General features: G+C 71.3%; 87 protein-coding genes and 5 pseudogenes (2 of these 92 running past the window's edge). 40 read left to right on the top strand and 52 right to left on the bottom strand.

Annotation, left to right across the window (positions count from 1 at the left end):
• Positions 1-388: the 5' portion of an NUDIX domain-containing protein gene (locus tag IE258_RS18230; RefSeq protein ID WP_308434190.1), read on the bottom strand. Its footprint begins 92 nt before the window's first position; the window shows 388 of its 480 coding nt (coding positions 1-388); it begins with the start codon at positions 386-388; its stop codon lies beyond the left edge, outside the window.
• 9 nt (positions 389-397) lie between these two features.
• The gene (locus IE258_RS18225) at positions 398-1,120 is read right to left on the bottom strand and encodes a class I SAM-dependent methyltransferase (protein WP_189744736.1); all 723 of its coding nucleotides are present in this window, start codon (positions 1,118-1,120) and stop codon (positions 398-400) included.
• Between the two features lie 210 nt (positions 1,121-1,330).
• On the opposite strand from IE258_RS18225, the gene IE258_RS18220 reads away from it, so the two are divergent.
• A complete protein-coding gene (locus IE258_RS18220) occupies positions 1,331-1,588 on the top strand; it encodes a hypothetical protein (protein WP_189744734.1) in 258 nt (85 codons plus the stop codon).
• 87 nt (positions 1,589-1,675) lie between these two features.
• Here IE258_RS18220 and IE258_RS18215 read toward each other — a convergent pair whose 3' ends face one another.
• The 3 genes from IE258_RS18215 to IE258_RS18205 all read right to left on the bottom strand — a co-directional run bounded on the left by IE258_RS18215 (position 1,676) and on the right by IE258_RS18205 (position 7,368).
• The gene (locus IE258_RS18215; protein WP_189744732.1) at positions 1,676-4,171 is read right to left on the bottom strand and encodes an ATP-binding SpoIIE family protein phosphatase; all 2,496 of its coding nucleotides are present in this window, start codon (positions 4,169-4,171) and stop codon (positions 1,676-1,678) included.
• Between the two features lie 146 nt (positions 4,172-4,317).
• Positions 4,318-6,774 carry an MFS transporter gene (locus IE258_RS18210; protein ID WP_189744730.1) on the bottom strand — a complete coding sequence of 819 codons (2,457 nt, stop codon included), beginning with the start codon at positions 6,772-6,774 and terminating at the stop codon, positions 4,318-4,320.
• A 150-nt stretch (positions 6,775-6,924) separates the two neighbouring features.
• Complete coding sequence (locus IE258_RS18205) at positions 6,925-7,368, bottom strand: SRPBCC family protein (protein WP_127892813.1); 444 nt, start codon at positions 7,366-7,368, stop codon at positions 6,925-6,927.
• Between the two features lie 160 nt (positions 7,369-7,528).
• On the opposite strand from IE258_RS18205, the gene IE258_RS18200 reads away from it, so the two are divergent.
• From IE258_RS18200 to IE258_RS18185, 4 genes are all read left to right on the top strand, one after another.
• Positions 7,529-8,575 carry an Rv2578c family radical SAM protein gene (locus IE258_RS18200; RefSeq protein ID WP_189744728.1) on the top strand — a complete coding sequence of 349 codons (1,047 nt, stop codon included), beginning with the start codon at positions 7,529-7,531 and terminating at the stop codon, positions 8,573-8,575.
• 186 nt (positions 8,576-8,761) lie between these two features.
• Positions 8,762-10,351, top strand: a complete 1,590-nt coding sequence (locus IE258_RS18195; protein ID WP_189744726.1) for an alpha/beta hydrolase — start codon at positions 8,762-8,764, stop codon at positions 10,349-10,351.
• Positions 10,352-10,406: 55 nt separating this feature from the next.
• Positions 10,407-10,805: a RidA family protein gene (locus IE258_RS18190; RefSeq protein ID WP_189744724.1), complete on the top strand. Its 399-nt coding sequence runs from the start codon at positions 10,407-10,409 to the stop codon at positions 10,803-10,805.
• On the top strand, positions 10,802-11,341 hold the full coding sequence (locus IE258_RS18185; RefSeq protein ID WP_189744722.1) for a GNAT family N-acetyltransferase: 540 nt from the start codon (positions 10,802-10,804) through the stop codon (positions 11,339-11,341). The genes IE258_RS18190 and IE258_RS18185 overlap by 4 nt, the downstream gene beginning before the upstream one ends.
• Positions 11,342-11,378: 37 nt before the next feature.
• Here IE258_RS18185 and IE258_RS18180 read toward each other — a convergent pair whose 3' ends face one another.
• A complete protein-coding gene (locus IE258_RS18180; RefSeq protein WP_189744720.1) occupies positions 11,379-11,972 on the bottom strand; it encodes an adenylosuccinate lyase in 594 nt (197 codons plus the stop codon).
• Positions 11,973-12,352: 380 nt separating this feature from the next.
• Here IE258_RS18180 and IE258_RS18175 point away from each other — a divergent pair, with 380 nt between their 5' ends.
• The 9 genes from IE258_RS18175 to pssA all read left to right on the top strand — a co-directional run bounded on the left by IE258_RS18175 (position 12,353) and on the right by pssA (position 23,245).
• The gene (locus tag IE258_RS18175) at positions 12,353-14,158 is read left to right on the top strand and encodes a 3-hydroxyacyl-CoA dehydrogenase family protein (protein WP_189744718.1); all 1,806 of its coding nucleotides are present in this window, start codon (positions 12,353-12,355) and stop codon (positions 14,156-14,158) included.
• Positions 14,159-14,294: 136 nt separating this feature from the next.
• Positions 14,295-15,110: a TetR family transcriptional regulator gene (locus tag IE258_RS18170; protein ID WP_127892815.1), complete on the top strand. Its 816-nt coding sequence runs from the start codon at positions 14,295-14,297 to the stop codon at positions 15,108-15,110.
• A 334-nt stretch (positions 15,111-15,444) separates the two neighbouring features.
• On the top strand, positions 15,445-16,788 hold the full coding sequence (gene ccrA, locus IE258_RS18165; RefSeq protein ID WP_127892806.1) for a crotonyl-CoA carboxylase/reductase: 1,344 nt from the start codon (positions 15,445-15,447) through the stop codon (positions 16,786-16,788).
• An 18-nt stretch (positions 16,789-16,806) separates the two neighbouring features.
• Positions 16,807-18,834 (top strand): ethylmalonyl-CoA mutase, encoded by a 2,028-nt coding sequence (locus IE258_RS18160; RefSeq protein ID WP_189744716.1) that lies wholly within the window; start codon positions 16,807-16,809, stop codon positions 18,832-18,834.
• Positions 18,831-19,793, top strand: a complete 963-nt coding sequence (locus IE258_RS18155) for an HpcH/HpaI aldolase/citrate lyase family protein (protein ID WP_127892804.1) — start codon at positions 18,831-18,833, stop codon at positions 19,791-19,793. Before IE258_RS18160 ends, IE258_RS18155 begins: the two co-directional genes overlap by 4 nt.
• Before the next feature lie 5 nt (positions 19,794-19,798).
• Positions 19,799-20,368, top strand: coding sequence for a MaoC family dehydratase (locus tag IE258_RS18150; protein WP_189744714.1), 570 nt, complete (start codon positions 19,799-19,801; stop codon positions 20,366-20,368).
• Between the two features lie 3 nt (positions 20,369-20,371).
• Positions 20,372-21,577, top strand: coding sequence for an acyl-CoA dehydrogenase family protein (locus IE258_RS18145; RefSeq protein ID WP_159325628.1), 1,206 nt, complete (start codon positions 20,372-20,374; stop codon positions 21,575-21,577).
• Between the two features lie 170 nt (positions 21,578-21,747).
• Positions 21,748-22,404, top strand: coding sequence for a phosphatidylserine decarboxylase (locus tag IE258_RS18140; RefSeq protein WP_104631952.1), 657 nt, complete (start codon positions 21,748-21,750; stop codon positions 22,402-22,404).
• 22 nt (positions 22,405-22,426) lie between these two features.
• The gene (pssA, locus tag IE258_RS18135) at positions 22,427-23,245 is read left to right on the top strand and encodes a CDP-diacylglycerol--serine O-phosphatidyltransferase (protein ID WP_030178550.1); all 819 of its coding nucleotides are present in this window, start codon (positions 22,427-22,429) and stop codon (positions 23,243-23,245) included.
• A gap of 267 nt (positions 23,246-23,512) precedes the next feature.
• On the opposite strand, the gene IE258_RS18130 is transcribed toward pssA, so the two are convergent.
• On the bottom strand, positions 23,513-24,655 hold the full coding sequence (locus IE258_RS18130) for a glycerate kinase (RefSeq protein ID WP_189745046.1): 1,143 nt from the start codon (positions 24,653-24,655) through the stop codon (positions 23,513-23,515).
• 185 nt (positions 24,656-24,840) lie between these two features.
• Between IE258_RS18130 and IE258_RS18125 the strand changes: the two genes are divergently transcribed.
• Together IE258_RS18125 and IE258_RS18120 are read left to right on the top strand one after the other, a co-directional pair.
• Positions 24,841-25,335 (top strand): NUDIX domain-containing protein, encoded by a 495-nt coding sequence (locus tag IE258_RS18125; RefSeq protein ID WP_159325627.1) that lies wholly within the window; start codon positions 24,841-24,843, stop codon positions 25,333-25,335.
• A gap of 135 nt (positions 25,336-25,470) precedes the next feature.
• Positions 25,471-26,214 (top strand): SIR2 family NAD-dependent protein deacylase, encoded by a 744-nt coding sequence (locus tag IE258_RS18120; RefSeq protein ID WP_189744712.1) that lies wholly within the window; start codon positions 25,471-25,473, stop codon positions 26,212-26,214.
• Here IE258_RS18120 and IE258_RS18115 read toward each other — a convergent pair.
• The 3 genes from IE258_RS18115 to IE258_RS18105 all read right to left on the bottom strand — a co-directional run bounded on the left by IE258_RS18115 (position 26,211) and on the right by IE258_RS18105 (position 30,247).
• Positions 26,211-26,705 (bottom strand): methylated-DNA--[protein]-cysteine S-methyltransferase, encoded by a 495-nt coding sequence (locus IE258_RS18115; RefSeq protein ID WP_189744710.1) that lies wholly within the window; start codon positions 26,703-26,705, stop codon positions 26,211-26,213. The genes IE258_RS18120 and IE258_RS18115 overlap by 4 nt on opposite strands.
• Before the next feature lie 37 nt (positions 26,706-26,742).
• A complete protein-coding gene (locus IE258_RS18110) occupies positions 26,743-28,227 on the bottom strand; it encodes an AlkA N-terminal domain-containing protein (protein ID WP_308434189.1) in 1,485 nt (494 codons plus the stop codon).
• 106 nt (positions 28,228-28,333) lie between these two features.
• Positions 28,334-30,247 carry a heavy metal translocating P-type ATPase gene (locus tag IE258_RS18105; protein WP_189745042.1) on the bottom strand — a complete coding sequence of 638 codons (1,914 nt, stop codon included), beginning with the start codon at positions 30,245-30,247 and terminating at the stop codon, positions 28,334-28,336.
• 189 nt (positions 30,248-30,436) lie between these two features.
• Here IE258_RS18105 and IE258_RS18100 point away from each other — a divergent pair, with 189 nt between their 5' ends.
• Positions 30,437-30,799: an ArsR/SmtB family transcription factor gene (locus IE258_RS18100; protein WP_127893474.1), complete on the top strand. Its 363-nt coding sequence runs from the start codon at positions 30,437-30,439 to the stop codon at positions 30,797-30,799.
• 93 nt (positions 30,800-30,892) lie between these two features.
• Here IE258_RS18100 and IE258_RS18095 read toward each other — a convergent pair whose 3' ends face one another.
• From IE258_RS18095 to IE258_RS18055, 9 genes are all read right to left on the bottom strand, one after another.
• The gene (locus tag IE258_RS18095; protein ID WP_189744708.1) at positions 30,893-34,816 is read right to left on the bottom strand and encodes a glycoside hydrolase family 2 TIM barrel-domain containing protein; all 3,924 of its coding nucleotides are present in this window, start codon (positions 34,814-34,816) and stop codon (positions 30,893-30,895) included.
• Positions 34,817-34,959: 143 nt separating this feature from the next.
• Positions 34,960-35,661: an ABC transporter ATP-binding protein gene (locus tag IE258_RS18090; RefSeq protein ID WP_189744706.1), complete on the bottom strand. Its 702-nt coding sequence runs from the start codon at positions 35,659-35,661 to the stop codon at positions 34,960-34,962.
• Positions 35,654-36,658 (bottom strand): ABC transporter ATP-binding protein, encoded by a 1,005-nt coding sequence (locus IE258_RS18085; protein ID WP_189744704.1) that lies wholly within the window; start codon positions 36,656-36,658, stop codon positions 35,654-35,656. The genes IE258_RS18090 and IE258_RS18085 overlap by 8 nt, the downstream gene beginning before the upstream one ends.
• Positions 36,655-37,542: an ABC transporter permease gene (locus IE258_RS18080; RefSeq protein WP_189744702.1), complete on the bottom strand. Its 888-nt coding sequence runs from the start codon at positions 37,540-37,542 to the stop codon at positions 36,655-36,657. Before IE258_RS18080 ends, IE258_RS18085 begins: the two co-directional genes overlap by 4 nt.
• 5 nt (positions 37,543-37,547) lie before the next feature.
• Positions 37,548-38,516: an ABC transporter permease gene (locus IE258_RS18075; RefSeq protein WP_189745038.1), complete on the bottom strand. Its 969-nt coding sequence runs from the start codon at positions 38,514-38,516 to the stop codon at positions 37,548-37,550.
• A gap of 32 nt (positions 38,517-38,548) precedes the next feature.
• Positions 38,549-40,195, bottom strand: coding sequence for an ABC transporter substrate-binding protein (locus IE258_RS18070; RefSeq protein ID WP_229892192.1), 1,647 nt, complete (start codon positions 40,193-40,195; stop codon positions 38,549-38,551).
• Positions 40,196-40,311: 116 nt separating this feature from the next.
• Positions 40,312-40,821, bottom strand: a complete 510-nt coding sequence (locus IE258_RS18065) for an O-acetyl-ADP-ribose deacetylase (protein WP_189744700.1) — start codon at positions 40,819-40,821, stop codon at positions 40,312-40,314.
• Positions 40,818-42,227, bottom strand: coding sequence for a phytoene desaturase family protein (locus IE258_RS18060; RefSeq protein ID WP_189744698.1), 1,410 nt, complete (start codon positions 42,225-42,227; stop codon positions 40,818-40,820). Before IE258_RS18060 ends, IE258_RS18065 begins: the two co-directional genes overlap by 4 nt.
• Positions 42,228-42,346: 119 nt before the next feature.
• Positions 42,347-43,276, bottom strand: coding sequence for an AraC family transcriptional regulator (locus IE258_RS18055; RefSeq protein ID WP_444545802.1), 930 nt, complete (start codon positions 43,274-43,276; stop codon positions 42,347-42,349).
• Between the two features lie 114 nt (positions 43,277-43,390).
• On the opposite strand from IE258_RS18055, the gene IE258_RS18050 reads away from it, so the two are divergent.
• Positions 43,391-44,071, top strand: a complete 681-nt coding sequence (locus IE258_RS18050) for an NAD(P)H oxidoreductase (protein ID WP_189744690.1) — start codon at positions 43,391-43,393, stop codon at positions 44,069-44,071.
• Positions 44,072-44,108: 37 nt separating this feature from the next.
• Here IE258_RS18050 and IE258_RS18045 read toward each other — a convergent pair whose 3' ends face one another.
• The 3 genes from IE258_RS18045 to IE258_RS18035 all read right to left on the bottom strand — a co-directional run bounded on the left by IE258_RS18045 (position 44,109) and on the right by IE258_RS18035 (position 47,955).
• Positions 44,109-44,954 carry an inositol monophosphatase family protein gene (locus tag IE258_RS18045; RefSeq protein ID WP_189744688.1) on the bottom strand — a complete coding sequence of 282 codons (846 nt, stop codon included), beginning with the start codon at positions 44,952-44,954 and terminating at the stop codon, positions 44,109-44,111.
• Between the two features lie 106 nt (positions 44,955-45,060).
• Positions 45,061-46,923: a gamma-glutamyltransferase family protein gene (locus IE258_RS18040; protein WP_189744686.1), complete on the bottom strand. Its 1,863-nt coding sequence runs from the start codon at positions 46,921-46,923 to the stop codon at positions 45,061-45,063.
• A 93-nt stretch (positions 46,924-47,016) separates the two neighbouring features.
• On the bottom strand, positions 47,017-47,955 hold the full coding sequence (locus IE258_RS18035) for an SDR family oxidoreductase (protein ID WP_189744684.1): 939 nt from the start codon (positions 47,953-47,955) through the stop codon (positions 47,017-47,019).
• Between the two features lie 269 nt (positions 47,956-48,224).
• Between IE258_RS18035 and IE258_RS18030 the strand changes: the two genes are divergently transcribed.
• Together IE258_RS18030 and IE258_RS18025 are read left to right on the top strand one after the other, a co-directional pair.
• Positions 48,225-49,067 carry a helix-turn-helix transcriptional regulator gene (locus tag IE258_RS18030; RefSeq protein ID WP_189744682.1) on the top strand — a complete coding sequence of 281 codons (843 nt, stop codon included), beginning with the start codon at positions 48,225-48,227 and terminating at the stop codon, positions 49,065-49,067.
• Between the two features lie 147 nt (positions 49,068-49,214).
• Positions 49,215-56,102, top strand: a complete 6,888-nt coding sequence (locus IE258_RS18025; protein ID WP_189744680.1) for a glycoside hydrolase domain-containing protein — start codon at positions 49,215-49,217, stop codon at positions 56,100-56,102.
• Between the two features lie 77 nt (positions 56,103-56,179).
• Here the strand turns inward: IE258_RS18025 and IE258_RS18020 are convergent, their stop codons facing one another.
• The 6 genes from IE258_RS18020 to IE258_RS17995 form a co-directional block, all read right to left on the bottom strand.
• Positions 56,180-57,571, bottom strand: a complete 1,392-nt coding sequence (locus IE258_RS18020; RefSeq protein WP_229892191.1) for an MFS transporter — start codon at positions 57,569-57,571, stop codon at positions 56,180-56,182.
• Positions 57,568-58,428: an ABC transporter ATP-binding protein gene (locus IE258_RS18015; protein ID WP_189744678.1), complete on the bottom strand. Its 861-nt coding sequence runs from the start codon at positions 58,426-58,428 to the stop codon at positions 57,568-57,570. The genes IE258_RS18020 and IE258_RS18015 overlap by 4 nt, the downstream gene beginning before the upstream one ends.
• Positions 58,425-59,477, bottom strand: coding sequence for a FecCD family ABC transporter permease (locus IE258_RS18010; protein WP_189744676.1), 1,053 nt, complete (start codon positions 59,475-59,477; stop codon positions 58,425-58,427). Before IE258_RS18010 ends, IE258_RS18015 begins: the two co-directional genes overlap by 4 nt.
• Positions 59,474-60,517, bottom strand: coding sequence for a FecCD family ABC transporter permease (locus IE258_RS18005; RefSeq protein WP_189744674.1), 1,044 nt, complete (start codon positions 60,515-60,517; stop codon positions 59,474-59,476). Before IE258_RS18005 ends, IE258_RS18010 begins: the two co-directional genes overlap by 4 nt.
• Entirely contained in the window at positions 60,514-61,560 is a 1,047-nt protein-coding gene (locus IE258_RS18000) for an iron-siderophore ABC transporter substrate-binding protein (RefSeq protein ID WP_189744672.1), read from the bottom strand. The genes IE258_RS18005 and IE258_RS18000 overlap by 4 nt, the downstream gene beginning before the upstream one ends.
• Before the next feature lie 238 nt (positions 61,561-61,798).
• Positions 61,799-62,569: an AraC family transcriptional regulator gene (locus tag IE258_RS17995; RefSeq protein WP_189744670.1), complete on the bottom strand. Its 771-nt coding sequence runs from the start codon at positions 62,567-62,569 to the stop codon at positions 61,799-61,801.
• 115 nt (positions 62,570-62,684) lie between these two features.
• Between IE258_RS17995 and IE258_RS17990 the strand changes: the two genes are divergently transcribed.
• Positions 62,685-63,653, top strand: a complete 969-nt coding sequence (locus tag IE258_RS17990; RefSeq protein ID WP_189744668.1) for a HAMP domain-containing sensor histidine kinase — start codon at positions 62,685-62,687, stop codon at positions 63,651-63,653.
• 82 nt (positions 63,654-63,735) lie between these two features.
• A complete protein-coding gene (gene lplAB, locus IE258_RS17985; protein ID WP_189744666.1) occupies positions 63,736-64,800 on the top strand; it encodes a lipoate-protein ligase LplAB in 1,065 nt (354 codons plus the stop codon).
• Here lplAB and IE258_RS17980 read toward each other — a convergent pair.
• A complete protein-coding gene (locus IE258_RS17980) occupies positions 64,797-65,471 on the bottom strand; it encodes a response regulator (protein ID WP_189744663.1) in 675 nt (224 codons plus the stop codon). The two genes, lplAB and IE258_RS17980, sit on opposite strands and share 4 nt — an antisense overlap.
• A complete protein-coding gene (locus IE258_RS17975; RefSeq protein ID WP_189744661.1) occupies positions 65,468-66,592 on the bottom strand; it encodes a sensor histidine kinase in 1,125 nt (374 codons plus the stop codon). The genes IE258_RS17980 and IE258_RS17975 overlap by 4 nt, the downstream gene beginning before the upstream one ends.
• 167 nt (positions 66,593-66,759) lie before the next feature.
• On the opposite strand from IE258_RS17975, the gene IE258_RS17970 reads away from it, so the two are divergent.
• The 3 genes from IE258_RS17970 to IE258_RS17960 all read left to right on the top strand — a co-directional run bounded on the left by IE258_RS17970 (position 66,760) and on the right by IE258_RS17960 (position 69,394).
• Positions 66,760-67,773, top strand: coding sequence for a carboxymuconolactone decarboxylase family protein (locus tag IE258_RS17970; RefSeq protein WP_189744658.1), 1,014 nt, complete (start codon positions 66,760-66,762; stop codon positions 67,771-67,773).
• Complete coding sequence (locus IE258_RS17965; protein ID WP_189744656.1) at positions 67,770-68,597, top strand: class I SAM-dependent methyltransferase; 828 nt, start codon at positions 67,770-67,772, stop codon at positions 68,595-68,597. Before IE258_RS17970 ends, IE258_RS17965 begins: the two co-directional genes overlap by 4 nt.
• Before the next feature lie 134 nt (positions 68,598-68,731).
• Positions 68,732-69,394 (top strand): hypothetical protein, encoded by a 663-nt coding sequence (locus IE258_RS17960; RefSeq protein ID WP_189744654.1) that lies wholly within the window; start codon positions 68,732-68,734, stop codon positions 69,392-69,394.
• Here the strand turns inward: IE258_RS17960 and IE258_RS17955 are convergent.
• From IE258_RS17955 to IE258_RS17920, 8 genes are all read right to left on the bottom strand, one after another.
• Positions 69,385-70,938: an NCS1 family nucleobase:cation symporter-1 gene (locus IE258_RS17955; protein WP_189744652.1), complete on the bottom strand. Its 1,554-nt coding sequence runs from the start codon at positions 70,936-70,938 to the stop codon at positions 69,385-69,387. The genes IE258_RS17960 and IE258_RS17955 overlap by 10 nt on opposite strands.
• Before the next feature lie 105 nt (positions 70,939-71,043).
• Positions 71,044-72,066 carry a TIGR03842 family LLM class F420-dependent oxidoreductase gene (locus tag IE258_RS17950; protein WP_189744650.1) on the bottom strand — a complete coding sequence of 341 codons (1,023 nt, stop codon included), beginning with the start codon at positions 72,064-72,066 and terminating at the stop codon, positions 71,044-71,046.
• 11 nt (positions 72,067-72,077) lie between these two features.
• Entirely contained in the window at positions 72,078-73,481 is a 1,404-nt protein-coding gene (gene hydA / locus IE258_RS17945; RefSeq protein WP_189744647.1) for a dihydropyrimidinase, read from the bottom strand.
• A gap of 34 nt (positions 73,482-73,515) precedes the next feature.
• Positions 73,516-74,358, bottom strand: a complete 843-nt coding sequence (locus IE258_RS17940) for a nitrilase-related carbon-nitrogen hydrolase (RefSeq protein ID WP_125628076.1) — start codon at positions 74,356-74,358, stop codon at positions 73,516-73,518.
• A 114-nt stretch (positions 74,359-74,472) separates the two neighbouring features.
• Positions 74,473-76,089: a PucR family transcriptional regulator gene (locus IE258_RS17935; RefSeq protein ID WP_189744645.1), complete on the bottom strand. Its 1,617-nt coding sequence runs from the start codon at positions 76,087-76,089 to the stop codon at positions 74,473-74,475.
• Positions 76,090-76,153: 64 nt separating this feature from the next.
• The gene (locus IE258_RS17930) at positions 76,154-77,437 is read right to left on the bottom strand and encodes an aspartate aminotransferase family protein (protein ID WP_189744643.1); all 1,284 of its coding nucleotides are present in this window, start codon (positions 77,435-77,437) and stop codon (positions 76,154-76,156) included.
• A complete protein-coding gene (locus IE258_RS17925; RefSeq protein ID WP_164457209.1) occupies positions 77,434-78,276 on the bottom strand; it encodes a nitrilase-related carbon-nitrogen hydrolase in 843 nt (280 codons plus the stop codon). Before IE258_RS17925 ends, IE258_RS17930 begins: the two co-directional genes overlap by 4 nt.
• 156 nt (positions 78,277-78,432) lie before the next feature.
• Positions 78,433-78,684: a helix-turn-helix domain-containing protein gene (locus IE258_RS17920; protein WP_159327701.1), complete on the bottom strand. Its 252-nt coding sequence runs from the start codon at positions 78,682-78,684 to the stop codon at positions 78,433-78,435.
• Positions 78,685-78,781: 97 nt separating this feature from the next.
• On the opposite strand from IE258_RS17920, the gene map reads away from it, so the two are divergent.
• Both map and IE258_RS17910 read left to right on the top strand, forming a co-directional pair.
• Positions 78,782-79,558: a type I methionyl aminopeptidase gene (gene map / locus IE258_RS17915; RefSeq protein WP_159327700.1), complete on the top strand. Its 777-nt coding sequence runs from the start codon at positions 78,782-78,784 to the stop codon at positions 79,556-79,558.
• A gap of 151 nt (positions 79,559-79,709) precedes the next feature.
• Complete coding sequence (locus tag IE258_RS17910; RefSeq protein ID WP_189744641.1) at positions 79,710-82,238, top strand: ATP-dependent Clp protease ATP-binding subunit; 2,529 nt, start codon at positions 79,710-79,712, stop codon at positions 82,236-82,238.
• On the opposite strand, the gene ggt is transcribed toward IE258_RS17910, so the two are convergent.
• On the bottom strand, positions 82,239-84,050 hold the full coding sequence (gene ggt / locus IE258_RS17905) for a gamma-glutamyltransferase (protein ID WP_189744639.1): 1,812 nt from the start codon (positions 84,048-84,050) through the stop codon (positions 82,239-82,241). It lies immediately after the preceding gene.
• Between the two features lie 140 nt (positions 84,051-84,190).
• On the opposite strand from ggt, the pseudogene IE258_RS17900 reads away from it, so the two are divergent.
• Positions 84,191-84,535: pseudogene (locus tag IE258_RS17900) on the top strand (hypothetical protein); the annotation flags it as partial.
• Positions 84,536-85,205: 670 nt separating this feature from the next.
• Here the strand turns inward: IE258_RS17900 and IE258_RS17895 are convergent.
• The 4 genes from IE258_RS17895 to IE258_RS17880 all read right to left on the bottom strand — a co-directional run bounded on the left by IE258_RS17895 (position 85,206) and on the right by IE258_RS17880 (position 92,120).
• On the bottom strand, positions 85,206-85,733 hold the full coding sequence (locus IE258_RS17895; RefSeq protein WP_189744635.1) for a hypothetical protein: 528 nt from the start codon (positions 85,731-85,733) through the stop codon (positions 85,206-85,208).
• 6 nt (positions 85,734-85,739) lie between these two features.
• Positions 85,740-90,425, bottom strand: coding sequence for a DUF6531 domain-containing protein (locus IE258_RS17890; protein ID WP_229892190.1), 4,686 nt, complete (start codon positions 90,423-90,425; stop codon positions 85,740-85,742).
• On the bottom strand, positions 90,368-91,264 hold the full coding sequence (locus IE258_RS17885) for a hypothetical protein (protein WP_189744632.1): 897 nt from the start codon (positions 91,262-91,264) through the stop codon (positions 90,368-90,370). The genes IE258_RS17890 and IE258_RS17885 overlap by 58 nt, the downstream gene beginning before the upstream one ends.
• A gap of 268 nt (positions 91,265-91,532) precedes the next feature.
• A complete protein-coding gene (locus IE258_RS17880; RefSeq protein ID WP_189744629.1) occupies positions 91,533-92,120 on the bottom strand; it encodes a hypothetical protein in 588 nt (195 codons plus the stop codon).
• Here IE258_RS17880 and IE258_RS17875 point away from each other — a divergent pair.
• The 4 genes and pseudogenes from IE258_RS17875 to IE258_RS17865 all read left to right on the top strand — a co-directional run bounded on the left by IE258_RS17875 (position 92,110) and on the right by IE258_RS17865 (position 94,728).
• Positions 92,110-92,898, top strand: coding sequence for a potassium channel family protein (locus tag IE258_RS17875; RefSeq protein WP_189744627.1), 789 nt, complete (start codon positions 92,110-92,112; stop codon positions 92,896-92,898). The genes IE258_RS17880 and IE258_RS17875 overlap by 11 nt on opposite strands.
• Positions 92,899-93,022: 124 nt before the next feature.
• Positions 93,023-94,087, top strand: a pseudogene (locus tag IE258_RS17870) (TrkH family potassium uptake protein); the annotation flags it as partial.
• Positions 94,088-94,184: 97 nt separating this feature from the next.
• Positions 94,185-94,499, top strand: coding sequence for a potassium transporter TrkG (locus tag IE258_RS41735; RefSeq protein ID WP_308434192.1), 315 nt, complete (start codon positions 94,185-94,187; stop codon positions 94,497-94,499).
• Entirely contained in the window at positions 94,492-94,728 is a 237-nt protein-coding gene (locus IE258_RS17865; protein ID WP_229892189.1) for an NAD-binding protein, read from the top strand. The genes IE258_RS41735 and IE258_RS17865 overlap by 8 nt, the downstream gene beginning before the upstream one ends.
• 115 nt (positions 94,729-94,843) lie before the next feature.
• Here IE258_RS17865 and IE258_RS41240 read toward each other — a convergent pair.
• Positions 94,844-95,053, bottom strand: a pseudogene (locus tag IE258_RS41240) (NAD-binding protein); the annotation flags it as partial.
• Here IE258_RS41240 and IE258_RS17855 point away from each other — a divergent pair.
• Positions 94,964-95,206: a cation:proton antiporter regulatory subunit gene (locus tag IE258_RS17855; protein WP_229892218.1), complete on the top strand. Its 243-nt coding sequence runs from the start codon at positions 94,964-94,966 to the stop codon at positions 95,204-95,206. The pseudogene IE258_RS41240 and the gene IE258_RS17855 overlap by 90 nt on opposite strands.
• Positions 95,207-95,948: 742 nt before the next feature.
• On the opposite strand, the pseudogene IE258_RS17850 reads toward IE258_RS17855, so the two are convergent.
• Positions 95,949-96,230: pseudogene (locus IE258_RS17850) on the bottom strand (winged helix DNA-binding protein); the annotation flags it as partial.
• Between the two features lie 594 nt (positions 96,231-96,824).
• Here IE258_RS17850 and IE258_RS17845 point away from each other — a divergent pair.
• A complete protein-coding gene (locus tag IE258_RS17845; RefSeq protein ID WP_189744623.1) occupies positions 96,825-97,265 on the top strand; it encodes a VOC family protein in 441 nt (146 codons plus the stop codon).
• Positions 97,266-97,362: 97 nt separating this feature from the next.
• Here IE258_RS17845 and IE258_RS17840 read toward each other — a convergent pair whose 3' ends face one another.
• Both IE258_RS17840 and IE258_RS17835 read right to left on the bottom strand, forming a co-directional pair.
• Complete coding sequence (locus IE258_RS17840; RefSeq protein WP_189744621.1) at positions 97,363-98,319, bottom strand: sigma-70 family RNA polymerase sigma factor; 957 nt, start codon at positions 98,317-98,319, stop codon at positions 97,363-97,365.
• 10 nt (positions 98,320-98,329) lie between these two features.
• Positions 98,330-99,535, bottom strand: coding sequence for an NAD(P)/FAD-dependent oxidoreductase (locus IE258_RS17835; protein WP_189744619.1), 1,206 nt, complete (start codon positions 99,533-99,535; stop codon positions 98,330-98,332).
• Positions 99,536-100,638: 1,103 nt separating this feature from the next.
• Here IE258_RS17835 and IE258_RS17830 point away from each other — a divergent pair.
• Positions 100,639-105,840 carry a DUF6531 domain-containing protein gene (locus IE258_RS17830; protein WP_189745036.1) on the top strand — a complete coding sequence of 1,734 codons (5,202 nt, stop codon included), beginning with the start codon at positions 100,639-100,641 and terminating at the stop codon, positions 105,838-105,840.
• A complete protein-coding gene (locus IE258_RS17825) occupies positions 105,840-106,106 on the top strand; it encodes a hypothetical protein (protein WP_121712015.1) in 267 nt (88 codons plus the stop codon). Before IE258_RS17830 ends, IE258_RS17825 begins: the two co-directional genes overlap by 1 nt.
• Before the next feature lie 250 nt (positions 106,107-106,356).
• Here IE258_RS17825 and IE258_RS17820 read toward each other — a convergent pair whose 3' ends face one another.
• Complete coding sequence (locus IE258_RS17820) at positions 106,357-107,607, bottom strand: cation:proton antiporter (RefSeq protein ID WP_189745034.1); 1,251 nt, start codon at positions 107,605-107,607, stop codon at positions 106,357-106,359.
• A 274-nt stretch (positions 107,608-107,881) separates the two neighbouring features.
• Between IE258_RS17820 and IE258_RS17815 the strand changes: the two are divergent.
• Positions 107,882-108,382: pseudogene (locus IE258_RS17815) on the top strand (hopanoid C-3 methylase HpnR); the annotation flags it as partial.
• 139 nt (positions 108,383-108,521) lie between these two features.
• Positions 108,522-110,228 (top strand): chloride channel protein, encoded by a 1,707-nt coding sequence (locus tag IE258_RS17810; RefSeq protein ID WP_189745032.1) that lies wholly within the window; start codon positions 108,522-108,524, stop codon positions 110,226-110,228.
• A gap of 59 nt (positions 110,229-110,287) precedes the next feature.
• Here the strand turns inward: IE258_RS17810 and IE258_RS17805 are convergent, their stop codons facing one another.
• A complete protein-coding gene (locus IE258_RS17805; RefSeq protein WP_229892188.1) occupies positions 110,288-111,025 on the bottom strand; it encodes a DUF3152 domain-containing protein in 738 nt (245 codons plus the stop codon).
• Between the two features lie 497 nt (positions 111,026-111,522).
• Between IE258_RS17805 and IE258_RS17800 the strand changes: the two genes are divergently transcribed.
• Complete coding sequence (locus IE258_RS17800) at positions 111,523-112,056, top strand: TerD family protein (protein ID WP_229892187.1); 534 nt, start codon at positions 111,523-111,525, stop codon at positions 112,054-112,056.
• Positions 112,057-112,876: 820 nt separating this feature from the next.
• On the opposite strand, the gene IE258_RS17795 is transcribed toward IE258_RS17800, so the two are convergent.
• The 3 genes from IE258_RS17795 to IE258_RS17785 all read right to left on the bottom strand — a co-directional run bounded on the left by IE258_RS17795 (position 112,877) and on the right by IE258_RS17785 (position 115,083).
• Positions 112,877-113,581, bottom strand: coding sequence for a DUF4396 domain-containing protein (locus tag IE258_RS17795; RefSeq protein ID WP_229892186.1), 705 nt, complete (start codon positions 113,579-113,581; stop codon positions 112,877-112,879).
• Between the two features lie 173 nt (positions 113,582-113,754).
• A complete protein-coding gene (locus IE258_RS17790) occupies positions 113,755-114,432 on the bottom strand; it encodes a hypothetical protein (RefSeq protein ID WP_229892216.1) in 678 nt (225 codons plus the stop codon).
• Positions 114,433-114,576: 144 nt separating this feature from the next.
• A complete protein-coding gene (locus IE258_RS17785) occupies positions 114,577-115,083 on the bottom strand; it encodes a MarR family winged helix-turn-helix transcriptional regulator (protein WP_189744617.1) in 507 nt (168 codons plus the stop codon).
• A 125-nt stretch (positions 115,084-115,208) separates the two neighbouring features.
• Here IE258_RS17785 and IE258_RS17780 point away from each other — a divergent pair, with 125 nt between their 5' ends.
• Positions 115,209-115,343, top strand: the 5' portion of a protein-coding gene (locus tag IE258_RS17780; RefSeq protein WP_189744615.1) for a nitroreductase family deazaflavin-dependent oxidoreductase. Its footprint extends 405 nt past the window's final position; only the first 135 of its 540 coding nucleotides appear in the window; it begins with the start codon at positions 115,209-115,211; its stop codon lies beyond the right edge, outside the window.

Genomic DNA, 115,343 nt, shown 5'->3' with positions numbered 1-115,343 from the left:
GCGAGTCCAGAGCGGACCAGGCCGTCCACTCGTACCTGTCCAGGCTGGCCTGCTCGTCGGGGAGCAGGCCGGTCCGCACGAGCGCGGGCCGCTCGGCGGCGAACTCGGCGACGTAGAAGCGCTCCGTTCCGGTGTACCGCCTGCCGTTCCACCACAGGTCGCGCTCGACCGGTATCGACCGGTCGAGCACCGCGGCCGGGTCGAGCCCGGTCTCCTCGGCCAGTTCGCGCCGTGCCGCCGCCAGGGGCGTCTCACCCGGCTCGATGCCGCCACCCGGTGGCTCCCAGACGTACCCGCCGTCGAACGGGTCCCGCCAGCGCAGGAGCAGCAGGCGGCGGGCGGCGTCCAGACAGATGACCCGGCACGCGGGCCGGTGCGTCGAGTCCACCACCCGATGCTAGGCGACGCCCGCCACGACCCACGTGGACGGCAGCTCGATGCGGGTGCCGTCCGACGTGTACTCGGTGGTGACCAGCGGGAGTTCGCCGCTCGCCAGGACGGTCAGTCCGGCCGAGCGGAGGTACTCGGGCACCGCCTCGTCGGGGACCGAGCCGGGGGTCAGGCCGTGGCGGAGGACGGGGGCGAGCTTGGCGGGCGGCCCGGCCGGGCCCTGGGCCAGGTCCATCAGGACGGTCTTGGCCTCCTGGGAGGGCTCGACCAGGAAGGCGCGGCCGCGTTCGCCGAGGAGCGCGGCGAGGGCGTCGGCCAGGGGCTGCCGGTCGTCGGGCTCGCACTGGTGCAGGACGCCCCGGACGTACACGTTCGCGTCGCCCAGTTCGGTGTGCAGCGTCTCCGCCTCGGCCTTGTCGGCGGCGTCCAGTTGCCGGTACGCGGCCAGTCCGGCGGGGTCGGCGTGGCGGGCGTGGCCGAGGGCGGCGGCGGAGAGGTCGGCGCCGACCACGTGCGGGAAGCGTTCGGCGAAATAGCGGGTCTGGGTGCCGTTGCCGCAGCCCAGGTCGATCAGCGGCAGGGCGGGGTCGGTCAGGTGCGGCTCGAAGTGGGCCAGGTGGCGACCGGCGGTCAGAGTGGGCTCCGCGTCCCAGAACACCGCCCCCCGGTCCCCGGATGCCTCGCTCCAGAAGCCCTCCCAGGCGTCCCGGTACCGACTCGTCACGCTCATGCCCGTCTCCCCAGGTGCGACGACGTACGGCCCGCCGGCGACGGCGGGTTCGTACGGTGTATCGCGCCCGGCGCACGGCCACAAGCGCCGGGCGCATACCTTCACCGGCCGTTCGCGCCGGGCGGATTCGGTCCGCGGGCCGATCCGGTACATTGCGCCGGTCGGCCGGGCGCGGGACAGCGCCGGCGGCAGGGCGAGCGGGGGGAACGCATGGGTGTCGGAAAGTACCGGGACATCGAGGTCGGGGACATGCCGCCGGTGGTCGCCGCCGTCCTTGGCGTGCTGCTCCTGGCCTTGTTCTGCGGTCTCATGTGGTACCTGACCAGGCTCGACCACACCAAGCTCAGGGACTCCCGTGCTCGCGCGCGGGCCGCGCGGGGCAGGAAGAGCCGGCGTCGCCAGCGGGAACTGCGCGCCCGGCGCGAGTCCCTGCAGCGCAGGGCGGCACGACGCCGCGACGCCGCCTAGGTGTATTGACCGCAGCGTTGTTCACGCGGGTGATCGGTGGGCGGCCGCCGCTCGGTGGGCGGCCGCCGCGCGGCGGCCGCCCCGGCGTCAGCGGTACCGGGCGGGCAGCGTCAGCTCGAACCACACCGTCTTGCCCGCGTTGGTGCGGCTGGCGCCCCAGGCGCGGGCGAGGGTGCTGACCACGCGCAGGCCGCGCCCGGTCTCGTCCTCGGGACCCGCGCTCTCCAGCGCCGGCAGGTCGTGGTCGTCGTCGTCCACCTCGCACAGCAGCGTGTCGGCGCGCACCAGGCGCAGTTCGACGGGGCGGGCGTGGGAGTGCCGTACGGCGTTGGTGACGAGCTCGCTGACCATCAGCTCGGCGGGACCGGCCAGCTTCGGCAGCCCCCAGTCGTGGAGTTGCTCGCGGACCGCCGCGCGGGCGCGGCCCACCTCGGCCGGGTCGCGGGCGAGGCGCCATTCGGCGACGGCGTCGGGCTCGATGCCGGTCAGCCGGGCCATCAGCAGGGCGACGTCGTCCTTGCGGCCGCCGCGGGTGCCCAGGGCGCGGATGATGGTGTCGCAGGCGTCGTCCATGGACGCGGCCGGGTGGGCGGCGGACTCGCAGAGGGTGGCCAGGCCGACGCCGATGTCCTCACCCCGCACCTCCACCAGGCCGTCGGTGCACATCACCAGCCGGTCGCCGGGCGCCACCGGCACGCGCACCGACTCGAAGGGCACCCCGCCGACGCCGATCGGCGCTCCCGTCGGCAGGTCGATCAGCTCGCTGGCGCCGTCCTCGGCACGGACCAGGACGGGCGGGATGTGACCGGCGTTGGCAAGCTCCAGTTCACCGGCGACCGGGTCGTACACGGCGTACAGGCAGGTCGCGAGGTGGGTGTCGCCGAGCCGCTGGGCGAGGTCGTCGAGGTTGCGCAGGAGCTGTGCGGGCGGCAGGTCGAGGCCGGCCATGGTCTGGACGGCGGTGCGCAACTGGCCCATCATCGCGGCCGAGCCCAGGCCGTGCCCCATGACGTCGCCGACGACGAGGGCGGTGCGGGCGCCCGGCAGCTTGACCGCGTCGAACCAGTCGCCGCCGACCCGCCCGAGCAGCGTCCCCGGCAGGTAGCGGGTGGCGATGTCGCAGCCCGCCAGGCGCGCGGGGATGTGCGGGAGCATGCTGTCCTGGAGCGTCTCGGCGACGTTCTCCTGGTGGGTGTACATGCGCGCGTTGTCGAGTACGAGGCCCGCGCGGGCGGCGAGTTCGGCGCCGGTGACGCGGTCCATGTCGTTGAACACGGGCCGCTCCGGGTGCCGGAGCAGGATCATGAAGCCGAGGACGACCTGTCGTGCCTTGAGCGGCACCAGCAGCATCGAGCGGCCCGTGATGAGCGGCCGGATGTCCCGCTTCTCGAACTGGGAGGCGATGGCGTGGCCCATCTCCTGCCTGATGCGGGGCACCAGGACCGGCTCACCGCTGGTCATGCACTGGAAGAAGGGGGTGTGCGCCGGGAAGGGCATGGCCTCGCCGACGGGTACGACGTCGTCCCAGCGGCCGGGTTCGTCGGTGTGCTCGAGGGCGACCCGGTGCCACATGGTCGTCGTGTCGGGCACGCCGTCGGGGAAACCCTCGCCCGCGACGACCTGTTCGCGCAGATAGGTGCCGGCGACGTCGGTGAAGCGGGGGACGACCGCCCGGCTGACCTCGACGATGGTCCGTGCGAGGTCGAGCGAGGTGCCGATCGCGCCGCTCACCTCGTTGAGGAACTCCAGGCGTTCGCGGACCGCCGCGTACTCCAGGTCCTCGGCCTCGTCCCGCAGTTCGTCCGGCACCGCTTCGCCCGCCGCCAGTGCCCGCGCGGCCCGCTCGCGGCGCGCCCGGCGCTCGGCACGCCGGGGAACGCCCCAGTCGGGGGTCACGGGCACCCGGTCGTTCTGGCTGAACTCGAGGACGGGGTAGCCCAGTTCGAGGACCTGCGCGACGATGCGGGCGCTCTCGCCGACGCTCATGCTGGGCAGGATCTCGGGGAGGCGGCGGGCGAGTTCGTCGGCTCCGGGGAAGTCGGTGTGCAGGGCGAATCCGGGCGCGATCCGCTCGACGACGGTCGGCCCGGCGCTGTCGTCGGTCCCGCCGGCGTAGTCCCGGCGCAGCCCGTCCGCGTCGGCGGCCAGCACGAGCAGCCGCTCCGGTCCGGGACCCACCAGGGGGTAGGCCCACCAGAGCACGTCCACGCGGCCGTCGGCCGGCACGGTCAGCCGGGCGCGGCCCGCCGCCGGGTAGGAGAGCCGCCCGTCGAGGGAGGACTCCAGGCCCGGCCCGAGGCCGTCGTGGTCCGGGTACGACCCGTACGCCGCGTCGTCGTCCTCCGCCCCGTCCCCGGGGAGCACGCCCGAGACGGGGAGCAGGTCGGCGGCGGGCCGCCCGATCGCCTCTTCCTTGGGCAGGGCGAACAACCGCCGTGCGCCACGGCTCCAGTGGGAGACCAGTCCGTCGCGGTCCACCACGACGACGGCCAGCGGGACACGGCCCGTCACGGGATCGGCCGGCACGGTGTCGGGTCCGGCACGGTGGCCGGGAGGTGCGTCCCGCTCGGTGCCATGGTCCATGGCGTCAGGCCCTCTCTGCCCACGGCTCCGCAAGATCTGTGTCGCCGTCACCACCGTACGGGGGTGGCCGGTGACCATGTGCGGCAACGGGGGAATTGGTGGCGCGCGAACGCACCGGCGCGCGAACGCGCGCCGGTGGGCCGGTCTCAGTCCTCGTGCCCGAGTTGCAGATCGCGTTCGGTACGGCCGCCACCGGCCACCTGGAGCACGGTCGCGACCGGCGGGTATCCGGCCGCGATGACGGTGTACTCGCCGGAGGACAGGTCCACGAACCGGAACGTGCCGTCGGGGCCGGTGGTCAGGGTGTCCACCACGTTGCCGGCCGCGTCGAGGAGCGTCACGCGCGCGTCCTCCACGACCCGTCCGCCGCCGGCCCGGACCGTGCCGCGCAGCACGGCGCCGCCGGCCAGCTCGACGTCCTGCCGGGTCTCCCGGGACGCCTGGACGCTGACCGGCAGGGCGGCCGGGCGGAAGGCGGGGGCACTGGCGGCGAGGGTGTACTCGCCCGCGACCAGCTCCGTGATGACGTAGCCGCCCTCGCGGCCGCTGCGGGTGGTGGCGACGACCTCGCCGTGGACGTTGGTGAGGGTGACGGTCGCGTCGCGCACCGGGCTGCCGTCGGCGGTCACGACGCTGCCGGCCAGGCGTCCGGCGCCGCCGAGGACCACGTCCAGCTCCACCGGGCGTTCGCCGACGGTGACCGAGACCGCCTGCGGCTGGTGGCCGCCGGCCGCGGCGATCAGGACGTACGCCCCGGAGCCGGGCGTGGCCAGCGCGTACCGTCCGTCGTCGCCGCTGGCGCCCCGGCCGATCTGCTGTCCCCCGACGTCGATGAGGGTGAGTGCCGCGCGGGGCACGACGGTGCCGTCGGGGTGCTGCACGGTGCCGCAGACGGGGATGCCGCCGGCGTAGGGCGAGCGGGCCGGTGGCACCTGGGCCGCCTGCTGCGGCTGCGGTGCGTGCGGTACGTGCTGTGCGGTCTCCGGCTCGGTGACGGGGGCGTTGTGGGACACCAGGGGTTTCTCCTTGAGGAAGAGGGCGATGAGGAGCCCGAGGACGAGCACCGGCACCAGGTAGAGGAAGATCCGCGGCATGGCGTCGGCGTACGCCCCGATGTAGGCGTCGCGCAGCGCCGGGGGCAGGGAGTGGACGAGCTGTGGGGTGATGGCCTCGGCGTCGGGGAGCCCGGCCCCCGCCTCGGCGGGGATCCGGTCGGCCAGGGCGTCGGTGAGCCGGCCGGTGAGAAGAGTGCCGAAGACGGCCGCGCCGACGCTCCCGCCGATCTGCCGGAAGTAGTTGTTGGCGCTGGTCGCGGTGCCCAGGTCGGTGGGGCGCACGGAGTTCTGCACGGCGAGGACCAGGACCGGCATCACCATGCCGATACCGGCTCCGAGGACGGCCATCCAGATGCTGTAGTTCAGCCGGGACGTGTCGGTGTCGAGGCGGGAGAGCAGCCACATGCCGAGGACGGACAGGGCGCTGCCGAGGATCGGGTGGCTGCGGTAGTGGCCGGTGCGGCTGATGAGCTGTCCGGAGAGGACCGAGGCGACGACGACACCGCCCATCATCGGCAGCATCAGCAGGCCGGACTCGGTGGCGCTGGCGCCGTCGACCATCTGCAGGAAGGTCGGCAGGTAGCTGGCGGCGCCGAACAGGGCGACACCGACGACGAGGCCGACCAGGGCGGTGACGTTGAAGATGGAGTCCCGGAACAGGCGCAGCGGGATCAGCGGTTCGGGCGCGAAGTGCTCGGCGACCAGGAAGAGCAGGGTGGCCGCGACCGCTCCGGCGCCGAGGCCGAGGATGACCTCGGAGCCCCACGCGTACTCGGTGCCGCCCCAACTGGTGAGCAGCACCAGGCAGGTGGAGGCGGCGGCGAGCAGCAGGGCGCCGAGGATGTCGAGGCGGCGCTTGACCCGCGGCCTGGGCAGCTTGAGGACGACGGCGACGACGGCCATGGTGACCAGGCCGAAGGGCACGTTGATGTAGAAGCACCAGCGCCAGGAGAGGTGGTCGGTGAAGTAGCCGCCGAGCAGTGGGCCCGCGACGGAGGCGAGTCCGAAGGCGGCGCCGATCAGGCCCATGTACCGGCCGCGTTCGCGGGGCGGCACGATGTCCGCGATGATCGCCTGCACGCCGATCATCAGGCCGCCCGCGCCGACGCCCTGCACCGCGCGGAAGGCGATCAGCTGGTCCATGGTCTGCGCCCGTCCGGCGAGCGCGGAGCCGACGACGAAGACCAGGATGGCGAACTGGAAGACGCCCTTGCGGCCGAAGAGGTCGCCGAGCTTGCCGTAGATGGGCAGTCCGACGGTCGAGGTGAGCAGGTACGCGGTGATCGCCCAGGACATCTTGTCCAGACCGTGCAGCTCACCGACGATCTTCGGCAGCGCCGTGGCGACGATCATCTGCTCCAGGGCGGCGAGCAGCAGCGCCAGCATCAGCCCGACGAAGACCAGCCGCACCCGGCGCGGGCTCAGCCCGGCAGTCGGCTCCCCGTCCGTCCCGGGAACGGGTGCCTTCGGGGGCACCCGGTCGGCGACGACCGGTTCGGCCTGTGCGGAATCCCTTACCGGGTCCTGCACCAGAGTGATCCCGCCCACGTACCGCTCCCCTCGTCACACCTGCTCACATTTGCCGCCTGAGGCGACAACTGCGAACAAGTGCGACGAGTTACGGACGTACGGTGCGTTCGGACGGAGATCACTCGAACCGGTGAGGCGGCCAACGGCCGCCCCGTGGTTGCGCTTTGGCTACTTCTCGACCTCGGCGGCGAGCTTGGCGAGCAGCGCGTCGTAGATCCGGGCGAGGCCCTTGGGAGCGAAGGTCTTCTCGAAGAAGCCGCCGACGCCGCCCGCGCCCTGCCAGGTGGTGACCACGACGACCCGGGACTTGCCCTCGCCCGCCGGGGTGACCCGCCAGGTGGTGACCATGGAGGAGTTGCGGTCCTTCTCGACCAGCTCGCCGTCGGTCGGCTCGGTGACCTCCAGCAGGCAGTCGCGGACGCGCTTGCTGGTGGCCTGGAGCTTCCAGTGCACGAGGGTGCCCTCGCCGTCGCCGCCCTCCCGGACCTCGTACTCGCTGAAGTGCTCGGGCAGCAGCTTCTCGCGGGTGCCGCTGTAGTCGGCGAGGGTGTCGAACACCGTCTCCGCGTCCGCTGCGACGATCCGCTCCGTCGTCGCCTCGACCTGCGCCATCGGGTTCCTCCAGGGCCTGGTTCTCGGGTTCGGGGCAAGCCAACCACCCCGCCGCCCGGCCACCAAATCGGGGGGCGCGAAGCAGCCCCACACGACTCGCCCGCACGATCAAGGGAACAAGTGTTCTATTGTGTCGAACAGTGCTACCGAGGAGGCCGCAATGCGCTGGGAGAACCTCACGGACTCCGACCACGCCCGGGCGGCGGACACCGCGCTGTTCGGCGCGGGCGCCGTCACCACCCGCACCTTCGACACGCCCGAGTTCCGCGGCATCACCTTCCACGAGGTGCGGGCCCGCTCGATCCTGAACCGGGTGCCGGGGGCCTCGCGCATGCCGTTCGAGTGGACGGTGAACCCCTACCGGGGCTGCACGCACGCGTGCGTGTACTGCTTCGCGCGCAAGACACACAGCTACCTGGACCTCGACACGGGGCTCGGCTTCGACTCCCAGATCGTCGTCAAGGTGAACGCGCCCGAGCTGCTGCGCCGCCAACTGGCCTCGAGCCGCTGGCAGGGCGAGCACGTCGCGATGGGCACCAACGTCGACTGCTACCAGCGCGCGGAGGGCCGCTACCGGCTGATGCCGGGCATCATCGAGGCCCTCACCGAGCGGGCGAACCCCTTCTCGATCCTCACCAAGGGCACGCTGATCCTGCGCGACCTGGACCTGCTGACCCGGGCGGCCCGGGTGACGGACGTGGGCATCTCGGTCTCGGTCGGCTTCACCGACGCGGAGCTGTGGCGCACCGTGGAGCCGGGCACCCCGGCGCCGGAGCGCAGGCTGGAGGTGGTCAGGGCCCTCGGCGAGCGCGGCATCGGCTGCGGGGTGCTGATGGCCCCGGTCATCCCCTTCCTCGGCGACGAGCCGGCCCAGCTGAGGGCCACCGTGCGGGCCATCGCCGCCGCGGGCGCCACCTCGGTGACGCCGCTGGTGCTGCACCTGCGTCCGGGCGCCCGCGAGTGGTTCATGGACTGGCTCGGCCGGCACCATCCGCACCTGGTCCGTCGGTACCAGCGGCTGTACGCGGACGGTGCCTACGCCCCGAAGTGGTACCAGCGCCGGATCACGCGCCAGGTGCACGACCTGGCCCGCGAGTACGGCATCGGACCCGCGCGCGCGGGGATGCCCCGGCGGATCGCGGAGCCGGCGCCCCCGGGGCCGGCCGGACCCGCGGCCAGCGAGCCGGTGCAGCTGTCGCTCCTGTGAGGACCCTGGAGCACGAGCCCCGGTCGAACACGTCCGAGTAGGCGCATTGGAGGGCATCTTCCGACCCGATCGGGTCAAGTAGGGACAGGTCTCGTTCTTCCGAAGGCGCTCCCCGGGACGATCCGGCGAGGACCGCGACCCGCGCGGACCGCAGCCCCGCCGTCCTGGGAGTCCTGGGAGAACGCCATGAGACAACGCGCAGCCGTGCTGTGCGGCGCCGCCGTCATCGCCGCCGGGACCGTCACGGCCGTCCCCGCCGACGCGAGCGCGCCACGGCCCGCGCACCCCGCGTCCGCGGCGCCCGCGGCGCGCCCGCACTGGGAGAAGTGCGCCACGGAGGACTACCCGACGCTCCAGTGCGCGACGTTGGAGGTGCCGCTCGACCACGCGCGTCCGCGCGGGAGGCAGATCACGCTGGCGCTGTCGCGCGTCCCGCACACCGCCAGGACGTACCAGGGCCCGCTGCTGGTGAATCCCGGCGGCCCCGGCGGCAGCGGGCTGACGCTCGCCGGGTTCGTGGCGTCGTCGCTGCCCGCGAAGGTGGCCGCACAGTACGACGTCATCGGCTTCGACCCGCGCGGGGTGGGGAAGAGCACTCCCGCGCTGGACTGCCTGCCGGGCCACTTCGACCCCGTGCGTCCCGACTCGCTGCCGGACACGCCGGAGGTCGAGCGGGCCAACCTGGCGCGCGCCGAGTCCTTCGCCGACGCCTGCGGCGACAAGTACGCGGACGTGCTGCCGCACATCGACACGGTGAGCGCCGCGCGGGACGTGGACGCGATCCGCGCGGCGCTCGGTGCCGAGCGGCTCAACTACTTCGGCTACTCGTACGGCACCTATTTGGGCGCCGTCTACGCCAAGCTCTACCCCGAGCGGGTGCGGCGGCTGGTCCTGGACTCCGTCGTCGGTCCGGACGACGTCTGGTACGACGCCAACCTCAACCAGGACCTCGCCTTCAACGACCGCCACCGGGCCTTCCTGGCCTGGATCGCCGAGCACGACGCCGCCTACCGCCTGGGCACCGACCCCGAACGGGTCGAGGCCGCCTGGTACGCCATGCGTGCGGCGCTGGCGAAGCGGCCCGCCGGAGGGAAGGTGGGCGCCTCCGAGCTGGAGGACACCTACATGCCCGGCGGGTACTACAACGGCTACTGGCCCTACCTGGCCGAGGCGTTCGCCGCGTACGTGAACGACGAGGACACCGGCCCGCTGGTCGAGGCGTACGACAACTTCGGGGCCCCGGACGCCTCCGGGGACAACGGCTACAGCGTCTACACCGCGGTGCAGTGCCGCGACGCCGCCTGGCCGCGGGACTGGGACGAGTGGCGCGACGACAGCTGGGACCTGTACGCGAAGGCACCCTTCATGGTCTGGAACAACGCCTGGTACAACGCGCCGTGCGCGTTCTGGCCCACGGGGTCCGGGCAGCCGGTGGACGTCGCGGGCGGCGACCTGCCCCCCGTCCTGATGTTCCAGGCGACGGGCGACGCGGCCACGCCGTACGAGGGCGGCGTCAGCGCGCACCGGCTGCTGCGGGACTCCGCCCTCGTCGTCGAGGAGGGCGGCGGGAACCACGGGATCACGCTGAGCGGCAACGACTGCCTGGACGAGCACCTGGCCGCCTATCTCACCGACGGCACCGTGCCGCGCGGGGACGGAGGCGAGGCGGACGCGGTGTGCCCGGCGCTGCCCGACCCGAAGCCGCTGGAGTCCAAGGCCGCGTCCACGTCCTCGCGCGGTTCGACCCTGCACGCGCTGCTCGGCTTCCGCGGCTAGCCGCTCACCTCGACCCCGTCGGGGCGTTGTCAGTGGCGTGGTCCACCATGGACGCATGAGTGAGCTGACCAGGATCCCCGCACCCGAGGGCGTCGCGCCCGCCGCGCAGTACACGCATGTCGTCCTCGGCACCGGGCGGTTCGTGGCCGTCTCCGGGCAGCTCGCCCTGGACGAGGACGGCAAGGCGGTCGGCGAGGGCGACCCCGAGGCCCAGGCCCGCCAGGTGTTCGAGAACCTGCGCCGGTGCCTGGCCTCGGCCGGCGCGACCTTCGACGACGTGGTGAAGCTGACCTTCTTCGTCACGGACATGGCCCACATGGGCGCGATCCGCGCGGCCCGCGCCGAGCACATACCCGACGACCGGCTGCCGGCCGCGTCGGCGGTGCAGGTGGCCGCGCTGGTCCGGCCGGAGTTCCTCATGGAGATCGAGGCGTTCGCGGTCGTGGCGCCGTGAGCGGCCCGCAGTCGCGCGTGCGGGTGCGGGAGATGGTCCTCGCGGACTGCGACCGCGTGGCCCTGATCCGCGTCCGTGGCTGGCAGAGCGCCTACCGGGGCCTGATGCCACAGCCGCACCTCGACGCGATGGACCCCGCCGCCGACGCGGAGCGGCGCCGCGTCATGTTCGCCCGGCCTCCGGAGGGCGTGGTGAACCTGGTCGCCGAGGACGAGGGCGGCGAGGTCGTCGGCTGGGCCTGCCACGGCCCCTACCGGGACGGCGAGGTGCGCACCGCGGACGCCGAGCTGTACGCCCTCTACGTCGACGCCGGACGGCTCGGCACGGGCGTCGGGCGGGCCCTGACGCAGGAGTCGGTGCGCCGGTGCGAGAGCGCCGGGCACGCGCGCATGCTCCTGTGGGTGCTCAAGGGCAACGCCCGCGCCCGACGGTTCTACGAGCGGGCGGGCTTCCGGCCGGACGGCGCCGAGGAGCCCTTCGACGTCGACGGCGTCGCGGTGCCCGAGGTGCGGTACACCCGCCAGCTGAACGGCTGACGGAACGTCACCACGGGGACCGGCACCGGCCGGTGCCTCACCGCTGCCCCGGGATGCGCGCCAGCGCCCGCACCGCCGCCTCGGCCAGTACCGGGTGGGCGAGGGCGTCGTTCAGGACGGGTGCGGCACGCTCGTCGCCGAGGGTGCCGAGGCCCTCGACGCAGGCGAGCGCGACGCGCCGGTACGGGTCGTGCGGGCGCAGCCGCCGCTCCAACGTGGTGATCAGCGCGGGCACCGACTCCGGGGCCCGCAGCTCGACCAGCAGTCGCACCGGGTGCAGGGCGTAGGCGACCCGCAGTTCGTTGGTGGCGAGGGCCGCGGCCGCGCGGGCGGTGCGCGGGTCGCCGAGGCGGGCCAGGGCGTGGGCGGCCGAGGCGCAGCGCGGCGGGTCGCGGTGGTTGAGCAGCAGTACGAGTGACTCGAAGGCCCGCCGGTCCCCCGCCACCCCGAGCCGGAACGCGGCCAGTTCCCGGGCCCACAGCGGGTGTCCGGGCTCGGTGAGCACGGCGGCCAGCTCGTCGAGGTCGCCGGTCGCCGCGAGCCGGTCGTACACCTTCCGCGCGCCCGGGGCGCCCGTCGCCGCCGCCTCGGCCCGTAAGCGCTCCGTGAGCGCTCGCAACTCTTCGTCCATGGCACCGAGGTTAGGCGCGTCACACCGGGCGTGGGACCTACATCACGAACGACGGGGGCTGGCGCGCTCGTTACCCGCGGGTTAACCTCAGACGAGCGGGTCACCCACCCGCAGCAACTCCTCACGGTGGTCTGGTGACGCAACCACCGGGAGGGCAGTCGGTCCGGTACCTCGGGTACCGCATCAGGACTCGGCCTCGGGACAGGGCCGGTCACAGGCCGCCGGGCGGGCGTGTACGCCCTCCGCGACGGCACCGGGCGTGTGCGCGAGTCGGCCCGGCAGCACCCGCACTCCCTTCCTTCTCCTTCTCACGCACCCGGTGCGCCCCACGGCGTACCCGGGCGTGCTTCCGTCGTCACCCTCATTCCTGGAGTCCCGCGATGGCCACTCCCCTGTCCGACACCCCTCTGTCCCCGCTCCGGACGATCGCCGTCGTCGGCCTCGGCACGATGGGCACCGGCATCGCCGAGGTCCTGGCCGGGGCCGGCCGCGAGGTCGTCGGCATCGACGTCAGCGAGGCGCAGGCCGTCAAGGCGGTCGCCGCGCTGGAGTCCTCCACCGCCCGTGCCGTCGAGCGCGGGCGCCTGACCGAGCAGGAGCGCGGCGCCGCCCTGGGCCGCGTCCGCACCTCCACCGACCTGCGGGCCGCCGCCGACGCCGACCTGGTCATCGAGGTGGTCCCGGAGTCGTACGAGATCAAGCAGCGGGTCTTCCGGGAGCTGGACGGGATCGTGCGTCCGGAGACGGTCCTGGCGACCGGCACCAACGCGCTGTCCGTCACGCGTCTCGCCGCCGACTCGGCCCGCCCGGAGCGGGTGCTCGGACTGCACTTCTTCAACCCTGCGCCGGCGATGAAGCTGGTCGAGGTCGTCTCCTCGGTGCTGACCGCGCCCGCCGCCGTCACGGCCGTCACCGACCTCGCCCTGGACCTCGGCAAGGAGCCGGTCGCGGTCGGGGACCGGCCCGGCTTCGTCGCGGACGGGCTGCTGTTCGGCTACCTCAACCAGGCCGCCGCGATGTACGAGGCGAACTACGCCTCCCGCGAGGACATCGACGCCGCGATGCGGCTCGGCTGCGGCCTGCCGATGGGACCGCTGGCCCTGCTCGACCTGGTCGGCGTGGACACCGCGCGCACGGTCCTGGAGGCCATGTACGCGGCCTCCCGGGACCGTCTGCACGCGCCGGCGCCGATCCTGAGGCAGCTCAGCGAGGCGGGCCTGACGGGACGCAAGGCGGGGCGCGGCTTCTACACCTACGAGGCGCCCGGCAGCGCGGTCGTCGTGCCGGACACGCTGACCCCGGCCAAGGGCGGCGACGCGGTCGCCGGGCGGCCGGTGCGCGCGGTGGGGGTGGCCGGTTCGGGCACCATGGCGTCCGGCATCGCGGAGGTGTTCGCCAAGGCCGGGTACGAGGTGGTGCTGGCCGCCCGCAGCGCGGAGAAGGCGCAGACGGCCAAGGCCCGGATCGGGAAGTCCCTGTCCCGTTCGGTCGACAAGGGCCGCATGAGCGCCGAGGCGGCCGCGCGGACGCTGGAGCTGATCACGCCGACGGGCACGTACGACGACTTCGCCGACGTCGACCTGGCCGTGGAGGCCGTCGCCGAGGACCTGGAGGTGAAGCGGCAGCTGTTCGCCGCGCTGGACAAGGTCTGCAAGCCCGGCGCGGTGCTGGCCACCACCACGTCCTCGCTGCCGGTCGTCGCCTGCGCCCGCGCCACCTCGCGCCCGCAGGACGTGATCGGGATGCACTTCTTCAACCCGGCCCCGGCGATGAAGCTGGTCGAGGTGGTCCGCACGGTGCTGACCGCCGACGACGTGCACGCCACCGTGCACGAGGTCTGCGCCACGGTGCGCAAGCACGCCGTGGACTGCGGAGACCGGGCCGGGTTCATCGTGAACGCGCTGCTGTTCCCGTACCTCAACAACGCGGTCAAGATGGTGCAGGAGCACTACGCGACCCTGGACGACATCGACGCGGCGATGAAGCTGGGCGGCGGCTACCCGATGGGCCCGTTCGAGCTGCTCGACGTGGTCGGACTCGACGTGTCGCTGGCCATCGAGAAGGTCCTGCACCGGGAGTTCCGCGACCCGGGCCTCGCCCCGGCGCCGCTGCTCGAGCACCTGGTGGCCGCCGGCTGCCTCGGCCGCAAGACGGGCCGCGGTTTCCGCGAGCATGCCCGCCGCTGACCGGCCGGGCGACTGGTTCGGGTCCGAGGAGGACTGGGGCGGACTGCTCGATCCGGCCGGGTCTCCCCCGCCTGCCGCAGGCGGGGGAATCCCCGGTCACGCGCATGATTGCGCCCGCATGCAGTACGTTCGGGTCATGTCCCAGCCCGCCAAGTCCTCACGTACCTCAGCCACGTCCGACGCGCCGGAGAGCGCGGCCGGCAGCCGGGCCGCCGCCCAGCGGCTCAAAATGCGCCGGGAACTGGCGGCGGCGGCGATGGAGCTGTTCGCGACCAAGGGGTACGAGGCGACCACCGTCGACGAGATCGCGGCCCAGGCCGGGGTCGCCCGCCGCACCTTCTTCCGTCACTTCCGCTCCAAGGAAGAGGCGATCTTCCCGGACCACGACGACACCCTGGTGCGGGCCGAGGCGGTGCTCAACGCGGCGCCCGCGCACGAGCATCCGCTGGACACGGTGTGCCGCGGCATCAAGGAAGTCATGAAGATGTACGCGGCCCGGCCGGAGATCTCGGTGGCCCGCTACAAGCTGACGCGCGAGGTTCCCACCCTGCGCGAGGCGGAGATCGCGTCGGTGGCCCGTTACGAGCGGCTGTTCACCCGCTATCTGCTCGGCCACTTCGACGAGCACGCGCACGACGACGACGCCAACGACGACCCGCTGCTCGCGGAGGTCGCGGCGTCCGCCGTGGTGACCGCGCACAACCACGTGCTGCGGCGCTGGCTGCGGGCCGACGGGCAGGGCGACGTGGAGGCCGAGCTGGACCACGCCTTCGCGATCGTGCGGAAGACCTTCGGCACGGGCATCGGGGCGGGCCGCAGCACGGCCTCCACCGCCCGTCCCGCCGCCTCCTCGGCCTCCGTGCAGGGCGAGGTGCTCGTGACGGTGGCGCGCACCGACGCGCCGCTGCACGAGGTCATGCGCACCATCGAGCAGGCGCTCAAGGAGCGCTGACCGACCCTTCCGCACCGTTCCGCGCTGTGACGACGGCCACCCACCGGGTGGCCGTTTTTGCATGTCGGCGCCCCTTTTCCGCCTTCGGCGGGAGGCGATTCGATCGATCATCGCTCATCTGTCGGGTAAAGAATTCATCTGAGAACAGTCTCTGGCACTCAGTGCCTTGCGAGGTGACACGCGGTGTCATACGTTGAAGGTGTTCGGGCTGTCCCCGCACCTCATCCCCTGCGCGTCCGAACGCCTGCGTCACAGGCACACACCCTCACCTCAGCAGCACCGACGTAACCCTCAGCGCCCCTCCCTCAGGGCGCTCACCGCCGGAGGCAACACCGTGACCGTGAAGGACATCCTGGACGCGATCCAGTCGCCCGACTCCACGCCGGCCGACATCGCCGCACTGCCGCTCCCCGAGTCGTACCGCGCGATCACCGTGCACAAGGACGAGACCGAGATGTTCGCGGGCCTCGAGACCCGCGACAAGGACCCCCGCAAGTCGATCCACCTGGACGACGTGCCGGTGCCCGAGCTGGGCCCCGGTGAGGCCCTGGTGGCCGTCATGGCCTCCTCGGTCAACTACAACTCGGTGTGGACCTCCATCTTCGAGCCGCTGTCCACCTTCGGGTTCCTGGAGCGCTACGGCCGGGTCAGCGACCTCGCCAAGCGCCACGACCTGCCCTACCACGTCATCGGCTCCGACCTCGCCGGTGTCGTCCTGCGCACCGGTCCGGGCGTCAACGCCTGGCAGGCGGGCGACGAGGTCGTCGCACACTGCCTCTCCGTCGAGCTGGAGTCCTCCGACGGGCACAACGACACGATGCTCGACCCCGAGCAGCGCATCTGGGGCTTCGAGACCAACTTCGGCGGCCTCGCCGAGATCGCGCTGGTCAAGTCCAACCAGCTGATGCCGAAGCCGGACCACCTCAGCTGGGAGGAGGCCGCCGCCCCCGGTCTGGTCAACTCCACCGCGTACCGGCAGCTGGTCTCCCGCAACGGCGCCGGGATGAAACAGGGCGACAACGTGCTCATCTGGGGCGCGAGCGGCGGACTCGGCTCCTACGCCACCCAGTTCGCCCTCGCCGGCGGCGCCAACCCGATCTGCGTCGTCTCCAGCGAGCAGAAGGCCGACATCTGCCGGGCGATGGGCGCCGACGCGATCATCGACCGCAGCGCCGAGGGCTACCGGTTCTGGAAGGACGAGAACACCCAGGACCCCAAGGAGTGGAAGCGCTTCGGCAAGCGCATCCGCGAACTCACCGGCGGCGAGGACATCGACATCGTCTTCGAGCACCCCGGCCGCGAGACCTTCGGCGCCTCGGTCTTCGTCACCCGCAAGGGCGGCACCATCACCACCTGCGCCTCGACCTCGGGCTACATGCACGAGTACGACAACCGCTACCTGTGGATGTCCCTGAAGCGCATCATCGGCTCCCACTTCGCCAACTACCGCGAGGCATGGGAGGCCAACCGCCTCATCGCCAAGGGCAAGATCCACCCGACGCTCTCCAAGGTGTACTCCCTGGAGGACACCGGCCAGGCGGCGTACGACGTCCACCGCAACCTCCACCAGGGCAAGGTCGGCGTGCTGTGCCTGGCGCCCGAGGAGGGCCTGGGCGTGCGCGACCAGGCCAAGCGCGCCCAGCACCTCGACGCCATCAACCGCTTCCGGAACATCTGACGGCGACGGAGGCCACACATGACTGAGCGTCAGAAGGACCGGCCGTGGCTCATGCGCACCTACGCCGGTCACTCCACGGCCGAGGCGTCCAACGAGCTGTACCGGCGCAACCTCGCCAAGGGCCAGACGGGTCTGTCGGTCGCCTTCGACCTGCCGACCCAGACCGGCTACGACTCCGACCACGTCCTCGCCCGCGGCGAGGTAGGCCGGGTCGGCGTGCCGGTCGCGCACCTCGGTGACATGCGCCGGCTGTTCCAGGACATCCCGCTGGAGCAGATGAACACCTCGATGACCATCAACGCCACGGCCATGTGGCTGCTGGCGCTCTACCAGGTGGTCGCGGAGGAGCAGGGCGCGGACATCACCAGGCTCCAGGGCACGACCCAGAACGACATCGTCAAGGAGTACCTGTCCCGGGGCACGCACGTCTTCCCGCCGGGACCGTCGCTCCGCCTGACGACGGACATGATCGCGTACACGGTCTCCCACCTGCCCAAGTGGAACCCGATCAACATCTGCAGCTATCACCTGCAGGAGGCCGGCGCCACGCCGGTGCAGGAGATCGCGTACGCGATGTCCACCGCGATCGCCGTGCTCGACGCGGTGCGCGACAGTGGTCAGGTGCCGCAGGAGCGCATGGGCGACGTGGTCGGCCGGATCTCCTTCTTCGTCAACGCGGGAGTGCGTTTCGTCGAGGAGATGTGCAAGATGCGCGCCTTCGGCCGCATCTGGGACCGCGTCACCCGCGAGCGCTACGGCATCGAGAACCCCAAGCACCGCCGCTTCCGCTACGGCGTCCAGGTCAACTCCCTGGGCCTGACCGAGGCTCAGCCGGAGAACAACGTCCAGCGGATCGTCCTGGAGATGCTGGCGGTCACCCTCTCCAAGGACGCACGCGCGCGTGCCGTGCAGTTGCCGGCCTGGAACGAGGCACTCGGACTGCCCCGCCCCTGGGACCAGCAGTGGTCGCTGCGCATCCAGCAGGTGCTGGCGCACGAGAGCGACCTGCTGGAGTACGAGGACCTCTTCGAGGGCTCGAAGGTGGTCGAGGCGAAGGTCGACGAGCTGGTCGAGGCGGCGTTCGCGGAGATCGACCGCATCCAGGAGATGGGCGGCGCGATGGCCGCCGTCGAGTCCGGCTACCTCAAGTCCCAGCTGGTGGCCTCGCACGCCGAGCGCCGGGCCCGGATCGAGTCCGGCGAGGAGAAGATCATCGGTGTCAACGCCTTCGAGGGCACCGAGCCCAACCCGCTGACCGCCGACCTGGACACCGCGATCCAGACGGTCGACCCGGCGGTGGAGGCCCGCGTCATCGCCTCGCTGCAGAACTGGCGGGACACGCGGTACCAGCCGCCCTTCAACCACCCGCGCCCCTGCAAGGCGCTGGAGAAGCTGAAGGAGGCGGCGCGCGGCACCGGCAACCTCATGGAGGCCACCCTGGAGTGCGCCCGCGCCGGCGCCACGACCGGTGAGTGGGCCGGAGCGCTGCGCGAGGTCTTCGGTGAGTTCCGCGCACCGACCGGCGTGTCCTCGGCACCGGTCGCGGTCGCCGCCGAGGAGGGCTCGGCCCTCTCCGAGGTGCGCCGCAAGGTGGAGCTGACGGCCAAGGAGATGGGCGTCGGCAAGCTCCGCTTCCTGGTCGGCAAGCCCGGCCTGGACGGCCACTCCAACGGCGCCGAGCAGATCGCCGTGCGCGCCCGCGACGCCGGGTTCGAGGTGGTCTACCAGGGCATCCGGCTCACCCCGGAGCAGATCGTGGACGCCGCCCTGGCCGAGGACGTGCACGCGGTGGGCCTGTCCATCCTGTCCGGCTCGCACGCCCAACTGGTGCCGGACGTGCTCGAACGGCTCCGTGTGGCCGGTGCCACAGATATACCGGTGATCGCCGGTGGCATCATCCCGAACGGTGACGCCGAGGAACTGCGGACCGCGGGAGTGGCCGCGGTCTTCACCCCGAAGGACTTCGACATCACCGGCATCATCGGCCGGATCGTCGACGAGATCCGGAACGCGAACAAGCTCGACCCCCTGGAGGTCCCCGCATGACCACGGTCAACCGTCTCCGCCCCCGGCGTTCCTGCCTGGCCGTACCGGGCTCGAACCCGCGCTTCCTGGAGAAGGCCCAGGGCCTCCCGGCGGACCAGGTCTTCCTGGACCTGGAGGACGCCTGTGCCCCGCTCGCCAAGCCGGAGGCGCGGCACACCATCGTCAAGTTCCTCAACGAGGGCGACTGGACCGGCAAGACCCGCGTCGTGCGCGTCAACGACTGGACGACCGAGTGGACGTACCGGGACGTGGTGACGGTGGTGGAGGGCGCGGGCCCGAACCTGGACTGCATCATGCTGCCGAAGGTCCAGGACGCCCAGCAGGTCGTCGCGCTCGACCTCCTCCTCACCCAGATCGAGAAGACGATGGGCTTCGAGGTCGGCCGGATCGGCATCGAGGCGCAGATCGAGAACGCGCAGGGTCTGAACAACGTCAACGAGATCGCCCAGGCCAGCCCGCGCGTGGAGACCATCATCTTCGGCCCGGCCGACTTCATGGCGTCCATCAACATGAAGTCCCTGGTCGTGGGCGAGCAGCCGCCCGGTTACCCGGCGGACGCCTACCACTACATCCTGATGAAGATCCTGATGGCCGCCCGCGCCAACAACCTCCAGGCGATCGACGGCCCCTACCTCCAGATCCGCAACGTCGACGGCTACCGCGAGGTCGCGCAGCGCGCCGCCGCCCTCGGCTTCGACGGCAAGTGGGTGCTGCACCCCGGCCAGGTCGAGGCGTCCAACGAGATCTTCTCGCCCTCCCAGGAGGACTACGACCACGCCGAGCTGATCCTGGACGCGTACGACTACTACACGTCCGAGGCGGGCGGCAAGAAGGGCTCGGCGATGCTCGGCGACGAGATGATCGACGAGGCCAGCCGCAAGATGGCGCTGGTCGTCTCCGGCAAGGGGCGTGCGGCCGGCATGCGGCGCACCAGCAAGTTCGAGATCCCGGAGGGCTGAGGGCGATGCAGTTCGGACGCACCTACGAGGAGTTCGAGGTCGGGGCGACGTACAAGCACTGGCCCGGGAAGACGGTCACGGAGTACGACGACCACCTGTTCTGTCTCCTCACCATGAACCACCACCCGCTCCACATGGACACCAACTACGCCGAGAAGACGACGGACTTCGGCAAGAACGTGGTGGTGGGCAACTACATCTACTCGCTCCTGCTCGGCATGTCCGTCCCGGACGTCTCCGGCAAGGCGATCGCCAACCTGGAGATCGAGTCGCTCAAGCACGTGGCGCCGACCTTCCACGGCGACACGCTCTACGGCCAGACGACCGTGCTCGACAAGTGGCCCTCCAAGTCGAAGAACGACCGCGGCATCGTCCACGTCGAGACCAAGGGCTACAAGCAGGACGGCACCCTGGTCTGCGTCTTCCGCCGCAAGGTGATGGTGCCGACCGAGACGTACGTCAAGGAGCGCGGCGGCGAGCAGCCGGGCCGCCCGCCCGTCTCCCACCACCACCCTCAAGGGACGCCCCTCCGGGGCGACACCTCCGTTTCCGAGCTGAAGGAACAGGGGAAGTAAGCGATGGCCCGTCTCGCCCAGACCGCCGGTCTGACCGACGTCCAGCAGGAGATCCTCTCCACCGTCCGGGACTTCGTGGACAAGGAGATCATCCCGGTCGCCACCGAACTGGAGCACCGCGACGAGTACCCGCAGGACATCGTCGACGGACTCAAGGAGCTCGGCCTGTTCGGGCTGATGATCCCCGAGGAGTACGGGGGTCTGGGCGAGTCGCTCCTGACCTACGCCCTGTGCGTCGAGGAGATCGCCCGCGGCTGGATGTCGGTGTCCGGCATCATCAACACGCACTTCATCGTGGCGTACATGCTCAAGCAGCACGGCACGCAGGAGCAGAAGGACCACTTCCTGCCCCGCATGGCCGCGGGCGACATCCGGGGCGCCTTCTCGATGTCGGAGCCGGCGCTGGGCTCCGACGTGTCGGCGATCTCCTCGAAGGCCGTCAAGGACGGCGAGGAGTACGTCCTGAACGGCCAGAAGATGTGGCTGACGAACGGCGGTACGTCGTCGTTGGTGGCCGTTCTGGTCCGGAGTGACGAGGGTCACCCCGAGGGGACCGCCCCGCACAAGTCGATGACGACCTTCCTGGTGGAGAAGGAGCCCGGTTTCGGTGAGGTCCGGCCGGGTCTGACCATCCCCGGCAAGATCGACAAGATGGGCTACAAGGGCGTCGACACCACCGAGCTCATCATGGACGGCCTGCGCATTCCGGCCAATCGGGTGCTCGGCGGCGTCACCGGCCGAGGTTTTTACCAAATGATGGACGGCGTCGAGGTCGGCCGCGTCAACGTGGCGGCCCGTGGCTGCGGCGTCGCTCAGCGTGCCTTCGAACTCGGCGTCCGGTACGCCCAGCAGCGTCACACTTTCGGCAAGCAGATCGCCCAGCACCAGGCCATCCAGTTCAAGCTCGCGGAGATGGCTACCAAGGTGGAGGCGGCGCATGCGATGATGGTGAACGCTGCACGCAAAAAGGATTCGGGCGAACGAAACGACCTGGAAGCGGGGATGGCCAAGTACCTCGCCTCCGAGTACTGCAAGGAGGTCGTGGAGGACGCCTTCCGGATCCACGGCGGGTACGGCTTCTCCAAGGAGTACGAGATCGAGCGCCTCTACCGCGAGGCGCCGATGCTGCTCATCGGTGAAGGCACCGCCGAGATCCAGAAAATGATCATCGGCCGCCGACTGCTCGAAGAGTATCGATTCCAGGGTTAGATGTCCGGATACGGGGTGTTTTCTTGGAGAAGAAGGTCACACCCCGTAGGCAGTGTTCGGCCGCCGACTCGGCTTCCTGGCTTACCCAGTTGCGGCAGGAAGCCGCTACGATCGCCGGAAAGCCGCCGTCCCCCGTCATAGCGCGGCATCATCCGCTACGAAGGTCATCCATGCCCCACAGCCAAACCTCTGCACCTCGCGACAGCCTCGCCGGCGTACGCCTCGCGCGCGGAGCCTCGCCGTGGCTTCTGCCGACCGTCGCCACCGCAGCCGTCAGCCTCCTGCGGGCCCGCCGTTCCGGCGCCGCCAAGGCCGTCGCCGTCCCCGCCACCGCGCTCGCGGCGGGGATGCTGTGGTTCTTCCGCGACCCCGAGCGCGAGATCACGCAGGGCCGGGTCGTCTCGCCCGCCGACGGTGTGGTGCAGAGCATCATGCCGTGGAAGGACGGCCGCACCCGCGTCGCGATCTTCATGAGCCCGCTCAACGTCCATGTCAACCGCGCCCCGCTGTCGGGCACGGTGACGTCGGTCGAGCACGTGCCGGGCGGCTTCGTTCCCGCTTTCAACAAGGAGAGCGAGAACAACGAGCGCGTCGTGTGGCACTTCGACACCGAGCTCGGCGACATCGAGATGATCCAGATCGCCGGCGCGGTGGCCCGCCGCATCGTTCCGTACGTGCCGCAGGGCACCAAGGTCGAGCAGGGCGAGCGGGTCGGTCTGATCCGCTTCGGCTCCCGCGTCGACCTGTACCTGCCGGAGGGTGTGGAGGTCGACGTCGAGGTGGGTCAGAAGACGGTGGCTGGGGTGACTCGAATTGACCGTGATTGATCCACAGACCCAGGCCGGATGGGTGCCGGAGGCCGACGAGGTGGACGACGAGGAGGAGATGCCGCTCTCGCTCCGCCTGTCGATAGCGGACACGCTCACGCTCGGCAACGCCACGTGCGGCTTCATGGCGGTGTACTTCACCACCACCGGCATCCTGATCCCGCACCTCATGGGCAGCGACGAGTCGGGCATGGCCCGGCACAGCGCGGCCACCGCGGTCATCCTGATGCTCTGCGCGGCGATCTTCGACCTGTTCGACGGCCTGGTCGCCCGCAAGCTGCGGTCCTCGCCGATGGGCGCGGAGCTGGACAACCTCTCCGACCTGATCAGCTTCGGCCTCGCGCCGGCGTACTTCGTCCTCGTCTACGGCATGGTCGCGGACGACGCCTACCAGCGGGTGGCGGCGGTGGGGGCGATCGTGGTGCTGCTGGCGGTGGTGCTGAGGCTGGCGCGGTTCTCCTGCGTCACGGTCAAGGACGGCACGTTCCAGGGCATGCCGTCGCCGTTCGGGGCGCTGACGGTGGTGTCGATCGTGCTGCTCGAGCTGCCCTTCGTGGCGACGCTGCTGGCGATTCTCGGCACGGCCTGGCTGATGGTGAGCCGGGTCGAGTACCCGAAGCCGCGGGGGCGCCTCGCGGTGGCGATGCTGTCGTGGATCGTCCTGTCGATGGGGCTGCTGGCCGGCTGGGCGTTCGACGCGCCGAGCGGGCAGCTGCTGCTGCAGACGGGGTGTGCGTTGCAGTTGGTGATGGGGGCGGTCATCCCCCTGTTCGCCACGGCTCGCAGGGTGAACAATTTCCGTGACAATCGGCGGGAGGCGCGGGCCGCGCAGCTTCCGTGACGTGTGACTGTCGGTGGGCCCCGGACCCGGGTTGGGTTCGGGGCCCACCGCTTTTCGGCGCCCGGTGTCGGTGCGGGCGTCCCTGGGGGCTCCGCCCCCAGACCCCTGGGCCTATGCCCACCCACCACCCGACTCGCTTGGAACATGGGCGAGCTATCCAGCCCGTCCGGCGTTTGAGGACGAGGCCCGTTCAGGGCCGAAACGGGGGTCTGGGGGGCAGAGCCCCCAGGGTCGGGAACGGGAAGGGGCGGCGGGGGCGGGACTCCCCTACGCGACGAAGTCCCGCGCGATGGACTCAGCCACCCGCTCCAGGATGGGCCCGGCATCCGCGATGCACTTCGCGACGTCCGGCTCCACATCCGTCAGCGGATACGCCCGCCGGATCCCGGCCCGCCCCAGCACCTCCGCCGGCAGCGCAAGGCGTCCGCACACCGCGACGACCTCCTTGCCCGCGGCCCTGGCCGCCGCGGCGACACCGGCCGGCGCCTTCCCGTGCAGGGTCTGCTCGTCCAGCGAGCCCTCCCCGGTGATCACCAGGTCCGCCCGCTCCAGCGCCGGCGCGAAGCCCAGCACGTCCAGCATCACCTCGATGCCGGGCCGGAACCGCGCGCCCAGCAGCATCGCGCCGAACCCGATGCCGCCCGCCGCACCCGCGCCCGGCGACGCGGCGTACTCGGCGGCACGCGTGCCCACGGTCTCCGTCCGCTCCAGCACCTTCGCGAAGTGCGCCAGGGCCGCGTCCAGGGCCGTCACGTCGTCCGGCGAGGCACCCTTCTGCGGCCCGTAGACCGCCGGGGCGCCCTTCGGGCCGGTCAGCGGATTGTCGACGTCGCTGGCGAGCACCAGCTCCACGTCGGACAGGCGGGGGTCGAGGCCCGACAGGTCGGCCGAGGCCAGGCCCGCGAGGCCGCCCCCGCCGGGTGCGACCGGCTCGCCGTCCCCGTCCAGGAACCGCGCGCCCAGCGCGGCCAGCATCCCGGCGCCACCGTCCGTCGTGGCGCTGCCGCCGACCCCGAACACGATCGTCCGCGCGCCCGCGTCCAGCGCGGCCCGCAGCAGCTCGCCCGAGCCGTACGTGGACGACGTCAGCGGTGCCAGGACGCCCTCCGGGAGCCGCTGGAGGCCGCTGGCCTCGGCCATCTCCACGACGGCGGTGTGCTCGCGCAGCGCGTACGCCGCCGTCACCTCGTCACCGAGCGGCCCGGCGACCCGCACCTCCCGGCGTTCGAACCCGGCCGCGACCGCCGCGGCCACCGTGCCGTCGCCGCCGTCGGCGACGGGCAGCGCCTCGACCAGGACGTCCGGCACGACGCGGCGCAGTCCGGCCGTGACGCGCTCGGCGACCTCGACGGCCGTCAGCGACCCCTTGAACTTGTCCGCGGCGACGAGGACCCTGCGGGTCCCGTCCACAGCAGCGTCAGCCACCTTGCTCTCCCCTTGCTCTCCGAGCCTTGCGCACGTCAAGGCAGTCGCGCCGCTGCGACCCTAACCGGAGGACACCCGCGCCGTCATGCCCCGCCCACACCGTGGAACCCGCGGTGCGCCCGCCCCCAGGGTTGCGTCGGGCCCGGGGCCGGGCTCGTTAGGCTTCCGGAATGACCACTGCTGACTACGCCACCTACATCGCCGGTCTGCCCCGCGTCCTCGCCGGTGCCGCCGCGGTCTTCCGGGACGCCGGGGGGCGGGTGCTGCTCGTCGAGCCCAACTATCGCGAGGGGTGGACGCTGCCGGGCGGGACCATCGAGTCCGACGCCGGGGAGAGCCCGCGGCGGGGCGCGTGGCGGGAGACCCTGGAGGAGATCGGCCTCGACGCGCGGATCGGACGGCTCCTCGCGGTGGACTGGTCGAGCGGGGCGGGCCGGCCGCCGATCGTGGCGTACCTCTACGACGGCGGGGTGCTGTCGGAGGACGACCTCAAGGCGATCCGGCTGCAGGAGGAGGAGCTGCTGTCCTGGCGGCTGGTGCCGCGCGAGGAACTCGGCGCCCACCTGCTCGGCTCCCTGCACGGCCGGGTGCTGGCCGCGCTGGACGTACTGGCGGACGGCTCCGGCACGGCCGAACTGGAGGACGGCGTGCGGGTCGACCGGTAGTCGTTCGTACCGACGACCCTCCGTACCGGTGACCAGTCATCGGCAACCCTCCCTACCGGTGACCAGTCGTGCCGCCGACCATCCGTACCGATAACCCTTCGCCGACCGCCCCACCGGCGCCCTACCCTCGACCGCATGACCGGCAAGCCCCTCGTCGCCATCCTCAGCGGTGCCGGCGTTTCGACCGACTCCGGCATTCCCGACTACCGCGGTCCGAACGGGCTGTGGCGGCGCGACCCGGAGGCCGAGAAGCTCGTCACGTACGAGTACTACATGGCCGATCCGGAGATCCGGCGGCGCTCCTGGCTGATGCGGCGCGAGACCGCGGCGCTGCACGCCGAGCCGAACGCGGCGCACCGCGCGGTGGCCTACCTGGAGCGGCGCGGGGTACCGGTCCGCGTGCTCACGCAGAACGTGGACGGTCTGCACCAGCTCGCCGGGGTCTCCGCCCGCAAGGTCCTCGAACTGCACGGCACCGCTCGCGCCTGTGTGTGCACCGGCTGCGGAGCCCGGGGCCCGATGGCGGATGCCCTCGCCCGGATCGAGGCCGGTGAGGACGATCCGCCGTGCCTGGACTGCGGCGGCGTCCTGAAGCCGGCGACGGTGATGTTCGGCGAGCGCCTCGACCCGGTGGTGCTGGGCGAGGCGGCCGCCATCAGCAAGGCGTGCCAGGTGTTCGTCGCCGTCGGCACCAGTCTCCAGGTGGAGCCCGCCGCCGGACTGGCCGGCGTCGCCGTCGAGCACGGGGCCCGGCTGATCGTCGTCAACGCGGAGCCGACGCCCTATGACGACCTGGCCGACGAGGTGGTCCGGGAGCCGATCGGCACCGCCCTGCCCGAGCTGCTGCGCGGGCTGGGCTCGCCGGGGACAGGGGCCTAGAACAACGGCTCCGGTCCCGCCGTCCCCCGTTCGAAGTCGAGCAGTCGCTGCTTGCGGTCCAGGCCGCCGCCGTAGCCGGTGAGGCCGCCGCTCGCGCCGATGACGCGGTGGCAGGGGACGATGATGCCGATCGGGTTGCGGCCGTTGGCGAGGCCCACCGCGCGGGAGGCGGTGGGGTTGCCGAGGGCGGCGGCGAGCTCGCCGTAGGTGCGGGTCTCGCCGTAGGGGATCTTTTGGAGCTGCGCCCAGACGGTGCGCTGGAACGCGGTGCCGTTCAGCCGCAGGCCGAGGGTGAAGTCCTTCAGTTCGCCCGCGAAGTAGGCCTCCAGTTGCTCCTCGGTCTCGGCGAAGGGGCGTTCGTCCCGGGCGCCGAAGGTCTCCTCGGGCGGGCGGTGGCGCTGGTCGGTCATGTAGAGGCCGCACAGGGCGCCGTCCTCGGCGACGAGGGTGAGGGCACCGTAGGGGCTGTCGATCACGGTGTGGTGTTTCACGGGTTCGCTCCGACTCCTCGGACGGGCTCAAAAGGGCTCATACGGGCAGGAAGTTGATCGGGTGGTCGTCGGTCGCCCACAGGTACTGGACGGCGTACGCCCGCCAGGGCCGCCAGGCCGCCGCGCGGGCGGTGAGCGCGGCCGGAGTGGAGGGCAGGCCCAGTTCGGCGGCGGCGCGGCGGATGCCGAGGTCGGTGGGGAGGAAGGCGTCGGGGTCGCCGAGGGCGCGCATGGCGATGACGTCGGCGGTCCAGGGACCGAAGCCGGGGAGGGCCAGGAGCCGGTCGCGGGTCTCGGCCCAGTCGGATTCGACGCCCAGGTTGAGCGAGCCGTCGGCCAGGTGGGTGACCAGGGTGGTGAAGGTGGTGCGGCGGGTCCGCGGCATGGCGAGGGTCTCGGGGTCCACCGCCGCCAGTGCCGCGGTGGACGGGAAGAGGTGGGTCAGGCCGCCCTCGGGGTCGTCCACCGGATCGCCGTGCGCGGTGACCAGGCGGGCGGCGTGCGTACGGGCGGCGGCGGTGGAGACCTGCTGCCCGAGCACGGCCCGTACGGCGAACTCCGCCTCGTCCACCGTGCGCGGCACCCGCCGCCCGGGGGCCTTGTCGACGAGCGGTGCGAGCAGCGGGTCGGCCCGCAGTTGGTCGTCGATCGCCGTCGGGTCGGCGTCCAGGTCGAGCAGGCGCCGGCAGCGGCTGATGGCGACGGTCAGGTCGCGCAGGTCGCTGAGGGTGAGGCGGCAGGCGATGTGATCGGGGTTGGGGGTGAGGGTCACGATGCCGTGACCGTACGGGAGGCGCAGAGTGCGCCGGTACGCGCCGTCCTTCCACTCCTCCACGCCGGGTACGGCGGTGGCGGCGAGGTGGCCGAAGAGGTTGTCGGGGTTGAGCGGGGTGCGGAAGGGGAGGCGGAGGGACAGGGCGCCGGGAGCGGTGGGGGCGGGGCGGTTCCTGGGGGCGCGGGTGCGCAGTTCGCTCGGGGAGAGGGCGTAGACCTCGCGGACCGTGCCGTTGAAGGTGCGGATGGAGGAGAAGCCGGCCGCGAAGGCGATGTCCGCCATGGGCAGCGGGGTGGTCTCGATCAGCAGCCGTGCGGTCTGGGCGCGCTGGGCCCGGGCGAGCGCGAGGGGGCCGGCGCCCAGTTCGGCCAGGAGCTGGCGTTCGACCTGCCGGGTGCTGTAGCCGAGGCGGGCGGCGAGGCCGGGCACGCCCTCGCGGTCGACGACGCCGTCGGCGATCAGGCGCATGGCGCGGGCCGTGAGGTCGGCGCGCCGGTTCCACTCGGGCGAGCCGGGGCTGGTGTCCGGGCGGCAGCGCTTGCACGCCCGGAACCCGGCCTGCTGGCAGGCCGCCGCGCTCGGGTAGAAGGTCATGTTCGCGGGCTTGGGCGGCACCACCGGGCAGCTGGGCCGGCAGTAGATGCGGGTCGTCAGGACGGCCGTGAAGAACCAGCCGTCGAACCGCGCGTCCTTCGACTGCACGGCGCGCACGCAGCGCTCGGTGTCGGTGTGCATTCCCGTCTGCATGTATCCAGGATGACCCCCGGGACGGGTGCGGGCTGGCGGGAATCCGACATCGACGTGACCCGTGCTGCGCTTCCGCGGATCACTCCGCCTGCCGGTGTCTCGCGGATCACTCCGCGCGCCAGGCCGACTCGCGCAGCAGCCGCAGGCCGTTCAGGCCGACCAGCACGGTCGAGCCCTCGTGACCGGCGACACCGAGCGGCAGCGGGAGGTGACCGATCAGGTCCCACAGGACGAGGACGGTGATGCAGACACCGGCGACGGCCAGGTTCTGGACGACCAGCCGCCGTGCGCGCCGGGAGAGCCGCACGACGGCGGGCACGGCCGTCAGCTCGTCGCGTACGACGACGGCGTCGGCGGTCTCCAGGGCGAGGTCGGAGCCGGCCCCGCCCATGGCGACGCCGGCGTGCGCGGCGGCCAGCGCGGGGGCGTCGTTGACGCCGTCGCCGACGAAGAGCACCTTGCGGCCCGCCCGCTCCCGCTCCCGTACGGCCTCGACCTTGTCCTCGGGCAGCAGGCCGGCGCGGATGTCGGTGATGCCGGTCGCGTCGGCCACCCGGGCGGCGGCGGCCGCGTGGTCGCCGGTGAGCAGGGCGGGGGCGGTGCCGGTGAGGGCGGTGAGCGCGGCGGTGGCCGGGGCGGCGTCGGCACGGACGCGGTCGGTGAGGGCGAGGGTGCCGAGAAGCGTGCCGTCGCGGGTGACGCGGACGGTGGTCTCGGCGCCCTCGGGGCTGTCCGCGCGGCCGACGTGCACCGTGCGGCCGTCGATCACGGCCGTCACGCCGCGGCCGGGAGCCGCCGTGAAGTCCTCCACGGGCGCGAGCGGCAGCTGTCGGGAGCGGGCGGCGGCCACGATCGCGCGGGCCAGCGGGTGCTCGCTGGGGTGCTCGGCCGCGGCCGCGAGGGCGAGGAGGGCGTCCTCGTCGACCCCGGCACCGGCCACCGGGGTCACGGCGGTCACCTCGGGGGTGCCCTCGGTGAGGGTGCCGGTCTTGTCGAGGGCGGCGGTGTCGATCTCGCCTAGGCGTTCCATGGCGACCGCCGACTTGACCAGGACGCCGTGCCGGCCGGCGTTGGCGATGGCCGAGAGCAGCGGCGGCATGGTCGCCAGGACGACCGCGCACGGCGAGGCGACGATCATGAAGGTCATGGCACGCAGCAGGGCGTCCGTGAGGTCGGCGCCGAAGGCGAGCGGGATGCCGAAGACCGCGAGGGTGGCGACGACCACGCCGACCGAGTAGCGCTGCTCGATCTTCTCGATGAACAGCTGGGTCGGCGCCTTGGTGCGGGACGCCTCCTCGACCAGGGTGACGATCCTGGCGATGACCGAGTCGGCCGGGTCGCGCCCGACGCGGACGCGCAGGGCGCCGGTGCCGTTGAGGGTGCCGGCGAAGACGTCGTCGCCGGTGCGCTTGAGCACGGGGAGCGACTCGCCGGTGATGGTGGCCTGGTCGACCTCTCCGGTGCCCTCGACGACCGTGCCGTCGGCGCCGATCCGCTCCCCCGGCCGGACCAGGACCAGGTCACCGACGGCGAGCTCGGCGGTCGGGACGGTCTCCTCGCCGCCGTCCCGGACCCGGGTCGCGGTGGTGGGCGCGAGGTCGAGCAGGCCGCGCACGGAGTCGGCGGTGCGGGCGGTGGCCAGGGCCTCCAGGGCGCCGGAGGTGGCGAAGATGACGATCAGCAGGGCGCCGTCGAGCACCTGCCCGATGGCGGCCGCGCCGAGCGCCGCCACGATCATCAGCAGGTCGACGTCGAGGGTCTTCTCGCGCAGCGCCCGCAGCCCTTCGAGCGCGGGCTCCCAGCCGCCTGCGGCGTAGGCGATGACGTACAGGGCGCCGTGGGTCCAGGCGGGGGCGCCGCCGAGGTCGAGGGGCAGGGCCAGGAGGAAGGCGACGAGGGAGACGAGCGCCCAGCGGGCCTCGGGCAGGGCGAGGACGCGGGTGCGGCGGCGGGGCGGCGCCGCGGTGGTGGACGCGGCCTGCGGAGCGGGGGCGAGGGTGGTGGACACGCGCCACACCATACAGGAACACATGAAGACTCATTCATTCGTTCATCTGTTCATGTGCCACCTCGGAGTCCTCCGTGGTCCTTAAGTCCTCCGTGCGTCCTCAAGCCCTCCGTGCGTCCGTAGGCCCTCCGTGCGTCCTTAGGCCCCCCATGCGTCCTTAAGCCCTCCGTGGGTCCTCCGGGCGATGCGTAAGATGACCGCATGGGTCACGGAGCCGCCACCACCGCGCAGGACGCCGCCGAGCGGGTGCGCCTGGACGCGGACAACGTCGCGAAGGTGGCCACGACCCTGCAGGCCCTGTCCACCCCGTCCCGGCTGCTGATCCTCGCCCGGCTGCGCGAAGGCCCGCTGCCCGCCACCGAGTTGGCGGCGGAGGTCGGCATGGAGCAGTCGGCCTGCTCGCACCAGCTGCGGCTGCTGCGCAATCTGGGCCTGGTGGTCGGCGAGCGCCGGGGCCGTTCGGTGGTGTACGCCCTGCACGACGACCATGTCGCCGGCCTGCTCGACCAGGCCGTGTACCACGTGGAGCACCTGCGACTGGGGATCAGCGACGCCGCCGAGTGACGGCGCCGCTCCCCTGTCTCCCGTCCGCTACTCCCCCAGTTCCCGTCCGCTACTCCCCCAGTTCCCGTCCGCTACTCCCCCAGTTCCCGTCCGCTACTCCGTCGCCGTCGGCCGCCGCGAGGCGCGCGTCGCGTCCCGGACGTCGGTGAGCGGGCGCAGCCGGTAGGTGTACGTGTAGTCCCGGTCGGCGAAGAGCTTGAACTCGTCGTGGGTGTGCGCGCCCCAGCTGTTGTCGCCGCCGACGCCCATCTGCCGGTGGTTCAGGCGCAGGACGACCTGGTCCCTCGGGGTGAGCTGGTAGTCGTGCCGCACTCCGGCCGACAGGTCCTCCGGGGTGAAGAAGGAGGCGTTCGCCTCCAGCAGGGGTTCGCCGGAGGCGAGCAGGCCCACTCCGTGGCGGTCGGTGAGGGCGATCCAGCGGACGTCGGTCTTGTTGCCGTTCTCCTGCGGGCGGATGTACGGGGTCCACTGCTCGGCGACGGTCCCGGAGTACCGGCCGACGTCCGTGCCGTCGTTGCGGTCCCAGTGGTTCTCCTCGGGACCGCGGCCGTACCAGTGCACGCGGTCCAGGCGGCGCGGCAGGAACAGCATCGTGCCGACCTCGGGGAGGTACGGCAGGCTCGCGGCGCCCGGGTGCAGGGTGTTGTCGACCTTGATCTCGGCGTTGCCGAACACCGTGTAGGTGGTGGTGTACGTGGACTCCACCGAGGTGGGCAGGGTGCCGGTGACCTTGATCTCGACGGCCCGGTCGCCGAGCGCGCGCACGGCGACGTCGGTGACCGTCCGGCGGGCGCCCGCGTCGCGCCAGGTCTGGTTGCGGGTGTGCTGGCCGTTGCCCTTGTCGTTGTCGGTGGGCGCGCGCCAGAAGTTGGGCACCGGCCCGGAGGTGATCAGCCGGGTGCCCTTCGCCTCGTAGGAGGTGATGGTGCCGGTGCGCTTGTCGACGGTGACCGAGAAGCCCTTGCCGGTGACCTCGACGTCCCGGTCGCGGTCCTCGTGGCGCAGGGCCGGGACGCTCGCCAGGCGGGCCGGGGTCACGGCCCGGGTGCCGGCCTCGACGGGGAGCTGCTGCCGGGCCACCTCGAAGCCGGCCTTCGCCCACGGGGTGGATTCCTTGGTGGTGAAGGAGAGGTGCAGGAAGTACTCGGTGCCCGGGGCGGGGTCGTCCGGCAGCCGGACGGGGACGGTGATGTCCTTGCTCGACCGCGGTGCCACGTCCAGCTGCTCCCGGGTCAGCTTGCCGCGCCGTACGACCTCGCCGTCGGCGACGAGTTCCCAGCGGCCGTCGAACTCGTGCAGGCGGGTGAAGAGGTACTCGTTGGTGAGGGTGACCGCGCCGGGGACGCCGCCGGGGGTGCGGGCGGCGTTGATCGCCTGGTAGACGCGCTTGACCTCGGCCGCCTTGCCGGTGTGGCCGCGGTCGGCGGTGACGATGCCGTCGGCGACGAAGGCGCCGTCGTTGGGGTTGTCGCCCCAGTCGCCGCCGTAGGCGAGGAACGTCTTGTCCCCGGGCCGCTTCTGCTCGCTCTTCACGGTGGCGGCGTCGAACCAGAACCGCACGCCGTCGTCGCCGGGGCCGCGGCTCTCGGAGGCCAGTTCGGCGGCGCCGAGGGCGCGGGCGTAGACGCGGGCCCGGCGGATGGTGCCGCTGAACTCCCGTACCTGCTGGTCGGCGTCGGTGGCGAGGGCGAGGGGCGCGGTGTTGCTGCTGGGGCGCCGGTCGGTGGTGCGGGTGGCCCGTTCGACGCCGTCGACGTAGAGGGTCAGGGTGCCGGCGTCCGCGTCGAAGACACCCGCGAGGTGGTGCTCGCGGCCTGTCCAGTCGTCCGGCACGGTCCAGTTCGCGGTGATCCACTGGCCTTCGGAGTGGATGAAGAACTCCAGCGTCCGGCCGTTCTGCTTCAGCGCGTACTGGGTGTCGCCCTTGGCGATGATCGGCTGGTGGTAGCCCGTCACGTGCGGGGTGACCCATGCCTCCAGGGTCAGGGAGCCCGTGAGGTCGAGGCTGTCGTCGCGCTCGAAGACGGTGATGCCGGACAGGCCCTTGGCGCGGTCGAGGGTGCCGCGGGTGGCGAGGATCTCGCCGCGCAGCCCGGCCGGCCCGGCCTCGGTGAGCAGGGTGCGGGCGGGGACGGGCGTGTAGAGGGACTGGTCGACGAAGTCCCAGATCCAGCCGCCCTGGAGGACGTCGTACCGGCGGACGATGTCCCAGTACTTCTTGAAGTTGCCGGTGGAGTTGCCCATCGAGTGGGCGTACTCGATCATGACGTACGGCCGGGTGTCGGCGGTGTCCTTCGCGCGCTGCTCGACGCGCTGCGGGCTGTCGTACATCTCCGAGCGGATGTCGCTGACGCCGGGGCGGTCGTCGCCCTCGTACTGGATGACGCGGGTGTCGTCGTAGGAGCGGATCCAGTCGTGCATGGCGCTGAAGGTGGAGCCGCCGCCCGCCTCGTTGCCCAGCGACCAGATGACGACCGAGGCGTGGTTCTTGTCGCGGTGCACCATGTTCTGCGCGCGGGCCACGCAGGCGGCGGCCCAGTCCGGGTGGTCGCCGGGGTACTCGTCGCGGATGCCGTGGGTCTCCAGGTTGGTCTCGTCGACGAGGTAGAGGCCGTACTCGTCGGCCAGTTCCAGCCAGTACGGGTTGTTCGGGTAGTGCGAGGTGCGGACGCTGTTCATGTTCATCCGCTTGATGATCGTGATGTCCTCGACCATGTCCTCGCGGGTGAGGGCGGTGCCGCGGGAGGGGTGCATCTCGTGGCGGTTGGTGCCGCGGAAGGACACCGGCTCGCCGTTGATCCGCATCAGCCCGTCCTTGAGCGCGAACTCGCGGAAGCCGACCCGGTGGGACAGGGTCTCCGTGACCTTGCCTGCGGGGTCCCGCAGGCGAAGGACGGCCGTGTAGAGGTTGGGGTGTTCGGCGGACCAGAGCCGGGGCTTCGGCACGGCCTTCGCGGCCCGTACGGTGACGTCCTCGCCGGCGCGGGCCGTGCCCACGTCGACGGGCTGCTTCAGCGGCCGGGACCAGACGGCGTGGCCGCGCGCGTCGTAGAGCTGGGTCTCGACGGTGTAGCTCCCGGTGCCGCCCCCGCCGTACGCCCGCACGCTCGCGGTGACGGCCAGTTCGGCGCCGGTGTAGGTGGCGTCGAGCGGGGTGTCCAGCTTGAAGTCGCGCAGGTGCACTGCCGGGGTGGAGTAGAGGTGGACCGAGCGGAAGATGCCGCTCACCCGGATCATGTCCTGGTCCTCCATCCAGTCGCCGTCGGAGTAGCGGTAGACCTCGACGGCGATCTGGTTGGTGCCCGGCTTGAGGTGGTCGGTGATGTCGTACTCGGAGGGCGTGTAGGAGTCCTCGTCGTAGCCGACCGGTTCGCCGTTGATCCACACGTAGTGCGCGGACTTGACGCCCTCGAAGTGCAGGAAGGTGCGGCGGCCCGTCCAGTCGCGCGGGACGGTGAAGGTGCGCCGGTACTGGCCGACCGGGTTGTAGCGGGTCGGCGCGGCGGGCGGCTGCGGCTCCTCGCCGAGGCCGTTGGGGCCCCAGTACGGGTAGGTGATGTTCAGGTAGATGGGGAAGTCGTGGCCGTGCAGCTGCCACACGGAGGGGACCGGGATGGTCTCCCAGTCCCCGTCGTCCACGTCGGTGCGGTGGAAGTCGGCGTCCCGGTCCTCGGGGCGGTCGGCGTAGGCGAACTTCCAGCTGCCGTCCAGGCTCAGCCGGTAGGGCGAGCGGGCACGGTCGCCGGCGAGCGCCTGCCGGACGTCCGCGTAGGGCGTGAGCGTGGCGTGCGGCGGTTCGGTGCCGAGCCGGAAGACGCCGAAGTCGTTCCACTCCGGGGTCCCGTCGGCGGCCGCCCGGTGTCCGGCCGCCCGCGCGGCGACGGGCGACGCGGACAGGGCGAGGGCACCGAAGACGGCGGCGCCGCCCTCCAGGAGACGGCGGCGGCTGACGACCGGGCGGGGGTGGCCGGCCGGACGGGCCGGGGGTTGGGCGGGTGACACGGGCGAGTGCGGCATGACCGTGGCCTTCCGTGGGCTTCGGGGGCGGCTCAACGCACGGTGCTGTGAGGGCAGTTGCCGTGGGGGTGGTTCACAACTGCCGGTGACGCGGCGACTACTGAGTCACGGGTCACCCTAGAACCCGAACACAACCGAATCAATTACCCCGTCGGACTTTGTTCGTTCCTGGTGGAGGGGTCCGTGCCGGAGGCCGTCAGGGTCGCCCAGTCGACGGTGCGCCCGCACCAGCGGTCCAGCAGGACGCGGTCGTGGCCGACGGCCAGCAGCCCCGCTCCGGTCGCGGCCCGGTACTCCTCCACGACCCGGACCAGGGCGGCCGTGGTCGAGGCGTCGAGCATCGCCGTCATCTCGTCGCACACCAGCCAGCGTGGGCGCAGCACCAGGGCGCGTGCCAGGCAGGCGCGCTGCAACTGGCCGTCGCTGACCTCGTGCGGGCGCCTGGCCAGCAGGTCGGCGGTCAGCCCCACGGTGGCCGACAGTTCGGCGATCCGGCCTGCGGCCTCGTCCCGGCGGCCGGTGGCACGCAGCGGTTCGGCGATCAGGTCGGCCAGGGCGAGCCGCGGGTCCGCGGAGAGGCGGGGCTGCTGGAAGACGACGCCGAAGGCGGTGCGCTGGTCCCGCGGGGCGCGGTGCCGCCAGCGCCGTACGGGGGTGCCGTCGAGGTGCAGCGTGCCGGCGTCGGGCCGGTGCAGCAGGGCGGCGACGCGGGCGAGGGTGGACTTGCCGCAGCCGCTGGGGCCGAGCAGCCCGACCGCCTCCCCCGGTGCGACGGACAGGGAGACGCCCCGGAACACGGGCGCGTTCCGGTCGTATCCGGCGGTGACGGTGTGCAGTTCAAGCACGGTCGGCGGCCTTCGTGAGTACGGCGTGCGGGTGGTGGCAGGCCACCTGGCCGCCCAGCGGGGGCATGGCGGCGCAGGCGTCGGTCGTCCGGTCGCAGCGGGCGGCGAAGGCACAGCCGTCGGGGAGCGCACCGAGTTCGGGCGGCAGGCCGGGAATGGGGGCGAAGGCACGGTCGGGCAGCGCGTCGAGCAGCCCGCGGCCGTAGGGGTGGCGCGGTCCGGGGGCGCCGAAGAACGCGGTGGCGTCGGCGAGTTCGACGATGCGCCCGGCGTACATCAGGGCGACGCGGTCGGCGATGCGCTCGGCGGCGGCCAGGTCGTGGGTGATCAGCAGCAGGGCGCGGCCGGTGTCGGGCCGGGCTCCCGCGCCTTCGGTGTTGTCGACATGTCGCCGCAGTTCGTCGACCGTGTGGTCCACCAGGTCGCGGTCGAGCCCGGTGGTCGGTTCGTCGGCGAGCAGCAGGGGCGCGTCGCCGACCAGGGCGAGGGCGGTGGCGGCGCGCTGGGCGAGGCCGCCGGAGAGTTCGTGCGGGTGGTGGTCGAGGTGGTCCACCGGGAACGCGGCGCGCTCGGCGGCGGCCTCGGCGGCCGCCCGCAGTGCCTTGCGACCGCCGCGGGGCGCGGTGAGTTCCGCGACCGTCTCCTCCAGTTGCGCCCGGACGGTGCGGACCGGGGTGAGGTGGGCGGCCGGGCTCTGCGGGACCAGGCCGATCAGCCGGCCCCGCACCGTACGGGCGAGGGTCCGCTCGTCGGCGGCGAGCAGGTCCAGCTCGCCGAGGAGCGCGCGGCCCGCGGTCTGCGCGTTGCCGGGCAGCAGCCCGAGCAGGGCGGAGGCGAGGACGGACTTGCCGCAGCCGCTCTCGCCGATCAGGGCCAGGCACTCGCCGGCCGCCACGTCGAAGTGGGCGTCGGTGACGGCGGCGACCCGGCGCCCGCCCGGCATCAGGAAGCGTACCGACAGACCGCGTACCGACAGCACGGGGGCTCGCTCGGTCACAGCATCAGCTCCGATCGGCGACGGGGGTTGATCCGCTCCCGCCAGGCGCCCGCGAGTCCGGCGACGGCGAGGGTGGGCACGATGATGAACAGGCCGGGGAAGAGCGTCGGCCACCACTGCCCGGCCAGCAGCGAACCCCGGGCCTCCTGGATCAGGTTGCCGAGGCTCGCGGTGTGGGTGGGCAGCCCGAGGCCGAGGAAGGACAGTGCCGACTCGTGCCACATGGCGTGCGGCACCATCAGTACGGCGGCCAGCGCGGCCTGCGGCAGTACGCCCGGCAGCAGGTGCCGCACCGTCACCCGCCACCGGGACGCGCCGCCGGAGACGGCCGCGTCGATGTGCGGACGGGCGCGCAGGGACAGCACCTCGGCGCGGACGATGCGCGCGGTGGACAGCCAGTGGGTGAGCGCGACGGAGGCGACCACCGGCCAGACGCCCGGCCGGAACATCGCGACGATGAAGATGCCCAGCAGCAGGTGGGGCACGGAGGAGATGGTGTCGACCGCCCGCATCACGCCCCGGTCGACCCAGCCGCCGAGCGCCCCTGCGACGGCGCCCACGGCGGTGCCGACGACCGTCGCGGTCAGCGCTGCCGCCACTCCGACGAGCAGCGAGACGCGCAGGCCGTACACGCAGCGCAGCAGCAGGTCGCGGCCGACGTCGTCGGTGCCGAACGGGTGGGCGAGGCTCGGGGCCTGCAGTTTGGCGGCCAGGTCGACGGCCTGCTGGTCCAGTTGCACCAGCGGCGGCACGAGCAGCACGGCGAGCACGGTCGCGGTCAGCAGCACGGCGGAGGTGCGCAGCCGCAGGGTGCGGGTGGAGCGGCGGCCGCCGCCGCGGGAGCGCCAGACGGTGCCGGTCTTCTCGGCGGCGACGTCAGCCATGGACATCACATCTCACTGAGCTTCACCCTCGGGTCGAAGAGTCCGTAGAGCAGGTCGGCCAGCAGGTTGCCGGCGAGTACGGCGGCGGTCGCGAGGGTGGTCAGGGCGGCGAGCAGCGGGAAGTCGACGGCGGTGGCGGCCTCGACGGTGGCGGCGGCGATGCCCGGCCAGCTGAAGACGCTCTCCACCAGCAGGGCGCCGGTGATGAGTTCGGGAACGCGGGAGCCGATCAGGGTGAGGACGGGCAGCAGCCCCGAGCGCAGGGCGTGTCCGACCAGGACGGTCCCCTCCCCCAGTCCGCGGGCCCGCGCGCCGCGCACCGGGTCCTCCGCGAGGGCGTCGGCGACGCCCTGGCGCACGTAGAGGGTGAACCAGGGCAGTTGGGAGACGGCCAGCACCCCGGCGGGCAGCACGATGTGGGATGCGACCTGCCCCGGGGTGACCTGTTCGCTGGCGGTGTCGGTCAGTCCGCCGGCCGGCAGCACGTCCCACTGGAGGGCGAACAGCCACACGGCGAGCAGCGCGATCCAGAAGACCGGCGCCGCCTCCAGGGTGTACGCGAGGGAGGTGACCGCCCGGTCGAGCGTCGAGCCGGGCCTGCGGGCGGCCAGCACGCCGAGGAGCGTGCCGAGGGTCACGGCGGCGGCGAAGGCGACGGCGCACAGCAGCGCGGACCACACCAGCCGTTCCCCGATCACCTGCGTCACCGGCTGCCGCAGCACGCTGGAGTGGCCGAGGTCGCCGGTGAGCGCGGAGGTCAGCCAGTGCCACCAGCGCACGACGAAGGACTCGTCCACCCCGAGGTTCTCGCGCAGCCGGTCCAGGGTCTCCTGGTCGGCGCCGAGCGCGGCGGTGCCTGCGTACGCCTGGACGGGGTCGAAGGGCGAGGCGGCGGCGATCGCGAACACGCCGAAGGTGACGACGAGGACGACGGGGACGGCGAACAGTGCGCGCCGTCCCGCCAGCCGGGCCATCGCGCCCCAGGGCAGTCGCCGGGCCGACCGGATCACTTCTTCGGCCGCCAGTCCTCGATGTTCCACCAGGGCCCGCTGGCGAAGCCGTGCTCGTGCGGCTCCAGTTGGGTGGTCAGCCCCTCCCAGCGATCGGCGAGGACGTAGAGGTGGTCGATGTGGGTGAGGAAGGTGTAGCCGGGGTCCCCCACGAGGGCCTGCTGGATCTTGTCGTAGGCGGCGGCGCGGACCTTCGGGTCCTGGCTGCGGCGCCCGGCGTCGAGGGCCTCGTCCACGGCCGGGTTGTCGTAGTGGGCCATGTTGTTGAAGCCGTCACCGGCGAGGGCGGAGTGCAGCAGGGTGTAGAGGCCGAAGTCGGGGTCGCCGACGCTGCCGAAGCCCGCGAGGACCGCGTCGGACTTCATCCGCGGCTCGATGACCTCCCAGGTGGCGCCCTCCACCTTGACCTCGATACCGGCCTTCTTGGCGTCGGAGGCGTAGGCGAGCGCGTGGTCCTGGCGGACCTTGTCGCCGGAGGGGTAGTAGAGGGTGAAGGAAGCGCGCCGTCCGTCCTTGGCGCGGATGCCGCCGGAGCCGGGCTTCCAGCCGGCCGCGTCCAGGATGCGCTTGGCCCCGGCGAGGTCGTGCGGGCGCTCGATGCCGCCCTCGTACCAGGGGTCGTCCACGGGCAGCGGGCCGTACGCGGGCCGGCCCGCGCCGTCGAGGATCTTGTCGACCATGGCCTGCCGGTCCACGGCGGCGTCCAGGGCCCTGCGGACGGCCCGGTCACCGGTCACCTTGCCGGAGGTGGGCAGGGTGACGGCCCGGAAGTCGTAGGACCTGGCGCGGTACGTCCGCCGTCCGTCGTCCTTCTGGAAGGTGGCGGCGAGGTTGGGCGGCAGGACGGCGCCGTCGAGGTCGCCGGAGCGCAGCCGGGTGGCGCGGACGTTGTCGTCGGGGACGATCGCCATGGTGAAGGACTTCACCGCGGGCCTGCCTCCCCAGTAGTGCGGGTTGGCCTTGAAGGCGAGCTTCTCGCCCTTGCTCCAGTTGGTGAGCACGTACGGTCCGGTGCCGACCGGCTCGGTGTTGAAGTCGCCGGTGTTGGGGTCCTGCTTCCCCGCGACGTGCTCGGGGACGATGGGCAGGACGGTGCGGGCGGCGAAGGGCGCGTAGGGGTACTTGAGCGTGAAGACGACGGTGTCGTCCCCGCTGGCGCGGACGCCCTCGACGGCGTCGAGTTCGCTGCGGGCGGTGTTGTTGGTCTTCTCGTCGAGGACGGTGCGGTAGGTGTACACGACGTCCTGGGCCGTCAGCGGTTCGCCGTCGCTGAACTTCACGCCGTCGCGCAGGGTGTACGTGTACGTACGGCCGCCGTCGGTGACCTTCGGCAGCGCGGTGGCGAGCGCCGGCTTCAGCTTCAGGTCGGTGTCACGGGCGAGCAGCCCGTCGAAGATCTTGGAGTTGCCGTCCTTGCCGTAGCCGAGCAGCGGGCTGAGGGTGTCCGGTTCCGAGGCGACCCCGATCACGACGGACTCGGCCGCCCCGGCGCCGTCGTCCTTCCCGCCGTCCGAGGGTGCGGAGCAGGCGGTCGCACCGGCGGCGAACGCGACCAGGGCGGCGGCACTCCGGATCGGGAGCCCCGTTCGTATCGGAAGTCTCCGATCGGTCCGACGGGTCCAACGGGTCCGACGGGCTGTCATGTCTCCCCCACGCTTGTTGTCGATGCGCAGCTATTGCACATCACTCGCAATAAAGCGTCAAGCCAGGTGGAGGGGGCTCCCTCGGTACCCGGGGCGCGTTGGGGCGCCGAGGGCGGTCAGCCCGCCCGCGTCGCGAACGCCTCGTAGGCCCGGGTGTCGAAGAGGACGAAGCGGACCTCGGTGACCGACGTCCGTGTGGCCCGTACCGTCTCCATGGCGATGCGGGCGGCGTCGTCCAGCGGCCAGCGGTAGACGCCGGTGGAGATGGCGGGGAAGGCGACCGTGCGGGCGCCCAACTCGTCGGCGGTGCGCAGGGATTCGCGGTAGCAGGAGGCGAGGAGGCCGGAGCGGTCCTCGGTGGCCGACCAGACCGGACCGACCGTGTGGATCACCCAGCGCGCGTCCAGGTCGCCCGCGGTGGTGGCGACCGCGCGGCCGGTGGGCAGGCCCTTGCCCAGGTGGCCCGCGCGCAGCCTGCGGCACTCCGCCAGGATCGCGGGGCCGCCGCGCCGGTGGATGGCGCCGTCGACGCCGCCTCCGCCGAGGAGGGAGGAGTTGGCGGCGTTCACGATCGCGTCGGCGCTCTCGCGGGTGATGTCGCCCTGGACCAGGGTGATGCCGGTCATGTCTGCCTTAGTCGCCGCCAGACTGCTTTCGCGGCGTTGTGGCCCGACATGCCGTGGACGCCGGGGCCGGGCGGGGTGGCCGACGAGCAGATGAAGACGGCCGGGTGCGGGGTCGAGTACGGGAACAGGGACAGCTTGGGGCGCAGGAGGAGTTGCAGGCCGGACACCGTGCCGGAGGCGATGTCGCCGCCGACGTAGTTGGCGTTGCGGGCGGCGAGTTCGGGCGGGCCGGCGGCGGCGCGGGCGAGCACGCGGTCGCGGAACCCCGGGGCGAAGCGTTCCAGTTGGCGTTCGACGGCGTCGGTGAGGTCGCCGGTCCAGCCGTTGGGGACGTGGCCGTACGCCCAGAAGACATGCTTGCCGGCCGGGGCGCGGCCGGGGTCGACGACGCTGGGCTGCACGGTGATGAGGAACGGCCGCTCGGGCGCGCGGCCGGTGCCGGAGGCGGCGTCCAGGGCGGCGCCGATCTCCGCGCTGTCGGCGCCGATCTGCACGGTGCCCGCGCTGCGCGGCGCCTCGGCCGTCCACGGGACGGGGCCGTCCAGCGCGTAGTCGAGCTTGAAGACGCCCGGGCCGTACCGGTAGTTCGCGTAGTGGTTGCCGAGTCCCGCGATGCGGGCCAGGGCCGTGGGCGAGGTGTCGAAGACGTAGGCACGCGCGGGCGGCAGGTCGTCCAGGCGCTTGACCTCGTAGTCGGTGTGGACGGTGCCGCCGAGGTCCTTCAGGTACGCGGCCAGGGCGTCGGAGATGGACTGGGAGCCGCCGCGGGCCACCGGCCAGCCGCGGGCGTGCGCGGCCAGCGCGAAGACCAGGCCTATGGCGCCGGTCGCGAAGCCGCCGAGCGGTGCCATCACGTGCGCGACGAGCCCGGCGAAGAGGGTCTTGGCCTTCTCGTCGCGGAAGCGGCGCATCAGCCACGTCGACGGGGGCAGGCCGACCAGTCCGAACCTGGCGAGGGTGACCGGGTCCCGGGGCAGCGCGGTCAGCGGCAGCGACATGAAGTCCCGGGCCAGGGTGTCCCACCTGGGCAGGAAGCGCTCGACCAGCCTGCGGTACGCACCGGCGTCGCGCGCTCCGAAGGAGGCGGCCGTCTCGCCGACCGATCGGGACAGCACGGCTGCCGAGCCGTCGAGGAAGGGGTGCGCCATGGGCAGCCCGGGGTGCAGCCACTCGAGGCCGTACCGCTGGAGGGGCAGGTGGCGGAAGGCCGGGGAATTGATGCCTAGGGGGTGCGCGGCCGAGCACGGGTCGTGCCGGAAGCCGGGCAGGGTCAGCTCCTCCGTGCGCGCACCGCCGCCCACGGTGCCCTGCGCCTCGAACACGGCGACCGAGAAGCCGCGGCGGGCCAGCTCCACGGCTGCGGTCAGTCCGTTCGGCCCCGCACCCACTACGACCGCATCGAGCATCGACGGCACCTTCGGACCCCTTCGTCTGCCGATGGCCACTGGCGTTCAGGATATGCCCGCGGTCCGACAGCGCGCGGGCGCGGGTGGGCGAGGCACGCGCCCGGTGCCGTACCCGGCGTTCAGGCGGCCGCCGCGGCGCGGAAGGTGCTGGGGCTGAGGCCCTTGTGGCGTTTGAAGGCGGCGCTGAAGCCGAAGGCGTCGGCATAGCCGACGGACCTGGCGATCCGGGCGATGCTGAGGTCGGTGTCGGTCAGCAGCGCCTCGGCGTCGGCCATCCGGCACTCGGTGAGGTAGGCCAGCGGCGGGCGGCCCATCACCTCGGTGAAGCGCTTGGCGAACAGGGCCCGCGAGACGCCCGCCCGACCGGCGAGCGAGGCGACCGTCCAGGGCTGGGCGGGCCGGTCGTGGAAGGCGTGCAGCGCGGGTCCGAGGACCGGGTCGGCCAGACCGCGGTACCAGCCCGGGGCGTCGGCACCGGCCCGGTCGAACCAGGTGCGCAGCGTGCACACCAGGGCCCAGTCGAGGAGCCGGTCCATGAGCGCCTGGGAACCGGCCGGGAGCCGCGCGGCGTCGGCGGCGGCGGTCTCCAGCCAGGCGCAGACCTCGGCGTCCTCGTTGACGACCAGGATCCGCGGCAGGGCGCGCAGGAGCCGCTCGTGGCGGTGGCCCGAGGCGCGGTAGGCGCCCACGATCAGCGCGGTCGGTCCGTCCGGGTCGGTGCCCCAGCGGATGCCGCCGAGGTCCTCGGCGGTGCACTCGGCATCCGTGAAACACGCGATCTCGTACTCGGCGTGCGGGCGGTCGACCGTGCTGGGCCGGTCCGCGAGGAGGAACGGCTCGGGGCCGCGCACGACGGCCGTGTCACCCGCGCCGACCGCCCTTCGGGTCCCGTCGGGCAGCAGCAGGGTGCCGCCGCCGCGCAGCACGCTGACCATGGTGAGGGGCGCCCCGTCGGTGAAGCGGATGGTCCAGGGCGCCGTCAGTACGGCGTGGCTGACGACCGAGCCCTCGGCCCGGATGCCGCTCAGCAGGGAACTCAAGGGATCCACGCCGACCACCGTAGACGATGACGCATGTTTTCCAGAGTTTCTCCCATGGATCATCTACTCGGCCGGGGCTGTACTGGGCTCGTCGCAACGAACCGAGACCAGCCGGGAGACCCCGTGACGCAGCACAGCAGCCAGGCCAGGACCGCCCTCGTGGTCGTCGCGCACCACCGTGCCGACTCCCTCACCGCGCACACCGCCCGCCGCAGCGCCGACCGGCTGGAGGCCGCCGGATACCGTGTCGACCTGCTCGACCTGCACGCCGAGGGCTTCGACCCGCGGATGAACGCGGCGGACCAGCCGGACTGGGGCGACCGCGAGAAGGCGTACTCGGACGAGGCGCACGCCCATATGCGGCGCGTCCTCGACGCCGATGTGGTCGTCGCCGTCTTCCCGGTGTACTGGCAGAGTGTGCCGGCCATCCTCAAGGGGTGGATCGACCGCGTGTGGAACTACGGCTTCGCCTACGGCCGCAGCAAGCCGCGCCTCGCGGGCAAGCGCATGCTGTGGCTGGGCCTGGCCGGTGCCACCGCCGACGATCCGATCACCGAGGGGATGCGGTCGCACCTGGAGGCTGGTCTCAACGAGGGCATCGCCTACTACTGCGGCTTCGCCCACTCGGCCGTCGGCCTGCTCACCGACGCCGAGGATCGCCCGCAGCGCGTCGACGCCGCGGGCAACCTGCTGGTCGGCGACGCGGTCACGGGCGCCGAGCGGGAGGCGCAGTACGCGGACTTCGACCGCCGCGCGCGGGAGTTCGTGGAGAAGTTCCTCGCCGCGGAGGGGGTGGCGGCCTGACGGCGCCGGGGATCAGGGCGGGGGTCGACGCCGGGGATCATGCCTCCCCCACCAGCAGCGCCACCACCTGGCGGGCCGTGGCCGCGTCGCGGGCGGCGGTGAACGGCAGTTCGTTGCCCCCGGTGATGCGGAACGGCTCGCCGGTGCGGGTCAGGTGGGTGCCGCCCGCCTCCTCGACCAGGAGGAGACCGGCCGCGTGGTCCCACGCCGCTTCCCAGGAGAAGGCGGTGGCGTCCGACTCGCCGCGGGCGACGGCCAGGTACTCGAGGCCGGCCGAGCCGCAGGGACGGGGGGCCACGCCCGGGGTGCGCAGGGCGAGCAGGTCGCGCTTCTGCTCGTCCGTCGTGTAGTCCGGGTGGGACGTGGCGACCCGCAGCTCGCGGCCGGGCTCGGGCGGTCCCGCGTACAGCCGCTCGCCGTCCAGGAAGGCGCCCCGCCCCCGTACGGCCGTGGCGAGCCGGTCGTCGGCGGGGGCGTAGGTCCAGGAGGCGTGCACGACTCCGTGGTGGGCCAGCGCGACCAGTGTGCAGAAGCCCTCCTCGCCGCGCACGAACTGCCGGGTCCCGTCGACCGGGTCGACGATCCACACCGGTGCCTCGCCGCGTATCGCCCCGTACGACGCGGGGTTCGCGTGCACCGCCTCCTCGCCGACCACCACGGAGCCCGGCAGCAGGCGGGCCAGGGCCTCGGTGAGGTACAGCTCGGCCTTGCGGTCGGCGTCCGTCACCAGGTCGTGCGGGCCGGCCTTCTGGTCGACCTCGTGTGCCGCGAGCCGGCGCCAGCGCGGCACGATCTCCTGCGCGGCCGCCTTGCGGACGGCTTCCTCCACGTCGTCGGTGTACCGGGCGAGAAACTCGTCGATGGTTTCGTTGTTCTCGATCATGGCTCCATGAGAGCACGCGCCACTGACAATCCCCACCCGGGCGGTGTACTCCGGGTGGAATCGCCACGAACACCCGGTGCGGGCGTCGGTGGGTGTCGGTGGACGCTCAGCGGCCGACCGCGTACCCCTGCATGCCGCGCGGGTTGGCCGCCGCCGACAGCACGCCCGTCTCCGGGTCCCGCGCGACGGCGCAGAGCCGGCCCTCCGACCACGCCTCGCCCACCGTCACGTCGTGCCCGCGCCGCCGCAGTTCCTCGACCACCTCCGCCGGCATCCGGGACTCCACGGTGACGGAGCCCGCCCGCATGCCGCGCGGGAAGAAGGACCCGGGGAAACTGTCGTTGTGCCAGTTCGGGGCGTCGATCGCGCCCTGGAGGTCGAGTCCGCCGCGCACCCGTGACCGCAGCGCCACGGCCAGGAAGAAGTGCGTCTGCCACTGGTCCTGCTGGTCGCCGCCGGGGGTGCCGAAGGCCATGACCGGCACCCCGTCGCGCAGGGCGATGGACGGCGTGAGCGTGGTGCGCGGGCGGCGGCCCGGCGTGAGCGAGTTGGGCAGGCCCTCCTCCAGCCAGGTCATCTGGAGCCGGGTGCCGAGCGGGAAGCCCAGTTCGGGCACGACGGGGTTGGACTGGAGCCAGCCGCCGCTGGGCGTGGCCGAGACCATGTTGCCCCAGCGGTCCACGATGTCGAGGTGGCAGGTGTCGCCGCGGGTCCCCCCGTCGGCGGCGACGTCCGGCTCCCCCGGCACCGGGGACGTAGGACTCTTGGCGACCGTCGGCTCGCCGACCCCGAGGGCGTCCAGACCCTCCCCCTCCACGGCCGCGACGAGCGCGTGCGCGCTGAGCCGCGGGGTGCGCCCGCCGGGTGCGCCGGGCCGCAGTTCGAAGGACGCCTTGTCGCCCACGAGTCGGCGCCGCCGCGCGTTGTACTCCGGCGACAGCAGGTCGCCGAGCGGCACCCGGTCCGCGCTGTCCGCGTCGCCGTACCATGCCTCCCGGTCGGCCATGGCCAGCTTGCAGCCCTCGACCAGCAGGTGGACGTAGTCGGCGCGGCCGTAGGCGGGCAGTTCGGGCGGGAGCAGCGCCAACTGCTGGAGCAGGACGGGGCCCTGGCTCCAGGGTCCGGCCTTGCACAGCGTCCAGCCGTTCCAGTCGTACGTCGCCGGGGCCTCGTAGTGGGCGGACCAGCCGGCGAGGTCGGCGGCGGTCAGCGTGCCGGTGTGGCGTTCGCCGCTGGTGTCCAGGGTGGGCCGGCCGGCCTGCCGTACGAGGGCCTCGGCGATGAACCCGCAGCGCCAGATCTCCCGGGCCGCGTCGATCTCCGCCTCCCGGATTCCCTCCCGGCTCCCTTCCTTGGCCGCCGCCTCGGACGCCTCGGCCAGCAGCCGCTTCCAGGTGGCGGCGAGGGCCGGGTTGCGCAGCAGCTCGCCGGGGCGGGGCGGGCGGCCGTCCGGCAGATAGACCTCGGCGGAGGACGTCCACTCGGTCTCGAACAGCTCCCGGACGGTCTCGACGGTCTCCGCGACGCGCTCCACGGGGGCGTGCCCGTGCTCGGCGTAGCCGACGGCGTACTTCAGCACCTCGGCCAGTGACCTGGTGCCGTGGTCGCGCAGCAGGAGCAGCCAGGCGTCGAAGGCTCCGGGCACGGCCGCGGCGAGCGGTCCGGTGCCGGGCACGAGGTCCAGTCCGAGCCCCTTGTAGTGCGCGACCGTGGCCCCGGCCGGTGCCACGCCCTGCCCGCACAGCACCCGCACCTCGCCGCCCGCCGGCGCGAGCAGGATCGGTACCTCTCCGGCGGGTCCGTTGAGGTGCGGTTCGACGACGTGCAGCACGAAGGCTCCGGCCACGGCGGCGTCGTAGGCGTTGCCCCCGTCCTCCAGCACCGCCATGGCCGACTGCGAGGCCAGCCAGTGGGTGGAGGACACCATGCCGAAGGTGCCCTGGAGGGTGGGACGAGTCGTGAACGGCATGTGCGACCTCGGTGTTCGGGTACTCCGGTCGGTCCATCCAACATCAGAAACGGCCGCGGGGGAATGCCGTGCTCCGCGGTGCGGGCCCCGCCGTCAGGCGCAGCGCAGCCCGGTCAGTTCCTCGGAGCGGGCCCAGATCCGGCGGGCGTCGTCGGTGCTCCGCAGGCGGCTGTAGAGCTTCTGCCGCGCGGGCGGGCCGCCCAGCCGTCCCGGGCCGCCCGGGCCGTAGAACGCCCCGCGTTCGGCCTGCGGCGACGTGGCGGCGTACAGCGCGGGGAGCTGCGCGGTGCGGACCGTGCCGAGGAGGATGCCGCGGGCGGACAGGACGCGGATGACCCGCACGCCCAGGGTGTCCTGGGCGCGGCCCACTTCGGGCCGGGCGGCCAGCAGGTTGGTGGGGGCGACGCCCGGGTGGGACAGGTTGCTGGTGATGCCCCAGTCACCGGCCGCGCTGCGGCGGTCGAGTTCCAGGCCGAAGAGGCCGAACGCGATCTTCGACTGGCTGTAGGCGCGCATGCCGTCGTAGGAGCGTTCCCAGTTCAGGTCGTCCCAGTTGACGGCGTTCCGGTTGGCCGCGACGCTGATCTGCGAGGTCACCCGCGCCCGGCCGGCCCGCAGCAGCGGCAGCAGGCGGGCGACGAGGGCGAAGTGGCCGAGGTGGTTGGTGCCGAGCTGCAGCTCGAACCCGTCCGCGGTCGTCTGCCGCGCGGGCGGCGTCATGACACCGGCGTTGTTGACGAGCAGGTGGATCGGGCGGTCCTCCGCCAGCAGGGTCTCGCCCAGCTCCGCCACCGAGGTGAGCGAGGACAGGTCGAGCGTGCGCAGGGAGACCTCCGCTGCGGGTACCCGCGCCCGGATCGCGTCGAGCGCCGCCTCGCCCTTGCGCGGGTTGCGGACCGGCAGGAGCACCTCCGCACCGGCGGCGGCGAGGCGGGTGGCGATGCCGAGCCCGAGGCCGTCGCTCGCACCGGTGACGACCGCGCGCCGGCCGGTCAGATCGGGGACGGTGATGTCGAAGTCGGTACGTGACATGAGCTGGCTCCTGGGGGTGTCGTTGCTTCCCTCGTCGTGTCGTCTCTTCCACGGTGACCGGATCCGGCGACGGGATGCAGGGCCTGCCGATCCCCTGATCGCGCGGCCGAGGACAGGGCTGTCCCGTGTCCTTTACGCAGGTCGGTGCCGGTTTCCGGGCAGTCGGCGGACGCGCCGGGCGCCGTAAGGGGGGATCGGCGATCCGTGGCTGGGCCGCCGCGGCGGCGATAGAAAGGGGTGGGGAAAGCGGCACAAGAGGAGAGGGCCTCATGGAGATCGACCGGAGCGGGCTCGCCGCGTTCCTGCGGCGCCGGCGGGAGCTGCTGCAGCCCGAGGACGTCGGACTCCCGCGGGGACCGCGGCGCAGGACCAGTGGTCTGCGGCGGGAGGAAGTCGCGGCGCTGTGCCACATGTCGACCGACTACTACGCGCGCCTGGAACGGGAGCGCGGCCCGCAGCCCTCGGCCCAGATGGCCGCCTCGATCGCCCAGGGCCTGCACCTGTCCCTGGACGAGCGCGACCACCTGTTCCGCCTGGCCGGGCACAACCCGCCCGTGCGCGGCTCGGCCGGCGAGCACGTCGGCCCGGGTCTGCTGCGCATCCTCGACCGCCTGGCCGACACCCCCGCCGAGATCGTCACCGAGCTCGGGGAGACCCTGCGTCAGACACCGCTCGGCGTCGCCCTCACCGGCGACACCACCACCTTCACCGGGCCGGAACGCAGCATCGGCTTCCGCTGGTTCACCCTGCCGGCCACCCGTGCCCTGTACGCGCCGGAGGACCACGCCCTGCTCTCCCGCATGTTCGCCTCCGGACTGCGCCAGGTCGTCACGGTGCGGGGTCCCGGCTCCCGGGCCGCCCACTACGCCGAACTCCTCCTTGAGCGCAGCGAGGAGTTCCGCACCCTGTGGGACACGCACGAGGTCGGCGTCCGTCCCGGCCGGGTGAAACGCTTCCGCCATCCCGAGGTCGGTCTCCTCGAGCTGGACTGCCAGACGCTGCTCGACCCCGACCAGTCGCACCTCCTGCTCGTCTACACCGCCACCCCCGGCACCGAGAGCCACGAGAAGCTGCGTCTGCTGTCCGTCATCGGCGCCCAGCCGGTCGGCTGACCGCACCGCGTACGCGAAGGCTCTGTACGAACTCCGTTTCCCCGTTGTATGACTTCTCCCTATGTGATGGCGGAGGCGTTTGCCCGGGACGCACGTCTCGGGTGTCGATTGACAACGTTGTCCAAACGGGAAGGGTCCGTGCTCGTCATGCCTGACAGATCCAAGAGACCGCCGATACGGTCCTCCAGCCCCCGAGCCCTGCGGACCACGGTCGCCGCGGTGCTCGCCGGGGCACTCGGCCTGGCCGCGCTGACCGGCGGCGGCACCGCCGTCGCCGCACCCGTCGCCAAGCCCTCCGCCGCGGCCGACGCGGCGTCCGGCGGGACGGACTACACGAAGCTCGTCGACCCGTTCGTGTCCACCGCGGGCGACGACGGCAACGACCTCCCCGGCGCCCAGGCGCCGCACAGCCTGGCCAAGGTCAACCCGATGACGACCCCGGGCCGCAATCACTCGGGGTACGACTACAACGAGGACCACATCGCCGGGTTCACCGCCACGAACCTGGACGGCGTGGGCGGTTCGGGCGGCGGCGGCGACCTGCTGGTCGTCCCGACCTCGCAGCAGTACGACGGGCGCCCGGCCACGAGCACCTACGCGCACCCCTACAGCCACGACGACGAGTCGGCGTCGCCCGGCTCCTACCGGGTGGGACTCGGGTCCCCCGCCGGGACCATCGACGCCGAGATGACCGCGACGACCCGCACGGCGCTCGAACGGTACGGCTTCCCCGCGGGAGCGAAGCCCCAGCTCGTCCTCGACCTCGCCAACAACTTCACCAGCCGCACCCGCTCGACCCTGGAAACGACGAAGCTGAAGGACGGCACCACCGCGATCAGCGGGCTCGTGGCCGGGTCCTTCAACGGCGCCTCGTACCGCCTGTACTACTACGCCACCACGAACGTCCCCGTGACCTCGCTGCGCAGTTGGGACGACGACGGCACGCTGAGCGGGGCGACCGCACAGGACGGCACCGACACGGGCGCCGTGCTGGGCTTCGACGAGGCCGACGGCAACGACATCGAGCTGCGCATCACCCTGTCTCCGATCAGCGCCGAACAGGCCGCGACCGACCAGCACAACGAGGTGGCGGGCCGCAGCTTCGCGGACGTGCGCGCGCAGACGAAGGCGGACTGGAACCGCACGCTGGGCGCCGTCGCGGTGAAGGCATCGAAGAAGGCCGACCCCGACTCGACGCTCACCAAGCAGTTCTACACGCACCTGTACCGCATGTACGCCCTGCCGGTGAACGCCACCAGCACCAGCGGCACCTACCGCGGCGTGGACGGCGCGGTGCACAAGGCGAACGGCTTCACGTACTACGACGGCTGGTCCACCTGGGACGACTTCCGCAAGTACTCCGTGGAGGCGTACATCGACCCGGCGACCTACCGGGACATGGTGCAGTCCGCGGTCGTCCTCTTCGCCGACGCGCACGCCTCGGGCAAGAGTCTGGGCAGCCTCACCCACTCGGTGCCGACCGTGCGCTGGGAGCGTTCGGCGGTGGTGATCGCCGACGCGCTGTCGAAGGGGTTCAAGGACTTCGACCGGCTCGACGAGGCGTACCCGGCGCTGAAGTCGTACACCGGGTACTACACCGGGACGCAGCTGCGGCAGGGCTACGTCGCCGGTGACCCCGGTACGACGGTGCAGCGCGGCTACGACCAGTGGGCGCTGTCCGTCATCGCCGACGCGCTCGGCGAGGACGCGGACGCCGAGAAGCTGCGCGAGCAGGCGACGATGGCGATCGACAACCTGGTCAAGCCCGGCGCCTGGACCGCCGCCGACGGCACCGAGGTCGGCCTGCTCACCCCGCGCGACGGCGCGGGCGACTGGCAGGGCGTCGACTACGAGAAGTTCGAGGAGGCCAGGCTCTACCAGGGCACCCTGTGGCAGTACCACTGGTACGACGCCTACGACATGGGCGGCCTCATCGAGGCCATGGGCGGTGAGAAGGCCGGCCGGGCCGCGATCCGGCACACGTTCGGCGAGGACTCCGACGCCGACGACGGCTCGACCATGCTGCACTCCAACGCCAACGAGATCGACCTCCAGGCCCCCTACCTCTTCAACTACGTCGGCGAGCCGAGCCTGACGCAGAAGTGGGTGCGCGCCATCTACACGGGCGAGACCTGGAACCGGTACATCGCGACCGGTTCCACGAACGAAGCGCCCAGCTCGGGCGGCGAGTTCAGGCCGCCGGTGAAGACCAAGGTCTACGAACTGGCCCCGGACGGCTTCCTGCCGACCATGGACAACGACGCCGGCACCATGTCGACCATGTTCGTCGCCGCCGCCCTCGGGCTGTTCCCGGTGACCGCGGGCTCCAGCCAGTTCCAGATCGGCAGCCCGTTCTTCGACTCGACGACGATCCGCTACGCGGGCGGCGCCGAGTTCACCGTCGAGGCCGACGGAGTCTCGCCGAGCAACTACTACGTGCAGCGCGCCACGCTCAACGGCAAGCGCTTCTCCAACACGTGGCTCGACTACTCGCAGATCGTCGCCGGCGGCACCCTGACGTTCGACATGGGCGCCAAGCCGTCGTCCTGGGGCTCCCGCACCGAGCCCGCGTACTCGCTGAACACCGACTCGGGCGACGACGGTGACGGCGGCACCGGGCCGGGCAAGGGTACGACCGTCGTCTCCGCCCGCCCCGAGACCGTCGACACCGCCGCCGACGGCACCGTCGAGGACAGCATCGAGCTTCGGCTGTCCGGCCGGGCGTCGTTCGCCGCGCGCAAGGGGACCAGCCTCACCCGGAGCGGCGCGGCGAGCGTGACCGGCCTCCCGGACGGCGTCGAGGCCGACCTCAGGGTCACCGGCAGGCGCACGGCCTCGCTGAAACTCACCGGCTCCACCAGGACCGACGCGCGGCTCGGCATCGCCTTCGGCGACCGGGCCTTCCCGCGCGGCATCCCCGCCTCCACGGTGACCGGCACCGGCGTGTCCGTGACCGACCCGCTGCGCGTCTCGGCCGCGGCGGTGCACCGGGCAAGCCTGGCCGCCCTCGCCGACGAGGCGTCCCTGGTGCGCGAGGGCAACTACTCCGACGGCTCCTACGGCATCTTCCGGACGGCCCTGGAACGCGCGCGGACCGTCCTCGCGGACCCCGCCTCGCCGACCGGCACCCTCATGGCGGCCCACGACGCACTGCGGTCCGCGATCGACGCGCTCACCCTGGACGAGGGCGGTTACGCCGTGCTCCAGGCCGAGGACCCCGACCGGATGGAGGGCCCCAGCCTCGTGAAGGAGGCGTACTACTCGGACGGCGACCTCGGCGGCGTCACCGAGGGCGCCTGGGAGCAGTACACGGGCCTCGACTTCGGCGGGGTCGCCCCGCGGAGCGTCTCCGTGCGCTACGCCAACTCGCAGGCCACGACGGCGGAGCCGAGCAGCGTGGCCATCCACGCCGGGGACGCCGATGGACCCGTCGTCGCCACCGTGTCCCTGCCGGGGACCGGCGGCTGGCAGTACTACACCACCGTCCAGGCGGCCGTCACCGACCCTCAGGCGCTGCTGGACGCGTCGAGCGCGACCTTCGTCTTCCACGCCCCCTCGGGGCGGCAGTGGGTGTCGAACTTCGACTGGTACCAGTTCTCGCCCCAGGACGCCCCGTCGTCCTCCCCGACCACGACCCTCGCCACGCTGACCGCGGCGAACACCACCGCGACCGGCGGCGGTTCGCTCCCGCTGAAGCTCTCCGGCGGGCTCTTCGAGAACGTGACGAACGGCGCGTGGGCCCAGTGGCGTGACACCGACCTCGGTGACGGCGCCGACACCGTCACCGTCGGCTACGACAAGCCCCGCTCCCGGGCGGCGTCGGACTCGCACATCGAACTGCGCCTGGGCGCCAAGGACGGCCCGACGGCCGTCGAGATCCCCCTCGACTACACCGGCTCGGGCTGGGGGACCGTGGGCACCACGAGCGTACGGCTCGACCCGGACACCTTCGGCGGTGCCCAGGACGTGTTCGCGGTCTTCGTCTCCAGCACCCAGACCGACGCGCAGCCCTACGTCGCCAACGTGTACTCGCTCGCCCTGACGCGCCAGGCGGACGCCCCGGTGGTGTTCGACGCCACGGCGTTCAAGGGCAGCAGCGGCGGCGGGCTCAAGAGCGAGCCGGCCACCTGGAGCGACGCGGGCTCCGCCACCAGCCTCGGCGGCACCTACGACGGCGCCTGGCTCGACTACGGCGACATCGACTTCGGTGACTCGCCCAAGAACACCGTGACCCTCACCTACGTCAACAACTCCGCCCGCTGCGGCACCGGTTCCGCCGTCCAGCTCTACCTGGACTCCTTCGACGCGGACGCCCCCGGCACGCCGCAGGCGACCGTGCCCCTGCCGGTCACCGGCAGCTCGTGGTCGTCGGGCGGGACGACCAGCCTGACCCTGCCGAAGGGGATCACCGGCACGCACTCCGTGCACCTGCGGCTGACGACGAACGCGGACTCCTCGCACCCCTACGTGGCCAACCTCGGCCGGATCACCTTCGACCACGTCGAGCCGCCCGCCCAGACGGACCCGTCCGCGCTGCGGAAGGCGGTCGAGCAGTACGAGGGCCTCGCCGAGGACGCGGACCGGTACGGCACGATCGACTTCGGCGTCTTCCGGCGCGAACTCGCCGCCGCCCGAGCCCTCCTCGACGCCGGGGACGCGACGCAGCTGGAGGTCGACCTGCGGACCCGGAGCCTCACCCTGGCCGCGAACCAGCTGCTGCCGCTGCCGAGACTCAAGCTGGAGAACCTGGTCGACACCGCGTCCGCCCTCGCCGACGAGCGGTACACGGAGTCCTCGTGGCGTGCGTTCACCACGGCGCTCACCGCGGCGAAGACGGCCCTGGCCGACGACTCGGCCACGGACCGCACCCTCGGCGAACGGTACGCGGCCCTCGACCGCGCCAGGTCCGCGCTCACCACGAAGCGCAGGACGGTGCCGGCCGCACCCGGCGCGGTGTCCGCGACCTCGTCCGGCACCAGTGTGAAGGTCACCTGGTCCGCGCCCGAGGACGACGGCGGTTCGCCGGTCACCGGGTACGAGGTCACGCTCGGCGGCCACCAGGTCGAGATCGCCGATCCGGACAGCCGGAGCACGGTGTTCACCCGGCTGAAGGACGGCGCGTCGTACTCGGCGCGGGTCCGGGCGGTGAACGCCCTCGGCGACTCCCCCTGGAGCGCGGCGACCCAGCCCGTCGTCACGGGTGACGCCAGACCGCAGGCTCCGACCGTCACGGGCGTGGTCACCGACGGCGAGCGGGTCCGGGTGAGCTGGCGGCCGGCCGGCGACGGCGGCTTCCCGGTCGTCGGCTACACGGTGGCCCTCGACGACGGAACCACCGCGTACGTGTCCGGCACCAGCTCCACCGCGCTGCTCACGTCGGCCGGCGGTGCGAAGGCCCACACCGCCACCGTCACCGCGGTGACCCCGGCCGGCAGCTCCGACGACCCCGGCACGGCGGCCGCGACCTCGGCCGCCACCGCATCCGACCCGGCGGACTACGAGCCGTCCCCCTTCCCGGACGACGTGCTCGACGCCGCCTACGCGTCGGACTCCTGGCCCGCGACCGACGACGGGAGCGACTACTTCAACCGGCTCCTCGGCGGCTTCGACGACCTGGGCTCCGGCACTCTCGGCGCCAACGAGAAGTGGACCGGAGGCACTTCACTCACGGCCGAGAACGACAGGATCACCGTCGGCATCAACCACGCGGCGACGCGGGAGCAGGTCGACCGGGCCGAGGTGGACGCGTCCAACAGCGCCACCGTCACGATGGCCGACGGCCTCGGCTCCCGGCTGGGCCCGCTGTACAGCGCGGCTCTGAAGGAAGGCCGACTGCCCAAGACCGGGGCGCTGTTCTCCCGCGTCACCGAGAAACTCGACACCCACGACGCGGCGAAGAACCACTACCAGTACCTGCGCCCGTACGTGCGGCTCGGCTTCGCCGGGGACGGCGGCGCGATCTACGAGTCCGAGGACAGCTCTTACAGCGGCCTGGCGGGCCAGGGCTCGTACCCGAGCGGTCACACCTACGGCGGCTACGAGGCCGGGACCATACTCGCCACGCTGCTGCCCGACCTGGCGCCGTCGATCCTCGCGCGCACCTCCGAGTACGGGGACAACCGCATCGTCCTCGGGTTCCACTACCCGCTCGACGTCATGGGCGGCCGCGTCACCGCGCAGGCCACGGTGGCGCACCGCTGGGCGGACCCCGAGTTCGAGAAGCTGCTGCGGCAGGCCCACACCGAGATCGAGAACGTACTGCTCGCGCGGTGCGAGGAGGAGGGCTACGGCGACACCCTCACGGACTGCGCGGGCGAGCCCTACGCCGGGCTGAGCACGGCGCAGCAGGTCGACCGGTACACGCAGCGCCTGACCTACGGGTTCTCGCGGACCGGCAAGGCCGGGCAGACCCTCGACGCGCCCTCCGACGCGGCGGCCCTGCTGATCACCGCCTTTCCGGACCTCACCCCCGAGCAGCGCACCCAGGTCCTGGAGCAGACCGCGACGGACTCCGGGTACCCGCTCGACCTCAGCGCGTCCGGCGGGCCGGCCTGGCAGCGCATCAACCTGGCGGCGGCGATGGCGGCGGACGTGGTCGTGAACGCCGACGGATCGGTCACGGTGACCAACTCCCCCGACGCCACGAAGGCGAGCGTCGCGGACGCCTCCGCGATCACCGTGGGGGGTGTGGCGCTCGACGGGTTCGATCCCGAGGTGTCCACGTACGTCGTGGACTGGCCGCGGAACAAGCGGATCCCGGCCGTCGGTGCCGTGGCGGCCGCGCCGGGCGCGCGGGTGAAGGTGACGGTGGGCAGCTCCACGGTCTCGTCGTCCGAGCGCGGGTTCACCGCCCGCACCATCACGGTGACCTCGGCCAACGGCGCGTTCTCCCGCACCTACACGGTCGGGTTCCGGGCGGCGGAGCGGCAGCATCCGCACGGGCCGGGCGGGGGCTGGGACGCCGACCGTGGGACGGCACCCGGCGGTGGCGGTCTCTGGTCGTCGGCCCGGGAGTGGGAACACGCCCTGAAGTGAGCCGGGTCGCCCGGAGCGGATCGACGTGGACCGCCGCCGTCACGGCACTGTTCCGTGACGGCGGCGGTCCGCCGTTCTCACGTCGGGATCGGTGCCTCGGGGCGGGGTCCTTCGCCTTCCTCGACGCGGAGCCGGTCGCCTTGCTCGGTGTGGGGCCGGTCGCCTTGCTCGGTGCGAGGTCCGTTGCCCTCCGCGGCCCGAGGTCCGTTGCCCTCCCCGGCGCGGCGCAGGGCGTCCTCGTCGGTGCGGGCGTCGTAACCGACGAGCCCGGGCAGTGCGGCGGTGAGCAGTCCCACGGCCGCCACACAGGCCACCCCGCCGGTCCAGACCGCGGGGCGGGCTCCGGTCCAGCCGGCCATCGCGCCGGCCCGGACCTGGCCGAGCTGGGGCCCGATGCTGTACGAGAGGACCTCGATGCCCGCGAGCCGCCCGCGCAGCCGGTCGGGGATGGTCTGGTTCCAGATGGTGGTGCGGCCCAGGCCGCTGAGCATGTCCCCGGCGCCCGCCAGCGCGAGGCAGGCCAGCACCAGCCAGACCTGCGCGGTCCAGCCGGCCGCCGCGATGGCCAGCCCCCAGCCGGTCGCGCCGAACACCACCAGCAGGCCGTGGCGCCGGGTTCGGGACACCCAGCCGCTGGTCAGGCTGACCACCAGCGAGCCGACTGCCCCCGCCGAGTACATCAGGCCGAGCGACCAGTCGGCGTCGATTTCGTCGGCGAGGAAGGGGAAGATGGTGTTCGGGAAGGCGAAGAGCATCGCCGCCAGGTCGATCGCGTAGGTGCCCAGCAGGACGGGTCTCGACCAGGCGTACCGGGCGCCCTCGGCGATGCCGCGCAGGGATGGTTTGGCCGCGTGCTCGACGGGCGGCACCGGCGAGAGCCGGCGGCACATCAGGACCGAGGCGCAGAAGCAGACCACGGTGGTGGCGTACGCGGGGACGTTGCCCGCGTAGGCGACCACGAGGCCGGCCAGCGCGGGTCCGGCGATGGCGCCGGCCTGCCAGCGCAGGGCGTTCAGCGCCGCGGCGGCGGCCAGTTGGCCGTGCGGCACGATCCGGGTCAGCAGCGAGTCCAGTGCGGGCCGTTGCAGTCCGGCGAGTGCGGCGACCCCGCCCGCGACCACGTACAGCGGCCAGAGCACGGGGCTGGGCAGCAGTGCGTTCACGAGCAGGACCGCGGCCAGGAGCCCCAGGCCCGCCTCGGTGAGCACGATGACCCTGCGCCGGTCCACGGCGTCGGCGAGCGCCCCGCCGTAGAGCCCGAAGACCACCAGGGGGACGAGTTCGACGGCGCCCATGACGCCGACGGCCAGCGGGGAGCCGGTCAGCTCCTTGATCTGGAGCGGCAGCGCGATCAGCGCCATCACGCTCCCGAGGTAGGTGACCAGCCCCTGCACCCACAGGAGGCGGAAGTCCCGGGAGGTCCGCCAGGGAGCGAGGTCGGGCAGCAGCGCGGTGAGCTTCGTGGTCATGGCCTTGCTTCGTGGTGTCCGGCGGCGGCCGAGGGGGTGCTGCCCGCGGTCGCGGCGGCCGTCGTGTGGTGGCGTCCGATCGGCAGGACGAGGGGCCTGCCGGAGACCGGGTCCTCGATGACACGGCTCTCCATGCCGTAGACGGTCCGTACCGTGTCCTCGGTCATCACCTCGGCGGTGCTGCCGGCGGCGTGCAGTCCGCCGGACGCCAGGGCGATGAGCCGGTCCGCGTAGCGGGCGGCGAGGTTGAGGTCGTGCAGGACCATGACGATGGTGGTGCCGCGCGACCGGTTGAGGTCGGTGAGCAGGTCGAGGACCTCGATCTGGTGGCTGATGTCGAGGAACGTGGTCGGTTCGTCGAGCAGCAGCAGGTCGGTCTGCTGGGCCAGCGCCATGGCGATCCACACCCGCTGGCGCTGGCCGCCGGAGAGTTCGTCGACGGCGCGGTCCATCAGGTCGGTGGTGTGGGTGGCCTCCAGCGCGGCGGCGACGGCCGCGTCGTCCTTCGCCGTCCAGCGGGAGAAGGCGCGTTGGTGCGGGTGGCGGCCCCGGCCGACCAGGTCGAGGACGGTGATGCCCTCGGGGGTGACCGGCGACTGGGGCAACAGGCCGAGGGTCCTGGCGAGTTCCTTGGCCGGGGTGCGGTGCACCTCCCTGCCGTCCAGGACGACGCGTCCGGCGCGCGGGGCGAGCAGGCGGGACATGGAGCGCAGCAGCGTCGACTTGCCGCAGGCGTTGGCGCCGACGATGACCGTGATCCGACCGGCCGCGAGGGTCAGGTCGAGGCCCTCGATGACGACGCGGTCGCCGTAGCCGAGGGTGAGGTCCTCGGTGGACAGGGTGTGGGACGCGGTCACAGTGAGCCTCCGGCCCGGTTGGTGCGGACGATCAGGTAGACGAGGTAGGGCGCGCCGAGGACGCCGGTGACGACGCCCACGGGATAGCGGGTGTCGAAGGCGTACTGGCCGGTGAAGTCGGCGACGAGGACGAGCAGGGCGCCGACCAGTGCCGCGGGGACCAGCAGGGAGCCGCCGGTCCCCACCAGCCGGGCGGCGATCGGGCCGGAGAGGAAGGCGACGAAGGCGATCGGTCCCGCGGCGGCCGTCGCGAACGCGATCAGCCCGACGGCGGCGACGATCACGACGACGCGGGTGCGTTCGACGCGGACGCCGAGCGCGGACGCCGTGTCGTCGCCGAGGCTCAGGGCGCTCAGGCTGCGGGCCCGGGACAGCAGCACCGGGCCGAGCACGAGCACCGCGAGGACGGTGGGCACGGTCTCGTCCCAGGTGGTGCCGTTGAGGCTGCCGGTGAGCCAGCGCATCGCCTCCTGGAGGTCCCACTCGCCGGCCTGCGACAGGACGTAGGAAGTGACGCTGTCGAGCAGGGCGGAGACGCCGATGCCGATGAGGATGAGCCGGGTGCCGGCCACCCCGTCGCGGAAGGCGAGGGTGTACACCAGCAGCGCCACCCCGAGCGCGGCGGCGATCGCCACGACCGACACCTCGGTCCCGCCCAGCGAGAAGATCACGATGGCGATGGCGGCGGCGGTGCTCGCGCCCGCGCTGATGCCGATGATGTCGGGGCTGGCGAGCGGGTTGCGGAGCATGGTCTGGAAGGTGACGCCGGCCAGGCCGAAGCTGAAGCCGGCGCTCAGCGCGAGCACCGCGCGCGGCAGTCGCAGTCTTCCCACGGTGAAGGAGGCGCCCGGCACGTCCTCCCCCATGACCACGCGCAGCACGTCGTGGGCCGGGTAGAAGGTGTGCCCGGCCATGAGGGAGGTGACGAAGGCGGCGGCGACGAGGACCAGCAGGGCCAGGACGATCAGCCGTCGCCGCAGGGCGCCGCGGACGCGGGTGCGGGTGACGGTCCGCAGCGTGGACGGGGCGTCGACGGCGGGGGCGCTCACAGGGATCTGACCTTCTGTCGGCGGACGATGTGGATGAAGAAGGGGGCGCCGAGGATCGCGGTCAGGATGCCGACGTCGATCTCGGCGGGCCGCGCCACGACCCGCCCCACCACGTCCGCGGCGGTGAGCAGCACGGCACCGCCCAGTGCGGACAGCGGCAGGAGCCAGCGGTGGTCGACGCCGGCCAGGAGACGGCAGGTGTGCGGCACCAGGAGGCCGACGAAGGCGATCGGTCCGGCGACGGCGGTGGACGCGCCGCACAGCACGACCGCGCCGAGCGCCGCGACGGCCCGTACGAGGGCCACCCGTTCGCCGAGCCCGGCCGCGAGGTCGTCGCCCAGGGCCAGGGAGTTGAGGGCACGGGCACTGGCGAGGCAGAGCACGAACCCGGCGGCGAGGAAGGGCACCACGCTGCCGAGCTGCCCGTAGGAGGCGCCGCCGACGCCGCCGATCTGCCACAGCCGGAAGGTGTCGGAGATGTCGTTGCGCGGCAGGACGACCGCACTGACCAGCGAGGCGAGCGCGGCCGAGATGGCGGCGCCGGCCAGGGCCAGCTTCAGCGGGGTGGCGCCGCCGCGGCCCAGTGAGCCGACGGCGTAGACGAATCCGGCGGTCAGTGCGGCCCCGCCCATCGCGACCCAGACGTAGCCGGCCGCCGACGCGAGCTGGAAGTGGGCGATGGCGACGACCACGGCCAGCGAGGCGCTCATGTTGACGCCGAGGATGCCGGGGTCGGCGAGCGGGTTGCGGGTGACGCCCTGCATGACGGTGCCGGACAGCCCCAGGGCGGCGCCCACGACGACGGCCAGGAGGGTGCGCGGGATGCGCTTGGCGACCGCCGCCTCCTCCAGGGTGTGGTCGGCCCCGCCGAGCGCCGCCCACACGTCGGACCAGGCGACGTCGCGGGAGCCGAGGGCGAGGGAGGCGGTCATGACGACGAGCAGGACCGCCGCGAGGACGAGGAGCCATGTCACGCGCACGCGCGCCGAACGCCGTATGGGGAGGGCGTTCGGCGCGCGCAGGGTCCCGGTGGCGGTCACGCGGCCTTGTCCGCGGCCGCGGCGAGCGCCTTCACGTAGTCGTCGAGGACGTACGGGATGGACAGCGGGGTGGGGTTGGCGGCGGTGGCCAGCGGGGTGCTGCCGGGGAGCAGGTAGAGCGAGCCCTGCTTGACGGCGGTGAGCTTGGAGGTGAGCGGGTCGTTCTTGAGGGCCTTGAGCAGTTCGCCCTTGTCGTCGCCGTAGCCGGTGACGATGTCGACGTCGTTGAAGTCGTCGATGCGCTCGGCGCTCTTGGTGAGCACGAACTTCCTGGTGTCCTTCGACGGTCCCGAGACGCTGGCCGGGATCTTCATGCCCAGGTCGGTGAAGAACTGGGTGCGGGTGTCGTGGGTGGTGTAGAAGCCGACCTCGCTGACGTCCTTGGAGGACACGTGGGTCATGAACATCGCCGACTTCCCCTTGATCCGGGGGTACTTGGCGACCGTCTCGGTGATCTGCCCCTCCAGCTCGCCGATCAGCTCGTCGCCCTCGTCGGCGAGGCCGATGGCCTTGCTGTTCAGCCGGATGATGTCGCGCCACGGGGTGGCCCAGGCGGCCTCGGGGTAGGCCACCACGGGGGCGATCTCGCTGAGGGTCTCGTAGTCCTGCGCGGTCAGCCCGGAGTACGCGGCGAGGATGACGTCGGGCCGGGTGTCGGCCACCGCCTCGAAGTCGATCCCGTCGGTCTCGTCGAACAGCACCGGTGTCTTGGCGCCGAGTTCCTTGAGCCGGTCCTCGGTCCAGGGCAGTACGCCGTCGCCGTCGTCGTCGCCGAAGTTGGCCTTGGCCATGCCGACGGGGACGACACCGAGGGCGAGCGGCACCTCGTCGTTGGCCCAGTTGACGGTGGCGACGCGCTTCGGCTTGTCGGGGACGACGGTGGTGCCGAGCGCGTGCTTGATGGTCACGGGGAACTGCCCGGGGGCGTCGGCCGCGGCGGCGCCGCCGTCGGCCTTGGAGTCGTCGTCCTGGCCACCGCAGGCGGTGAGGCCGAGCAGGAGGGCCGCCGCGAGGGCGAGTACGCGAAGGCGGGGTGTTCTCATCGACCCGGTATTCACTTTCGGGGAGTTGGGCACGGGGAGTCGGGCAGGCGGAGCCGAACGGCAGAGCCGGACGACCGGAGCCGGACGGCAGAGCCGGACGACGCGAGCCGGACAGATTGGTTAGGTAAGGCTTACCTGGGCTCCCGCTCAGATTAGGGAGCCGACGCACCCGTATCAATCGAGCCTTCCTGACAGCCCTTGTAGCGATCGGGACACCGGTCCCCGCGCCCGACCGCTCTCAGCGCGCCCGGAACCGGCCCGGGGTGGTCCCCGTGGTCCGCCGGAAGGCCGCTCCGAAGGCGCTCGCCGAGCGGTAGCCCACCGCGTCGGCCACCACCTCGACCTCGAACCCGCGCGCCAGCAGGTGCACGGCGTGCTGGGCCCGTACCGAGGCGACCCAGCGGGCGAAGCTCGTGCCCGTCTCGGCCCGGAAGGCCCGGGTCAGGGTGCGCGCGCTGCAGTCGAGGGCGGTGGCCCAGCCGGTCAGGGTGCGCTGGTCGGAGGGGTCGGACCGGACCGCCTCCACGATCGGCCGCAGCAGCGCGGACGTGGGCAGCTGCACCAGCAGCGCCCTGGGTGCGGGCCGCAGGACGTCGAGCACCATGGCCTCCGTGACGTCCCGGGAGCGCGGCGGCAGGTCCGGCTCCCCGAGCCGGTCGAGGAGCAGCCCGAGCAGGGGGGTGATGTCCACGGCCACCGGCTCGTCGGGCAGTGCCGAGACCGTGCCGTGCCGGAAGAAGTGGGCGCGGTAGGAGGTGCCGGCGACGGCGGAGGCCGAGTGCAGTTGCCCGGCGGGCATCCACAGGCCGAGCGTCGGTGTGATGCACCAGACCTGCGACCCGACCACGGCGGTCGACGCGCCCTGCGCGTTCCAGAGCAGTTCGTGCCACGGGTGGGAGTGCTCGTTCCAGGCCGTGTCGGTGGCGACGACCTCCTCGTACGCCTTGGTCACGAAGGAGACGTCCACCTCGCCGGCGGCGAGCGCCGGCAGTTCCCTGGTGACACGCATGCGGCCCAGGCTAATCGGCGCGGGCGGGCCGTCCTGCCGGTAGGTGGTGGTGCGGGCCGGAAATGGGTGTGCGAACCGATGGACGCCCGCGCCGTGCGTCGCCGACGCTGCTGCGGTGCCCCTGTTCTGGAGAATCTCCCTGTTCAACTCGGTCGTGCTGATCGCCGCGACCGCGTTGCTGCTGGGACCGGTCACCGTGTCGACGCCCGTCCTGCTCACCGAGGCCGCGATCCTCACGGCGGGCCTGGTGGTGATCCTGGTCGCCAACGTCCTGCTGCTGCGGGTCGGCCTCGGGCCGCTGCGCCGGCTCGCGCACGCCATGACCACGACCGACCTGCTGCGGCCCCGGGTGCGTCCGAAGGCCGACGGCGACGGCGAGATCGCCGCACTGATCACCACCTTCAACACCATGCTCGACCGGCTGGAGGCCGAGCGCGCCCAGAGCGCCGCCCGCACGCTGAGCGCGCAGGAGTCGGAACGGCACCGGGTCGCGCAGGAGCTGTACGACGAGGTGGGGCAGACCCTCGCCGCCGTGCTGCTGGACCTCAAGCGGGTCGCGGACCAGGCGCCCGACGAGGTGCGTGAGCAGCTCGCGCAGGTGCAGGAGACGACCCGGGCCAGCCTGGACGAGATCCGCCGCATCGCCCGCCGCCTGCTCCCCGGCGTCCTGGAGGAGCTGGGCCTGTCCAGCGCCCTGAGGTCGCTGTCGGACGAGTTCACCGGGCCCTCGCTGACCGTGCGCCACGACATCGCCGCCGGTCTGCCCGCCCTCGGCGACAACGCGGACCTGGTGCTCTACCGGGTGGCGCAGGAGGGCCTGACCAACGCGGCCCGGCACTCCGGCGGCCGCCTGGTGCGGCTCACCCTGGAGCGGGCGGGCGACGCCGTCGAGCTGCGGGTGCGCGACGACGGCCGGGGCTTCGACGGCTCGGGCGAGGACGCCGAGGGCGCCGGGATCCGCGGCATGCGGGAGCGCGCGCTGCTGATCGGGGCCGACCTCGTCGTCGGCCCGGCGCGCGGGGGCGGCACCGAGGTGCGGCTGACCGTGCCCGTCGGCGACCGGGTGGCCGCCCCGACCGGGTGACCGGCCGCACCGGCACGCGGCCGCGCGGGAACACACCGGCCGGGCGCGCTGTTGTCGCCGGATGCGGAACGGAGGCGGAACGGTGCACGGTGAGTACAAGATCCCCGGCGGCAAGCTGGTCGTCGTGGACGTGGAGGCCGAGGGCGGCGTGCTGCGGCACGTGCGCGTGGCGGGCGACTTCTTCCTGGAACCGGACGAGGCGCTGGACGCCGTGAACCGCGCGCTGGAGGGCGCCCCGGCGGACACCGACGCGGCGGGACTCGCCGCGCGGATCGACGCGGCCGTGCCCGAGGGCACCGTCATGTACGGGCTGACCTCGGAGGGCATCGGTATCGCCGTGCGCCGCGCGCTGGCGCACGCCACGGACTGGACCGACTACGACTGGCAGCTCATCCACGAGGGGCCGCAGGCCCCGGCGCTGCACATGGCCCTGGACGAGGTGCTGACCGCTCAGGTCGCGGCGGGCCGGCGTCCGCCGACGCTGCGGGTGTGGGAGTGGGGCGCCCCGGCGGTGATCATCGGCAGTTTCCAGTCGCTGCGCAACGAGGTGGACCCCGAGGGCGCCGCCCGGCACGGCATCGAGGTGGTGCGCCGGATCTCCGGCGGCGGCGCGATGTTCGTGGAGCCCGGCAACACGATCACCTACTCCCTGTCCGTGCCGGAGGCGCTGGTGCAGGGCCTCTCGTTCCAGGACAGCTACGCCTATCTCGACGACTGGGTGCTGGGCGCGCTCGGCGAGATGGGCATCCGTGCCTGGTACCAGCCGCTGAACGACATCGCCACCGACCAGGGCAAGATCGCGGGCGCCGCGCAGAAGCGCGTCGTGGGCCCGGGGGGCGGTCCGGGCGCCGTACTGCACCACGTGACCATGTCGTACGACATCGACGCGGACAAGATGCTCGAGGTGCTGCGGATCGGGCGGGAGAAGATGTCCGACAAGGGCACGAAGTCCGCGAAGAAGCGGGTGGACCCGTTGCGCCGGCAGACCGGACTGGCGCGCGGTGCCGTGATCGAGCGGATGATCTCCTCCTTCGCCGGGCGGTACGGGCTGACCCAGGGCAAGGTGACGGACGAGGAGCTGACCCGGGCCACCGGGCTGGCGCGCGAGAAGTTCTCCTCCGCCGACTGGACCGCCCGGGTGCCCTAGGTTCCGCGGCGCACCGCGACCAGGCCCGACTCGTAGGCGAAGACCACGAGTTGGGCGCGGTCGCGGGCGCCCAGCTTGGTCATCGCGCGGCTGATGTGCGTCTTGGCGGTCAGCGGGCTGATCACCATGTGGGCGGCGATCTCCTCGTTGCTCAGGCCGCGCGCGGCGAGCGCGGTGACCTCGCGTTCCCGGCGGGTGAGGGAGTCCAGGCCGGGCGCGGTGGTCCGGTCCGGGGGCCGGGCGACGAACTCGCCGATCAGCGTGCGGGTGACCGACGGGGAGAGCAGCGCCTCGCCGTGCGCCACCACGTCGATGGCCTGGAGCAGGTCGGCGGGCTCGGTGTCCTTGAGGAGGAAGCCGCTCGCCCCGGCCCGCAGCGCCTCGAAGACGTACTCGTCCAGTCCGTAGTTGGTGAGGATGACGACGCGTACGGCGGCGAGGGCCGGGTCGGCGGCGATCCGGCGGGTCGCCTCGATGCCCGACATCACCGGCATCTGCACGTCGACCAGCGCCACGTCGGGCACCTGGGCCCGCACCAGCGCCACGCCCTCTTCCCCGTCGGCGGCCTCGCCGACCACCTCGATGCCGTCCTCGGCGTCGAGCAGCGCCCGGAAACCGGCCCGCATCAGTGCCTGGTCGTCGACGAGCGCGACCCGGACGACGCCGCTCATGCCGTCTCGCCCAGCGGGAGACGTGCGCGCACCGAGAAGCCGCCCTCCGCGCGCGGGGCGGCGCGCAGGGTGCCGCCGAGTGCGCTCACCCGTTCGTGCATGCCGGTCAGGCCGGTGCCCGAAACCGGCGGCCGGGCCGGATCGGCGGCTCCGTCGTCGTCCACCTCTATGGTCAACTCCCTCGTGGAGTCCCGCGTGTTCGGCGTGCCGTAGTCGATGCGGACCCGCACCTTCGCAGGTCCGGCGTGTCGGGCCGCGTTGGTGAGGGCCTCCTGCACGATGCGGTAGGCGGCGCGGTCGAGTGCCCGGGGCAGCGGGCGCTCGTCCCCGGTGACGGTCAGGTCGACGGCGAGGCCGGCCGCGCGGGCCCGCTCGACGAGCAGGGCAGGGGTGCCGGCGGGTTCGTCGGCGCGCAGCACCTGGAGGGCGGAGCGCAGCTCGCGCATCGCCTCGCCGCTCGCCTCCTGGATGGCGAGCAGCGCGGGCGGCACCTCGTCGCCGCGTTTGCGCGCCAGGTGGACGGCGACGCCCGCCTGGAGCTTGACGATGGAGATGCTGTGCGTCAGCGAGTCGTGCAACTCGCGGGCGATCCGCAGCCGTTCCTCCCCCGCGCGGCGCAGGGCCGCCTCCTCCCTGGTGCGCTCCGCCTCCAGGGCGCGCTGTTCGGTCTGGCGCAGGTACGCCTGCCAGTTCCGGTCGGCGAGGCCGGTCACCACGGCGCACAGGAACCAGCCGGCGAGCAGTCCGGCCCGCTCGGCCGCGTTCTGCGTGCCGGGACCGGTGGCCACGTAGCCGGCCAGGAACACGGCGCTGCCGGCCGCCGCGACGGCCCGGTGGCCGACCCGGGCCGCGGTGTGCACGGCGCCCAGGACGGGCAGCGCGGACAGCGGGCCGGGGTGCGCGTGCACGACGTACGCCGTGCCGAGGACGGTGGCGACGGCCAGCACCGCGCGCGGGGCGGTGCGGTGGAAGGCGAGCGCCGCGGAGGCGAGGACGACGAGCACGTGGTCGAGTGCCGTGGTGCCGTCGTCGAACGCGGCGACCGCCGTGCCGAGCGCGCCGACCACGGTCGCGAGGACCAGGTCGGCGAGCCGTTCGCGATCGATCCGACGCCCACTCATGGCGGCACCCTATGCGTCCCGGCGGGCCGCCGCGTCGGCCCTGTGGACAACGTTCGGACTACTCCCGGCGGAGTAGTCGGCCGCCCGACCGGGCACCGGTGGCGCAGCGCCGATCGCATCCGGCCGTACGACGACGCCGCACGCTCCCACGGCGCAGGCTGCTGTCCATGCCCACACCTTTCCGTCACACCGAACCGCTGCCGCCGAAGGCGGCCACCGGACGCGTCGCCGAGGTCTACGCACAGGCCGCGCGGGACTTCGGCATCCCCGAACCCGCCCCGTTCGTGGTCCTGTCCTCGGCCCCCGCGCTCGTCGCCCCGGCCTGGGCGCTGATGCGTGAGTCCCTGCTCGCCGGGCCGGGCGACCGCACCGGCAAGGAGGTCGCCGCCTTCGGGGTGTCGCAGGCCAACAAGTGCCGGTTCTGCGTGGATGCGCACACCATGCTGCTGCACGCCACCGGCGACCACGCCCTGGCCGAGCGGCTGGCCCGGGGGCGGGAGCCGGCGGACGAGCGGCACGCGCGCGTGCTCGACTGGGCACGGCGCACCCGGGTCCCGGGCGCCGCGCGGGAGCCGTATCCCTTCCCGCCCGAGGAGGCCCCCGGCTATCTCGGCACCGTGCTGGCCTTCCACTTCATCAACCGCGTCGTGTCGTCCCTGGTGACCGAGAACCTGCTGCCGGCCGACGCGCAGCGACTGCGTCCGGTGCGGAGCCTGGCGGGCCGTTCGCTGTCGCGCACCGTGCGCCGCACCCCCGTGCCCGGCGCCTCCCTGCCCCTGCTGGACGACCCCGGCCGGGGACCGGCGTGGGCGGCGGGGACTCCGGTCGGCCCGGCGTACGCGGCGCTGAGCGCCACCGCCCCGATGGGCGCCGGCCTCCTCGACGCCGACGACCAGGACCTGGTGCGGGCCACGCTGCGCGACTGGGACGGCTCGCACCCGCCGCTCACCCCGGACCCCTTCCCCGACCGGCGGGAGCGGCCCGGCGCACGGCTGGCGCTGCTGACCGCGCTCGCGCCGTACCGGATCACGGACGCGGACGTGGCGGCGTGGCGCCGGCCCGAGCACACCGACCACTGCCTGGTCCACCTCGTCGCGTACGGCGCGTTCGCCGCGGTGGACCGCATCGAGACCGCCCTGACGGCCCCGGCCGCTCGCCCCACCACTCGGGAGACCTCATGAACCTCGTCGTCAACCCCCGCCAGGCCGAGGTCTGGAACGGCCCCGTCGGCGCCCACTGGGCCGCCCACCAGGCCCGCTACGACGCGATGCTGGCCGGGGTGAACGACGCCCTGTTCGACGCGGCGGCCGTCGCTCCCGGCGACCGCGTCCTCGACGTCGGCTGCGGAGCCGGCGCGACGACCCGCATCGCGGCCGGGCTAGCCGCCCCCGGGCACGCGGTCGGTGTCGACATCTCCGCGCCGCTGCTGGAGCGGGCCCGCGCGAGCACCGCCGCCGAGGGCGTCGCGAACGCGGCGTACGAGTGCGCCGACGCCCAGGTGCACCCGTTCCCGGCGGAGGGCTACGACGTGGTCGTCAGCCGGGGCGGCGTGATGTTCTTCGCGGACCACACGGCCGCCTTCCGCAATCTGGCGCGGGCCCTGCGGCCGGGCGGCCGGCTCGCCTTCGTGTGCCCGCAGCCGCCCGGGGAGCACTCGGAAGAGGCCCGCGCGCTGGGCCTGTTCGCCCGCCTCGTCGACGAGGAGCCCGGTCCACAGGCGCTCGCCGCGCAGTCCGCGATGGCCTCGCTGTCCGATCCGGAGCGCGTCCGCGCGATCCTCGCCGAGGCCGGGTACCGGGAGGTGGCGGTGGTCCCGGTCACCGTGGAGGCGGTGTGGGGCCGTGACGTCCGGGACGCCGTCGACTTCCTGCTGTCGCGCTACCCGGGCCGCCCGCTGCCCGCCGGCCGGCTCGCCGAACTGGAGGCGGCACTGCTCCCCCACGCCACCGACACCGGGGTGCGGATGCGGGCCGGCGTGTGGCTGGTGACGGCCGTACGGCCCTGACGGCGCCCGTACGTCTGCGTCACCGCGCGGCCACGGACCGAGTTCGCCCTTCCGCCCCACGGGGACTCGTGTGACACTGGCGTCCCGTCCGCAGTGCGGGCACCCTCCGCACCGTCCCCCACGAGAAGTGCGCCGTGCGTTCTCTTCCTCTGCCGCTCGCCCTGACCGCCCGTCTGGCGCCGGTCGCCGTGCTCGCCACGGCGGGCTGGGCGCTGTCGTCCGGGCCGGACACGTCACCGGCCGCGAAGGACAAGACGCCGCCCGACACCACGAACAGATCGGCGTCCGCACCGGCGACCCAGGCGGCGACGAAGACCTACGCCACCGCCCCGGCACCGTGCGGGGCCCTGGCCGGGAAGACGGTCACCTCGCTGGTGCCGGGCGCCAAGGCGGCCGGCAAGGAGATCCCGTCCACGGACACCGAGGTGCGCCGCACCTGTTCCTGGAACGCGCTCAAGGGCTACGACTACCGCTGGCTCGACGTCTCCTTCGAGGTGATGGAGACGGACGGGGCGGCGCAGAAGTCGTACAAGGAACGGGTCGCCGACCGCAGCGGCGGCGGCGACGTCCCGGGCCTCGGCGACAGCGCCTACTCCGTCGTCAACCTCACCACCGAGGACAAGCAGCAGACCCGGGAGGGCACCGTCCTGGTCCGCGCGGCCAACGCCCTGGTGATGATCACGTACAACGGCAGCGACTTCGAGTCGAAGAAGGCCCCCGGCACGACCGAGATCAACAAGGGCGCCATCAAGGCGGCCAAGGAGGCAGTGGCCGCCTTGCAGGACGGTCAGGGCTGACCGGCCCGGTGGCCGTCCGCCTCGGTGTCCGGCCGGGTCGCGGGGAGCAGCATCAGGGTCAGGTAGAGGATCAGGGACGTGCCCAGGCCCACCGCCCAGCCGTAGTCGGCCAGGGGTTCGAGGAAGGGTACGGGGCGGCCCTCGATCAGGGGGTGGAAGTCCGCACCGCCGATGGCCAGGACGCCGCCGACGGCGAACGCGAGCACCGCGCGCCAGTTCCAGCCACCGCCGTACCAGTAGCGTCCGCCCCGGCGGTAGAGGTCGACGAGGTGCAGCCGGGCGCGGCGCAGGATCCAGTAGTCGGCGATGAGGATGCCGGCCACCGTGCCGAGCAGTCCGCCGACCAGGCCGAGCCAGGTGAAGATGTAGCCCTGCGGGTCGGAGTACAGCTTCCACGGGAAGATCAGCACGGCCAGGACGGACGTGATGAGCGCTCCCGCACGGAAACTCACCTTGCGCGGCGCGACGTTGGAGAAGTCGAAGGCCGGTGAGACGAGGTTGGCCGCGATGTTCACGGACAGCGTCGCCACCAGGACGGTCACCAGGGCGAAGAGAAGACCCACCACGTTGTCCGTCTTGGCGGCGAGTTGTACGGGGTCCCAGATCGGTTCGCCGTAGACGGCCTGCGAGCCGGACGTGACCATCACGGAGAGGAAGGCGAACAGGGTCATCGTCGTGGGCAGGCCGAGGGCCTGTCCCCGGGTCTGGGCCTTCTGGCTCTTTCCGTAGCGGGTGAAGTCCGGGATGTTGAGGGACAGCGTGGACCAGAAGCCGATCATGCCCATCAGGGACGGCCAGAAGAGCTTCCAGAAGTCGCCGCCCCAGCCGAGCTTGGAGGGCTGGTCGAAGAGCGGGCCGAGGCCGCCCGCCTTGTCGGCCATCCACCACAGCATCACGAAGGCGCCGACCAGGACGAAGGGCGCCGCCCAGTTCTCGAAGCGGCGGATGGTCTCCATGCCGCGGTAGATGATGGCGACCTGGAGCGCCCAGAAGATCGCGAAGGACAGCCACATGGTCCAGGCGTGGCCGCCGACGGTCGCGGCGCCGGTCCAGCCGTCGCCGATCAGCTTGCCGGCCAGGAAGTAGATCGCCTCACCGCCGATCCAGGTCTGGATGCCGAACCAGCCGCAGGCCACCAACGCCCGTACGACGGCGGGCAGGTTGGCGCCCCGGATGCCGAAGGAGGCGCGGGCGAAGACAGGGAAGGGGATGCCGTACTTGGGTCCGGCGTGCCCGGTGAGCAGCATGGGTGCGAGGACGATCAGGTTGGCCAGGGCGATGGTGAACACCGCCTGCTTCCAGTCCATGCCGACCGCGATGAGACCGGAGGCGAGGGTCCAGGAGGCCGTGTTGTGGGCCATGCCGACCCACAGGGCGGAGAAGTTGTACGTGGTCCAGGTGCGCCCCTCGACGGGGACGGGCAGCAGATCCTCGTTGGCGTAGGGACCGCTCGGCGGCGGGGAGCCCGGGGCGAGCTCCACGCGCCCGTCGGGGAGGGTGACTTGGGTGGACGGCGGTATGGCCGTGGGCGCGGTGTCGGTCATGGGCAGGCCAATCATGGGCTGGGGAGGGAGAGGCCGTGCGGGCGGTGCCGAGGGGGGTGCGCGGGTGCGCCCTGGGCCCCTCTCCCGAGGGGGAGAGGGGGGAGGTCAGGCGTTGACGGCCGGGATGATCCGCGTGCCGTAGGTGTCGATCACGGCTTCCTGTGCGTCGTGCATGTCGTAGAGCGCGAACTGGTCGACGCCGAGGGCGCGCAGGGCGGTCAGCTTCTCGATGTGCTTCTCGACCGGTCCGATCAGGCAGAACCGGTCGACGATCTCGTCCGGCACGAACTGGGTGTCCGGGTTGCCGCTGCGCCCGTGGTGGGCGTAGTCGTAGCCCTCGCGGGCCTTGATGTAGTCGGTGAGTTCGTCGGGGACGGCACCGGTGTGGGCGCCGTACTTGGCGACCAGGTCGGCCACGTGGTTGCCGACCATGCCGCCGAACCAGCGGCACTGCTCGCGTGCGTGGGCGAGGGCCTCGGGCGAGTCGTCGGCGGTGACGTAGGCGGGGGCGGCGACGCAGATCGTCACCTCGGAGGGGTCGCGTCCGGCGGCCTCGGCGGCGTCCCGGACGGCCTTGACCATGTACTCGGTGAGGTAGAGGTCGGCGAGCTGGAGGATGAAGCCGTCGGCCTCCTCGCCGGTCATCTTCAGGGCCTTGGGGCCGTAGGCGGCCATCCACACGGGGACTTCGGCGCCGGGCTTGATCCAGGGGAACCGGACGACGGTGCCGCCGCCGAGGTCGGCCTCCTCTCCCCTGCCCAGCGCGCGGATGACCTTGATGGCTTCGCTTATGCGGGCGAGGGTGTTGGGCCTGCGTCCCGCGACGCGCATCGCGGAGTCGCCGCGGCCGATGCCGCAGACGGTGCGGTTGCCGAACATGTCGTTCAGGGTGGCGAAGGTGGAGGCGGTCACCTCCCAGGTGCGGGTGCCCGGGTTGGTGACCATCGGGCCGATCTTCAGCGTGCTGGTGTGGGACAGGACCTGGCTGTAGATCACGAACGGTTCCTGCCAGAGCACGGCGGAGTCGAAGGTCCAGCCGTGGCTGAAGCCGTTGCGCTCGGCGCGTTGCATCAGCTCCACGACGCGGGAGGCCGGCGGGTCGGTCTGCAGGACGAGTCCGAAGTCCATGGGCACCGCTCCTAGTTCAGGTACTGACAGGTGGCGCGCGGGGTGTAGACGCCGTGGCCCTTGCGCCCGGTGTACTCCCGCTCGGTGACGACCGGTTCGCCGCGCGAGAGCACGGTCTCCACGCGGCCGGTGATCCGCCGGCCCTCGTACGCCGAGTAGTCGACGTTCATGTGGTGGGTCTCGGCGGAGATCACCTGCTCGGCGTCCGGGTCGTAGACGACGATGTCGGCGTCCGCGCCGGGCGCGATGGTGCCCTTCTTCGGGTACAGGCCGAACATCCGGGCGGGGGTGGCGCAGGCGATCTCGATCCAGCGGCGGCGGCTGATGTGCCCGTCGACGACGGCCTGGTGGAGCAGGTCCATGCGGTTCTCGACGCCCGGCATCCCGTTGGGGATCTTGGAGAAGTCGCCGCGGCCCAGCTCCTTCTGCCCGCTGAAGCAGAAGGGGCAGTGGTCGGTGGAGACCACCTGGAGGTCGTTGGTGCGCAGGCCGCGCCAGAGGGCCGCCTGGTGCTCCCTGGGCCTGAGCGGGGTGCTGCACACGTACTTGGCGCCCTCGAAGTCGGGCTCGGCGAGGTTGTCGGTGGACAGGAACAGGTACTGGGGGCAGGTCTCGCCGAAGACGGGCAGGCCCTCGTCGCGGGCCCGGGTCAGTTCGGCGACCGCCTCCGTCGCGGAGACGTGCACGACGTACAGCGGCGCGCCGGCGACCTGGGCGAGCCGGATGGCGCGGTGGGTGGCCTCCGCCTCCAGGAGTGCCTTGCGGACCTCGCCGTGGAAGCGGGGGTCGGTCTCCCCGCGGGCGAGGGCCTGTTCGACCAGGACGTCGATGGCGATGCCGTTCTCGGCGTGCATCATGATCAGGCCGCCGTTCTCGGCGGCGCGCTGCATGGCGCGCAGGATCTGGCCGTCGTCGGAGTAGAAGACGCCGGGGTAGGCCATGAACTGCTTGAAGGAGGTCACGCCCTCCTCCACCAGCAGGTCCATCTCCTTGAGCGTCTTCTGGTTCACGTCGGAGACGATCATGTGGAAGGCGTAGTCGATCGCGCAGTTGCCCTCGGCCTTGGCGTGCCAGGCGTCCAGGCCCGAGCGCAGGGAGTGCCCGACGCTCTGGATGGCGAAGTCCACGATCGTGGTCGTACCGCCCCAGGCGGCGGCGCGGGTGCCGGTCTCGAAGGTGTCGGCGGCGTAGGTGCCGCCGAAGGGCATCTCCATGTGGGTGTGCCCGTCGACGCCGCCAGGGATGACGTACTTGCCGCTCGCGTCCATCACCCGCTCGGCGGTGAACGCCTCGGCCGCCGGGGTGCCGGTCGCGGCGAGGGCGGCGACGCGGCCGTCCTCGATCAGGACGTCGGCGTGGATCTCGTCGGACGCGGTGACGACGAGGCCGCCGCGAATGACGGTACGGCTGCTCATGCTGCTGTTCCCTCCTGTCGGGGGCGCCGGCGGATCAGGGCGCGGTCAGCGGGGAGTACGCGCCCGGCGCGCGGTCGCGGTAGAACTGCCAGCGGTCGCGGACCTCGCGCAGCTTGGCCATGTCGAGGTCGCGGACGACGAGTTCGGTCTCCTTGTCGCTCGCGACCTCGCCGACGAACTGGGCCTCGGGGTCGACGAAGTACGAGGTGCCGTAGAAGTCGTTGTCGCCGTACTCCTCGACGCCGACGCGGTTGATGGCGCCGACGAAGTACTCGTTGGCGACGGCGGCGGCCGGCTGCTCCAGCTGCCACAGGTAGCCGGACAGGCCGCGCGAGGTGGCCGACGGGTTGAAGACGATCTCGGCGCCTTCGAGGCCCAGGGCGCGCCAGCCCTCGGGGAAGTGCCGGTCGTAGCAGATGTAGACGCCGACCTTGCCGACGGCGGTGTCGAAGACCGGCCAGCCGCTGTTCCCGGGGCGGAAGTAGAACTTCTCCCAGAAGCCCCGCACCTGGGGGATGTGGGTCTTGCGGTACTTGCCGAGGTAGGAGCCGTCGGCGTCGATGACGGCGGCGGTGTTGTAGAGGACGCCGGGCTGCTCCTCCTCGTACATGGGGAGCACCAGGACGATGCCGTGCTCGCGGGCGAGCCGCTGGAAGCGCTCGACGATCGGCCCGTCCGGGATGCTCTCGGCGTAGGCGTAGAACTCCGGGTCCTGGACCTGGCAGAAGTACGGTCCGTAGAACAGCTCCTGGAAGCACATGACCTGTGCGCCCTGGGCGGCGGCGTCGCGCACCGCCTGCTCGTGGACCTGGATCATCGATTCCTTGTCGCCGGTCCAGGCGGTCTGGAAGAGCGCGGCTCGGATCACTCGGCTCATCTTCGGCCTCCACTCGCTCGGTGTGGCGCTCGGTGTACGGCGAGACTAGGGACGGCGGCCGGCCGGAATGAGTGGCACGGTGTCACGTGTGCGCGGGTCGGGCATTGCACGGTGTCACCCCTGTTGTGCGTCGTGGGCGAGGAGCGCGATGTGGACGGAGGCGGCCTGCTCGAAGTCGTCGAGGTCGACGCCGAGGCGGCCCTGTATGGCTTCGAGGCGGCGGTAGAGCGCGGGCCGTGAGACGTGGTGGAGCTGGGCGGTGCGGGACTTGTTGCGGCCGGTGGCGAGGTAGGTGCGCAGGACGGGCAGCAGGTCCTGGTCGGTGCCGCGCAGCAGTCCGTCCAGCTCGCGTTCGGCGAAGGACTGCACATGCGGGTCGTCGCGCAGCAGCCGCACCAGGCCGCGCAGGTGGATGTCGCGCAGCCGCACGACGGGCGGCGGGTCCAGGGCGGTCGCGGAGTCGGCGACGGCGTCGGCGACGTGCTGGGCCTCGCGCAGTCCGGCGGGGACTTCGGTCCAGTCGGCGCGGGCGTCGGCCGCCGCGACCACGATGTGGGCGGCGTCCGGTTCCGCACGCAGCCGGGTCGCGAAGTGGGCGGTGAGCGCCCGGGCGTCCTGGTCGGGGGCGAGGCTGAGCAGGACGGCGACGTGGTCGTCGGCGAGCCGGGCGGCGATGCCGGGCAGGCCGAGGCGCCGCAGCACCCGGGCGGGCCGGTCGGGTTCCCGCTCGCGGACGACGAGCGGGACGAACACGCGCCGGTTGACGGGCAGTCCGGCGGCGCGCGCCCGGGGCAGCAACTGCCGCGCCGGTACGGCCCCGGTGACCAGGTCGGTGAGCAGGCTCCGCGCGGACTGCTCCTCCCAGGAGTCCCAGGAGCCCGCGGACACGCCTGCGTGGGTGCCGTCACCGGCGAGCATGCGGTGCAGGACGAGGGCCTCGGCGGCCCGGTCGGCGAGCAGTCGTCCGGCGGCCCGGTCGCCGCCGTAGCCGCACAGCACCAGCCGGCCCCAGCGCTCCCCGCGGCAGCCCAGCTCGGCGCGGATCCAGCCGTCGGCGGACCCGGCACCGGCCTGGCGGGCGATGCGTTCCCAGTCCCGCAGCACGTCGTCGACGGCCGCCCGCTCCCCCGCCGTGGCAAGGACGCGGTGGGCGAGGTTGGTGACCACGACCGGGCAGCCGGCGTGCCGGGCCACCTCGTCGAGCAGGCGCTGCATCGGGGCGCCGGCGGTGATCAGGCCGGTCAGTTCCGTGCGTACCGCCTCGGAGAGGCTGACGGCGGCGTACTTGCGCCGCAGCAGCCGGGACTGGACCTCCTCGGTCAGTTCGGCGAAGGGGAAGGGCCGGTGCAGCACGACCATGGGCAGCCCGCAGCGCTCGGCCGCCCTGCGCATCACCTCGGGCGGGGCGGGGAAGGCCCGGCCCAGGCCGAGCACGAGGGCCGCGGCCTCCGCACGGTCGAGGGAGCGGACGTACTCGCCCTGTTTGTCCTCGTCACCGGCGAGCAGCACGCCGGTGGTGAGGACCATCTCGCCGCCGCTGAGCATCACGCCGACGTCGGCGGCCTCGGCGACGTGCACCCAGCGCACCGGCCGGTCGAGCCGGTGGGCGCCGGCCACCACCTCGGGCTGTCCGGCCCGCACCCGTTCGAGGCCGAGGACCTGACGGACCGACAGGGCCGGCTCCCAGGGCTCCCGGGGCTGCCGGGCGGAGGTCTCCGGGGTGGTGGTCATGGCGGCGCCTCCTGGGCTCGGGACGCGGAACGCGGCGGTCGGGTGCGCGGCGCGGCGCGCGTTCTCAGATGCTCCGCAGGGCGCGTTCGAGGATCGCGGCGCCCTCCTCGGCCTCCGCGACGGTGAGGGACATCGGCGGGGCGATGCGCAGGACGCTGGTGCTGTGGCCGCCGCCCTTGCCGACCAGCAGCCCGCCGGCGCGGGCCTCCTCCAGTACGGCCGACGCCGCCTCGGGGGCGGCCTCGTCGGTGCCCGGCCGGGTCAGCTCGACGCCGATCATCAGCCCGCGTCCACGCACCTCCCGTACGTGCGGCACCTGGGCGGCGACGGCGCGCAGCCGTTCGATGAGCAGCCCGCCGACCCGCCGCGCGTTGCCCTGGAGGTCGTGTTCCAGGAGGTGGTTGAGGTTGGCGAGAGCGGCCGCCATGGTGACCTGGGTGCCGCCGAAGGTGGAGATGCTGTTGGCGTCGAGGCAGTTCATGATCTCGGCGCGGGCGACGACACCGCCGACGGACATGCCGTTGCCGATGCCCTTGGCGAAGGTGACGATGTCCGGCGGTCCGCTCCTGCCGTGCGCCTGCCAGCCCCAGAAGTGCTCGCCGGTGCGGCCCCAGCCGGTCTGCACCTCGTCGGCGATCCACAGGATGCCCCGCTCGTGCAGGACCTCGCGGAAGGCGGCGTACAGGCCGTCCGGCGGGGAGGTGAAGCCGCCGACGCCCTGGACGGGCTCGGCGATCAGGGCGGCCGGGGCGCGGGTGTGGCCGAGCAGGTCCAACAGGTCGGCGACGCAGGCGTCGATGAAGTCCCGGTCGTCCAGGTGGGCGTAGGGGCCGCGGGTGCGGACGCCGCCGTGCACGTAGAGGGTCTGGAGCGGGGAGAGCGAGGTCGGGGACCAGCCGCGGTTGCCGGTGATGCCGACGGAGCTGAAGGAGCGGCCGTGGTAGCTGTTGCGCATGGCCAGGATCGTGTTGCCGCGCCGGTGGGCGGTGGCGAGCAGCAGGGCGGTGTCGTTGGCCTCGGTCCCGGAGGTGGTGAAGAAGACGCGGGCGTCGGGGATGCCGGACAGCTGGGCGACGCGTTCGGCCAGCTCCACCATGGGGCGGTTGAGGTAGAGGGTCGAGGAGTGGATGATCCGTCCGGCCTGTTCGGCGACGGCCTTGGTGACCTCGGGCAGGGCGTGCCCGGTCATGGTGGTGAGGATGCCGCCGAAGAAGTCCAGGTACTTGTTGCCCGCGGTGTCCCAGACGTGCCGGCCCTCGCCGTGGGTGATCTCCAGCGGGTCCTCGTAGTAGAGGGCGAGCCAGTCGGGCAGGACGGCGCGGTGGCGGGCGAAGAGGTCACGGTTCACGGCCGCACCAGCCCCTCGTAGGCGTCGGGCCGGCGGTCGCGGTAGAAGGCCCACTGCTGTCGGACCTCGTCGATGAGGTCGAAGTCCAGGTCGCGGACGACCAGTTCCTCCTTGGTGTCGCTGGCCGTCCCGCCGACGAACTGCCCGCGCGGATCCACGAAGTACGACGTGCCGTAGAAGTCGTTGTCCCCGTACTCCTCGACGCCGACGCGGTTGATGGCGGCGACGAAGTACTCGTTGGCGACGGCCGCGGCGGGCTGTTCGAGCTGCCACAGGTGGGCGGAGAGACCGCGGTGGGTGGCGGACGGGTTGTACACCAGCTGGGCGCCGCCGAGGCCGAGTTGGCGCCAGCCCTCGGGGAAGTGCCGGTCGTAGCAGATGTAGACGCCGACCTTGCCGACGGCGGTGTCGAAGACCGGCCAGCCGACATTGCCGGGGCGGAAGTAGAACTTCTCCCAGAAGCCCTTGACCTGCGGGATGTGGTGCTTGCGGTAGGTGCCGAGGACGGTGCCGTCGGCGTCGATCACGGCCGCGGTGTTGTAGTAGAAGCCGGACTGCTCGACCTCGAAGACGGGGACGACGAGCACCATGCCGGTCTCGCGGGCCAGTGCCTGCATACGGCGGACGGTGGGGCCGTCGGGCACCGGCTCGGCCCAGCGGTAGTGCTCGGGGTCCTGGACCTGGCAGAAGTAGGGCGCGTTGAAGACTTCCTGGAACCCGATGACCTTCGCGCCCTGCCGGGCGGCCTCGCGGGCGTGCTCCTCGTGTTTCGCCACCATGGACTCGGTGTCGCCGGTCCAGGTGGCCTGGACGAGAGCGGCACGTACGACGTTGGCCATGAGCTGCTCCTTCGACACGACGTCAGAGCCTCTACGCCCGTAGAGCAGGCCGTAGAGGGACGAACGTAAGCCTGGCCGGAGGGGCTTGCCAAGACCATCGTCGTCAAGGCGCGGTGTCGATCGTGTTTCGCACTCCTGTGGGTGAGTGCCGGCGCCTCAGGCCGCCACGGGCGCGCACCTGCCCACCAGCTCGTCCATGGACAGCCCCAGCGCGCCGGCCAGCGCGGCCACCGTGAAGAACGCCGGGGTCGGCGCCCGGCCGGTCTCGATCTTGCGCAGGGTCTCGGCGGAGATTCCGGCCTGGGCGGCCACCGCCGTCATGCTCCGCTCGCCGCGGGCCGCGCGGAGCAGGCGCCCGAGCTGCTCGCCGCGCTCGCGCTCTTCGGGGGTCAGAGGGGTGCGTACCATGCCGTCATTCTAATACCGGTTTCCCGTACCGGCCCCGGACGTGCCGCACATCGCGCCAGGGCGCGAATCCAATTCAAATACCGGTATAGTAATTGGCATGGTGGAACTGAAGACGGACACATCGATCGACGCCATGCACGCGGCCGGACAGGTCGTCGCGCGCGCCCTGACCGCCGTACGGCAGGCCGCGGACGTGGGCGTGTCCCTGCTGGAGCTGGACGCGGTGGCACACGAGGTGCTGCGGGAGGCGGGCGCGGGCTCGCCCTTCCTCGGGTACCGGCCCTCCTTCGCGCCGACACCGTTCCCGGGCGTCATCTGCGCGTCGGTGAACGACGCGATCGTGCACGGCATCCCGGACGGCTACCGGCTGCGCGACGGGGACCTGGTCTCCATCGACTGCGGCGCCCTCCTGGAGGGCTGGGCGGGCGACTCGGCGCTCAGCTTCGTGGTGGGCACCCCGCGCCCGGCCGACGTCACGCTGATCGAGACCGCCGAGCGGGCCCTGGAGGCGGGCATCGGAGCGGCCGTGGTCGGCAACCGCATCGGCGACATCGCCCACGCCATCGGCACGGTGTGCCGGGCGGGCGGCTACGGGATCATGGAGGACTTCGGCGGCCACGGCATCGGCCGGCACATGCACGAGGACCCGGGGGTGCCCAACGAGGGCCGTCCCGGACGCGGGCTCCCGCTGCGGCACGGCATGGTCCTCGCCATCGAGCCCATGCTGACCGCCGGCGGCCGCGACGACTACCACGCGGCTCCCGACGGCTGGACCCTGCGTACGAACGACGGCTCCCGGGCGGCCCACGTGGAGCACACGGTGGCGATCACGGACAGCGGCCCGCGCGTCCTGACGTCGAGGGACGGTCTCTGAGGGACGACGCGGCCGGGGCGGGGCCCTCCGCCCCGGCCGGGTTCCCGGCATGCCCGCCGGAACAGAACGTGTCATGTTGGGCATGACCGCATGCCTGCCGGGTTACCCGGCCCCGGCACGTCGATCAGCGATGCAGCGGAGGTCGTACACGATGACCAGCGGCTACATGGGCCCGGAGGGCGATCCGTTCGCGGAGTTCCTGGCACGCTTCTTCGGCGGGCCCAGGCCCCGGCAGATCGACATCGGCCGACTGCTCAGCCAGCCCGCCCGGGAGCTGGTGCGCGGCGCCGCCCAGTACGCCGCCGAGCACGGCAGCCGGGACCTGGACACCGAGCACCTGCTGCGGGCCGCGCTCTCCACCGAGCCGACCCGGGGGCTGCTCAGCCGGGCCGGCGCCGACCCCGACTCGCTGGCCTCGCAGATCGACGAGCGCACCGGCCCGGTGCAGCACCCGCCGGGCGAGGTCCCGCCGCCCACGTCGCTCTCGCTCACCCCGGCCGTCAAGCGCGCCCTGCTGGACGCGCACGAACTGGCCCGCTCCACCGGCACCGGGTACATCGGCCCGGAGCACGTGCTCAGCGCCCTGGCCGCCAACCCGGACTCGGCCGCCGGGCACATCCTGAACGCGGCCCGGTTCGCCCCCTCGAACCTGCCCACGGAGACGCCGGAGGCCGCGAAGGGCCGTACCGAGAGCGCGCGGACCACGAACACGCCGACCCTCGACAAGTACGGCCGCGACCTCACCGATCTGGCCCAGCAGGGCCGGATCGACCCGGTGATCGGCCGCGAGGAGGAGATCGAGCAGACCGTCGAGGTGCTCTCCCGGCGCGGCAAGAACAACCCGGTCCTGATCGGTGACGCCGGTGTCGGCAAGACCGCGATCGTGGAGGGGCTGGCGCAGCGCATCACCGACGCCGACGTGCCGGACGTGCTGATCGGGCGCCGGGTGGTCGCGCTCGACCTGACCGGGGTGGTCGCGGGCACCCGCTACCGGGGTGACTTCGAGGAGCGGATGAACAACATCGTGGGCGAGATCCGCGCCCACTCCGACGAGCTGATCATCTTCATCGACGAGCTGCACACCGTCGTCGGCGCCGGCGGGGGCGGCGAGAGCGGTTCGATGGACGCCGGGAACATCCTCAAGCCGGCCCTGGCCCGCGGCGAGCTGCACATCGTGGGCGCCACCACGCTGGAGGAGTACCGCAGGATCGAGAAGGACGCGGCCCTCGCCCGCCGTTTCCAGCCCATCCTGGTGCCGGAGCCCACCACCGCCGACGCGATCGAGATCCTGCGCGGACTGCGCGACCGCTACGAGGCCCACCACCAGGTCCGCTACACCGACGAGGCGCTGGTCGCGGCCGTCGAGATGTCCGACCGCTACCTCACCGACCGGCGGCTGCCCGACAAGGCCATCGACCTGATCGACCAGGCGGGCGCCCGTGTGCGGCTGCGGTCGCGCACCAAGGGCACCGACGTACGGGCCCTGGAGCGCGAGGTCGACCAGCTGGTCCGGGACAAGGACCAGGCGGTCGCGGACGAGCAGTACGAGCAGGCCACGCAGCTGCGCGACCGGATCGTCGAGCTGAAGCAGCGGATCTCCGAGGCCACCGGCGACGGTCAGGCCGACGAGGGACTCGACCTGGTGGTCGACACCGAGTCCATCGCCGAGGTGGTGTCCCGGCAGACCGGCATCCCGGTCAGCAGCCTCACCCAGGAGGAGAAGGACCGCCTGCTGGGCCTGGAGTCCCACCTGCACGAGCGGGTCGTCGGCCAGGACGAGGCGGTCCGGGTCGTCTCCGACGCCGTGCTGCGCTCCCGCGCCGGGCTGTCCAGTCCCGACCGGCCCATCGGCAGCTTCCTCTTCCTCGGCCCGACCGGCGTCGGCAAGACCGAGCTGGCCCGGGCGCTGGCCGAGGCGCTGTTCGGCAGCGAGGACCGGATGGTCCGCCTGGACATGAGCGAGTACCAGGAGCGGCACACCGTCAGCCGCCTGGTCGGCGCCCCGCCCGGCTACGTCGGGCACGAGGAGGCCGGTCAGCTCACCGAGGTGGTGCGCCGGCACCCGTACTCGCTGCTCCTGCTCGACGAGGTGGAGAAGGCGCACCCGGACGTCTTCAACATCCTGCTGCAGGTCCTGGACGACGGGCGGCTGACCGACTCGCAGGGCCGGACGGTGGACTTCTCCAACACGGTCGTCGTGATGACCAGCAACCTGGGCTCCGACGTGATCACCCGGCGCGGCGCCGGGATCGGCTTCGGCTCGGGCGGCGCGGAGGCGGACGAGGAGGCCCGGCGCGAGCAGGTGCTGCGCCCGCTGAGGGAGCACTTCCGGCCCGAGTTCCTCAACCGCGTCGACGAGATCGTGGTCTTCCGCCAGCTCAGCGGCGAGCAGCTGCGGCAGATCACCAGCCTGCTCCTGGAGCAGACCCGCCGCATGGTGCACGCGCAGGGCATCACCGTGGACTTCACCGACGCGGCCGTGGACTGGCTCGCCGAGCGCGGCTACCAGCCCGAGTACGGTGCCCGGCCGCTGCGCCGCACCATCCAGCGCGAGGTGGACAACGAGCTGTCCCGGCTGCTGCTGGACGGGCGGGTCACCGAGGGCGGCCGGGTGACGGTCGACGTCGAGGACGGGCGGCTGGCGTTCCGGACGCCGGAGCGGCCCGTCCCCGAACTCTGACTACTTCTGCCGTACCGGTTCGACGACCATCGCGGAGCCGCCGCCGCGCCGTACCTTCTCGGCCGCGGCCAGCCACTTCCCGTTCGCCAGGCGCTGCACGGCGGTCGCGGCGCCGATCTCGGGGTTGAGCTTGAAGGAGTGCCCGAGAGCCTCCAGCTCCGCCCGTGTGCCGCTGTCGTAGAGCCCCGGTTCCAGCTCGGTCTGGGCGGCGTTGCGCTGGCTGGCGCGCGGCGCGGCGATCGCGTCGACGAGCGGGAGTCCGCGGTCGAGGAAGCCGGTGAGGGTCTGCAGCACGGTGGTGATGATGGTGGCGCCGCCGGGCGAGCCGAGGGCGACGACCGGCTTGTGATGGCCGTCCAGGACGATCGTCGGGGCGATCGAGGAGCGCGGGCGCTTGCCGGGCCCCGGCAGGTTCGGGTCGTGGACGGCCGGGTTGGCCGGGGCGAAGGAGAAGTCCGTCAGTTCGTTGTTGAGCAGGAACCCGCGTCCCGGCACGGTGATGCCGCTGCCGCCGGTCTGCTCGATGGTGAGCGTGTAGGCGACGACGTTGCCCCACTTGTCGGCCACCGTGAGGTGCGTGGTGTTCTCGCCCTCGTACGTCGTCGGCGCCGCCGTGCCGCCGCCCGCGCAGTCGGCCGGGTGCCTCGGGTCGCCGGGCGCCAGGGGGCTGGTGAGCACCGCGTCGTCCTTGATCAGGCACTCACGGGAGTCGGCGTACCGCTGGGACAGCAGCTCCTTCGCCGGTACGTCCTCGAAGGCGGGGTCGCCGACCCAGCGCCCGCGGTCGGCGAACGCGATGCGGCTGGCCTCGATGTAGCGGTGCAGGTACCCGGCCTTGTCCGCGGTGGAGAGGTCGGTGCGCTCCAGGATGTTGAGGGCCTCGCCGACCGTGGTGCCGCCGGAGGAGGAGGGCGCGATGGAGTAGACGCCCAGACCGCGGTAGGAGGTCTTCGTCGGCGCCTGGAGCTTGGCTTCGTAGGCCGCGAGGTCCTTGGCGGACAGGTCGCCCGGGCGGGCGTTCCAGCCGGAGTCCGGGTCGACGGGGGGCTTGTTGACGGTGTCGACGATGTCCTCGCCGAGTTCGCCGTGGTAGATGGCGCCGACGCCCTCGCGGGCCAGCTCCCGGTAGGTGCGCGCCAGGTCCGGGTTCTTGAACGTGGAGCCGATGCGAGGGAGTTCACCGCCGGGCAGGAACAGCTCGGCGGTGTCCGGGAAGTAGCGGAAGCGCTGCTCGTTGGAGGCGGTCTGGGAGCGGAAGGTCTCGTCGACGGTGAAACCGTGCCGGGCCAGTCGCTCGGCGGGCTTCAGCACGGACGACAGCTTCCGGCTGCCCCACCGGTCCAGGGCGGTCTGCCAGGTGGCCGGGGTACCCGGCGTGCCCACGGCCAGGCCGCTGGTGACGGCGTCCGCGAAGGCGAGCGGCTCGCCGTCCTCCGTGAAGAGCTTCTCGTCGGCGGTGAGCGGCGCGGTCTCGCGGCCGTCGATGGTGCGCACGGTGCGGGACTTGGCGTCGTAGTAGACGAAGTAGCCGCCGCCTCCCACCCCGGCGGAGTAGGGCTCGGTGACGCCGAGCGCGGCGGCGGTGGCCACGGCCGCGTCGACGGCGTTGCCGCCCTTGCGGAGCACCTCGAGGCCGGCGGCGGAGGCGTCCCGGTCGACACTGGAGACCGCGCCGCCGTACCCGACGGCGACCGGGGTCTTGGGAGGCGCGGGCCTGCTCTGGGGCGTGGGTGGCGCGGCCGCCCCCACGGACACCACCACGGCGGCCGAGACCGCCAGGACCGTCAGATTCCGTGCGACAGGGCGACGCATCCGCACCTCCAGGGAAAGGCCGTTCGGGCAGCTTAGTTGATCGTCATGGCCGCGTCAGGAGCACGCGGCGAGCCCGCGCCCGCCGGGGCACCACGCCCCGTCGAACACAGGTACGCCGACGCCCGCTAGCATGCGCGCCCATGACTGACGACGTACGCAACATCGTCCTGGGTGTGGTCGCGGCGGGCATCAGCGCCACGCTGGGCTGGCTCGCCCGCACCTACCTGTGGAAGCGGAAACTCCGCCGCAAGCAGGCGTTCTTCGGGCTGCCCGACAGCTCCGAGTCGCTGCTCGTCGTCAACCGGGACCCCGCCGCCTCCGAACCGGCGGTCCACCGCTTCGACGTCTTCGCGCTGCTGGAACTCGCCGCGCTGGTCAAGGACTGCGGTGCGCACATCCAGGTGGTCACGCAGGACATGGTCGGTCAGGGCTTCGGCGAGCGCACCGAGTTCTGCGTGGGCGGCCCCGGTTCGAAGGGTCGCGTATCTCCGTGACACCCGCATTGGAGGCAAGCTCACGGAACGGCCCGCCCGATGCTGGGCACGAGGGGGTACCCCTGCCGAAACGCCGGCGATCAGCCATCCGCGCGGACACTCATCGTCGCCCCCCAACCGTGCACGATGGGCGCCTTGGCCAGCTCTGCTCCGGTAGATCGAACTGTTGCTGACTCAGACTCGCCTGCGACGTCACCTAATGTGACCGCAGAGCCCGCGGACCGCCCTTCGACACCTCCGGCCGCCGGGCACAGCTGCTTGTGATCGGACCCGAGCCCTGCCGCTTCCTGACCACCAACACTTCAACCGCGGCCTGGGCCCTGCGCCGCACCTCAGAACCATTGCGGATCCTTACCACGGTCTTCGGCACACCGACCATGTCCGTCGCCCAGTTCCCCACGCCCCATGCCGCCCGCGTTCAGATCACCGATCTGCGGGGCCTTCTATCCGCGTGCGCCGTAGCCGGGAGAACCGCTGACACCAGGCCACCCCACTCGCCAGCCGTCGACCGGACATGTGGCCAGTGGTCACCCCACCTGCCCCTGCAGGAGCAGGAGCAGGAGCAGGAGCAACGGATCATGAAGCAGATGCGTCGCCGTGCGAGCTCCGTCCTCCCCCGTCACCGCATTCTTCTGCGCTGACCGTAGAACATGATCTGCGTTTACGACTGATACTCGTCGAGATCTAGCCTCTCTGGATGCAGATCGTCGGGGAGATTCGCCCGCATTTCCGTTTGATAAAAGCGCAACCTGTCCTTCAATTCCGGAAACTCCATCAATAGCTCGAAGGCATATGCCGCAGCCATCCTGGATCGATCTGCCGTAATCTCTTCAAACAGGAGCTCCACGCAACCCCTCACCACATCCTTACATTGATCAGCGACGTCATCCTGCTCGCCGCACACGATGTGGTTGAGCACAGCAAGCAGGTGGGGCCTCCATTCCAACGGCACCTCTCGGTCCGCAAGGGCCGCTGCAATAACGGACGCTGTAGCCAACGCTGGAGGCATGAGGTTCGACTGGATGTAGACATGATTGTCGGCCCAGCCTTCGCCGACCCGATCAGGCAATCGGCCACGTAGAGCAGACAAGAGGTCTTCTGGGACGTGGGCCGCACTCCTGTCACAGCCGCACTGCATCCCCTGCCAGTCGTGGCGCGAGATCTCCAGATCCAGCAGTCTTACGAACACGCCGTCTCACCTGCCCCATGGTCCATCGGGAGCTCCTTGGATTCCGTCTACGAAGCGTGACTCAGGATAGTCTGCCTGACACTTCACGCAGACAGGCTTAAGGTCCACCTTGTACGAGCCGTCGGCTTGACGCACATTGGTGTATGAGTGCGTGAAGATCAAGTTGTTGGCATCGCCGCCCAATACGTTACATACGTTCCCTTCGGCGCAGTAACTCGGCGCTCCCGCCCTCACCGTTCCGGAAGACCCAACGGCTATTTCTCCCGTTCGGACATCGACAGCGGCGGAGTAACTCCGCTCCCTAGTCCTCTTAATGATTGACGGAATGCTATTCCGGGCAAGATCCGATGCCATTTGATCAGCTATTTGCAATTGCCCTTCGAGTGTCCATCCCGGACCGGCAGGGAAAGTGTTCGCAGGAGCCCACGGCGGTTTACTGGCACCATTGCCTCGCACACTCGGAGGCAGCCCTGGGGCGTGAGCAGATACCGTGACTTTGGGCGCGGCCAGTCCCCTGAGGCCATTTCTTAGGGCGCCCCAGGCCGGCCTGATCAGATTCCCCAACCCACCCGTAAGAGCGCCGACGAGGAGGTCTGTTGGGGTGGTGGGCTGACATTGGACTGTATTGATCGCCCAGGTGAGCCCCATACCGATGGCGGCATCAGTGACGACGGCGACGCCGAGGGCTCGTCCGCCTTGGAGGCCGAGCTGGCTGGCGAGGGCGGTGCCTGCGGGGGCGAGGAAGCCTCCGACAGCACCGACTACGGCGCCTTGGGTGGTGGCGACGGCGAAGTCGCCCCAGTCGAAGTCGTCCTGGTGGGTGAAGGCGTAGACGCTGCCGCTGACGACGGAGCCGATGATGGCGCCGATGCACATCGGGCACTGGCCGGTGGGGTCGGCGAGGTTGGCGGGGTTGTTGTCGGCGTAGTTGTACGGGGACTGGTTGGGGTTGTCCGCGGCTGCCGGGATGGGGTCCTGGGTGGTGAAGCGGCGCTGGTCGGTGTCGTAGGAGCGGGCGCGTAGCTGGAGGCGGTCGGGGAGGTAGGGGTCGTTGTACTGGCCGGTGTAGCCATAGGGGCTGGTCTGTCCGCCGGTGATGGTGGCCTTGCCCGTGGGCTTGCCCCAGGGGTTGTAGGTGTAGCGGTAGTTGTCGGTGCCTGCTGCGTCGTAGACCGTGCTGACGGAGTTCTGGCGGTCCTGGGTGAAGTAGTAGGCGCCGGCGGTGCGGTCCATGGAGCGGGCCGTGCCGTCGGGGTCGTAGTGGTAGTCCGCGACGGTGGCGCCGGTGGCGTTGGTGTCGGTGGCTATCTGCGGGAGGGCGTTGTTGACGTCCCACAGGGACGTGCCGGCGAGTGTGTTGTTCTTCTTGACAGCGGTGCGGTTGCCGTCGGCGTCGTGGGTGAACGCGTAGTTGTTGGTGCCGATGGTGGCGGTTTTGAGGCGGCCGGCGGGGTCGTAGGTGTAGGTGCCGTCGTCGTCTTTGGTCTGGTTGCCGTCGGCGTCGTAGGCGTAGCCGGTGGAGGCCGAGCCGGTGGTCGTCGACAGCAGCTGGTCGCCGGCGTCGTACGTGTACGCGGTGGAGGTGCCGGCTTCGGTGGCGGTCTTGAGGTTGCCGACGTTGTCGTAGGTGTAGGTGCTGCCGGTGGTACCGGTCAGGCAGGAGGTGGCCGTGGTGTCGGTGCAGACCCGGGTCATGCGGCCCGCGTCGTCGTAGCCGTAGCGGGTCGGCTTGTCGACGGCGGGTGTTTCGGCGATCAGCCGGTTGTTTGCGTCGTAGGTGAAGGTGTTGTCGAGGGTCGGCGTGGTCAGGGAGGCGAGCCGGCCGGCTGCGTCGTAGGTGCGGGTTTCGGTGCGGGCCGTGGTGGTGGGAAGGGTGACGGTGGTGAGGTTGCCGGCCTTGTCGTAGGCGTAGGAGACGGCCTTGCTGTTGGTCGTCTGGCTCGTGATCCGGCCGGTCTTTTCGTAGGTGTAGCTGGTGGAGCGGCCGTCGGGGTAAGTGCGTGATTTGAGGGTGTCGTTGGTGTTCCAGCGGTAGGTGAACGGCTTGCTCGCGCCCGGCGCTGTGATCGTTTCGATCTTGTTGTCGTCGTCGTAGGTCAGGGTGCGGGTGCCGGTGGCGTCCGTGACCTTGGTGATGCGGCTCGCGTCGTCGTAGACGTAGGTCTGGGCGGGGGTGCCGTCGGAATAGCTGATCGTTGTCGGCAGGTTGCGGGCATCGAGCGTAGTGGTGATCGTCTGCGCGCGGGCGTTGGTGTACTTGGTGCGGTTGCCGTCGAGGTCGTACTCGTAGGAGACGGTCTTGCCGAGTGGGTTCTTAACCGATGTCAGCTGACCTTCGGCGTTGTAGCCGTAGGTGCTGGTGTGGCTGTTGGCGTCGGTGCTGGTCTCCAGGAGCCCGGCTGTGTTGTAGGTGAAGGTGGTGGCGCCGGCGTCTGGGGCGGTGACCTTCGTCGGGCGGTTCAGCGCGTCGTATTCGTAACTGGTCTTCTTGCCGCGGGCGTCGGTGACGGTCGTGATGTTGCCGACGGCGTCGTAGCCGGTGGTGCGCTGGTCGCCGAGTGGGTCGGTGACGGAGGCCGGGTGGCCGGCTGGGTCGTAGCCGAAGGACCATGTGTATTTGGTCGGGTCGGCGCCGGTGATGTTGCCGCGGGGGTCGACGAGTTTCGCGAGCCGGCCGTCGTCGTCGTAGCCGTAGGTGGTGCGCTCGGCCTCGGGGGAGACCTCGGCCGACAGATGCCCGTCATCGTCGTACTCATAGCGGCTGACGTAGCCGGCCCAGGTTTTGGACGACTCGAGGCGTCCGGCGTCGTCGTAGACGAGCGTCATCCCGTGGCCAAGGCCGTCGGTGGTCTTCTCGGGGTTGCCGTTGTCGTCGTAGGTGACGCTGCGGGTGTGGTTGAGCGGGTCGGTGACCGACAGCGGGCGATTGTCGGCGTCCCAGGTGAAGGCCGTCGTCTTGCCGAGCGGGTCGGTGACGGTTTTGCGGTTGCCGACCTTGTCGTAGCCCAACGTCCACGTGTTCTGCTTCGCGTCCGCTCCGATCGCGTTGCCCCGGGCGGTCACGACCTGGATCTGGTGGCCGGCCTTGTCGTACGCGTAGGTGACGGTAGCGCCGCGCCGATTGGTCTCCTTGACCAGACGGCCGACGGGATCGTAGCCGAGCACCGTCGTTTTCTGCGCCGGGTCGGTGACACTCGTCAGACGGCCCGCATCGTTGTAGCCGTATGCGGTCGTGCGCTGGGCTGCGTCGGTGACCGTGCGCAGGTTGCCTACCTCGTCGTAGGCGAGCGAGGTGGTGTGGCCGGGGGCGTCGGTGACGGTCTTGACGCGGCCGGCGGCGTCGTAGGTGTAGGCGGTCGTGTACTTCTCCGGGTCCGCACCGTCAACGTTGCCGCGCGGATCGACGACCGTCTTCACCTGCCCGGAGGGGAAGTAGGTGTAGGTGGTCCTGTTGCCCTTCGGCGTGGTGACCGACGTCAGGTTGCCGTCGGTGTCGTAGCCGTAGGACGTGGTTTTACCGCTGGGCGTGGTGACGGTCTTCAGCAGGCCGCTGGTGTCGTCGTAACCGTACGAAGTGACCTTCCCCAGCGGATCCTCGACCGTAGCGACCTGGTTGGCATCGTTGTAGGTGAAGGTGTACTCGTCGTACTCGCCACCCTCGTACGTCTTCACGTTGCCGTTGGCGTCGTAGCTCCACTCCTCGTCCGACGCAGAGTTGGACCGGCGCTTCAGCCGCCCTGAGGTGTCGTACTGGTACTGGGTCTCGCGAATCTCTGCGTCGACGGTGCTGGTGCGGTTGAAGAACTCGTCGTAGCGGTAGTAGCTCTTGTTGTTCAGCGGGTCGATCTGGGTGAACAGGACGTCCTGGTAGTAGACGTCCGTCCACACGCCGCCGTCCGGAGCGGTGACGTCGACCTGGTCGAAGGCACCGTTCTTGCTGTAGGAGAACGTCGTCTCGTGTCCCAGAGCGTCCGTCTGGCTGGCCACTCGGCCTTGGGTGTCGTAGACGTTGTAGGTGATCTGCTTGTCACGAGCGTCGGTGACCTTGTTCAAGCGGCCCGCGGTGTCGTACCCGTAGGACTCTGCCTCGCCGTCCAACCCCGTCACGCTGGTCAGGCGGGAACCGGTGTAGCCGTAGTCGACCACACGGCCATCCGCGAGTGTGACCTTGTCCAGCAGGTCACCCGTATAGGCAAGGACCGCCTTGCGGCCGGCCGCATCCGTGATCGCCGTGGGCTTGCCGCCGGTGTACGTCAACGTCAGGCCCCGGCCGGTGCGGTCGCTGACCGCCGTCAACTGCCCGGAGCCGTTGAAGCTGTAGGTCGCGTGATCGGCGGTGGTCAGCTTGAAGCCGCTGCCGTCAACGGCCAGCGTGGAACGCGCCTCAGCAGGAGTGCCGAACTTGCCGCCCGACGCCTTGGCATAGGTGTGCCGCGTTCCGCCCTCGCCGACCAGGACCGCGTCACCGTCCGCCTCAAGCTGCAGCCGCGTCTCCCACGGCAGGTTCCAACCCTTCCCCAGAGCACCGGTGAGCGTGTTGTCGGACGAGTAGACCCGCCCCACCGACAGCGGCACACCCGGTGCGGGGACCTGAGCGTCGGTGAACGCTTCGGTGAAGGCACCCGTTGCCGTGTTCACCGGGTCGGCGCGCATGACCGTCGTGCCCGTTGCACCGCTCGCGTCCCCGCACACCGCAGCACATGCAGCACCGTCCGGCAGAGAAGGAACGATGTAGAACATGTTGTACGCGCCGCAGCCCCCTCGTCCGTGGGGTCGTCCGCCACCTGCGTGCAGATGTGGATGGTGTAGGCCGGAACCGGGTACCTGCACTGTGTCGTCGGCACCGTGAACGTCGCGTTGACCACCGGGAACACCCGGTCGGAGTTGAGCGTCGGCGCCTGCACCGTCTGACCGAAGTCGAAGGACTGGACGTCCTCTTGGCTGAGCCGGCAACCGTAGTAGTCGACCTTCCAGGTCACCTTGACGGGGTGTACCTCGTCGTCTTCACCCCCGGTTTGCCAGATCGCCGCCGACACCTGCAGCGGCTCCCCCGGCACTGCCGCACCAATGTGGTTGCCCAGCGTCATCAGGAAGCCGCCCTGCTGGGCAGCCGTGTTCCCGAACGGGTCCTGCGACACCACATACAGAGCACCGGCGGAATACGACGCAGCGGTCGCCGCCCCACCACGGGTGGTGAACGATGCCTGATTGACTGAACTGCCGGAAGGATCCGCCACAGCAGGCGACTTCGGCCCCTGGGAGCGCAGTCGCTTCTGGTTCTCCTTCAGGAGCTTGATCTGCGCCGCCGTCGCCGGCTTGCTCTGCGTCGTGGGAAGCGCATGGGGCTTGACGGGCTTCGCCTTGCCTCGCGTCTGCTCACGCCGCTGCTCCGGCGTCACCGGCTCCTGATGAGCCGCCGGCTGCGGGCCCCGATAGGTGTACGCCTCGTCGACCCCATTGGCGTCACCGCCCGAGACCTTGACCAGCCAGCCGCCGCCCGCAACCACGGACAGCACCACCAGCACGATCAACGCCCGCACACGCCCAGACACAGACGCCAGCACTCCCCCACCCCTTTCACCGCATGCACACAAGGCAACGCACCTTTGCACAAGGTCAAGATCCTGAGGAGTTTCAGACTCGCGATCAAGGGGTGTGCCGAGAACTGGCTGATTGTCATGCCCTCGCCCGTTAGTCATCTGTAGGCAACTCGGCAACGAGTACGCACAGTTCAGAACTGGCCCATGCAAAATCGCCTTCAGGCACCCCCCACCGCATGGCTGGATTCCGCCGTCTGAATCACGGGGCCGACCGCGACAGCAACCGCACCTGCCCAAAAGGCAAAGGGACCAGAGCCGCACGCAACTTCCGCGAGCGGACGCACCCTTGCACTGAGCCACGGTTCCATAACGCCAGGAGCGAGTTTTCCCTGGTGTCGCTGAGGACGATCCGGTAGCTGATGCCTTCTGCCCGGAGCTGTCGCTGGAGGGTTCGAGGGCTGAGCATGAGCTGGGTGGCGACGGCGTTGATGAAGCTTTGCCCGGCGGGCAGCCGTTCGAGGAGCACGGCGCGTACCCGGTCGGTGGCGATGGCGGATGCCTCGAGTTCGAAGAGGGGCGACGCAGTTCCGGTGCGAAGAAGTTTCTGCACGGACTCGTCCTCGGTCAGGACGGGTCGTGCCGCGTCCTGGGCGGAGAACGCGACGGCGTCGGCTTCACCCTCGTCGAGCGGCCGACTCGTCGTGAGATGCCGGGTGGCCAGGTGGTGCGAACCATCCTGTGCAACAGACGAGAGCCATACCCGGCATCGGTGCCGACCGGGTTCCGTCTTGGCGGTGAGGGGCGTGGCGGCCCGGTCGCGGCGCCGGCTTTCTACCATGGCCCGCATGCCCGACACGAACACCACAGATCGCTGGGAGCGGCGCACCCAGGGGCCGCTGCTGGCACTCGCCGTACTCTTCGCCGTCGCCTATGCCCTGCCGGTGGTCATGCCCGATGCCCCTGAGGGGGTGCTGTCCGCCTGCCACGTCGCCAACTGGGTGGTGTGGGCGGCCTTCGCGATCGACTATGCCGTACGTCTGTGGCTGAGCAAGGACCGGCTGCGGTTCGTGCGGAGCCATCCGCTGGCGCTGCTGGCGGTCCTGCTGCCGCTGCTGCGGCCGCTGAGGCTGCTCAAGTTGGTGTCGATGCTGCTGCTCGCGGGGCAGCGGGCGCGGATGGCCTCGCAGGTCAGGGTGACGACGTATGTCACGGGGTCGTGTCTGGGACTGCTGGTGTTCGGGGCGCTGGCAGTGCTTGAGGTGGAGCGCGGGAAACCCGGGGCGTCCATCCAGACGCTGGGGGACGCACTGTGGTGGGCGTTCACGACGATGACGACCGTCGGATACGGCGACATGGCGCCGACGACGGGCCTTGGCCGGCTGCTGGCGATCGGGCTGATGTTGTCCGGGATCGCACTGCTCGGTGTGGTCACCGCGAACATCGCGGCCTGGTTCATCTCCCGCTTCGAGAGGGACGATGCGGAGGAACGGCGGCAGACGGCGGCCATCGAGGCGCTGACGGAGGAGGTGCAGGCGCTGCGGGCGCAGGTGGCAACGCTGCGGGCCCCGCAAGGAACACCATCCGAGCTGAACGTTCTCCCGGCTCCGGCACCAGAGCATAAATGAAACGCCCCGGGCGTCTGCGGGAGGACGGCGTCGCACTGGGCACCTTGGTCGTCCCGGCCGTCAGGGGACCGGGCCATGCCGCGAGCTCAGCACCGCGTCCGCCGTGCCGGGCCCGAAGGGGAGCATGTGGACCGGGTATGGTGACCGCCGTCCCAGGTCCGGGCGGCCGGGTGGCGCGTTGCTCTCTGTCGTGACGGGTGACCGCCTACGTACAGGAAGGAAGCAGGTGGCAGGACGTTTCGTGGCGGCACGGCACGCTCTGTTCGCCGCGCACCCTGCCCGCACGGTTGTCATGGCCTTCGCCGTCGTGGTCGTGATCGGCGCGGTGCTGCTCGCCATCCCCCTCGCCTCGGAGGCGGACACCTCGACGGCCTTCGTCACCGCCCTCTTCACGGCCACGTCCGCCGTCTGCGTGACGGGACTGGCGGTCGTGGACACGGGGACGTACTGGAGTGACTTCGGTGAGGGTGTGCTCCTGGCTCTGATCCAGGTCGGTGGCTTCGGGATCATGACGATGGCGTCCCTGCTAGCCCTGCTGGTGTCCGGGAAGCTGCGCCTCAAGCTGCAGCTCACTGCCCAGGCGGAGACGAAGAGCCTGGGCATCGGGGACGTGCGCCGGGTGCTGCTGGGGGTGGCGGGCACCACCTTCGCCGTCGAGGCCGCTGTCGGTGCCGCCCTTTCCCTGCGCCTTCGATACGGTTACGGCCTCTCCATCGGTGACGCGATGCACCACGGCTATTTCCACGCTGTTTCCGCGTTCAACAACGCAGGCTTCGGACTGCACGGAGACAGCCTCACCCGCTATGCCGACGACCCGTGGATCACCCTGCCGGTCGCCGCGGCCGTGATTCTGGGCGGCATCGGCTTCCCTGTACTGCTGGAACTGCTGCGTCACCGCAACCGTCATCGCACCACCGGCCTGCGCAACTGGACGCTGCACACCAGACTTACCCTGATCACCACGGCCGTCCTGCTGGCCGCGGGCACCGTGCTGACCTGCCTGCTGGAGTGGACCAACCCCGCAACCCTCGGCCCCCACACGGTGCCGGACAAGCTCCTCAACGGATTCTTCCACTCCGCCATGGCGCGGACCGCCGGCTTCAACGCCGTCGACGTGGGAGCCATGCAGCCGTCGACTCTGCTGATGACGTGTGTCCTGATGTTCATCGGCGGCGGGAGCGCCGGTACCGCGGGCGGGATCAAGGTCACCACCTTCGCCGTCCTCCTCGTCGCCATCGCCGCCGAGGTGCGGGGGGGAACCGCACTCCTCCGTCCTCGGACGCCGGCTGGCTCCGCACGTCCTGCGCCAGGCGCTGACCGTCGCCCTCGTGGGGGTGGCGCTGGCCATGACGGCCACACTCGCCCTGCTGAGCATGACGTCGCTGCCGTTCGAGGGCGTGCTCTTCGAGGCCGTCTCCGCCTTCGGCACCGTGGGCCTGTCCACCGGCATCACCGCCGACTTCCCCCAGGCCGGGCAGCTGATCCTCGTCCTGCTGATGTTCGTCGGCCGGCTCGGACCGATCACCCTGGTCTCGGCGCTGGCACTGCGCGAACGCACCCGCCGCTATGAACTGCCCGAGGAGCGACCCGTCATTGGTTAACCCACTGCGTGTACTGCGCCGCCGCAAACGCCCCGCCGCAGGGCTGCATCGCACCAAGGACCAGCGGGTCGCCGTCATCGGCCTGGGCCGCTTCGGCAGCTCCCTCGCCAGCGAGCTGATGCGCAGGGACTGGGACGTCCTCGGCATCGACACGGACGCCCGCCTGGTCCAGAAGCACAGTGACAGCCTGACCCACTCGGCAGGGCGTAGTCGTCGTCGAACTCGATGAAGTCGAGCATGCGGCCGGTCACCAGGTGGGCGACGCGTTCGCCCATGTCGTGCTCGGGGAGGACCACATGGTGGATGCCGAGGCGTTCGAGGATCTGGCCGTGCTGGCGGCTGACGGCCTTGGCCCAGATGTTGGGCACGCCGGCGTCCAGCAGGTTGGAGGCGACCAGGATGCTGGCCTCCATGTCGGTTCCGATACCGACGACCGCGCTGGTGAAGTCGTGGACGCCGAGTTGGTGCAGGACTTCCGGATCCGTGCAGTCGGCGACCTGGTCAAGACCGTAGCCCCCCAAGTCGCCACCGGGGTGGCGCTCGGACAGAGCCACGTCCGCAGCAAGTACGGCGTCACCGTGGTCGGCATCAAACGCCCCGGCGAGGACTTCACCTACGCCACCGCCGACACCGTCGTCCAGGCTGGGGACGTCATCGTGGTCACCGGGAAGACGCGGGCCGTGGAGACCTTCGCAAACCTCAGCTGAGCGGAAGACGCAAGCTCGCCCAGCCTCCGATTTGCGGGTGAGGCTTCTTCTGGACGGGCCGCACCGACAGGCAGGGCCCCCGTCCGTCGGTGGCCCCGCACTCGCCCGGAGGACACCCCCCATCTCATCGACTCATGGGCAGCATTGCCTCTGACAGGCCCCAGGCGCCGCCGCCTCCCCGCCACTCGACGAGGGGAGTGCGGTCCAACTCCTCGACCTCCAGCTCTACACCGTGCCGCCGTGCCGCCGTGCCAACAAGATGATGTCCTGGACGCCGTGTGCCACTCCGACGACCCTGCCCTGAAGCGACATGGCACGCCCCTCCATGAAGGTGGGGGCGTGAACGACGATGGGAGCAGCCCTGCCCCGTTCCACACCTGGCGGCTCCGGGCACGACCAAGGACCACTCCCAGTCCGGAGATCCCTCGGGGCGCGCTGCGCATGGCCGCGACCCACGACCTGATCCTTCGCCTGTCCATCTGCCAGCATCCGAAGGCTCCCCTGTCAGCGCCGGTAGTCGTGAGGCTGGGAGATCACCTGCCGGTTCCCCCTTCGTACCTGCCCCTCTGATGCTGCCGGATGCCGTCATGAGAGGTCCATGGATGAAGTAGCGGACATTCAGCATCTGTTCGCTGCCGGAGTCCGGCAACGAACGAGGCGCGGCGAGCTACCGCGCCTCACCCGCACTGGCCTCGCTCAGGCTTGCTGGTCAGTGGGGTTCGCAAGACACAATACGGTGCCGTCACTCCCAACCGAGAGGGGACGGCTCGGTGGCGGCAGACGGAGCGAGGGGCTCTGCGCCCGCCGTGTTGAAGGCGGCCAGGGCATCCATTAGCGCCAGTCGCTGTTGCGCGCTCAGACGTTCGACGATGAGGGCGATCTCCCTGCGCCGCCGGGCGGTGACCTCCTCGACCGTGCGGCGTCCTTCCGCCGTGAGGCGCAGCAGGGTCTCCCGGCGGTTGTCCGTGGACACGATGACCGGAGACCCCCGAGGGAGTTGTCCAGCCAGGATCAGCTCCTCCAAAGGGGTTCAGGAATTCCGGGCAAGCTGTACTCCCAGTTATCGCGCTGGACGACGGAGAGTGCTCTCATACCCGTCGTGGCAGGCACACTCCGCTGAATCCCGGCCCGCACACTTCGCTCGTCGTCAAGGCTGACGCGGAACCGGATCTACGCCTTCCAAGAAGCCCGCGAAGTATCCGCCCCCCGTGAGTTCGCGCCGCAATGCTCGAACCGCGTGAAGGGGCTCCCACTGCCTACCCAGCCCCGTCAGCTCACCATCGCCTCCTCGAACTCCCCGTCCGGGACGGCACCCAGGAGGTCGGCAGCGGTGAACGCTGAGCCTGGACCGGCTGCCTCTATTCGCGGTATGCCCGTCAGGTCGTCGGCGCGGCGCAGAAGATCTACGAAGACAACGCCCCCTCCCCCACTCGGCAAGGCACCCTGTGCAGCCGTCTGGCACGGCCATCCGTAGGGGTCATGGTCTCGCCCTGGCACGCCGAGCTGCATGTTGAGCTGAGCGGAACCAGATTCGTGACGGAGCATGTCGAGGGCGCGCCACCAGCTACGTCCCAGAAGTACAGCGATTGCAGAGTATGACGAGACGGGAGAGGACAGCATGACGATTCAGCGGATGGACAACGTCGGCATCGTGGTCGAGGACATGGATGCCGCCATCGCGTTCTTCGTGGAACTTGGCATGGAGCTGGAGGGCCAGGCGGAGGTCGGCGGCCTCGTTGCTGACCAGTGCACCGGACTCGACGGCGTCCGTTGCGGCATCGCGATGCTCCGGACCCCGGACAGGCACAGCCGAATCGAACTGGCGAAGTACTACAGCCCTGCGTCGATCAGTCCCGGACCGCGCAAACAGCCGCACAACGTTCTGGGTACGCATCGCGTCATGTTCGCCGTCGACGACATCGAGGGCACCGTTGCCCGCCTGCGCACTCACGGCGCAGAACTCGTCGGCGAACTGGCACAGTACGAGGACAGCTACCGGCTCTGCTACGTCCGCGGGCCGGAGGGCATCATCGTTGGGCTGGCCGAGCAGCTCAACTGAGGACTCACGACGGGACCGGTGCACTCATCACTCGTCCAGCCGCCGCCTTCAACCTCGCGCGTGTTTCATCGACGTCCGCTTTGAAACGCGCGGTCGTTCACCACTGGGTGATGAGCGGCATGCCCGGTTCGTGCCGCTGCCATGCCTCGTTGATGCGGGTGAGGTGGGAGGGAGCAGCGATGCCGCGCACGGTTGCGATCCTGCCGTGGGTGAGGTCGAACGTCACGACGCCTACAATCCGGTCACCGAGTACGAAAAGGAGGGCGGGGGTGCCGTTGACGTGCGCGTACTGGACGGCGAGCGCGCCGCCAGCGAACCGTCGCTTCGCAGCCGTGGGAGTGAAACCGGCCCGTGCGACGGCGGCGATACGCCGGGGGGTGTCGTACCGCAGCAGCTTCCTGGTCAGGCCGGCCCCGTCGGAGACCGCGGTCGCGTCGTCGGTGAGTAGTGCCACCAGCCGTTCGGTACGGCCCGAGGATGCGGCGGCGAGGAACTCCTCGACAATCCTGCGGGCGGACGCGGGATCGACCGCTTCGCCACTGCCGCTGCGCCCGGCGTCGATGCGACGCCGGGCCCGGTGGAGATGCTGCTGGCTCGCGGACTCCGTGAGGTCCAGTATCCCGGCGATCTCGGCATGACTGCAGGAGAACGCCTCCCGCAGGACGTAGACCGCTCGTTCGAGGGCTGAGAGACGCTCCATGAGAGTCAGCACGGCCAGGGAAACCGATTCGCGCTGCTCGAACGTGTCGGCCGGCCCGAGTATCGGGTCACCGTCCAGCAGCGGTTCGGGCAGCCATGTGCCGACCGCGCGTTCATGGCGGGCCTGTGCCGAGCGGAGGCGGTCCAGGCACAGGTTGGTGACGACCTTGGTCAGCCACGCCTCCGGTACCTTGATCAATTGCCGGTCGGCGGCCTGCCAGCGCAGGAACGCGTCCTGTACGGCGTCCTCGGCGTCAACTGCGGATCCCAGCAGTCGGTACGCCAGGGAGGCCAGCCGGTTCCGGCTGGCCTCGAACAGGCTGGTGCCGAAGCGATCAGCGGCCGTGCTGTCCACGTGGACCACCCTAGGCGGTTGCGCGACCGCTGCCTCGGCGGGCATCCGGAGCAGCGGCCAAGCGGCGCCTGCGGCCGGGACGGCCGAGGGTCGGGTGCGAGGATCCCCACAATGCGCCCTTGATGATGCCCGTCTTGATCAGCGCGGCCTTGCGGCCGCTCAGACACTTCGGTTTCGCCTGCCCGTCGCCGTCCACCGTCTGCAGGATCCCGTCCAGGCGCCCGAGACTGATGGCGTTGTAGGTATGGAGCAGCTTGGTCTTCGCGACCTTGCGGCCGGTCAGGCTTCCCACGATCGCGTCGATCGCCTGTCGTCCGGTACAGCCCGCCGATCCGCAGGACATCGGCAGCGGACGGCCGTTGTCGCCGATGACGTGGACGCTGTCGCCGATGGCGTAGACGTTCGGGTGCGAGACCGACCGCATGGTGCGATCGACGACGATCTGGCCGTTGTCGGTGACCTCGAGACCGCCGGCGGCGGCGATGGGGCTCGCTTCGAACCCGGCCGTCCATACGGTTGCGTCGGAGGCCAGGGACGTGCCGTCGGCGCACAGTACGCGCGTGGCTTCAACAGCCTCGACGGTGGTGTGCTCCACGACGGTGACGCCGAGTCGGTCGCAGGCCCGGCGCAGGTGGCCGCGGGCGGCACCGGAGAGGCGAGCACCCAGCTCGCCGCGTGCCACCAATGCCACCGACAGCCCGGGCCGGGATTCGGCGATCTCGGTGGCGGTTTCGATGCCGATCAACCCGTCGCCGACCACCAGTACGCTCCCGGCCTCGCCGCGTTTGTCCAGGCCGGCCAGGTGCTCACGCAGGCGCAGTGCCGAGGGGCGAGCGGCGACGTCGAAGGCGTGTTCCGCGACGCCGGGGACGCCGTGGTGGGCGACGTGGCTGCCGAGTGCGTAGACAAGCGTGTCGTAGCCGATCTCACCGCCGCCTGTGGCATCCGCCACGGTGACGACGCGGCGTTCGGGGTCGACTGCGGTGACACGGGCCAGATGCAGACGGATGCCGGTGCCCTCGAACACGTCCGCGAGCCTGGGAGCCTTGATCTCCTGGCCGACCGCGAGCTGGTGCAGCCGCATGCGCTGGACGAAGTGCGGCTCAGCGTTGACAACGGTGATCTCGCTGTCCAGGGGAGACAGCCGACGGGCCAGGTTCCCGGCCGCGTAGGCTCCGGAATACCCGGCACCGAGGACGACGATGCGGTGCTTCATGTGCTGCTCCTATCAGTTCGCCTGCTCTCGCTGGTTGAGCGGAACAGCGCTTCGATTGCTGACAGACAACGGATGTGACGTGGATCACACACCTGAGGGATCTCCGCCGGGTCCCGGCCGGGAGAGTCGGGCATCGGTGGCATGCAACCCGATTTCGGTACGCCGGCCCTCCCGGTATGGCCAGGACGGCGGACAGTAACTGCGAGTCCGCCCCGGCCGCCGTGCCGGGCCGATGGGAGCAGGTGAAGCAGGTAGGGCGACTGCCGTCCCGGGTCCGGGTCGATGGCGCTCTCGGGCAGCCGTTGACGGTGAGGAAGCGGGTGACAGGACGGTTCGTGCGGACATGGCGCGCCTTGTTCGCCGCCCACTCGGCCCGCACGGTCGTCGTGGCCCTTGCCGCCGTGGTCGTAGTCGGCACCGTGCTGTCGGCGCTCCCGCTCGCCACGAAGAGGAATATGCCGTCCGGTTCGGCACGGCCCTGTGCACCGCGACCTCTGCGTCTGTGTGACCGGGCGGACCGCCGTTCCTCAACGTGCGGGGTGGGATCCGGAGTACGTGTGCCGACGGGCCCGGATGCCCGACGGAACTCCGGCCTGGCCCAGCCGGAGCTACGTCGAGACCCACCGGATCCTCTCGCACCGCACGCCCCGGGCACCCCCTGCTGACGGGCGAGGAGCACGGCAACGCCGCCCGAGGCGAGGTCCGCACCCAGTCAACGAGCACGCCATCTCGGGCTCCGGACGATTTCTCGCCAAATCGAGCAACCTGGCGTTGACCTTCGTCCTCTCAGCCAGGAGCCCCTTTCTCGGGGTGAGTGCGAGCCCGTCGCATTCCGGCCCCGATTCGCTCAGCACGTTAGTTCGAGCATTCCCCTGATCATGCATCACCGCGACCTCTCTTCACTCCTGACTCACAGGTGATGCACTGTGCGCACACAAGCGCGAAGACTCGTCACGGCCGTGCTGGCCCTGGCTCTCCTGACCACAGCGGGGGGCACGCCCTCCTGGGCCTCGCCCCGGGACCGGCCCCACACACCGGCCACCGGGGCCATCGATCACCAGCCGGCCCGGACAGCCGACGACCTGCCCAAGCCCCCCAAGGCCATGACGCTGGCCGAACGCCGCAAGCAGGTCGCCGAGGACCGGCACGAACGATCGCCGATGCGTGACTACATGAACGCCCCGGAGCGGACACCCAAGGGTGAACGCCACAGCCCGCCGGACACAAACCACGTCGACCGTGGACCGGCCGCCCAGTCGAGCGTGTCACTGCAGCCCCTCGCCGCGGCGGCCGAAAACCCCACTTGGGTGTCGTCCTGGGCCACCGCCTATCCGGGGATGCTGTCGATCGGTGGACAGGTGAAACTGCCCAAGCAGGGATCGTCATACACCGGAATGTGGCTGTACGTCCTGGACGAGAGCGGATACCCCGTCGTCCAGCAGGAGATCAAGAAGTCGACGGACGATCCCAGCGGTGACACTCCGGACACGGGTGCCTGGTGCTACGACTGGTGGTCGAGCAACTCCTACCCCGCGGACCAGTGCTTCTGGTGGGCCGGCAGCGCGCTGGGCGGCATCCTCGAGGACGGCAAGGAGTACTACGCCTGGGTCTTCCTCAACAGCGCCGACGGGACGTCGAGCCCGGGCGGTACCACCTCGCCGTTGGTGGAGGCGTTCTACACGCCGGTCATCCCCGGGGCCCAGGCGGGGATCTGCACCTGCTACGCGCAGGCGCACCGCGCAGACCCGGTCAACACGGCCACCGGCATGTTCTTCGAGCAACTCACCGACGCCTCCTTGGTGAGCCCCGGCGTGCCCCTGGCCTTGGAACGCACCTACCGCTCCGACTCAAGCGCCGTCGGCCTGCTGGGACGCGGCTGGGCCACCCCGTTCGACGCCAAGCTGACCCTCGCGACGGGAAAGGTGACCTACCGGACGGACGACGGCGCGTCGTTCGTGTTCACGCAGAACGGTGACGGCTCGTACACCGGCCCGGCGGGCTCGGCGGCCAAGCTCGTCAAGGGTACGAACACGTACACGATCACCACACCGGACCACATCGGACGGATCTTCGACAGCAGCGGCCAGCTCACCTCCGTGACCGACAAGGCCGGCCAGGGCCTGGCCCTGATCTACGAGTCCGGCCAACTCGTCTCCGTCAAGGACGCCGCCGGACGCACCACCACCTTCACGCCCGGCACCGACGGACTGCTCTCGAACGTGGGCCTGCCCGACGGCACATCGGTGTCGTACGGGTACACCGGCGGTCTGCTGACCTCGGTGACCGACCCGGCTGGCCGGACGTCGTCGTACGCCTACGACGCGAGCAAGCGCCTGTCCTCCTACACCGACCCTGCGGGCGGCAAGGTCACCAACGTCTACGACACGTCGGGCCGCATCGCGTCCCAGACCGACCAGAACGGCATGACCACCACCTTCACCTGGGACGGCAAGAGCGAGTCCCACACCACGGCGCCGGACGGCGGCGTGTGGACGGACGTGTACGCAGGCAACGTCCTGATGGAGACGATCGACCCGTACGGCAAGAGCGTCACCTATGACTACGACCGCCGTCTGCGTCCCGTCGCCATCACCGACCAGCGCGGCAACACCACGCAGATGACCTACGACAGCGCCGGGCGGATGCTCACCCGCAGCGCCCCCTCCGCCCTCGGCTACGCGGAGAGCTGGACCTACGACGGCGCGGGCAACATCACCAGCCACACCGACGGCCGCGGCAACAAGACCACCTACACCTACAACACGTCCAACCAGCTGACGTCGACGACGGATCCGCTGGGCGGCAAGACCGGGTACACATACACCGCGCTCGGCTCACTGGAATCAGTAACGACCCCGCGCGGCAAGGTCACCACCTACGGCTACGACGCGGCAGGCAACCGGACGTCGGTCACCACCCCGCTCGGCGAGAAGACGACGTTCACCTACGACGACGCCGGTCGGATCCTGTCCAAGACAGACCCGCGCGGCAACGCCGCGGGAGCCGATCCGGGCGCCCACACCACGGCGTACGCCTACGACGGCCGCGGGCTGCTCAGCTCGGCCACGGATGCCCTGGGCCGCACGACGGCCTACGAGTACAGCGGTGCCGAGCAGCTGGTGTCGGCCACCAACCCGGCAGGCGAGACCACGACGTTCGCCTACGACGACGCCGGCCACCTGACCCGGACCACCGAGCCGGCGGGGAACTACGTCACCCGCACCTACGACGCGAGCGGACGCCTGTCCTCCGAGACCGACGCGACCGGCGGCAGGACCACCTACACATACGACAAAGTGGGCCGCCTGCTGAGCCGCGTCTCGCCACGCGGAAACGCCGACGGCGCCGAACCGGCCGGCTACACCACCAGCTACGCCTATGACGCGGCCGGCAACACCACCGAGGTGACCGGTCCGACCGGCGCGTCCTCCACCACGACCTACGACGCGATCAACCGTCCCCTCGTGGTCACCGACCCGCTGGGCCACACCACTGGCTACACCTACGACGCCAACGACAACGTCACCAAGGTCACCGACGCCGCGGGCGAGACGGTCACATCCGTCTACGACAAGAACAACCGGCTCACCAGCAGCACCAACCAGCTCGGCAAGACCACCTCCTACGCCTACGACGCCGACGGCAACCTGCTCAGCCATACCTCCCCGCTCGGCCACAAGGCGAGCTGGACCTACGACGCCGACGGCCGTCAGGTCACCGCGGTCGACCCGCGCGGCAACGCCACCGGCGCCGACCCTGCCGAGTACACGACCGCCTACGGGTACGACCGGGCGGGCAACCCCACCACGGTCACCGACCCGCTCGACGGCGTGACCACCACCACTTACGACGCGGTGAACAACGTCGTCAAGCAGACGGACGCGGACGAGCGTGCCACCGTCTACGGCTACGACGACCTGGACCGGCTGACCGAGGTCACGGCTCCCGGCGGCGCGGTCACCACATACGAGCACGACACGGCTGGCAACGTCACCGCCCGCACCGACGCGAACGGCCACGTCACCACGTACGGCTACGACGCGGCCCATCGCCTCACCTCGGTCGCCGACCCGCTGGAGCGGGAGACCAGCTACGGCTACGACGCCGACGGCAACCTCACCCGCAAGACCACACCCCGCGGATCCACCGACTACACCCACGACCCGCGCGGCCTGCTCACCGAGATCGACTACGCGGGCACCACACCGGACGTGACCTTCGGTTACAACGACGCGGGTCGCATGACCGCGCGCGCCAACTCGAAGATCTCCGAAGACTTCGTCTACGACTCCGTCGGCAACCTCACCAAGACCCGCCACTTCGCCTACACCTACGACGCCGCCGGACAGATACTCACCCGCACCCACAGCGGCGGCTCCGTCGCGTACACCTACGACGACGACGGCCGCACCGCCACGACGACGGCCGACGGCGAGACCACCACCTACACCTGGGACCCGGCCGCGCACCTCACCCGGTCCGCGCTGCCCAACACGGAGACGGAGGAACGCGGCTACGACGGCGCGGGCCGCCTCACCGCCGTCACCTCCGCCAAACAGGGCGCCACGGTCACCAAGACCACGCTCACCCTCTCCGCGGCCGGTCTGCCCACCCACGTGAACATCACCCGGGCCGGTGTCGGCACCGGCGGCTACGACCTGACCTACGACACCGCCGGCCGCCTCACCACCGGGTGCTTCCCACAACCCGGAACCGCCGGATGCGCCTCCGGCCGCGCCACGTCCTACACCTACGACAAGGTCGGCAACCGCCTCACCTCCACCCTGGGCGACACGTCCACCGGCTACACCTACGACGCCGCCGACCAGCTCACCTCCACCACCACCGGCACCACGACCACCGCATACGGCTACGACACCGAGGGCAACCAGACCAAGAAGGGCCCCGACACCTACACCTACGACCTGGCCGGGCAGATCTCCGCCGCCACGATCGCCGGAGCGAGCTACACCTACGACCACGATGCCAGTGGCAACCAGGTCGCCGTCGCCAAGAACGGCACGACAACCAACCGCTACCAGTGGGACCCCAACGCCCCCCTGCCCCTGCTGGCCTCGGAGTCCAGCGGACTGGGCATCGCGCAGACGTACCGGTACGACCCGCTGGGGCAGCCGGAGTCGACAGAGACCGGCGCCGGCGCCGTCTACTACTACCACCACGACACCCAGGGCTCCCCAGTCGACGTCACCGACAGCTCCGGCACCCTCCACCAGCGCTGGGCCTACGACCCGTACGGCACCCGCACTCTGGACACCGTCACCGACGGGGCTCCCGCGAGCACCCCTTCCTACACCGGCGCCCGCTACGAGACCACCACCGGCAACCTCGACCTGCACGCCCGCCAGTACGACCCCATCACTGGCCGCTTCGCCCGGCCCGACCCGGCAACTCGCTCCTTGTCGACACCGTATGTGTCACCGTACGCATACGCGGACAACGTCCCTTCCCTCCTGACGGATCCCAGCGGTCTGTCTCCCGACGACCCGAACAACGATCGCGTCGACAGCCTCGGCGAGGCGGCGAGTATCTTCGGCGACGGCTTCGTCGAGGGCCTAAAGTCCCCCTTCGTCTTTCTCGGAGACGCCTACAACGCGCTCACCGGCCAGAACGGCGGTGCCGGCGCGTTCGTCGACAAGTACCTGCCCGTCCGCCCCGCCTACCGTCTGTACCGCGCCGACTACATGCTTCGCCAGCAGGGCTGCGACGCCCTCGCGGACCTGTACACCGAAGCGGCCGAAGAACTCACCAAACAAATCCTCCTCGTGGGAATCGGCGGGCTGACCGGATGGCGCCGGACGGCCGTCGCCCCCGAGACCGCGACGGTCCTCAACGTGGGGAACCTGCGGTTCGGGCCTGGAGGTGGCGGGGTCACCAGAGGGTACGGAGGCATCCCCTACAAGACCCCGATCACAGAACAGCTCAGAGCACTGGTCAACCCGCAACGCGGCGAAACCAACTGTCGCGCCTGCGCGGTAGCAGTCGACCGCCTGCTGGCCGACGGTGCTCCGTCCTCAGCACCCGGAGGTCTCAGGGAAGGCTCCACAGCACCCATCGAAGCACTGTACGGCGGACGGCAATTCAAGTCGTCCACCGTCTCCGGCATCGTCAATGAGATCAAGAACGCCGGAAACGGCGCCCGAGGTATCGTGATGGGGCAGAAGGGACGGCGAGCCCACGTGTTCAACGTGGTCAACATCAAGGGAGACGTCGTCTTCCTGGACGGCCAATCGGGCCACGCCAATCTCTCAACATGGCGCAACTTCTCCCTCCTGAGGACAGACTGATGCTCGACATGGAAGAGGCAACCAGGCTGGCCAGGCAGTTCCTGGACCAGGAGGTCAGCCACGAGGGCATGGCCTTCGCACTTGTCGAGGGCGAGCGCACCCAGGTGGGCACCGCCTTCTACTTCGACTGCCAATCGGTCGCCTACCTCCGCACCGGGGACCTCCGGGACATGGCCATCGGCACGGGCTACATCCGCGTCGACGGGGAAACCGGGGAGTGCCGCATGCTGGGAGCAACCGAATCCGCCCAGCTCGACCTCTTCTGACCAACTGTGGCCGCACCCCTGGTGTGACACATGAGGACCGGGCCGGTGGACGGGCAACACCTCGTCCACCGGCCAGGCAACCAGCCCGCTCACGCTCGTGGTTCCCCTCCGTGCAGCAGCGCCGCCCCCGTGGCGAAGAACGGCAGGCGGCGGCCGGGCAGCGCGTACATCACGCTCCCGGTCACGGCACCAGCGGCCTGTGTCGATCAGCCGTCCCACGGATACCTGTCCCGGTCGGGGCAATCCGAGTTCACGACCGGCGGACGCGCCCGTCGTCGTCCTCGCTCGACTCCCGCGTCTGCGTGTTGCTCACAGGCTCGGGAATGCCGGTCAGGTCCTCGACGTCGAAGATTCTCGCGATGGGCACGTCGGTGCTGCTGTGAGCGATGATCGAGAAGGCAATGCAGACGGCGATGAGCGTGTAAGCCTGCTCCCCCTGCGGAATCCCGGCCTGCAGCACGAGAAGCCCGTAGACCACGGACGCGAATCCCTTGGGGCCGAACCATGCGGCCACCAGCTTCTCCCGACGGTCGAACCGCGTACCGACGAGAGAGATCAGCATCGACGCCGGGCGCACCAGCACGATCGCCAGGAGCACGGCCACGTAGCCGGTCCAGGACAGGTCGGCGAAGAGCTGGGGCGTCAGCAGTGCGCCGAAGACCAGCAGTGCGGCGAACTTGGCCAGCTCCGCGAGTGACTCACCAAGTGGTTCGAAGGCCGTCTTCGCCTCGGGCGACACGGCGGTGAGAACGGCGCCTGCGGAGAACGCGGCCAGGTACGGGTTGGCATGGGTCAGGTGGCACGCGGCGTAGAGGATGATCCCGATGGCCAGTGGCAGCAGTGGCTGCAGCTTGGGCTCTGCTCCCAACAGCCGGAACCGTACGAGTCCGTTGACCAGGAGTGGCAGCACCACGCCGAAAGCGAGTCCCAGCCCGAGCTCCAGGGCGATCTTCCCGAAGGACGCCTCTGCGTGGCCGCTGGTCGGTCCGGCGGCGGCAATGAGGACGAGTACCACAGGCAGGGCCAGCCCGTCGTTGATGCCGCTCTCCACGTTCAGCAACTGCCGGAGCTTGGGCGGTACTTCCTTGCGGCCCACGATCGCCGAGGCGAACACCGGGTCTGTAGGGGCGAGGACGGCGCCCACGAGGAAGGAGGTCGTCCAGTCCAAGCCGACCAGGTAGTGAGCGATCAGCGCCATACCGATGAAGGCCAGAGGCATGCCGAGGCCAAGGGCGCGGGCCGGGTTCTTCCAGTTCTCCCTGAGCTTCGGGAAGGACACGTGCATGCCGTCGGTGAACAGCACCGCGAACAGCGCCAGATCGGCGGTGACCGCGACGATGTCGCTGTCCGGTGTGATGTGGATCAGCCCGAGGAACCCGTCACTGACGAGAGCGCCGCCGACCAGGAAGAGGAAGGACGTCGACAACACGGTACGGGCCGCGAGTCCGGAAAGCAGAACGGCAATGAGCAGAGCGGCACCGAAGACCGCGACGAGCACCACAAGAACCAACCCCGATCGACGAAGACAGATATTCCCTGCCGCCGACCAGACTTCCCGGCACTCCGAGACGGACTTTACACGCCCCTTACGCTTCTCTGACAGATGCCTGACGGGCAGCGTCAGGCACCGCACACTGCCGCGTTCCGGCACAATGCACCGAGCACGCGCAGCCTGCCCCCCATCCCCAAATATGCGCGGGCGATCGGCGAGCGCGGACACGCGCGTCTCCTGTTCGCCGCCGGGAGCCGACGCTTCCTCGGGCTGCCCGTGCGGAAAGGGCCTCGACCTGTTCCGCAAGCGGATCACCTCGGACGAGAACATCCGCGTCTGGAGGCGGCCCGCCGCATGGGCATCCAGGTCACCATCAACCTGATCGTCGACCCCGCACCGAGTCCCGCCAGCTCACCACCCGCGACTACCGGCGCCTCGACATCCAGCACGCCGTGGTCCCCGCCACGCTGCCCCTGAGCGGTTCTACGAGGAACTGGTGCGCACTCAAGCCGTGACCAACTGCAAGTATCTGGGCCTGCGCACCGTCTTCGGCGCGGACCGCATCCTCCACCGGAACCTACTGCCCGGGCAGACCAACTTGGCCCGGATGCCGTGGAAGTTCAACCAGGTCTACTTGTCGCACCGGTAACCGACCGACCACGCCCGCCCGGTCCGCGACGAGCTGCCCCTACCGGAGCGGCTCGACGCCGGTGACCGCCGCGAGCTGTACGTGCACACCCGCGCCGGCGCCAAGCGCACACCTGCACGTCGGGCGGCCGGCTGACGCAAAGGAACTGGTACCCGCGATCCCCGCCCCCTTGACGCTCTTTGCATAATGCAAAAGTGAGGAAGGGGAAGCAGTGAGCGTCATACACAGTGAGGGACGGGCCAGACGCCCGGTCTCGGACGTCCGGGGCTCGATGATGGTTCTGGCCATGCTGGTCGGGGCGGGGACGGGGCTGGGCTCGATCGCCTTTAGGTGGTGCATCCAGACCTTCACCCGGCTCTTCTCGGGGCACGACGACTACGCGGCGGCACCCGGGAGCAGCAATCCGCACGTCTCCTGGCTGGGCCCCTTCTTCGTGCTCGCGGTGCCGGTCGTCGGCGGTCTGCTGTACGGGCCGCTGGTCAACCGGTTCGCCAAGGAGGCACGCGGACACGGTGTCCCGGAGGTCATGCTCGCGGTGGCCCAGCGCGGAGGGCGGATCAGCCCCAAGGTCGCCGTGGTCAAGACCCTCGCCTCGGCACTGACCATCGGCTCGGGCGGATCGGTGGGCCGCGAGGGGCCGATCGTACAGATCGGCTCCGCGCTCGGATCGACTCTGGGCCGCCTGACCAGACTGACCGAAGACCGGGTCAAGCTCCTGGTCGCCTGCGGCGCCGCGGGAGGCATCGCCGCCACCTTCAACGCCCCGCTGGCCGGCGTCATCTTCGCCATGGAACTGATCCTGGCCACCTTCAGCATCGAGGCGTTCGGAGCCACCGTCCTCGCCAGCGTCGTGGCCAGCATCATCGGACGCGCCGCCTTCGGGGACGTGGCCTTCCTCACCCTGCCGACCTTCCATGTCCAGCACCTGATCCAGTACACCTTCTTCGCCGTCCTGGGAGTCCTCGCGGGCGGGATCGGGGTCGCCTTCACGCGCGTCCTGTACGCGATCGAGGACGCCTGCGACTGGGTCTGGCGCGGGCCGGAGTGGCTGCGTCCCGCAGCGGGCGGTCTGGCCCTCGGCGTCGTCCTGCTCGCCCTGCCGGAGATGTACGGCGTGGGGTACCCGGTGCTGGAAGGCGCCACCGAGGGCAAGTACGCGATCGGCTTACTCCTGGTCCTGCTCCTGGGAAAGATGATCGCCACCAGTCTGACCATCGGCATCGGCGGGTCGGGCGGAGTGTTCGCGCCCAGCCTGTTCATCGGGGCGACGCTGGGCGCGGCATTCGGTGCCGGCGTACACACTCTGCTGCCCGGGGCCGCGGGCGCCGTCGGCGCTTACGCGCTGGTCGGCATGGGGGCCGTCTTCGCGGGCGCAGCCCGAGCCCCGATCACTGCGGTGGTGATCCTCTTCGAGCTCACCGGCGAATACTCGATCATCCTGCCGTTGATGCTGGCGATCGTCCTGGCCACCGTCACCAGCCGGGTACTGACCAGGGACACCGTCTACACCCTCAAACTGCGCCGCCGCGGCATCGACTTGGAGGGCCCGGCAGCAGGCGCGGCCATCGGCGGCGAGACCGTCGCCAGTGTCATGGAACCGCTGCCGGCCCCGGTGGCCGACTCCTTGAAGCTGGCTGAAGCGGCTCGTCTCCTGAGCCGTTCCGCACACGGAGCGCTGCCGGTCCGCGGTCCCGACGGCGCGTACATGGGCATCGTCACCGCGCGCGCAGTGACCGAAGCCCTGGCGGAACAACCCGACGGCGCACCGTCGGTGACGGGCGACCTCGTGGAGACACCACCACGCGTGACCGCCGACCAGCAACTCGCGCACGCCCTGTCTCCGTTGCTGTCCGCCTCCGGCACGGGACTCCCGGTCCTGGACGCCGGAAAGAACGAACCGGTCGGCTGGCTGAGCCACCAAGGCGCCCTGAGATCACTGCACCCGCCACAGGACACCCCGACGGCCGCGTCTCCTCGGTGACAGAAGACTCAGCTCGCCGATCCGCGCAAAGTACCCCTTCGGAGTTCGCCCGTCACCGGTCACGAGACGTGCGGGCCGCCGAGGTAGCGTCCGTCGGCGTCGAACGGCCAGGCGTTCGCCACGCACCCCTTCAGCCCCTTGATCTGCTGCATCATCACCGGTGCGGGCCGACCCGCGCCGGGGCAGGTCTCGTGACCGTGCCCGATGCGGTGCCCGACCTCGTGGTTGATGATGAGCGCCCGGTACTCCTCGATCGGTCCGTCGAACTCCGGCGAACCGAGCAGCCAGCGCCGCAGATTCACCACCACGGTACGGCCAACACTGCAATTGACCTCACCATGCGTGTCCAGGCCGGCCGCCCCGCACAGACAGTCCACCGTGTGCGGCGTGGCGATCTTGACGACGAAGTCGCGCGGCCCCGAGGCCACGAGCCGGAACGAGTCCACGCCGTCGCTGCCCCAGCCGCGCGGATCCCCCAGGATCCCGGCGATCTCCCGCGCCGCAGCGTCCGCCACGACGCCGCTGCCGTCCTCGACCTGCACCTGGTAGCGCCGCAGCCGCGCTCCCGTGCCGACGACCCGGCCTTCGGCGGCCGCGGTGACGAACGTGCCGGGACCGACCTCCGGCACCGCCGCCGCACCCCGCACGCCGTCCCCTGCAAGCGACGCCGCGTCGGGGGACCGCAGGCAACGGGCAAGGGCTCGCACGGTCTTGCTGTGCCGCCAGTGGCCGTACGCGCTTCCACAGCTCAGCAGCACACCCCCGGCCACCAGGCAGGCGAGCCACGTTCGCCCCATCCGGCTCCGGACGGTGCGCCCCTGACCGGACCCCCACCGCCGCACAGACCACACCCCCTCATGGTTCAGACCAATACGTCGACCCTAGCCGAACGTAAGCACTGCCCAACGGGCCCGGCAGGTCCATGGTCAGTGCGCACAGCGGCTACCCTCACAGCGGGACCGGCGCCCGCAGCCCCCGCGCGTCATACCGGAGCCGATATGTCTGCCGAGCGCCCTGGAAGGTCAGCAACGTGGGCAAAGACACTGGCCGCGTTCGTACTTCTCGTACTCATGCCGCTGGTGATCTGGTTCCTGGCCAGTTTCCCGGGATCCGGCGCGTTTCCGTGGTGACGTCGGCAGCCCCGGCCCCGGACATTGGCCCGCGCGCCCACGGCAGGTGCACCTCGGCTGCGTACATGCGCACCGGCACAAGCGGTCCAGCGGATTTCCGGCAGATCATACTTGACGGTGCGGGAGTGCCCCGCCGTGGCCTGGAACGAGAGGGTGGCAAGCCGGTGAGCAGCGATACCAAGGGGCTAAAGAAGGTCGATGTACGGCTCAAATGGGATCCAAGCCCCTGGGACCGGCCGTCTCACCATCTCGACATCATCGCCACGACCTACGCCGCGGACGCACCGCACGGGCGACCCGTCTATGTCGTCCAGTTCGACAAGCGATCGCCCGACGGAACCATCAACATGAGTCGGCACAGCCAGACCGGTCAGGGTTTTGGCTTCGTCGAGGAGATGACGTTCGAACTCGACCGCCTGTCGCCCTCCATCGCACGCGTGCTTGTGGGAGTGGCGATCCATCAGGACGACGGACGCAAAACCTTCGGCGACGTCTCGAACACCGGGGTGGTCGTGGCCGAGGGGTACAGGCAACTTCTGGCGGACGACTTCGAGCGGGTCGCCGGGGCCACCGCCGCCACGGTGGCGGAATTCACCCGGAACGCCTCCGGCGCCTGGGATTTCCAGGAAGCGGTCCGAGGCTTCGACAGTGACCCCGCCCTCTTCACCACGGAGATGGGCAACGCACCACGGCCCTGACTGCGCGACGACACGTACTCGCACCCCGCCGAGAGCCTTGAGGGTGCACGAAGGGGCCGAGGTGCCGGTCACCGGATCGCAGGGCCCCCAACTTGCACTGCTGCCGCGGCTCGCGAGCCGGTACAGCACCTCACGGGCCGCGGTCCGAACAAAGGCGCGCGCCTTCCGTGACCAACCGGTCCGACCTCAGGAAGAGGCGCTCTCCGACAGCCCCCAAGCCGCAGAGTCACCTCCCCGCCACTCGACGAGGGGACTGCGGTCCAAATCCTCGCGTTCCAACTCCACACCGTGCCGACGTACCAGCACGATGACGTCTTGGACATCACGCGCCACACCAACTGCCCTGCCCTGCACGGATATGGCACGGCCGCCTTCCAGAATGGTTGGTGTGTGAACGACAACGGGAGCGGCCCTGCCCTGTTCCGCCCCTGGAGGCTCCGGACATGCCCAGAGGCCGCTCCCGGCTCGGGACTCACCCGTGGTGCGCCGCGTGCGGCCACGGGGCACGAACCGACCCTCGCCCTGTCTGCGTCCGAGCATCCAGCACTCCCCCTGTCAGCGTCTGTGGCGGTGTGAGTGGGAGCGCTCCCCTCGACTCCCCCGACACCCGGCCACCTGATGGTCCCGAACTTCCTCGCTGGAGGTCCATGGGCGAAGTGCAGCAGAATCAACCACTGTTCATTGCCGGAGTCCGGCAACGAACAAGCCGCAGCTTGAGGATCCCGGGACTGCCACCGCTGACCACCAAAGCGAAGCCGACTCGGGGCTGCTCCGCCCTGCCTTCAGCACCGTGCCGCTGTCCGGGCCCGCGCCCCTGGGCCTACATCTTCTCCTTCCAGCCGATCCGCACCAGCCAGGCATTGACCGGCCACGCCGTGAAGAAGCCGAGAACCATGGACACTTGCATCATCATCCAGTAGGCGGCACTCGTCTTCGGCAGGCCGGGCGAGAAGACGACCTCCTGGTAGAGCCACATGCCGAGGAAGAGGCCGATCTGAAAGGCGACGATGGACAGGGTGTCGGCCTTCACGGCTGCCCAGACGCCCTTGAGTCGGCCGATGTCGCGCATGGGGACGATGGTGAAGTACTGGAAGAGGATGCCCAGGACCCAGGCGAAGGCGAAGTCCAGGGCGAAGTCGGCGTAGAGCGCCTTGCCTGCGAGCGTGAGTGAGGCCGCGTACACGAGCCGCTCCGCACCGATGTCCCCGAGGGTGCACCCGGCCCCGCAGTGGCTGATGGCCTTCGACTGCACGTCCCACTGGGGCAGCTTGTCGGAGTCGGGCATGCCCTGCTCCTCGACCACCGGCTTCGAGGTACGCCGACCGCGCGTGAAGTAGAACCAAAGGGCAACCGGCCCCCAGTACAAAGCAGTGACCGGATACACCAGATTCATGATCCACATCTTCTGGCGGCGGCCGCCCAGAACGATGTCTGCCAGGATGACGAGCCCACTGGCGAAGGCCACAGCCAGGCTGAACCAGCCCACCGCCTCGATCCAGTCGGCTGGCTGCACATGCTGCTCCACCGGATTCACCTGCCCGCCCGTCGAAGTCGTCGATGATCAGGCAGTCGGGTACCCCAGCGCGGGTCCGCAAGCACCGAGACGCCGGCTCGGCTGCGCGGCCCGGACGTTCCCTACCAAAGCGGGCACTCAGAGTGCCCGCTCAGGGAATGCCGACGTACAGCGTCGACGCCCGTTCACGGACGTTCTGCGCTAGTCGCCCCCTGGCCACCAGGACGATCAGAACCGGGGGCGACCGGGTGATCAAGCAGGCGGAAGGATCGCACCACTGCGATGACACAGGCGACGACCAGGCCGGCCACCCAGCCGGCCAGGCTCCTCAGCACGTCCGTGACGCTCGTCGCCCCTTCGACACCGCGCGGAGGTACCAGCCCTTTCGGGTCATAGACGAGTGCCAGCGCGTCCCCCGGTCGGGTGGACCGTGTGCACCCCCGCCAGATCCGGGCGCTGGAGGGCGCTCCGTCGCGGTCTTCCACCGAGCAGAAATAGCGACCCCGCGCCCCGGGCGCCTCCTCACTCGCCTGGACAGACGTCACGACCACGGACCGCTCCTGCCCCCGGGCCGTGAGGACCACGCCGGCTGCGATCTGAGGCGTGTGCAATGCGAGGCCCACGGCCAGGACGGCGACGATCCCCACCATGGCTCGACCGGCGCGCACCAACAGGAGGTAGAGGACGAGGCCGAGTGCGCACATCAAACCCACGTCGCCTGCGGCGAAGGCGGACTTGCCGGTCCAGGCGCCGAAGAACCCGGCACCCGCGATCAGCCCCGTGCCGAGGATTCCGGCGCAAAGCCCCTCTCCGATCAGCATTCGAGGCGGCAGGCCAGTGAACTCCGCAGGCCCCCAGACCATGGCGCGCACATGAGTTGCCATGTGAGACCCGTCGACGGACGAACCACGGTGCAATCTGCTCATACGTGGGGCCCCTCACACCCGCAACGGGCATGGGCCCGCTCCTTCATTTCATTGCATTGTGCAAAACAGAGTACGGTGTCGTCATTCCCAGCCGAGAGGCGACGGCTCGGCGCCCGCGTCCGGGGCGGGGGGCTCCGCGCCCGCCTCGTTGAAGGCGGCCAGGGCGCCGATCAGCACCCTTCGCTGCTCCGGACTCAGACGTTCGACGATGACGGCGATCTCCGTACGCCGCCGGGCGGTGACCTCCTCAACCGTGCGGCATCCCTCCGGCGTGAGCCGCAGCAGGGTTTCACGCCGGTTGTCGGGATTGACCTGGCGGTCCGCCAGCCCGGCGGCGATGAGCCGGTCCACCATGCGCATGGCCGTCGAGGGGGCGACGTGGAGAAGGTCGGCGAGCGCAACGAGTTTGGTGGCACCCCGGGTGGAGAGGACGACCAGCATCCGGAACTGCGGCAGCGTCACCCGGTCCTCGACTGCGGACAGGGAACGGGCGGAGACCGCCACCAGCAGCCGGGACGCGGTCAGCACCTCCCGCGTGACCGCATCGACGTCCTCCATGGTCCCCTCGCGGGACTCGTGCTCAACCATGGGTCTTTTCTACCGGGAACCTTCATTTAGACTGTGCAAAATTTTGCCTGCCGAAGTGATAGTCAGCGGATTCTCCGCCCCGTCGAGACGGGGAGTGGACACCGCCCACCCTGTGGAAGGCGAGCATGACACCTGACGAAACGGACCCCGCCAGACCCCCCGTTCCCACCGGCTGGCGCAGGCTGGCCGCTCGCGCGCCCATCCTCCTCTTCCGGGCCGGCCTGGGGCCTCTGCTCGGCAGACGGTTGCTGCTGTTGCAC

This window comes from Streptomyces tendae (assembly GCF_014650435.1).
GTDB classification, from domain to species: Bacteria; Actinomycetota; Actinomycetes; order Streptomycetales; family Streptomycetaceae; genus Streptomyces; species Streptomyces tendae.
The sequence above is the reverse complement of the archived record's forward strand: the minus strand, read 5'-3'. Positions and strand labels throughout refer to the sequence as shown.

Bases quoted from the DNA above. Each gene is read 5' to 3' on its own strand.
- IE258_RS18225 (WP_189744736.1), bottom strand. From the start codon at position 1,120: ATGAGCGTGACGAGTCGGTACCGGGACGCCTGGGAGGGCTTCTGGAGC.
- IE258_RS18220 (WP_189744734.1), top strand. From the start codon at position 1,331: ATGGGTGTCGGAAAGTACCGGGACATCGAGGTCGGGGACATGCCGCCG.
- IE258_RS18215 (WP_189744732.1), bottom strand. From the start codon at position 4,171: ATGGACCATGGCACCGAGCGGGACGCACCTCCCGGCCACCGTGCCGGA.
- IE258_RS18205 (WP_127892813.1), bottom strand. From the start codon at position 7,368: ATGGCGCAGGTCGAGGCGACGACGGAGCGGATCGTCGCAGCGGACGCG.
- IE258_RS18200 (WP_189744728.1), top strand. From the start codon at position 7,529: ATGCGCTGGGAGAACCTCACGGACTCCGACCACGCCCGGGCGGCGGAC.
- IE258_RS18195 (WP_189744726.1), top strand. From the start codon at position 8,762: ATGAGACAACGCGCAGCCGTGCTGTGCGGCGCCGCCGTCATCGCCGCC.
- IE258_RS18190 (WP_189744724.1), top strand. From the start codon at position 10,407: ATGAGTGAGCTGACCAGGATCCCCGCACCCGAGGGCGTCGCGCCCGCC.
- IE258_RS18180 (WP_189744720.1), bottom strand. From the start codon at position 11,972: ATGGACGAAGAGTTGCGAGCGCTCACGGAGCGCTTACGGGCCGAGGCG.
- IE258_RS18175 (WP_189744718.1), top strand. From the start codon at position 12,353: ATGGCCACTCCCCTGTCCGACACCCCTCTGTCCCCGCTCCGGACGATC.
- IE258_RS18170 (WP_127892815.1), top strand. From the start codon at position 14,295: ATGTCCCAGCCCGCCAAGTCCTCACGTACCTCAGCCACGTCCGACGCG.
- IE258_RS18160 (WP_189744716.1), top strand. From the start codon at position 16,807: ATGACTGAGCGTCAGAAGGACCGGCCGTGGCTCATGCGCACCTACGCC.
- IE258_RS18155 (WP_127892804.1), top strand. From the start codon at position 18,831: ATGACCACGGTCAACCGTCTCCGCCCCCGGCGTTCCTGCCTGGCCGTA.
- IE258_RS18150 (WP_189744714.1), top strand. From the start codon at position 19,799: ATGCAGTTCGGACGCACCTACGAGGAGTTCGAGGTCGGGGCGACGTAC.
- IE258_RS18145 (WP_159325628.1), top strand. From the start codon at position 20,372: ATGGCCCGTCTCGCCCAGACCGCCGGTCTGACCGACGTCCAGCAGGAG.
- IE258_RS18140 (WP_104631952.1), top strand. From the start codon at position 21,748: ATGCCCCACAGCCAAACCTCTGCACCTCGCGACAGCCTCGCCGGCGTA.
- IE258_RS18125 (WP_159325627.1), top strand. From the start codon at position 24,841: ATGACCACTGCTGACTACGCCACCTACATCGCCGGTCTGCCCCGCGTC.
- IE258_RS18120 (WP_189744712.1), top strand. From the start codon at position 25,471: ATGACCGGCAAGCCCCTCGTCGCCATCCTCAGCGGTGCCGGCGTTTCG.
- IE258_RS18110 (WP_308434189.1), bottom strand. From the start codon at position 28,227: ATGCAGACGGGAATGCACACCGACACCGAGCGCTGCGTGCGCGCCGTG.
- IE258_RS18105 (WP_189745042.1), bottom strand. From the start codon at position 30,247: ATGGTGTGGCGCGTGTCCACCACCCTCGCCCCCGCTCCGCAGGCCGCG.
- IE258_RS18100 (WP_127893474.1), top strand. From the start codon at position 30,437: ATGGGTCACGGAGCCGCCACCACCGCGCAGGACGCCGCCGAGCGGGTG.
- IE258_RS18095 (WP_189744708.1), bottom strand. From the start codon at position 34,816: ATGCCGCACTCGCCCGTGTCACCCGCCCAACCCCCGGCCCGTCCGGCC.
- IE258_RS18080 (WP_189744702.1), bottom strand. From the start codon at position 37,542: ATGGCTGACGTCGCCGCCGAGAAGACCGGCACCGTCTGGCGCTCCCGC.
- IE258_RS18075 (WP_189745038.1), bottom strand. From the start codon at position 38,516: ATGGCCCGGCTGGCGGGACGGCGCGCACTGTTCGCCGTCCCCGTCGTC.
- IE258_RS18070 (WP_229892192.1), bottom strand. From the start codon at position 40,195: ATGACAGCCCGTCGGACCCGTTGGACCCGTCGGACCGATCGGAGACTT.
- IE258_RS18065 (WP_189744700.1), bottom strand. From the start codon at position 40,821: ATGACCGGCATCACCCTGGTCCAGGGCGACATCACCCGCGAGAGCGCC.
- IE258_RS18060 (WP_189744698.1), bottom strand. From the start codon at position 42,227: ATGCTCGATGCGGTCGTAGTGGGTGCGGGGCCGAACGGACTGACCGCA.
- IE258_RS18045 (WP_189744688.1), bottom strand. From the start codon at position 44,954: ATGATCGAGAACAACGAAACCATCGACGAGTTTCTCGCCCGGTACACC.
- IE258_RS18040 (WP_189744686.1), bottom strand. From the start codon at position 46,923: ATGCCGTTCACGACTCGTCCCACCCTCCAGGGCACCTTCGGCATGGTG.
- IE258_RS18035 (WP_189744684.1), bottom strand. From the start codon at position 47,955: ATGTCACGTACCGACTTCGACATCACCGTCCCCGATCTGACCGGCCGG.
- IE258_RS18030 (WP_189744682.1), top strand. From the start codon at position 48,225: ATGGAGATCGACCGGAGCGGGCTCGCCGCGTTCCTGCGGCGCCGGCGG.
- IE258_RS18025 (WP_189744680.1), top strand. From the start codon at position 49,215: ATGCCTGACAGATCCAAGAGACCGCCGATACGGTCCTCCAGCCCCCGA.
- IE258_RS18020 (WP_229892191.1), bottom strand. From the start codon at position 57,571: ATGACCACGAAGCTCACCGCGCTGCTGCCCGACCTCGCTCCCTGGCGG.
- IE258_RS18000 (WP_189744672.1), bottom strand. From the start codon at position 61,560: ATGAGAACACCCCGCCTTCGCGTACTCGCCCTCGCGGCGGCCCTCCTG.
- IE258_RS17995 (WP_189744670.1), bottom strand. From the start codon at position 62,569: ATGCGTGTCACCAGGGAACTGCCGGCGCTCGCCGCCGGCGAGGTGGAC.
- IE258_RS17980 (WP_189744663.1), bottom strand. From the start codon at position 65,471: ATGAGCGGCGTCGTCCGGGTCGCGCTCGTCGACGACCAGGCACTGATG.
- IE258_RS17975 (WP_189744661.1), bottom strand. From the start codon at position 66,592: ATGAGTGGGCGTCGGATCGATCGCGAACGGCTCGCCGACCTGGTCCTC.
- IE258_RS17970 (WP_189744658.1), top strand. From the start codon at position 66,760: ATGCCCACACCTTTCCGTCACACCGAACCGCTGCCGCCGAAGGCGGCC.
- IE258_RS17965 (WP_189744656.1), top strand. From the start codon at position 67,770: ATGAACCTCGTCGTCAACCCCCGCCAGGCCGAGGTCTGGAACGGCCCC.
- IE258_RS17955 (WP_189744652.1), bottom strand. From the start codon at position 70,938: ATGACCGACACCGCGCCCACGGCCATACCGCCGTCCACCCAAGTCACC.
- IE258_RS17950 (WP_189744650.1), bottom strand. From the start codon at position 72,066: ATGGACTTCGGACTCGTCCTGCAGACCGACCCGCCGGCCTCCCGCGTC.
- hydA (WP_189744647.1), bottom strand. From the start codon at position 73,481: ATGAGCAGCCGTACCGTCATTCGCGGCGGCCTCGTCGTCACCGCGTCC.
- IE258_RS17940 (WP_125628076.1), bottom strand. From the start codon at position 74,358: ATGAGCCGAGTGATCCGAGCCGCGCTCTTCCAGACCGCCTGGACCGGC.
- IE258_RS17935 (WP_189744645.1), bottom strand. From the start codon at position 76,089: ATGACCACCACCCCGGAGACCTCCGCCCGGCAGCCCCGGGAGCCCTGG.
- IE258_RS17925 (WP_164457209.1), bottom strand. From the start codon at position 78,276: ATGGCCAACGTCGTACGTGCCGCTCTCGTCCAGGCCACCTGGACCGGC.
- IE258_RS17920 (WP_159327701.1), bottom strand. From the start codon at position 78,684: ATGGTACGCACCCCTCTGACCCCCGAAGAGCGCGAGCGCGGCGAGCAG.
- map (WP_159327700.1), top strand. From the start codon at position 78,782: ATGGTGGAACTGAAGACGGACACATCGATCGACGCCATGCACGCGGCC.
- IE258_RS17910 (WP_189744641.1), top strand. From the start codon at position 79,710: ATGACCAGCGGCTACATGGGCCCGGAGGGCGATCCGTTCGCGGAGTTC.
- ggt (WP_189744639.1), bottom strand. From the start codon at position 84,050: ATGCGTCGCCCTGTCGCACGGAATCTGACGGTCCTGGCGGTCTCGGCC.
- IE258_RS17875 (WP_189744627.1), top strand. From the start codon at position 92,110: ATGGCCCGCATGCCCGACACGAACACCACAGATCGCTGGGAGCGGCGC.
- IE258_RS17880 (WP_189744629.1), bottom strand. From the start codon at position 92,120: ATGCGGGCCATGGTAGAAAGCCGGCGCCGCGACCGGGCCGCCACGCCC.
- IE258_RS17845 (WP_189744623.1), top strand. From the start codon at position 96,825: ATGACGATTCAGCGGATGGACAACGTCGGCATCGTGGTCGAGGACATG.
- IE258_RS17835 (WP_189744619.1), bottom strand. From the start codon at position 99,535: ATGAAGCACCGCATCGTCGTCCTCGGTGCCGGGTATTCCGGAGCCTAC.
- IE258_RS17830 (WP_189745036.1), top strand. From the start codon at position 100,639: ATGACGCTGGCCGAACGCCGCAAGCAGGTCGCCGAGGACCGGCACGAA.
- IE258_RS17825 (WP_121712015.1), top strand. From the start codon at position 105,840: ATGCTCGACATGGAAGAGGCAACCAGGCTGGCCAGGCAGTTCCTGGAC.
- IE258_RS17810 (WP_189745032.1), top strand. From the start codon at position 108,522: ATGGTTCTGGCCATGCTGGTCGGGGCGGGGACGGGGCTGGGCTCGATC.
- IE258_RS17805 (WP_229892188.1), bottom strand. From the start codon at position 111,025: ATGGGGCGAACGTGGCTCGCCTGCCTGGTGGCCGGGGGTGTGCTGCTG.
- IE258_RS17790 (WP_229892216.1), bottom strand. From the start codon at position 114,432: ATGGTCTGGGGGCCTGCGGAGTTCACTGGCCTGCCGCCTCGAATGCTG.
- IE258_RS17785 (WP_189744617.1), bottom strand. From the start codon at position 115,083: ATGGTTGAGCACGAGTCCCGCGAGGGGACCATGGAGGACGTCGATGCG.